The organism is Sporosarcina sp. 179-K 3D1 HS, assembly GCF_047228905.1.
Classification (GTDB): Bacteria; Bacillota; Bacilli; order Bacillales_A; family Planococcaceae; genus Sporosarcina.
On record NZ_JBFEGI010000001.1, the window covers coordinates 57,672 to 172,435 of the forward strand.

Below are 114,764 nucleotides of genomic sequence, written 5' to 3' on the forward strand. Positions count from 1 at the left end.
GGGCTTCCGCATCGTCAGGGCGTCCAGCAGGCTTGGCAATCATTTTCAAGCCCGGTTCATCGACACGACAAGCGAAGGACACCGCATAATCAGCATCAGCCCGCTGCATCGCACGTGTCGGCAGGACTATTAATTCATGGACATACGGAGCCCCTGTAATATTCACTTTGGCACCGCTTACAATAATACCTCTCTCATTTTTCTCCACAATACGGACATACGCATCTGGATTTTCTTGGGCATGCGGCCTTTTGCTCCGGTCGCCTTTCGCATCTGTAACGGCGATCCCACAAGTCAGATCGTGTTGTTGGACATGCTGCAAATACGCTTTGAACAATTGGAAGTACTCCGTATCTTTGCTCTGGTCAATCAAGGACGTCACTTCAGCCAAAGCACCCAGGGCATCGTGCATCAAATAGCGCTGCCCGCATCCTGTCCACTTACAGATCAAGCGGGTCATCTCCAGCTTCTTGATCAAATCTTCTTTATTGAAATCCAGCGCATTGTTCCGATTGACCTTTGTGCCGTCTTCCAACGTCGCCAACATGATGTCCTGATGTTGTTTTTGATGCGCCAATTCATACGTCACCGCGATAGCATTAATGCCTGGCTGGAACAACGGCTCATCCGCCACACTTTCGACTTTCTTCCCCTTGACTTGGATATCCGGACGATAATTCCGCAAACTCTCCACATATTCCTTGCCTGTCATCAGTTTCATTGCCCATTCCTCCCTTTCCATATTTGCTTACAAACCCACCTAACTGACTAGTTAGTCGGAAATGGAATTAAAACAAAGGTGTTCCTTTGTTTTGATGAAAAACTTCGCCGCTTATTAGGCCATTAACAGGGCCTTCAACAAGTTAATTCTCAATACTTTATATTCTTCCAGCGAATATTTCCCTGACAGCGACCAACGGCGAAATGCCCACATTTGGCCCTGCACCAAAATATCTTCCGCTATCAATGGAGCTGCATCGGGCTTCACCTGGAAGGCGCCGCGTTCAATCCCTTGTTCGATTTGGGATTGGAGATGATTGCGCAACAATTGTTCCCTGCCGAGAAATGCCCGTCTCGCCTCCGTTTCCAAAGATGCGGTTTCTTGATACATGAGCACCACATAATCGGATACTTGATCGACAATTTCATAAAGCGCGGTAACCGAACGCGAAATTACGTGGAAGGGATCGGGATCTTCCACCGATGCGTCATAGAGCGCCTCCTCAATCAATGAATGAATATGACAGCAAACAAGATAGAGGATATCTTGTTTCGTTTTCACATATTGGAACATCGTCCCGACACTCATCCCCGCCCCATCCGCGATTTCTTTCGTTGTTGTCGCATGATAACCCTTTTCGGAAAAGATTTTGACGGCAACGTTAATGATTTCATTTCTTCTTTTTTCCACTAACTGGGGATCCTTCACAGAAGTCTCCACCTGATAGTAGAAATTCTTGTTTCCATTCACTTTACTACCTCTTCGTGTTGTATAAATTTCCGACTAACTAGTCAGTTCAGAGAAAGAATACGCTATATCTACCGGGTTGTCAACCAAATTTATGCAGGCATAGATCAATCGATGTTTATGGCTTGATCATACGTCCGGATGAAAAATCCTTCCGTGGACGACCATTCGCAATAATGGATAGTACGAATTTCCCGGTGGCCAAGCTTCTCCAATTGATCCCGGAGCCAATCTTCCGTCTTCCCGATAAACTCCAATACTTCGGGTTTCACTTGCCCTTCGTCGACCAAAAGTACGGTTGGTTCCTCCTCCTCTTTCTCCAGCTGAAGATCTTGGATGGTCACGGGTTGATAAGCGGCATATTGATTAATGGAAATATCTCCGCCCGGCTCGATATACAAATCACGGACTTGGCGCAAAGAAAAGATACCTTGCTGCCGAAGCATCGTCCGCAGCTGTTCCATTTCCATTTGGTTTTTATCCATTAATTTTTTGTTCAATTTGCCGTCTGCAATGAGTTTATCGGGTGAACCTTTGATCCACATCCGCAACAAATTCGAGCGGACAACAATTTTTTCGACAAGATAGATCGCAACTGCCCATACGACGAGAGAGAATAAAAACATTTGAATGGTGATTTTTGAATCATATAGTGTTTCTTCTAGTATTCCCCCGAATATGAGAAGATAGATGATGTCGTAAGGAGTCATTTCAGCAAGATGTTTCTTTCCCAACATTCGGAGCACAATGATAAAAGCCACCAATCCGATAATCAATTTCGCCCCATTTGTGAGATATTCCAAATCCCATACCTCCTCTACGTAGATAGTATCTATCTCTGATTTACCCCGATTCATAACTCATCAATCTGGCAAAAGATTGTAAGAGTGTTCTATGTGAAGCATTGTTTATGGGAGAAGGTCGGAAGGTAGACGAAGCAGTCGGAATTGCATAGGAACGGCGAGAGCTAGTAGTATTGCGTGAGAAGTATGATCGCTGGAAGTAGAGTTTAAGCGGTTCTCTGGAAATATGAACGCGTGGCGGAAGTTATGGGCGGTTGTTGGAAGTTATGATCGCGTGCAAGAAAGTATGAGCGTATGTGAGAAGTTATGATCGCGTGGCAATAGATATGAGCGCTTAGCGGAAGTTATGATCGTTTCTTGAGAGTTATGATCGCTTGCGAAGAAGTATAATCGCTTGAACAAAATTACGAGCGAAGCGTTGGAAAAAAAACAGGTTCCCATTTCACTACAAACCAAAAATAGCTGAAAGCGACGCTGATCCGCTTTCAGCTATTTCCTTTTGTGATTGGTTATCGATGGATTGTACGCTACCCGTTATCATAGTAGCATTGTCCGCCTTTGCGGCCCGCTATTTATTGCTACATTAGCGGTTGTTGTCATTATCGCTTTGGCGAGCACGGGCTTCTCCGCCTTTACGGCCAATCTCTTCGTAGAAATCACGGTCATGGTTTCTTGCTGTCGCTTCTCCGCCTTTGCGGCCGATTTCTTCATAGAACTCCTGGCCATGTTTCTCGGAAGTGGCTTCTCCTCCTTTGCGGCCGATCTCTTCATAGAAAGAACGATCATGATTTCTTGCTGTCGCTTCTCCACCTTTACGACCTGCTTCTTCTAGTGACATTTTCCCACGGTTTTGTTTGTCATTGTTATTTCGTGCCATACTATGAATCTCTCCTTTGTTTGTTATTTTGTATTACACTCTCTATTTATCCCGGAATGCCTGAGTTAAACACCATTTGTCAATTCGTAACACTTGTAACAATCATATTATTTTTGTAAAAGAAAAAATCAGCCACGCTAAAGCGGCTGATTTTGACGTCAATAATATGGGGATATCATAATATACACGAGCACACCGGTGAAACTGACATACAACCAAAGCGGCATCGTCCAACGTGCAATTTTCCTGTGTCGTTCATGTTCCTGGTTCCAAGCGCGAGCGACACTCGTCAAGGCCAATGGTACGATTGCTGCGGCCAATAAGATGTGGGTAATTAACACAAAATAATAGATGGCTGCCAATATCCCTTCTCCGCCATAAGGAGTAGAAGAGGCTAAATAATGGAACGCGACATACGTGACAAGAAAAAGAGTGGTCGTCCCAAATGCGGCGTAAATAAAACGGCGATGAACCGTAATATTCCGTTTTTTGATCGCAATCAATGCGGCAACGAGGAATAAAAAAGTGAAACTATTAAAAATGGCGTTCAGTAACGGTAAAATGGTGACATCGAACGCATCAAAGTCTTCAACGCCAGGCATGCCGGACAGCACACCGATGGCACCGATCAATAGGATCGAGACCGTGACGATGAACGGTTTATAATTCCGTTTCTTGAACGGTTTTTCATTTAAGTTGGAATTGATCATCAATTTACACTCCTTCTACTCAGTCCATCCACAAGTTTATCATATCCGGACGAAGGAAAAGATGTATAAATTTCAACTTTTTTCAGAACTCGAACACCTACCGTCGTACGAGACGTCCGCCATTCATAGATAATTGGATAGCTGCTCAACGGCTTGTTCGCCGATTTCCGCCCATTTCGTTTTATCATGAATTTGGCCATCGGGATCGACCGGCTCTTGGAATTGATTGAATGTGGCGGTCAGCAAAGAGCTTTCATCATGGTCTAAACCGACATTGACGACATGCTTAATGAGATAAGGCGTTTGAAAAGCGATCGTGGCCGCATGATCATCGAGTCGGCCTTCCTCTACGGCAAACGGAATCCGCAAATAAATCGTTTCGCCTTCTTCGCGATTCAATACGGAGTCAAAACTACCTTTTTCAAAATCCCAATTGCCACCGAGCTCATAGCCATCCTTACTGAATAATTCCTGGATGTCTCCATAACGTGCCCTTTTGCCTTCTAAACTGGTTTGCAGTTTCAACATATTTCATCCGCTCCTTTCTAAATACTCCTCTTACATTATTCACCATTCGCGGATGAAACATACTTAGGCTTTTTGCGTATTTCCCCACCGGTTGTCGAAAAGCAGGTGGTCCAATGACTCCCGACTTCTCCAGTTCGCCAACTCGAGGATCGGCCTTTCCGGATAATCCTCGGTGTATCCGATGGACAGCAACGCAACGGGATCGATATGGGGCGGGATGTCCAAAATGTCCCGGATATCATTTTTCTTATAAAAACTGACCCATCCCAAGGCCAACCCTTCCGCACATGCAGCTAACCACATATTCTGTATGGCGCAAGCAGTGGAAAGAATATCCGTTTCCGGAATTGAGTTCCTTCCCAACACATGCGAACCACCTCTTGTCGGGTCGCAAGTTACACAAATAGTGAGCGGCGCTTCTTTTAGTCCCTCCACTTTGAGTCCGAGAAATTTTGTTTCTTTTTCCCCTTCATAATGAATGGCCAGTGCACGTCTTTCTTTGTCGGCTGCCCAAGCCAACTTCTCTTTGACCGCCGGATCATCAATCAAAATGAAGTTCCACGGCTGCATGAATCCGACAGAAGGCGCATGGTGCGCCGCATTAAGAATACGGTGGATTTTTTCTTCCGGAACCGGTGTCGGCAAAAAAGTCCGGATATCCCTTCTCTGGTAAATGGCCTTATAAACGGCTTCTCTCTCTTCATTGGAAAACATGGAATTCCCCCTTTTCAACACTCCTCATTATACCAATAAGCGATGCGCAGAGATAATGAATTCAAGCCCACCTGTTTCCTTATATCCTATAATATAAAAAATCTGCCAGCTATTTATGACTGGCAGATTCGAAAATGATTAATAATGTAAGCTTTCCATATGCTTGCATTTAGTGCAAACCCGATGGGCGCTTTCTTCTATATAAATGTGCACACAGTTTTTCTGGACAACTTTCAATTGCTGTTTCAATAAATACAGCTGTTGTTTCCCCTCAGCAATTTCATGGATCAGTCGGTCCGCGTCCATCATGAAACCCCCTCCTCTATAATGGAAATTCAACGATAAATGGAACCGCCCGCTTCTTGGAATTCCTTCGCCTTTTCCTGAAGTCCTTGCTCGATCGCCAATTTTTCTTCCAAACTGTTCTCATCTGCAAATTTCCGGATGTCATGGGAAATCCGCATACTACAGAATTTCGGACCGCACATGGAACAGAAATGAGCGACTTTCGCACCTTCGGCAGGAAGCGTTTCGTCGTGATATTCCATGGCACGCTCCGGATCGAGGCTTAGATTGAATTGGTCTCTCCAGCGGAACTCAAAGCGCGCTTTCGACAAGGCATCATCCCGTTTCTGTGCGTTTGGATGTCCCTTCGCCAGATCTGCAGCGTGAGCCGCTATCTTATAGGCGATGACCCCTTCACGGACATCGTCTTTATTCGGCAAGCCGAGATGTTCTTTCGGTGTGACATAGCACAGCATTGCGGTGCCGAACCAGCCAATCATCGCCGCCCCGATGGCCGAGGTAATGTGGTCGTAGGCAGGTGCAATATCTGTAGTCAGAGGCCCTAATGTATAGAAAGGCGCTTCCTGACAAATTTCCATTTGCTTATCGACGTTTTCTTTAATCAAGTGCATCGGGACATGCCCTGGACCTTCAATAATCACTTGCACATCGTGCTTCCATGCAATTTTCGTCAATTCTCCAAGCGTTTCCAGCTCAGCAAATTGCGCTTCGTCATTCGCATCGGCAATGGAGCCCGGACGCAAGCCGTCCCCCAAGGAGAAGGACACGTCATACGTTTTCATAATTTCGCAAATCTCTTCGAAATGGGTATACAAGAAGCTTTCTTGATGATGAATCATGCACCATTGCGCCATGATCGAACCGCCCCTGGATACGATTCCCGTCATTCGGTTGACCGTCAACGGGATATAGCGCAGCAACACACCTGCGTGGATCGTGAAATAATCGACTCCTTGTTCTGCTTGTTCAATCAAGGTGTCGCGAAACACTTCCCATGACAGGTCTTCCACTTTTCCATTGACCTTCTCCAATGCCTGGTAGATCGGGACCGTACCCACCGGCACCGGTGAATTGCGGATGATCCATTCCCGTGTCGTATGGATGTTTTTTCCCGTGGACAAGTCCATGATCGTGTCGGCACCCCACCGAGTCGCCCATGTCATCTTCTCGACTTCTTCTCCGATCGAGGAAGAAACCGCCGAGTTACCAATATTCGCATTAATTTTTACATGGAAATTCCGGCCGATGATCATCGGTTCTGCCTCAGGATGGTTAATGTTGGACGGGATGATTGCCCGTCCCCGCGCCACTTCACTGCGGACAAACTCCGGGTCCAGCCCTTCCCGAATGGCAATGAACTCCATCTCCGGCGTGATGATCCCTTTTCGGGCGTAGTGCATCTGTGTCACATTTTTTCCTTTTTTCGCACGCAACGGTTTCCGTTTCAGAAGGGGGAACTGTTCATCCTCTTTCACTTTCACAGCTATATAGCCGTTGTCCTCTGGCTTTACTTCACGCCCTTCATATTCCTCAACATCACCACGTTCCAAAATCCAGCTTTTCCGAATTTCCGGTAGCCCTTTTCGGATGTCCACTTCATAGCCCGGTTCGGTATACTTCCCGCTTGTGTCATACACACGGAACGGTTCATTCGGAAATTCACCGTCTTCCGTGATGGTCGGCGATAGCTCAATCTCCCGCATCGGTACCCGGATATCGTCCTGTCTCCCTTGGATATACACCTTTTTGCTCGCCGGAAAACAGGAATGGATGTGAATCGGTGTTTCTTCTGCCGCTTTACTCATTGGTCATCGTCCCCTCATCATTTTTTCGGGTGCACCAATGACTCTTGCCATGAGGGAAAGGCGTGCATGAACGCAAAGAGACCGGATCCAATTTGAATCGGACCCGGTCTCCAAAACATACGTCATGTATGCTTTATTAATAAATCGAAACTTCCCCACGCTGGTACGAGCCAGATCAGGTCCAAAGAGTTAGGAAAACTTCAACGCTTTTCCCTCTCAGTCCGGACTCACCGGACACCCCTAGTTCAACACTATGAAATTGTTCGAACAACTCCAGTTTAGCGAAGAATCGGAAAAAGTCAACAACGACTTTGGAATCAATCCTTGTACGGATCGAACTCGTTGGCTCCCGCCATACAGACGCCTATCGGCTTCAACACATGCCTTATATCAATCGTATCTTCATGAGCATCGAGTACGGTTTGCAGTCTCCGGTAGACAAACGGGCTCTCATCGGTGCCGCCACCACGGAGTTCGACGCCAAACCGTTTCACCGCTTTGTCCATCATGTCCTGGGAAATCTGCCCGCCCGTCCGGGTCCGCTTTTTCCAATTCATCTTTCCGGCCGCTTGCGTCCGGCTCATGATCCGACCCGCTCCGTGGACAGTGCTATAGAAGGCGTTTTTATTTTCTGCATTGTCCTTGCCTTGCACAATGACGGAAATGTCCCCCATGCTGCCTCCGATAAATCCAAGTTGTCCCGGTGCGGAAGGCGTCGCCCCTTTCCGGACCACGATGCGCTCTTTGCCGTCATGGATTTCTTTCCATGCGAAATTATGATGGTTATGCACCTCGAACTCGGAGGCTGCTCCGAGGATGGACAGCACTTCATCCATCACATAGTCGCGACCGGCATACGCATATTTCCCGGCAAGTGTCATCGCCCGGTAATACAAATCACCCAATTCACTATCCAGATCGATCAATGTCGGTGCCTGCTCCATGCTTTCACCAGGTGCCCGGTCCGAAAATGCCCGCCCGTTCGCCAAATTTAGAAAGCCGCTTGCGGTCTTATGGCCAAAGCCGCGGCTGCCGAAATGGTTGGCGACCCATACGTCACCGGTCTCCTCTTCAATGAGGATATCGACGAAATGATTGCCGGCTCCCACGGTCCCGAGCTGGTCGACTGCCAGTTTTTTCAACTTGTCGTGCTCCTGCTGGCCAATTTGGCGGAAGACATTCCAATCCGGGTCATCAAACAGTTCATGGTCGACCCGCTCCTTATTCTTCCGGCCGATGCCAAATGAAATTCGGGAAGCAATCTCGTCCATGATCCGGGGAATGTCGTTTTTAATGTCATCAAAGTGCAGATTAGTTTTCACCGCTTTATTGCCGCAGGCGATGTCATAACCGACGCCGGAGGGCGAGATTTGATTATCATAGACGATCACTCCCCCGACTGGTTGGCTGTATCCATAGTGGCCATCCGCGCACAATACGCCGCCCACCACATTTCCCGCTTCCAAACAATTATCGAATTGGCGCAACGTATTCGTATCGTGTTCGCCAAATACTATTTTCCGCATGAAGTGTTCTCCTCCCTGCCAATCTATCATCTATTATTATTTCATAGGGGGAGGGAGAAATCCAAATTCTCACTTCACAACATTTTTCCCAGCCAATCGGACGATTGCGCTCATAGGTGGAAGGGATTATAATAAGAATACAAGTTTCCTCGGGTCCCAGTAGCTCAGTAGGATAGAGCGACAGCCTCCTAAGCTGTAGGTCGCAGGTTCGATTCCTGCCTGGGACGTATTTATAATTTACATTGTACGACCCGATAATTGACAAAATAAAAGAACGACACCTCGGTAATATACCAAGTAGTCGTTCAAAATTGTCATAATTGCCTATTTGATTAGTGGTTCGTCAGCAAGACACCTCTTAATATCAAACCAACCAATTATTTTAGCACAAAAACATCTTTACTCGTTCGCCGTTTTGAACGTGATCGTTCGATTCATCTCGTCCAACTGGCTGACATAGTATGTTTTACCCGCTTCGATCGGGGTTTGTTCCCTCGTTTCCATATGGTACCGGGTTGTGCTACCGGTGTCTTTGTCCATCCCATAGAGCAGCTTGACCGTTTCAAAAAATACCGATTCTCTGCCCGCTTCCTTCCGGATTTTCAAGTTGGAATCCAGTGTGATATCCAGTTCTTCCGCTTCGAAGGAATAATCCTTTCTCCCCTCTCCATTTTCAACCGTCATTTTAATATTTGTCTGATAAGTCATTCTGATTTCCCCTTTCACATTATAATAAACCAAACTAAACTCTTATATTCCCCAAATCCACGGTTTCTAATCTTTTTCTATAAATGTCGGAATTTTTAGCATATAATATAATGCAATAAGAAAGGAGCGGTTCACATGCAGAAGTATGGCAAGGATTTCATTCTATTTCCGGACGTTCTCGTTATGGGTGTTATTTGGATAGGTTGTACTATTTTCACGGTTCTTCATCTCTTACAATTCAGCACCTGGGTTGCGATTGCGTTTGGCATGTTGACTTATGCTACGAATGAATATGTGATTCACCGTTTTTTATTCCACATGAAACCCCCGCGACATCCATCCTTGTTGAAATTGCTTCGTCGACTGCACTATGACCATCATGTGTACCCTGATAATTTGAAATTACTGTTTCTGCCGCTTTGGTTCAGTTTGCCCGGTTTTATTCTGTACTCTTTCATTGTCTATGGAATTACAGGCAACATTTCAGTGACTATCGCATTTGCCACCGGCTTGCTTGGACACTTCCTCTTCTATGAATGGAAGCACTACGTTGCCCATCGGCCGATCACTCCACGGACACAGCACGGGAAGAAGATTAAAAAACACCATCTCCTTCATCATTTTAAGAACGAAAACTATTGGTTCGGCGTCACACACATGACATATGATAAGGCCCTTGGTACGTATCCGGATAACCGATCTGTTGAAAAAAGCCCGACCGCCAAAAATTTAGAGAAGCGTGCACGAACATGAAATTTTCCTACCTTCTCAAATTCGACAAAAAGAGACGTTTTTCGCGTTTTAAAGGACTTTACGACTATGGTAAAAAAGACTTGAATCTATTATATTTAAGTTACTAGCTTGTTGTAAAAATTTTCGGATATTTATACAGAAAACGGATTGCGAGGGGGGCATTACATGAGAAAATTTAAACAGCAAAGAATAATCCTGACTATCGCCATCTGTAGTCTTTGTGTATGGTTTTTAGTAGGCTATACGAACCAATCGACACGACCTGACATAACCACAAATCTCCTTAACGTTGCACACCGAGGTGCCTCTGGTTTCGCACCGGAGAATACGCAGGCTTCCTTCCGAAAAGGCATTGAAATGGGGGCTGACTTCCTGGAGTTTGACGTTCATCTATCCAAAGACGGCGAACCTGTGATCATCCATGATGAGCGGGTAGACCGTACAACGAACGGCAAAGGATTCGTTAAAGATTTAACACTTGCAGAATTGAAAGAATTGGATGTCGGAGGTTCATTCGACCCCAATTTTACTGGCGAAACAATTATGACCCTCGCCGAGTTGCTGGAGGAATTTTATGGAGAAGTCGGACTGCTAATCGAGATCAAAAAACCTGAACTGTATCCAGGCATCGAAGAAAAAGTTGTTGAGGCATTAACTGTCTATCAAGATGTAAGCGGTATCATTATCCAATCTTTTGACATTGATTCTATGCGGAAAGTGCATTCGCTTCTACCCGAAGTTCAAGTGGCCATCCTCATGAATCCCTCACCTTTTCTACCATCCTCCAAAACGCTTAAAGAGTTGACCTCTTTCGCTAGTTACATCAATTTTAATGTATCCTACGTGAATAAAAGAGTGGTTGATCAAGTTCATAAGCATGATGGAAAAGTACTCGTATGGTCAAAAAAGGATACCCAGCTATTTGCCAAGGCAAAGCGATTCGGCGTGGACGGCGTCATTTCCGACTTCTCGAAATTGCCGATGGACGAACCCGCTTTCCTGGCAACGAAATAAGTCACTCCTGTTTAAAGAACCATCGGCTGTCCGGACGGTCGCGCGGCGTAATATTCATAATGAAATAGCCGATGATCAACACCAAGATCACTAGCGAATAGAGCAGTGTATTCACGGGGTGTCCGTGATCCACAATGATCAAACGGACCATCGCTGTTATGCCGATATACAGGAAATATCGCAAAGGAAAATGATAGTCTTCCTTGAAATACTTGACGATCATAGTAATGAATTCGAAATAGAGAAAGAATATGAGAATATGTGCCAAGAATAATTTATAGTCATTGCTTTCTTGTGCCATCATTATTTCAATGAAGATAAAGAGTTCTTTCCCTAACAAGATCGATAGGACAATCGCTAATAACACAAGGGAAACATTCAGCATACCTTGAAGTGCCTTCGGAAAATGGGTTAAGAAGGTGATGGAAAACTTTTTAAACTTCATGCGCACTCCCCTGGCCGTTCTTCACTGGACGGCCTTTTTCTATGATATTAATAATCAAGTAGCTTTACATTGTCCATGTAACCATTCAGCTGAATAATTTCAATCCCACGGCGCCGCTTATGATCAACAATAAGAAAATCAGCCGTTTCCAATTCCCTGGTTCTTTAAAAATGAGGATTCCCATTAATACTGTCCCAGCGGCCCCTAATCCGGTCCATACCGCATACGCGGTTCCCATGGGGATTTCCCGCATGGCGAGCCAGAGGAACAGAAAGCCGAAGCCGAATGTGACGACAATCCAGAGAAGTCGTAACATCGATCTTTTTTGGTTGAATAGATTGATAGCCAGGACACCAAAAATCTCTCCGAAACTGGCAATCACCAAATAGAGCCAAGCCATTAGCTGCCACCCCCAGCCGTCGCTTCCGGTTCATCTATAGGAGGATCTGCCATTTTTAAACCGACGACCCCTAATATGATCAACCCAACACATCCAGCTTGGACCCAAGAAAAAGCAGATTGGAAGACGACAACATCGATGATGAAAATCGCGGCGGCTCCAGATCCTGTAAACACCGCATACACCGTGCCGGAAGGCAATTTCTCACAAGCTTTGATGATGAAATAAAAACTGAACACAATCGCAATGATTGTCAAGCTCCAATCCAATAAAGAATCGGAATAGCGAAGACCAATTACCCAAAACAACTCAATAATCGCGGCAAATAATACATACAGCCAAGCCAAATGCGGATTGCTCCTTTCCCACCTCTTTTTCAAATGGTAGTACGTGCTAAGTAATTCCATCATAACGCATCCGATTTTGCCTGTCCAAAATTGATTCCTAGAAAAAAGAGCAGGAAATTGTCCTGCCCGCGGTATGTTATATTCGCTGAATCACTTTCTGTCCCTTCATGAAGACCGCTTTGATTTGCCTGGGATCCGTGATGTCCAAACCTGGGATTCCTTCCGCCACCAGAAAATTGGCGTCCATTCCAGGTGCCAACTTCCCGAACCGATCCCCTTTTCCGAGTATTTCAGCCGGATGAGAGGTGAGTAAAGCGAGAATTTCATTTTCATCCATTTGGCGGAATTGTAAAAGGACCATCGCCGGATGCGCAATTCGCATCAATTCTTCCGGTCCGCGGGGGGTTTGGTTGTTATATGGAAGCCACGGAACCCCTGGGTAAGGCGGAAGATAAGCATCTGTCGAAATGGAAACACGCATCCCTTTCTCTATAAATCGCATGATTTCATGCGGAGAATTAGGTGGCAAATGAGTGCCTCCGAGAGGGGTGGCCACAATGCGAACTTTTTGTTTGACCGCTTGCTCGAGCAGCTCCTCCGTGATGCCGTGCGCATGATGAAGGACATCTATACCTGCCCGAAGCGCTTTGCGAATGCCCTCCTCCCCTGCCACATGGGCACCGATCCGCTTGCCGACTTTATGGTAAATGGAGGTAATCAACTTTAATTCTTCCAACGTATAAATGATTTCTCCTGCTCGCGGGACCACTTCTTGTATAAAGTTGGCGGGCGTCGCATTGATGAAGATATTCTCACCGGGAAAATCGCTTTCAGTTGCGATTCTCTGGATTAATTGCGGATCGATCAGATCGCTTTTGCGGATGGCATTCGTTTGAGTGATTGCGCTATAGTGGGCCAGCTCCGGGAAACCTATGGAAATGCTTGTCGTGGCAAATGAAATATCCATTGGAATATCCGACACGGCATTCCGGTAGTCTGCCACTGAGAAATCACAGAGCGGGTGGCCGCAAATCTGCTCGCCAAGCGCAGTGATTCCTGAACGTAATGCCTTGAACAGGATGGCCCTTCCAGCATGGAAATGGGTTTCCGGTGTAACCGGATACAACATCGTCGGTGCGAATTCAAGCAAATGGGTATGACAATCGACCAAGGAAGGTGTAATGACACACTCTCCGTAGTCCAGTATTCGGTCGGTCGGAAATTGTTCTGTCAGCTTCACGGCAGGTCCGATTTCTGTGATTTTTCCATCTTTGATGCGCATGGCTCCGTCCTTCACCGTTCCGATAGGGGTGACGGTCACGAACTTTTTCCCTTTGACGAGGTAGGTTTGATTCATCCCTCTAACCCAGCAGGAATGGCGTCAGGAAAGTGGCTAAAATCCAAGCCGTCGCTAGGCGGATCACCATTCCGACAATCGCCGCCATCAACGCTTCCCTTTCATTCAAACTTGAAATTTCAGCCCAAGTGACCGGCACTTGGCCGAAAATGACGGATAATGGCAAGCCGGAATTGGCGAGGACGAACGATCCGACAATCAGTTTTGGATCCACCGTGGCAGCCAAATCTGCGAGTTGTGCGACTGCCAGGGTCGGTGCGGCTAAAATGGATACGATGCCTGTCGCGGGTTCGATGTTCATGAACGTCAGCGCCGATGTCAAAGCCGCTTCGATCGTACCCCAGAGGCCGAAGAATTTAAATGCGCCAATGAAGAAAAAGACCGCCGCTACCGCTGGGATGATGAGTAAGAAAAGCAGTTCTGCCCCCTCTTTTGCAGAAGCGAATATGGTATGAAGAAATCGGGTTTTGGGAGTGAAACGCGGAAGTTCTTGGAGTTCCACTTTTTTTGTATCTCGATAGATTGTTTTGGATAAGAGGATTGGGACGATTATAATTGGTAGAAAAATGGAGAGGACGATGAGCGGAAATGCTTGGATGCCGAATACAGATAGGGCAATGAGGCCTAACACCAAGGTCGCGAACGATTGTGGCGATTGAACCATCGTCGCAATGGCGATTTTCTGCTCCGCCTTCGTCGCTTTGGCTTTGACGAGAATCGGGCCGGCAATTTTTCCGGCTGCGTTAATGTCACCGAGAATGTTGTAAACACTTGGCACGATGACAGAGGGATTGATACGGAACCATTTCATGACCGGAACAAACAGACGGATCAACCCGTCCGTAAAACCGAGACGCTCCAACAACCGCCCAAAAATGACACTGATGATGATGGCGATCCCCACTTCACTCGTCAGGAAAATATCGACGACAATCGGTTTCACTTCACCGATGACCGTATTGAAAAATGTTGACAGGGAATCCGGAACGGCGAGCAAGATAACTAACGAGGCAAAAACCAATAAAATTCCGATCACTTCAAACAGATGCCATTTCGCCCGGGCTGATTTCGGCTTCCGCGGAGACGCTTGTTCTTTTTCCATGACTAACCTCCTTGCTTTGCTTTAGTTTATGTGCGTTTTCATTATTTGGTGTTTGAGGTAAGGGTGGTGAGGGGGCATTTTCGGGCTCAAGGGAGAAGCTGTTGTGGCGCGGGGTAACTCTCATGGCAATCAGGCGAACTGTAAGGGCTATTCCCGAAACTGTCAGGGCGCAGGGAAACTCTCGTGGCAATTGATCCAACTGTAGTAGGAGTATTTGGTAATCAAGTAAATAAATGCCCAAAAACAGCTCCACAGAGAATCGTCTCATTAGGAGCTGTTCGTTCTACACCATTTTCAATAATGCCTCTTCCCCGCTCATCCCTTTGCGTATCCCAAGCCGTTCCGCTTCGATCGTGACCGATTCAAGCGGCGCTTTCAACAATTGTTCGATTGTTTTAACCCCCACCGCACGGCCCGCAATGATTTGGCGATCGATCAGCAGGGTGTTGAGCAGTTCCACGTCGAGTGCGCCGCACATAATATAGCCCACGTCGTTTGAAACTGTCAGCAACGTGGTTTTCGGTAGACGGACCGTCGTGGCGGTGAACGCGTGGCCGTCCAGGAATATCGGTGTCAATGAAACCATTTCCTCTGCCTCCTCCCCTCCTATGTATATGAACCGGCACCTGGTTGCGTGACGGAGATTCCCTTTGATACCCCAAGGATTTCCATAGGCGCAGTTGACCTTCCAATCCATCTATGTTTATAATGGGGCAATCCAACTTCATAAGATTCACCGCTAGGGGTGCTCGCACAGAGCTGAGAGAGGCATTGGCCTTAACCCTTATAACTTGAACCGGATCATGCCGGCGTAAGGAAGAGGTGTTGAGCAGTTACATTCTGCCGGTCTGTGTCCGGTTGTGCTTTCGAATGTCTTTCATCCACTTCTTCTTCAAGAGGTGGATTTTTATTTTGGGCAAATAGAAAGGGGATATCAGACATGAAGTTCACAGACCGTTTGCACGAGAAGACGTTGCCGATATGGAGGCAGAATCACGCACATCCGTTTGTCCGAGGAATCGGAGACGGCACGTTGGATCCGGATAAGTTCCGTTTTTATATGGTGCAGGACTATTTATATTTGATAGATTATGCGAAAGTGTTTGCGATCGGGGCAGTGAAGGCGACTGATTTACAGACGATGGGACGATTCGCTTCTTTACTGGATGGGACCCTGAATACGGAGATGGAACTGCATAGAAGTTATGCCAAACGATTCGGCATTTCCGAGGAAGAGCTGGAGTCGGCACAGCCTTCGCCAATCGTGCTCGCGTACACCCATTACATGCTGCATGTCTGCCAGAACGGCACCGTGGCGGAAGTCGTCGCGGCACTGCTGCCATGCGCTTGGAGCTATTGGGAGATCGGGAAAGAGCTAAGCGCCATTCCGGGGGCAGCGGATCATCCGTTGTACGGAGATTGGATCCGCATGTACGCTTCCGAAGAATTCGGTGAACTGGCGTCTTGGTGCATCGAACTGATGGATCAGTATGCGGAAGGCAAACCGGAGCATGAGTTGCAAAGGCTGGAGGAAATTTTCTTGAACACGACTCGTTTTGAATACATGTTCTGGGACATGGCGAATTCGAAACAGATGTGGCCAGGAGCCGAAAACCACCATGCTCAAGTTTGATGGTGTGTCATACAGTTATGATGGTCAGACCAACATCCTGGATCGCTTGAGCTTTCAAGTATATCCAGAGGAATTCATCTCGATTGTCGGGGCGAGCGGTTCAGGGAAAAGCACGCTATTCCGACTCGCGACAGGGCTGGCATCTCCATCAGCGGGCCGGATCGTTTTCAATGGAAAAATAGACGAGCCGCTTCTCGGAAATGTCGGCTATATGCCGCAACAAGATTTGTTGTTGCCATGGCGTACCATTATTGAAAATGCTTGCCTTCCGCTTGAAGTGAAGGGAATGAAAAAACGGGCCGCCCGGGAACGGGTTGTGCCTTTATTGGATCAGTTCGGCCTTGGGGGAACGGGTGAAAAATATCCCGCAGAATTATCAGGCGGCATGAAGCAGCGGGTCGCCTTTTTGCGAGCCGTTCTCTCCGGAAGTCCGCTACTATTACTAGATGAGCCGTTTTCCGCCCTCGATGCGATTACTCGCCTGTCGATGCAGGAATGGCTGCTCCGGCAATGGGACCTTCAGAAATCGACGATCCTTTTCATCACCCATGACGTGGAAGAAGCACTCTTCCTGTCAGATAGGATTTTCGTCGTGCAAAACTCACCTGTCACTTCATTGGAAGAAATGGTAGTGCCGCTTCCGAGACCCCGGACGCGAAAAGATTTGCATGCACCCGCCATCTTGGCGCTGAAGGAGCAATTGCTGGAAACACTGAAATCCGAGGTGAGGATATGAGAAACCCCTCTTCTGTTGCCATCGTTGCCATCCTACTCGGTGTTTGGGAAGCCGGCGCCCGATTATTGAATAAAACCTTCATCCTGCCCTCGCCTGTGCAAATCGTCATCCGGCTGTGGGAGTTGAAGGAGGTGCTGCTCCTCAAGCATTTGCCTGTCACGTTTACGGTCATTGTCATTGGGTTGTGCTTATCCATCGGTATGGGAACAGCCGTAGCGGTTTGGATGCATGCCAAGCCGGCTGTGCGAAAAGCGGTCTATCCACTGCTCATCGCTTCGCAGATGATTCCGGTCATTGCCCTTGCCCCCATTTTCGTTCTGTGGTTTGGCTATACAATTTGGAGTAAAGTGGCCGTCACAGTCCTCATTACGTTTTTTCCGATTACGGTGAACACTTTCGACGGCTTATCGGCGGGTCAAAAAGATGCCCGGGAATTACTACGGACAATGGGCGCCACCCCGCGCGATATTTTTTGGAAGTATTCCGTGCCGGCTGCGCTGCCCCATTTCTTTTCGGGATTGAAGATTGCGGTGACGATGAGTGTCATCGGTGCTGCCATCGGGGAATGGCTCGGAGCACAAGCGGGACTCGGTTATTTCAGCAGGCGCATGATGACGCAATTTGACGGAGCGGCTGTGTTTGCGCCGATTCTCGTGTTGACTGGAATTGGCATCCTTTTATTTTTATGTGTTGCATTGATTGAAAAACGATTGTTCAAGTGGAGGTCTCAAAATTGAAGAAACTAGTGGTTTTACTGGCGAGTGCCGTGCTGCTGCTTATAGTAAGTGCATGCAGCCAAACGGAAGAAGAACAAAATCAAAAGGTGAGCATCATGCTGGATTGGTATCCGAACGCGGTGCACAGCTTTTTATATGTAGCGCAAGAAAAAGGCTATTTCGAAGAGGAAGGAATTGAAGTGGATATTCAATTCCCAGCAAATCCATCAGATCCGATCAACTTGGCGGCAGCCAGCAAAGTGACGCTCGGTATTACCTACCAGCCGGATGTGCTCATTGCGAAGACGGAACAAGGAATCGGAATCAAATCTGTGGGCACGCTTGTCCGTTCCCCTTTGAATCATGTGGCATTTTTACAGAGCAGCGGCATTGCCAGTCCAAAGGATTTAGAAGGCAAAACGGTCGGTTTTACGGGAATTCCATTGAATGAAGCAATGCTAGAGACGATGATGGAAACCGATGGCGCCGACTACAGTAAAGTGGAAATGGTGGATGTCGGGTTTGAGCTCACTTCCTCTTTAGTTTCCGAAAAGACAGACGCGGTCATCGGCGCGTATATTAATCATGAAGTGCCCCTTCTGGAGCACGAGGGCTTTCCAACGGGCCATATCGATCCGACTGAGTACGGCGTTCCTTCTTTTTATGAGCTTGTGGTCGTAACGAGCGATGATACATGGGAGAAGGAGCATGAAAATATCCGAGCTTTTTGGCGGGCGGCCGGAAAAGCGTTTGCCGATATGGAAAATGACCCGGACGAAGCCTTATCGACTTTATTGAAACATCAAGATGAAGCCAACTTCCCGCTTGTTGAGGAAGTGGAAAAAGAATCTCTTTCCATCCTTCTTCCGAAAATGAAAGCCCCAAATGCGTTCGGGGAGCAGGATGCAGAGACGTGGAAAGTGACGGCGGAGTGGATGTTGGAGACGGGGCTGTTAACCAAAGAGCCTGATTTGGATGGGATATTTGTAGAGATGTAAAGATGTACAGGAATACTGTCAGAGTTAACCGAAATAGCCAGTGGCGGGAGTTCCCGTCAACTGGCTATTTATATCATGGTTTTCACGCTTCCTTCGTCCGACGATATACTTTCCGACCGTCATATGAGTAGACGATCGGTTTTTCATTGACGTACGTCTCCAGATGGACGATCCGTCCCCAAAGTTGATGAAGATAAGGAAGCACGTTTTCTAAATAAGGCAAATCGAGTTCGGTTCCTTCATAGTGATGCTTCAAATACAATTCCCCGTTGCGAAGATAGTCTCCGTCTTCAACAACGATGTACGGGAATCCCCCGTTAACGCGCATGGACACCAACCGATCTCGGATTTCTTCGAAGTCCTTTGTGCTGATTTTATATTCCGCGCCTTGTTTCTGGAAAATATATAAGTCCTCTTGCTCGATCAATTCCTTCGTCAAATAATTCCGGATGAACGAGCTATCCGACTCGACTTCCCGGACGTCAAATAGCATGCTCCGTCCTGTTCCCGGCTGAACCCCGAATTTGCGCATTTCTTCTGTCGGATTGTCATAACGCCTTTCAATGTCTTCGAAAATTTTTAGACCCAAGTAATATGGGTTAATGGACGTAGGCGACGGTTGAATGACGTTGGCGTTCAGTTTGGCAAATTCCAACGTTTCCGATGGCGTCATGTCCATTTCCCGCAAAATCCGCTGATGCCAATACGTCGCCCAACCTTCATTCATTATTTTCGTTTCCATCTGCGGCCAGAAATACAACATTTCCTCCCGCAACATCGTCAGAATATCCCGCTGCCATTCATCGAGCTCCCGGCTATGCTCCAAAATGAAGAGCAATATATCTTTTTCCGGCTCCAATGGGATTTTAGGCCTTTTGGAAGCAGTCGATTTCTTTTCCTTTTCTGTCCCGTTCAAATTCCAAAGATCATCGTATTGCGTTTTCCGTGGAGCTGCCTCTTCCTCAGGAACATCATTTTGTTGGCTCCGCCTCATGAGCGTCGGATCGACATGTTCTTGAATCGCCAACACCGCATCCAGAAAGCGTTCGACTTTCTCCTTGCCATGGATCAATTCATAATCCGCGATCCGCTCCGCCGTTGCTGTCATGCTTTCCACCATATCCCGTCTCGTGTTGGAGAAACGAGCATTGTTCTTAAAGAAGTCGCAGTGGGCTAATACGTGGGCGACAATCATTTTATTTTGAATCAAACTATTCGTGTCTAACAAGAAGGCGTAGCACGGATCGGAGTTGATGACCAATTCATAGATTTTGCTCAACCCAAGGTCGTATTGGAGTTTCATCTTGTGGAATTGCTTCCCGAAACTCCAATGGGTGAACCGCGTGGGCATGCCGTATGCGCCGAATGTGTAGATGATATCTGCGGGGCAAATTTCATAACGCATCGGGTAGAAATCGAGGCCGAACCCCGTCGCAATTTCCGTTATTTCATCAATGGCGCGCAACAATTCTCCTTGGTCCGTCAATCCGTTCCCCCCTCTGACTGCTTTTTGAAGAAACTTTTTAACGCATGGTAGACATCCTGCTTTTCCTTCAAAATATAATGGCGGAATTTCGAATGTTCGATCGTCTTGAAAGCGGACATCATCGTCGAATAGCGCCGGTGCTCATTCACTTCCCCATAGCCGAACATATTGCATATGGACATCAGTTCGTGGACGAGCTCCAGGCAAAGCTTGTTGTCATTTGACATATTCTCGCCATCGGAAAAATGGAAAGGGTAAATATTATAACGGGACGGATTGTATTTTTCGCCGATGAGCTCCAATGCCTTCAGATAGGCGGACGAACATTTCGTCCCGCCGCTTTGCCCTTTTGTAAAAAACTGCTCTTCCGTCACGACGCTCGCTTCAATGTGGTGGGCAATAAATTCAATTTCCACCGACTGGTATTGGGACCGTAAAAACTTGGTCATCCAATAAAAGAAGCTGCGGGCGATGTTTTTTTCGAAATTACCCATCGAACCACTTGTGTCCATCATCGCAAGAACGACCGCTTTCGATTCCGGTTTCTGTATTTCATCCCAAGTCTTGAAACGCAAATCGTCATTATGAATCGGCGAGATGACGGCACTGCCATGCAACGCATTGCGCTTGATGGCAGACAAGATCGTCCGCTTCTTATCGATATTGCCGATCAACCCTTTTTTCCGGATATCATTAAACTCAATTTTTTCTGTTGTGCTATCCGCCTGTTCCCGTTCTTCCAGATTAGGCAACGCCATTTCATCGAATAAAATTTGTTCCAACTCTGCAATGGAAATCTCGGCTTCATAATAATCCTGCCCTGGACGATCTCCTGCTTCTTTTCCTTCCCCCGAACCTTCTTTCCCTTTCGAACCATCCTTCGCGACGACATCTCCGACTTGACTGTCGCCGGTCCCTTGCCCCACATGTTTCGATTTATCGTGATTATAGCGTATTTTATATTCATCCAATGAGCGGATCGGGATTTTGATAATACCGCTGCCATCCGACATGATGATGCTTTCTTCACTGATCAAATCCGGCAAATTCTTTTGAATCGCTTCCTTCACTTTGTCCATATGCCTTTTTTGATCTTGATAACCTTTCCGATGGAGGGACCAGTTTTCCTGTGAGACGACAAAACGGCCATTGTGCTTTTCATCCATTTTATCCACACCCATCTATCATCCGATTGTATTTTGTATTTGTCTCTATTCTATGCACCGTAGAAACGTTTCTTGACGGCCTTCCTCATTTTGATTATGAAAAAACAAGACCTCGGGACAAACAGTCTTGTTTTTTCATCCATTATCGGTTTAGGAGGCTTCCCACATAACGAAGCAACTCATTGGCAGACGTTGAATTGTAGCCGTGTTCATCGATGAGCCGAACGACAACCTCATTGATTTTCTTCAATTGTGATTCATCCGGCGTAGCGGTGGAGGTCGTAATCTTGACGACGTCCTTTAAATCGGCGAACAATTTTTTCTGGATCGCTTCCCGCAACCGGTCATGCGAACGGTAATCAAACCGCTGCCCTTTTCTCGCGTATGCGGAGATCCGGATGAGGATTTCTTCCCGGAACGACTTTTTCGCATTTTCGGATACTCCGATTTGTTCTTCGATGGACCGCATAAGCTTTTCGTCCGGGTTCATCTCTTCACCAGTCAACGGATCCCGTATTTTATTTTTATTGCAGAATGCTTCTACATTATCCAAATAATTATCCATGAGCGTCTTGGCAGATTCTTCGTAGGAGTAGACGAACGCCTTCTGGACTTCTTTTTTCGCCATTTCATCGTACTCCCGGCGAGCGATGCCGATATAGTTCATATAATTCTCGCGGTCTTCCTTCGAAATGGAAGCGTGCTGGTCGAGCCCATCCTTCAAGGAGCGAAGTACGTCGAGCGCATTGATGGACGGCACTTCTTTACGAATGATGGCCGATGAAATCCGGTTGATGACATAGCGTGGATCGATGCCGCTCATTCCTTCATCCTGGAACTCCTTCTTCAGCTCCTCGACATCGACCCGGTTGAAGCCTTCCACATTTTCACCGTCATACAAACGCATTTTCTTCAAAATATCGATACCTTGCTTCTTCGACACTTTCAATCGGGTGAGCACAGAGAAAATGGCAGCCACCCGCAGTGCATGAGGAGCGATATGGACATGGGCCATGTCGCTGTCGCTGATCATCTTTTCATAAATGCGCTCTTCCTGGCTCACTTTCAGATTGTACGGGATCGGAATGACGATGATCCGCGAATGAAGCGCTTCGTTCTTTTTATTGGCAATAAAGGAACGGTACTCCGTCTCATTCGTATGCGCCACAATCAATTCATCTGCGCTGATCAAGGCAAAACGGCCCGCCTTGAAATTCCCTTCTTGGGTCAATGAAAGCAAGTGCCAGAGAAACTTTTCATCCAGCTTCAACATTTCCTGGAACTCCATGATGCCCCGATTCGCTTTATTCAACTCGCCGTCGAACCGGTAGGCACGCGGATCCGATTCCGAACCGAATTCGGCAATGGTAGAGAAATCGATGCTGCCCGTCAAATCAGCAATATCCTGTGACTTCGGATCGGACGGGGTGAACGTTCCGATGCCGACGCGCCGATCCTCCGAGAAGAGAATCCGCTCGATCATGACATTTTCAATTCGGCCGTCGTACTCTTTTTCCAATCGCATCGTATTCAATGGGGATAGACTGCCTTCGATCCGGATACCATATTCCTCGTAAAAGTCATCCCTTAATTCCGGGGGAATCAAATGCAGCGGGTCTTCATGCATCGGGCAGCCTTTGATGGCATACACTGCCCCTTCGTCCGTCTTGGAGTATTGCTCCAAACCACGTTTCAATAACGTCACAATCGTCGATTTCCCGCCACTTACCGGGCCCATGAGCAATAAAATCCGTTTCCGTACATCCAGTCGCTTGGCCGCCGGGTGGAAATACTCTTCCACGAGCCGGTCGATTGCCTCTTCTAGCCCAAAAATTTCTCCACCAAAAAAATGATGCACCTTTTGCCCGTCTTTTTCCGACGCTCCCGCACTTTTGATCATATGATAGACTCGCGAGTGAGCAGTTTGGGCAACTTCTTTCCGTGCTTTCACGATGTCCAAATACTCAGCGAACGTCCCTTCCCACTTTAAGCTGTTCTCTTCTTCCCGATAACTTCTCAGTTTGTGTAAGATGTCCAATATGAGGTCCCCTCCATTCAGGGTTTGATTTATACAAGGTATGCGCGGAGGGGGTTAGTGATACCGAAAAATAAAAGATGACTATGCAAAGTCCTCTTTGCGATAGACGAATCGCCTTCATTTTCAACTGAAAAATCGGGTGATTTTATCGAGAAACACACGGATGGCCGGGGCCATGTAGCGATTTTTCATATACGTCAAGTACACGGTGCGTTCCAATGAAGGGGAAGAAATGACCTTATGAACGAGGCGCTTCTCGTGACGGTCCGCTAAATAATTCTCCGGCATGAGCGATACTCCGAGATTTTCAAGTATGAGGCTCAACGCTGTTTCAAACCGTTCGACTTCATATTTTATTTGCAGTTGGAGCTGTTCTGACGCGAACGCCGATAAGACATCCTCTCTCGTTTGAAACCCTGCACTGGTGATGATGAACGGCTCATGCTGCAAATCCTGCAGTCCAATAGAATCTTTGGCCGCTAACGGGTGACTCTCATGGAGGACGAGAACGAGTTTTTCCTTATACAGCGGGATGCTCACAATATCCGATTCATCAATTAACTGGTTCGTGATGATGAAATGAGTCTTATATTGGCGTAAAGAACGTTTCACGTTCTCCCCGCTCAGCACTTCCGTTAACAACAACTGCATATCGGAAAATTCATCCTCATATTGACGGATCACTTTGGGGATCCAATGCTTGGCCGATTCAATCATGCCGATCCGGAGTTCCCCATTTCCGATCATCCTCACTTCCTGCATTTCCTTTTCCACAATCTTCATTTCCAATAAAATTCGGACCGCCCTCTTGTAGAGGATATGCCCCGACTCCGTCAACTCGATATTCCGCGTACTTCGTTCCAAAATTCGAAAGCCGACCTCTTCTTCCAGATTTTTGATGGCATTACTAAGAGATGGTTGGGAAATATGAAGTATATGAGCCGCTTTTGAAAAGCTCATCTGCTCGACAACTGTGACAAAGTACGTTAATTGCTTTAAGTCCATGTTAATTCCATCTTTCCATTTATAGTTTCAAACTATCGTTTCATAATAATTATATATTAGAAATTATAAATGTACCCCCTTATAATAAATTTAGTAGCAATTTACGTGCTCTTCTGCTCAAAGCAAACGCTTTCTGCGGATGGGCAGGGAAACTTTACCACTACCGAAGCCTATGGGTCAGCGTTTTTTTCAGTTCATTTTATACATTATATTTTCCGTTTTTTCAGAAAGGATGTTGATTGTAATGCTACGTAAAGTAGATCAAACTATTTGGTCAGGTCGGACGGATCATCATACTAATCGATCCAGTTTCCGCTATCACCAAATCATCGAATTTGGAGAGCTTCAACAAAAAGCCGTTCCCTCTTCAACTTGTGCATTAATCGGATTCGAATGCGAAGAAGGCGTCCGCCGGAACAAAGGACGACTTGGTGCCGCTGCAGGTCCTGACGCAATACGGGAGGAACTCGCAAAATTACCATGGAAGATGAGTGAAGAAAAAAGAGTTGTCGACCTCGGAAACCTCCGATGTGAAGGGAATCAATTGGAAGAAGCCCAACGTGACTTAGGGGATGTCGTGGCAGGAGTGTTATCTACTGGCACCACTCCAATCATTTTGGGTGGGGGACATGAAACGGCGTATGGCCATTATTTGGGTGTACGCAAGTTCATCGGCAACGAGGCAACGCTTGGAATCATTAATATCGATGCCCATTTCGATATGCGTTCTTATGACGAACAACCGTCTTCCGGGACGATGTTCAGACAGATTTTAGAGAAAGACAACCATACGGATTATTTTGTACTGGGTATCCAACGATACGGCAACACACAAGAACTTTTCGATAAAGCGGACGAGCTCGGAGCCACCTATTTATATGAAGAAGATTTGACTGTGGGTCCGATGGAGAATGCCGTACAAGCGATTGAAGCGTTCATCGCCAATCATGATTACATCATGCTTACACTTTGCACGGATGTATTGAATGCCGCATTTGCTCCTGGCGTCAGTGCCCCTTCCCCGTTCGGATTGGATCCTTCCATTGTCCGTACGATCATTCGCACCGTCACCTCCAAAGAGAATACGCTTTCATTCGATATTTCGGAAGTGAATCCATCGGTGGATGAAAACAATCGCACAGTTAAACTAGGGGCATATCTGACGAATGAAGCCATCACCACTTTTTTAGGGGGGACTAAATAATGACGATCGAACTAAATCAGATCACGACCATCTTCTTGGCCATCGCCTTATTGGTGCTGGGAAGATACTTAGTGAGAAATGTAGGGGTCCTGAAGAAATTCTGTATACCCGCGCCCGTTGTCGGCGGTCTGCTTTTCGCCATTTTCGCCACCATTGGCAAATCGCTCGGCTTTTTGAATTTCACATTGGATACATCGCTACAAAGTTTGTTCATGCTCACCTTCTTTACGACAGTCGGTCTCGGGGCAAGTTTCAAACTGGTGAAACTAGGCGGGAAATTACTCGTCATCTATTGGCTGGCTTGTGGATTTTTGGCCCTGGCCCAAAATGCCATCGGGGTATCGATGGCTTCCCTCTTTGATATTCATCCACTAATCGGGATGATGGCCGGAGCAGTATCGATGGAAGGCGGACATGGGGCTGCAACGGCTTTCGGTCAAACTGTCGAAGACCTCGGTATCGATTCTGCACTTTCCATCGGGATTGCGGCTGCAACATTCGGTCTCGTCGCAGGCGGTCTCGTCGGTGGCCCGGTCGTCAAATTCCTCGTTTCAAAATATGATTTGAAACCGACCGAAACCGAAGAAGTTGAAGGCTTTTCCGTTGAGAAAGATGAGCTGGAAATCGAAACAAACACCTTTTTTACACAAATTTTGCTTATTACACTCTGTATGGCTTTAGGCACATACTTGGGCGAACTATTCTCCGAAGCGACCGGCTTTGTCCTCCCTGGGTATGTAGGCGCGATGTTCGTGGCGGTCATTGTCCGGAATATCGTGGATAAATTCAATCCGCGGGCCATCCATATGAAGAGCATCGGCTTGATCGGCGATATTACATTGGGCATTTTCCTATCAATGGCTTTAATGAGCATCAAGCTTTGGGAAGTTGCTGGACTTGCCCTTCCATTGCTCGTCATCGTTTTTGTCCAAGTTCTCTTCATCGTTCTATTCGGCATTTTCGTCTTGTTCCGCCTCCTCGGCAAGGACTACGATGCTGCCGTCATGGTTGCGGGCTTCACCGGACATGGATTAGGTGCTACACCAAACGCCATGGCAAATATGGCCGCGGTGACGGAACGTTTCGGACCGTCAAGAAAAGCCTATCTCATCGTCCCGATCGTCGGTGCGTTCCTAATCGATGTGTTCGCCATGCCGATCATCATCACAACCATCAATTTATTTCAATAAAAATATGGTGCCCTGTTTTTGAAAACAGGGCACCTTTTTTCTAATTAAAACTCTTTATTCCAAACAGGCGCGAACAATTTGACGCCCCGCCGATTCATCGGCAAGATTCTCATATCCGCAACTAAATGACTCGCATAACCTGCCATTCCTGCCAAATACAAGCCTTCCAACTGCAGATCCGTCTGAGCCAATTGTAAAATGAGCGAGAAAAATCCTAGGCCCAATAGAGAATGGGTGTAGGAGCGATGTGGGAGGAAGGAAGCGAGGATGACGAAGATACCAAGTAATACAAGCCATGTCCGATCGAGCGCCACTCCCCCCATCACAATGCCGACACCTGTTAACGTCAGCATCCGCTTCTGGGTGATGACAGCCGATAAGATGACCATTCCGACCCCTATCCCGAGCTGTTTGAAAAGCATGGCGTCCGTTCCCTGAATGAATTGATAGAACGCATAAATGACAACTCCGATGCCCATGAGCAAAAGCGGGGTTTTCACCTTCTTTTTGGATAAGGTGACCGTGTTGCTGGCCAAGCCGTTTGTATCCAAATCGGGCATGACACCCGATAAGCCTCCAACAGCGGCACAAATGACAAGCGTCAGCGGATCTGCATTGAGATAAAGACCAGCACACGCTCCTGCAGCCGTGCCGATCACTAAATGCGAAGTGCCTTTCATGTTGATCTATTCCTCTCTAAGTTGCGACTTCTTGTATAGTGTAACGAAAATCGGGCAATCGGGCATCTTTTTCATGTTTATCAATAGAATAATAGGGTAAAGGATATGGAGAGTACATGACGAGGAGTTGAAGGATAAATGACATTGAGCAAAGAACTTCAAGCCTTACAAGATTTTCAGTGTGATGATCGATGTGTGCTAAGTGTGTATTTGAATACGAATCCGGCCGATCCCGAGCAGGCGAACGGTGCTTGGAAAATCCAGCTGAAGAATGGATTGAAACGGATTCAGGAGTATTTGCAGGCCTCCAAGAACGAAGTTGAATTAAAGGCCTATAAAAAACTCCGGGAGAAAGTGGAAAAAGAAATCGGGAACAACCAAAACGGCTTACATAAGGGAGTCGTTATTTTTGCGTCGGCGAACCCCGAGTTGTGGTCCGTCCATTATGTCCAAGTTCCGGTCAAGACGAATTTCTATTGGGAGAAGCATCCCGAGACGGAACAATTGGAATACATGTTGAAAGCTTATCCAGAAGCGGGAATTGTCTTGCCGAGTTTCGGGGAAGTCCGCATCTTGGATACAGCGATGGGGTTCATTCACGAAGAAAAGACGTTTGAATTCGATTCCGGATTGCAAGTATGGCGGGAGCAGAAAGGCCTGAACCCTTCAGGGAACCGTGGAACCGGCGGCAGCCATGTCGATGATCTCGACCAACGGCTGAAGCAAAACTTGGAACGTTTCTTCAAAGAAATGGGTCCGGTTATCGAGAAAATGAAAAAAGACCGCGGCTGGAAGGAAGTCCATATCGCCGGCGAAGCGGAATGGGCGAATTCCTTCTCGAAAGTATTGCGTGAAAAACCGCAAAGCTGCATTTATAAAAATTTGATCAATATGGAGCCGACTAAAGTGCTCCATCAAGTGTTTGAACGATAAAAGAGATCAGGAACCCGGACGGTGACACAAAAATGTGTCCTGTCCGGGATTTTGTTTGTTTAGTGTAGGAGCTTCGGGGAATCCTCAATAGAAAGACCTGAAAGGAGCTGCACCTCATGAAGCACAACATCGGAACGGTCAACGCATTATTGAGGATTACGGGCGGTTTGACGTTACTCGCTTGGTCCACCGCCAATATGGCTTGGGAAAAACCATCCGGCAAACAAATATTTTGGTCCATGGTTGGCGCGATGAAAGTCGCGGAAGGCATGACCCGCTATTGCCCGATGATAGATATGTTGGGATTGGAGCAGAAGAGATATTGAGGAATAGAAGTATGACCCGGACGCTGCGGCGGACCGGGTCTTCATTTTTGCTGTAGAGGTTGGAGGTTGGAGGTTGGAGGTTGGGCTTATGAGCGGTTGAGCAGAAATATGGTCGGTTCTGGAGAATTATGATCGGTTCTCCTGGAATATGAGCGACCGTGGGGAAATATGATCGTTTCCACGGAAGTATGAGCGCCCCTGGAAATTTATGATCGCTTCTCCAAAAGTATGAGCGCGCCTCAACAGCCATCCTTAGTTTAAATAATAAATTACTAGAGGTTTCCAATAAATAAGGGTACTCATGGCAAACTAGTAGGAGTTTTCATTTACATAACAATAAAACCTTAGTTGATTGGCCTTATTTTCGTTAAATTAAGATTAACAAACTAGGTTACGGGTATAGGTGTAGATAGGGCGTCTGCTCTTTTATTTATCTTACTTCTACTATTTTTAGAGGAGGACTACTATAATATGTCAATTAATTCCAAAAAATCTCGTAAATTCATGGTGGGTGTCGCAACAGCGGCCTTGACGGCTACGGCGGTCGCACCAATTGCAAGTGCGGCCGGTTTTCCCGATACGGTCGGCAATACACATGAGAAAGCGATCGATGCACTCGTCGAAGCAGGCATCATCGGCGGCTATCCGGATGGCACGTTCCAGCCGAACCGCACGTTAACACGTTCCGATGTCGTAAAAATGATGGGGAAATGGCTCGTTTCCCTTGGATATGATGTTCCGTCCGACTACAAGACGAACCCCCGTTTTACCGACTTGACGAGCAAGACCAATGACGAATTATTAAGGTATGCGGCACTCGTCAAAGACAACCGTGTATTCGGCGGTTATGAGGACGGTTCATTGGGGCCAGGCAAAGACATCACCCGCGAAAACATGGCGATCGTCCTTGTGCGTGCTTATAATGCCATCCATAAAACAGATCTAATTTCATACGTATCGGAACAGGACTTTAAAGGAGATGTGACGGACCTCGCGAAAGCGAAAGCGGAAGCACGATCTTCCATCCATGTGCTCGATTACTTCAATATTACCGGAGTGACCAACTTCCGTCCGAAAGAATCGACGACCCGCGGCCAATTCGCATCCTTCTTATACAAGGCCTCCACTTTGGAAGCACCGGACCAGAATGTGGACAAGGAAGCACCGAAGCTGAACTATACAGGTGAGAAAATTATCGAGCTGGCAAAAGGTGCAGCTTTTACAATGCCAACTGTGACAGCGACAGATAACGTAGACAAAGAAGTAAAGGTCGAAACAGTCATCACGAACGAAGCTGGCGAACGTCTGACAGCCATTGATACCGATGTACCAGGAACTTATAAAATAACTTACAATGCTGAAGACCAAGCGGGTAATTCTGCGGAAGAATTGGTCATTACGGTCATGGTCAAAGCACCAGCGACACCAGCCGTCGACAAAGTGACTGCTTTGAACGCGAAAAAAGTCCAAGTCCAGTTCAACACGGAAGTGGATAAAGAGGAAGCAGAAAAAACAGGAACGTACGGGTTTGTCGGGTTGCCGGAGGGAACGACCTTCAAACCTCAATTGCAAGAGGACAATAAGACAGCCGTCCTGACACTGAATAACGCACTACCGAATAACTCGGAGTTCAGCATTACAGTTCGCGCGGTTCCAACGAAAGCGGATAAGAATGTCAGCACTGCACTTTATACGCAGACGGTTGCATTCAGTGACACCGTGCGGCCGACCTACCAGAACGTAACGTATCCACAAGCCGGCGTGGCGGTACTGAACTTCTCGGAAGAGATAAGCACAATGGGCAATGTGAAGATTTACCAAGGCAATACGGAGGCAACCGCCGTCAAAGCGGAGTTGACATCGGACAACACCGGTATCCGCCTCTCCGGCTTACAGGCCAACCGCGATTATCGCGTCGTCATCACTGGAGCAGCCGATTGGAGCGGCAATATCATCAATCCGAACCCTACGGAAGTGACCGTACACTCGAACGTCACGGACACGGCAAAACCGGAAGTTGTTTCGATGCAAGCGGTTGGGTTGAATACGTTGAAGGTGAAGTTTAGTGAAGCGTTGCAAGAGATTGCGACAGATAAATACGTTAATTTAGAAGGCGTCACACAAGCGCAAAACTCGAAACAAGTGTGGGATGCGGCGACAAATACAGTGACGATTACCATTCAGCCTATCACGAACGGCGGCGTGCGCAATGTCACGGTATCCGATTACAAGGATCTGGTAGGAAATGTCGGAAATCGTATTTCGAATAACGTGACATTTACGGACATCGTTCCAGCTATCGAACGGACGGAAGTGGAACGGGATAACAATGAAACCTACGTGAAATGGACGTTTAACCGAGATATGACTGCTGCGGATTTGGCAGGTATCGAAATAATAGGAACGGTCATTACGCCAGAAAATGTCCGGAAAGATGTAACAATCACGGGCACCAACAATTTATCAGTCGATAGCAATAATAATAAAGTCGTACGGTTAAAAATGACCGGAAAGGATATGGGTACGTATAATTTGACGTTGCCTAAAGCTACGTTTGACCCGGCATTGGCCAATGACTTGAATGTCAACTTTACGCTCACTCCAGCGGAGGATACAACCGTACCAACAGTTAGCGGAACCCCTACTGTTACGAATCGAACGGTGACTGTAACATATGACCGGGATATGGGTCAATCAGCACTTACCCTCGGTAATTACACTGTTGACGGAAGACAGGTATTTGAGGATGCCATCTTCAATGGAAACAAGCGCGAAGTATTATTGACATTAAGAGAAGGCACCATTACAGCCAATGGACAACACCAACTGGAGATCAGTTCCAACGTCAAGGGTGAAAATGGTATAGCCATGCAGCCTTACCGCATCACGTTGCCCTTCATTGAGAATATCGCACCAACCTTACAATCAGCTTCCTTCAATGGAGATAATTTGATCGAATTAACATTCAACGAAAATATTAAAGCTGCGGATGGAATCACAGGTCTAGAAGTCCTGGTGAACAATCGGGTAGTTGATGTCACAGTCGCCTCTACATTGGGCACGGATAACATTGTGGCCATCAAAAAGAGTGATAGTACGGCTTTTGTATCGCCAAGTGAATACGATGCCGCAAACGTAGTGGTAAACATTAAGGATGGAAATAAGATTACAGATGTAAATGGCAATCCTTTTAAAGGCAGCACAAGTATAACTGTCAACAAGCAAAGACAGTAATCGGATCAACCCCTCTCCCACTCACCCGGGAGAGGGGTTTTCTTGCACTCATCCCTAGTTTCATTGCACAAAACCCAAGTTTAATTGCACACAAAGCAGGTTTGCTAGCACTCGTGGGCGAGTTCCTTGCACTCTTGCCCTACTTTCTTGCAATTCAGGACTTTCCTACCTCGTTACTGGACCGCTTTTTACCAGTTTCATGGGCACACAAAACAGTTTGCTTGCACCCCGTATGTAATCCCACCCTATTTCCTTGTAACTCGCGGCTTTCCACTCCACCCATTCAAACCGGCCTCCCCTTCCCGGGCCTTTTCCGTGCTATACTAATCTCACTTGTTCAAAAAAGGAGTCAATCACATGCCATATGATTTGTTTTTATTTGACCTAGATGACACGTTATTTGATTTTGCAGAAACGGAGAAACATGCGTTACATCACACATTCCAGTTTTACGATTTGCCGAATGGATTTAATGAATATCGGGAGAGCTACCGGGCGATCAGTTCGGTGTTATGGGATGATTTGGAGCAGGATCGGACAACGTTGGAAGAATTGAAAGTGGAGCGGTTCCGCCGGTTGTTCGCAGAGCACCAGCTGGAGTTGGATGCGATGCAGTTCGGGGAGTTGTACATAGAGAATTTGGGGAAAGAATCGCATCTTATTGAAGGTGTGGAAGAGATGTTGGCAGGGTTAGCGGATTACCGGCTGGCCGTGTTGACGAACGGTTTTACGTTGGCGCAGCATGCGCGTGTGGCAGGATCATCATTGCGCAACACATTCGAAGCGATTATTGCATCTGAAGAAACCGGCTTTAAGAAGCCCCAAGTCGAGATTTTCGATTATACCTTTGAAAAGCTGGGAATCACCGACAAATCCCGCGTGCTGATGGTCGGCGATTCTCTTACCTCGGATATCCAGGGCGGCTGCAATGCCGGGATTGACACTTGCTGGTTCAATCCAAGCGGTCGCATCAATAATTCCGCCATTCAGCCATCCTATGAAATCCGTTCTTGGGCCGAGTTCAGTTTTGGACGCCAGGTTGTACAACTTTGAGTTGCACAACCTGGTTTTTCATTTGACCGTCTTGAATGTCGCCGTACTGAATCCGATCAATTCTCCGCCCTCGTCGAATAGTCGCCCTTCCACAAGCGCGGTTGTCCGGCTTTGGCTGATCAACGCGGCGGTTGCCGTAATATCCCCTTCGATGACAGGCTTCAGAAATTGGGTGTTCATCTGAATCGTAATGACATCGTTGAAACCGAGCGACCGGCAGAACATGCCCATCGTCGTGTCGAGGACCGCCATGTAAATGCCGCCATGGACGGTATCCCGAACATTATCGAACTCCTTCTTATACGGCAGGCCGAGCTTAATTCGCCCTTCCCCGAACTCGAGCAGTTCCAGCCCGATGAACTTCCAAAATTCACTTGTCGTAAAATGTTTTTCAACCTCTTTTAAATGTGTTTCTTCCATTGTCCGGTTCATCTTCCCACTCCTCTGGATGCGCAGTTTGTCGTTCGCTTTTTCATTATACCCAACATTCGATCTCCTTGCCGACCGAAAACTCTGGTAAAATGAAATCGGGGAGGGGTAGAAATGGGAGAAACTAGATTGGATAAAGGGCTGGACACGATCCGGCACTATGTCAGTGAAGAAGAGGCAGATCGCATGATGACAGCGGATGCGCTGCGCGAATTGGCACCGGATTTACGGCGGTTCATTGTGGAATTTGCCTACGGGGAAATCTACTCGCGGTCGGGTTTGGATAGTAAACAGCGGCAGCTAGTGACGATCGCGTCGCTCGTCACACAAGGGGCGGAACCGCAAATCGCCACACATATTAAGCGGGGCTTGACTGTCGGGCTGATGAAAACGGAGATTGTGGAATGCATCATGCAGCTCATTCCATATACAGGCTTTCCGCGCGTTCAAAATGCGCTAATGATCGCAAAAAAAATCTACTCCGAATGGGATTCGGAATAGATCGATTTTGGAACCGGTTTCATTTTCAGAGAAGCCGGTTTTTTATTTATCTAAAATCATGACCGAGGAAACAACGTCCCCCACTTTTTTCTCGTTCTGGGACAATTCCGCGACGACATAAGCAACTTTCCGTCCCATCCGCTCCACGCGCGCCTGCACTTCCACTTGCCCCGGGAACACTGGCCGATGGAACGTCGTATGTAAGTCGATGGACGCGAAGGTCTGACCCGGCTGCAGTTTGGATACGACCGCATACGCCATCATAATGTCCGCTGCGGACGCCAAATAGCCCCCCATCGAGACACCATTGCCGTTAATGAACTTCTCATCCACTGTCCATACGCCGCGGGATACCCCGTCTTCCGCGAACGTCGTTTCAATTTGCAACGTCAAATCACAATTCGGCGGCGTAGCCCCTTCCCGCACGACTTCCATTAAATCCACTTTCTTCAGTTCTACCATGATGCATCACTCCTTTGTCTATTTCCACTATCCAATATGCGAGAGTTGATTGCAAGAGAAATCTGTCAATGGCCAGCGTCCTTTGCCACGCGCTGGGATTTCCACCAACCCGGACTTTCCAGTTTCCAGTTGACAAGGAAAATCCCAAGGAAAATGGCGGCACCCCCGACCCAGATCGTCCAATGCAGCTGCTCGTCCAAAATGAGCCACCCCGACAGGATGCTGAAAAACGGCGCTAAGAACAAAAATGCGCTTGTGCGCTCCGGATCCCCCTTCTTGAGCAAATAAAACCACACCGTAAATTGCACGATCGAGGCCGCCAGCGTCAGCCAGATGATGAGGAGAAGCGAATATGTATGGATGATGAAAAACGGTTCCTCGAGCAGGAAGCTTGCCAAAAACAGGAACAGTCCTCCAAACAGCATCTGGTACGCACTTACCACCCATGTATCATACCGGTGCCCCTTCGTTTTCATCAACAAAGTGGCGATTGCCCAGGTGACGGCGGATAACAAACCGAAAACGGTACCGATGCGAAATTCCAAATGCGCGCCCATCGTGATGAAGACCCCGATGAAGCCGAATAGCACGCCGACCCACTGTTGCAGCCGGTAGCGGACACGCAGGCAGACGGTCCCGAAAACGATGACGAGCAATGGGTTGATGAACGTCAAAATTGCCGTCTCCCCTGCCGTTACGGTACGAAGTGCGAGGAAGATAAAGCCCATTGCGCACGTCGTCTGGAAAAACCCGATGGCGGCCATCCACCCCCAGTCTGTCCGCTTAATCGGATGCGGTTTTCGCGTCCCCTTCACGAACACCGCCAGGATCAATCCCGCCAGTGTGAACCGGCTGGCGATGAGCAACAGCGGGGACGCATACACCATCCCCCATTTCCCGATAGCGAACGTCGATCCCATTAAAAATGTCGTCAAGATGACCAGTGAAAAAAATACAATCCGATTCATCCATTCCCCCCTTACCCGGTACATATTCCCATTTTACCGGAAGGGTTTTGATTTTGGAATGGCTGTGTTAAATAACAATGTTGATGTCTCGTTAATAAAGAACAGGACCGATTTACAGTCCAAGCTAACGCATCCGTTTGCAATCCTTTATAAATCGACATGACTAATCGTTTTTCATAATTTGTTTGGACATTATATCCAAATCTTTGCCGATAAGTTTTGTCGCTTCATATATCACGCCATTCTCATAACTTTTGATGTCAAAATAGCCATTATAATAATCCCATACATCTGATTGATTTGAGTATTGCACAATACTATCTATAATTTTGTTAAATAAAATTATAGCTTCTTCTTCTGTCAGATTTTCTTCAACCATAAGCCTAAACTTAACATCATTTTCTCCATCAAATGAAGCCGCAGTTGTCTCTATTTCATCTAATCCCCTAAACGTTTCCCCTGATTGACCTAAAACTTCACTCATCTCAAGGGTTGGTTTTTGATTACAACCACTTATTAACAACAATAGAACGAACACTGTACTAATAAAATATATCTGTTTTATTTAAATCCCCTCCAAATCAGTGTTTCATTATAGGCAAAGAAAAAACCGTGTCCCACCCGGAGACACGGTTTTCCTCATTACGCTTCATATTTAGCAATCCGTCTTTTATCAAACAAATACACACCTACGGAAATAGCAGCGATGAGTCCAATAGAAGTAAGTCCCATCATGGCCCCTTCCCTGTGCGGACCGTCAGATAGCGTTCCGATGCCCACTCCCGATGTGATGCCAACGATAAATGCCATTACGATTACCCGTATCAAACTCCTCATCCTTCCTAGATGTGTATCTCGTATTTCACTTTTCTCATTATCAATGATAATCCTTCTCAACCCATCTTACTGCAAATGATAATCTTTATCAACCCTAAATTGTAAAAGTGCCTGGCACCGTTACAAACAATCCATCCGGCTCCTTTCGTGTATAATGAATCTAAGAATCTTTTGGATGTGAGCATGTGACTACAAATGAAACTGATCAACAGCAAGACGAGGAATTGACAGATGAAGAACTACAAGAATTGGTATTAGAAGCACAGCGGAAATATTGGGAGGAACGGGCACAGAACCAAGACAAGCCAGTCTCCCGGCGACCGTTTCCCCGATGGTTGTTTTGGTTGATGGCTACCGTTTTGCTCGTTAATACATTCGCTTTCGTATTTGAAGTATTCTCCATCCCCGCGGTGGAATTTCTGAAAACATCGTCGCGCTTGTCGGCGCAAGAAGATATCGCGACGTATAAAAAATCCGTCGTCGTCATTGAAACCGGCGACAGCAAAGGAACGGGCTTTTCTATTTCAAGCGATGGCACGATATTGACCAATTATCATGTCGTAGAAGGCAACAGCCAAGTGATGGTCTCCTTCCCGGATGATGGCCGCTTTGCCGCAAAAGTGACGGAGACGTACCCTTCTATCGATCTCGCGGTGCTCGAGGCGGATGGCAAGGACCTCCCCTACTTAAAATTAGCGGAACAGCCGGACTACCCGAAGGATGAGCCGATTTATTTCATCGGCAATCCACTCAGTTTCTCCGGCATTGCGAATGAAGGCACGATACTCGATCATACGCAACTGAAAGACTGGGAAGAACCGGTTGTCATGATCCAAGCTCCGGTGTACCGGGGCAATAGCGGCAGTCCGGTTTTGAATGAAGACGGGAAAGTCATCGGTGTCATATTCGCGACCTTGCAACATGATGACTACGGGCACGTCGGGTTATTTGTGCCCATTGAAGCGTATAAAAGGGCGCGATAACATGTAAGAAAAGGAGGGAAAAGCAATGGAGCTGGCTTGGACTTTTGGCAAGATCCTATTGGGGATTGCCATCATTAGCGTAATCGTCAACTATAGATTTCATTTGAAAGATAAAAAGATCTTGTATTCCAAAAAATTGATTCCGCCGATCTGGGCGGACCGGGAAACAAAACAATTGTTTCAACAGTTCAATCGGGCATGGTCATACAAGATAGAAAAAAATGTCAATGTCCGGATCCACAAATCGAAGCACTCCTTGACCGATCAGGAGTTGCGGGAACGCTGGTATGAATTGAAAAAGTTTCTGCTCCTCGCAAGTGTGTCAAAAGGGTTGCCGATGTTCTCGAAGAAAGTCGATGACATCTGGCACTTCTTCTTGGAAGAGCAAGTGTTATATGAGGAATTTTGTTACCGATTCATAGGGGAGCCGATCGAACACCACCCTCATGAGAAACCGAAGCATCTTCCAAAAGAGCGGGCTTGGTTCGATCTCTTATACCTCTCCTTTTTCCCTGTTTCCTCCCACTCCCATCTTTGGGGCGACTTCTTGCAGGAGAAGGAAGAGCACGGGAAATGGATTGTCCAGATCATCAACGGAACTGAAGATATAAAAAATACTCACGGCAGGCACCGGGCGAGTGCGCCGACAGTGGAAACGCTGGATGCTTTCCTGCAGTTTGCGAAAGAGCAAGTAGACCAACCGAATCCAAACTTGAAAAAACGGATACAACAGACCGACGGCTATTGGTACGGTCCCGCCATTTTAGGAGTGGGCGTCTATGAAGGGCATAATTTCTACGAGGACCAGAAAAAGAGACAAGATGGATTCGGCGGCGATGGCGGTGCATCGGGCTATTCAGCAGGTTCCGACGAACGGAATGACGAGCGGATTGATGCTTGGAATGAAACCGCAAGCGACGTCAATACGTTCGAAGCCGGCTCCGGAGGCATACCCTCCAACTCAGGCGGCTGGACCGGATCCGACTCGGGAAGCGGCTGCAGTTCCTGCAGTTCGTGTAGTGGGTGTTCATCTTAATAATAGAGAAAAACCATCAAGCACATATTTGATGGTTTTTCTTTATTATTGAACAATCATTTTGTTTTTATTTCGTAAACTCAACACAACGGATAGAATGATGAAAAGCGTTAAGATTACACTAATCGGGGACGTCACGAAAGTTTTCAGGAAAACGAGTGGGTCGTCTCCCGCCGCCATCATTCCTCCCCTGAATGATTTACTGATCAATGGACCTAAAATCATACCGAGTACAAATGGAGCAATGGGGAACTGATGGATTCGAAAAACAAATCCAAGCAACCCGAAAAATGCCATCCAATATACGTCCGTTACACTGTTGTTAATGGAATATGCACCAATTATCGTAATTAAAGTAATGGCAGGATACAAAATTCCTTTATGGACAGAAACTATTTTTTGAAACATGCGAATTCCCGTTAATCCGAAAATTAATAAAAATAGGTTGGCCATAAGCAAAGCGCCCGTAATTACCCAAAACAACTCTGGAGTATTGACCATAAGCATCGGACCCGGATTTAGCCCATGGATGACCAATGCCCCAATAATAACAGCAGTGACCGCATCGCCAGGTATTCCCAGCGTTAACATTGGAATCAAAGCTCCGCCGATTGCCGCATTATTGGCCGCTTCAGGAGCGACCACCCCTTCATACGCACCCTCCCCGAATTTCCGAGAAGGTTTCTTCACCGTTCGTTTTGCATGATCATACCCCAGCAAAGCGGCAATTTCACCCCCAACGCCCGGCAATGCCCCGGTTAATACACCAATAACAGAAACTCGAAGAGAGAGCGGCAGCAACTTAAGCAGGACCGACAGTTTCGGAATAATTTTACCTACTTGTTTAATGGGATCCGCCCGAAACGATTTTGTCAGTTGAATCAACACTTCGGAGAAGCCAAATAACCCGAGAATTGCTACGACGACATTAATGCCCGTAGTTAATTCCAAACTGCCGAATGTCAGGATCGGAATACCTGTAATCGCATCAAGGCCGATCAGTCCAATATTGACTCCAAAGAATGCAGTGAAAAGGGACTTGGTGAAATCCCCTTTTGATAAAGAGCCAATTAAGAGTAAGCCCATTACGCCCAATAGAAAATAATCGATATGTGACACTTTAATCGCGATTTGCGATATGAAGGGCGTTGTAAATGCGAGAAATAGAACCCCGATGAGTCCCCCGACCGCCGACATGATAGTTGCCAATCCAATTCCATAGCCTGCCTCCCCTTTTAATGCTAGTGGATACCCATCAAAGGTCGTCGCAATGGAAGATGGCGCCCCAGGAATGTTTAGAAGCATTGCGGACCGAGAACCGCCGTACACTCCCCCTACATATATGCCCATAATCAAAGCTAAAGCCGCCAACGTGTCCCATGTATACGTTAAAGATAAAAGAAGTGCAGTCGCCATAGTAACCGACAGGCCAGGAATGGCTCCAATATAAATACCTGCAAATGTTCCGATCGCAACCAAGGACAACAATTTCAAATCCAATATCGGTATTAGAAAGTTAGAAAACTGTTCCATAGACTACTCCTTACTTTCATTTATTTAGTCAGGGTAATAGAATGCCAAATAACATTTCGAAAACTAGCCCCAATGCGATTATTAGACCAACTGAAATTCCAATGCATTTCACCCATGATCCCACTCGGAACAGTCGAAATGTCGTAAGTAAAAAGGCAAAAGAAAGTATGTAAAAATGGACGATTTTCATTAGTAATAAAAACAATAAAAGGATGGCTGAAAACATGACAAACGGTTTCATGAGACCGAATTCTGCTTGCTCACGTTGTTTGTGTTCCTTGTTCAAAATGACAAGAGATAAAATAATCATGCAGATGGAGGAAAACATCGGGATGACGACCGGTGACGAGAATAAGGCTATATTCCGGCTTTCCGGTACATCGATCATCCATGAACCGATTAAAAATAAGATACTAAAGGCAAATAGAATGAGATTAAAAACATTCGTTTGTAACGTCATCGTCACTCCTCCTTCGTAAGAGAATAGAGGGAGAGATCGTCTCCCCCCCTGCTGCTTTATGGTTTTGGAATATCATATTTGGATGGATCTTCCGCAACGCCTACATCAAATAATAGCCAGTTCGTTTGGGATTCCCAAGTTTGTTGAAAATCTAGCGCTTCTGAACCGGTGTATCCCATCGGAACTGTTGCATTCTTTTTTAGAAATTCTTGAAATTCTTCTTCCTTATACCCTTTGGTAAATGAGTCAACGAGCTTATCTACAATAGGTTGCGGCGTATCCTTTTTTACATAGACACCATAATACGGCCCCCATGGCAAATGTTTATTATACTCCGGCCGTTCTTCTCCTAACGCTGGCCAGTCTGGGAAGTCATCGAGTTTCGTTTCATTGACAACACCCAACACTTTTACCTTTCCGGATTCCGCATATTCGCGTGCAGCAGATAAACCGATGATTCCCACGTCTACATGCTCCCCAATCACTCCCGCTATACCTGCTCCAGCGGAATCATATGGAACCGTAAGAAATTCACGGTCCAACATGGCGGTGACAATTCCTGAAACGCCAACGGGTCCAGTGCTCATAATCTTTATTTCTCCCGGACGTTGTTCAGCTTCATCCAATAGATCCGAAATGCTATTCCAATTGGATTTCGGTTGTGTGACAACTACTGGAACATCCCTTCCCAATTGAATAATGGGAATAAAATCATTAAAGCTCGCTTCCGAAATACCGGTAGTTCGGTACAAGTTCTGATTTTCAGCAGCAATTAACAAAGTATAGCCATCTGCGGGTTTAGAGAGGACATTTTGAGTCGCTACTGCACCCGTTCCGCCTGGATTATTTTGCAAAACAATGGACTTTCCTAAATGCTTTTCTGCTTGAGGTGCAATCATTCGGGCAACGGTATCCGATGAGCCCCCTGCTCCAAATGGAATGATGGCTGTTAAGCTTCGTTCCGGAAAGGGCGTTTCAGCTTCTTCACTTGCATTCGACTTATCAGAAGAACAACCTACTACTGACACAAGCATGATTGAAAAAATGAATAAACTCCATGTTTTTCTCATGTTCTTTCCCCCTCAATTTTTGTATATATTTTTATATAATAGCTTCCTGACGAATTAACTCTTGTTGGATCGCATGGACATTTTGATTTCCATGCAATGTATAGTAAGCAGCCGCTACGCCAGCTGCGTGTCCTGTTGCAAAACCAGTTCCCATCACACGCGCGGACGCGAAAGCTGTTGGATCACAGGAGATGATTCTCCCGGCACACCATAAGTTCGATATGCTTTTTTCTTTTAATGAACGTAACGGAATTTCATAATGGGCATCGTCACGAATGGACTTGTAGATCGGGGGCTTCCCAGGCCCTGCATGAATTTCTATAGGCCATCCCCCTAGCGCCACAACATCAGAATGCTTTCTTCCCTCGATTACATCCTCCGCCGTTAGCGTATATTCGCCAAGCACATGCCGCGTTTCCCGGATTCCCAGCGAAGGTCCCGTTTGGACTAAATAAGCGCTTTCAAAACCAGGAATGTATTTTTTGAATGTCTCGATATACCTCCAAGCCTGTTCCCTCGTCACTAGCTCCGCTTCTGTTAAACTGGAAGAATCAAGCCCATTTACAGCGACATCGGCGAAAATGGCTAGGATATCATGGGAGTATGGAAGACGAATCATCGGCCCCTTTTCTTTTGTTAATTGTACTCCTTCATCTTTTGCTTTCATAATTGCTTGATGAACCAATTCAGGGTTTAAATCGACGGTTTCAGGTACACCTCCAATTCTCATCACCAATGTACCAATTTGCAGCTCTCCATCTGCATTCCCGACCTGAACATCACCGCCGGCCAATGCTGTCAAATCGGCTTCCCCGCTCGCATCAATAAACGTTTTAGCTTCTACCGTGAAGGGTCCGTTATGGTCCAAACACTCTACCGATTGAATGTTGTCTCCTGATTTCTCGACTTTGGTTACCTTCGTATGAAGCAAAGGGGTAACGTTGGATGTGCGAATGATTTCATCAAAAGCAAATTTTGCCGCTTCTGGATCGACAATAACGCCTATATTTTTTGTAGTGTTGCTTCGATATGGTCCCCGGCTCATGCCCATGGCTTTCACCATATCAAGAATTTCATTCCCCACACCTCCCACTACTCGTTCCATCGGATCTTTTCGGCTATACATTCCACAAATGGTTAACACGGAGCTATTTGTTAGCGCCCCGCCAAAATAGGGATTTTTCTCAATAATAATAGTTTTTGCACCAGATCGACTCGCACCTACTGCGGCTGCGATGCCGGCTGATCCGCCTCCTACTACCAAAACATCGTATTGGTCCTTTCGTTTCCTCATTTATCTTCAGCCTCGCTATTTTCAATATTTTCATCTTTCGAACTACTTAAAAGTATTGCACTTGCTATTTATATAGTCAATCTATATAATCGAACCATTCATTAGTAAAATCGATTAATTAAAAAAGAAGGTGCTATATGGAGATCCATCAGTTGCAATATGTAGTGAACATAGCAAAATACCAGCAATTTACTCGAGCGGCGGATGAAATTTGTGTATCCCAGTCTACATTGTCCCAACAGGTGACGAAGCTGGAGGATGAATTAGGAGTAAAATTATTTGAGCGCACGACCCGTTCCGTCAAGCTGACATCAGCTGGAAAAGAGTTTTTGCTCTATGCAAAACGAATTTTATCCGATATTGATCGAGCCAAACATGCCATGAAGGAATTCGCGGGTTTATCCAGAGGCAAGATAAAAATTGGTGCCATTAATTCCATGGGTGATCGGTTACCCTTTTTAATCGCAGATTTTCAAAAGTTATATCCGGGCATTAATGTATTAATTATGGAGGAGGGCAGTTATAAACTGTTGGAAATGCTTGAAACATATGAAATTGATATAGCAATCCTCACCCCTCCTACGGATCGGGATATCAATGAACTCATTGAGGTGCATGAATTAATTGACGATGAATTGGTGTTGATTACATCTAAAAATCATCCATTGGCAAAAAAGAACCGCATTGATTTACGTGAAGCGGCAGAAGAGAAATTCATTTTCCCCAGCCGTGGACATAGTGCATACAATCTCGTGTTGCAAGCTTGCCGCGATGCAAAATTCGAACCTGAAATTGTGTGTGAAAGCAGTAGTTTATATGCCCGCTTCGGCTTGGTAGGCAATGAGATGGGCGTGTCTCTCGTTTCATCAAAAGGCATTAAATCAAGTGATACTGAATACATTTCTATCGTTCGATTAACGGAAACAATAAAAAAGCCAACCGTCTTGGCATTATTAAAAAGCTCCCACCACTCCCCCGCTACCTTGGCATTTCGTAATTTTTTGCTACAATCCGTCTAAGCGAATAGCCGATTTTCACTTACAGAGAAGGTCCTCACATGCTATGATGAGAAAGGTTCTTAAAGAAATAGAAACAGGCATTAGTAGATCAAGGAGCGTTCAATAGTGGATAAGAAACAACAGCAGTTACTGGCATCGTATTATGAACAATTTACAAAACGGCATTTTGATGAAAAGTATTTTTATGGATTTTTACTGTTGGTTAGGGATGAAGCGACAGACATTCCGACTGTGAAAGCTCTTTGCGATTTTGTTGTAGAGCGCGGACAATGTACAGGACTGGTTAAAGATTACTTGGCGGACTGCCAACAAATCATCGCCAATTTAGGGAAAGAAAAGCGACCGAAGCGCATCGATCCGATATTTTCCTTCAAGGACATCCGGAATGGATTCAATGCGTTGTTTGCGAAATGGGGATGGGAGAAAGTATCGCCGGATGTCATCAATGATTTCATCCTATGCCTCATTTCTTTGCTGCAAGGCGTGCCGTTGATTTCTGGACAGTCGGGGAAAACAGTCGGACATCTCAGTTTTGCCGCATCCAGCAAAGAGGTGTTTTTAATGGGCAATTTAAAGACACTTCATAACGGACGGATGATCCCGGTGACGTTCCCCGTCTTATCAGTGAAAAATATATACGAAAAAATCACACCGCGGGATCAGAAAGACACTCCTTATTTGTTTGAGGAAGAGCTAATCGAAGTCGTGCATCTAGAAGGTCAAATGGTGATCACTTTTCCTACATTGGGATGAAACGCCAGTCAATCGCATAGCTCGAAGGGATGGGGGAAACTCTAAAAAACGGGAACAGTCACCCAATGGAGGAGATAGTGGAATGCAGTCAAAAGAAATTCTTCCGGATATCCGGAAAACCATTGTGTTAGATGCACCGATCGAAACTGTGTGGAAAGCCGTGGCCACGTCCGAAGGGCTCGCCGGATGGTGGATGCCTAATACGTTTGAACCGGTTGTAGGACAATCTTTCATCCTGCGCGCCGGCGGGTTTGGGGACTCCCCTTGTGTCGTGAAAGAAATTGTCCCGCTGCAGCGGATTGCCTTCGACTGGGCGAAAGATTGGCATCTGACGTTTGAATTACAAGAAGACGCTACCGGCAAAACCGAGTTCAGTTTAATACATTCCGGATGGGATGCCAACAAAGTAACCGAGTTTGGCCAACCTCATACTCAAATTCGCGAACACATGGCAGGCGGCTGGGAAAAAATCATCCACCAATCCCTTCCCGCCTACTTGAAATAGCAGTGTACATAGTGACAGTCACCCAACAATTCCGAATCACCGAAATTGCTTGGGTAACTGTCACTTTTTTTATGGTTATCATACTTTTTACATATTTCAAAATAATGCACTTGATCCGATAATAAATTGAAATGAGAAAATAAAGGACTTTTGTATTTGGCGGCGAAATCATTTAGGTATATTAGGGGGGATGAGAAGTGACTATAGGGAAGAAAATATACGGTAGTTTCGGACTAGTGCTAGCCATTCTATTGGCCTTTTTCATTTTCAGCTTGATGCAATTAAAGAAAATTGATCAAGAATATCAACATTTGCTCGATAATCGTATAAAACAAGTTCAATTATCGGAAGCCATTCAAAAAGAAGCGGCCATGCAGGGGCTGTACGTCCGCGCCTATTATTTACAGCGTGATATGGGGTCACTCACTGCTCTCGAAGAACATCAACAAGCACTGCATGCAGCTATTGATGAATTGACGCCTTTTATTAATGCGAAAGAAATGGTTTTGGCACTTGAACAAATCCATGAAAACATAGAAAAATTTGATGGGGCGGCTGCTCAAGCTGTAGATCATATTAAAAAAGGACATTACAACCGGGCTGAGCCAATCATGAATATGGAAATCAGAAGTGCCACGATTGGCATTCAACAAGCTAGTGAACGAATTCGTGATTTTCAAGAAACGTTAATTGTCCAAGATCGTGCCATGACAGAAAATGAATCGGCGGTCGCCCGACAATCTTTGATTATCGCATTCGTTCTCTTCATTGTCATGAGCTTCCTGATCGCGACGTTCATCGGCCGGAATATTTCCCGCCCCGTCAAACGGTTAGCACAAGAAGCTGCTCTCATTTCAAGCGGAGATTTGACACAAGATGACATCCAGTTACAATCAAAAGACGAACTGGGGGACCTAGCAACAGCATTCAATGAAATGAAAAGGAATTTGCAGACCCTGATTCGCACAGTGAACGATAATGCGCTTCAGGTCACCGAGTCTGCTGAGCAATTGTCCGCAAGCACGAAAGAGGTAACCCGCGCTTCCCAAGAAGTCAGCCGAAATATGGAAGCGATGTCCATTGGCACCCAAACATCCGCCGCTTCCGCCATGGAAAGTTCAGCCTCCATGGAGGAAACTGCAGTGGGCGTGCAGCGTATTGCCGAATCGGCGCAAGGTCTTCAAACGAGGGCCATAGAGACGGAAAAACTGGCGGAAAATAGTGAAACATCCGTCCAGTTAGCGAAAGAGCAAATGCAAATCATTCATAACTCTTCTTTCCAAACAAGCGAATTGATTCGTCAATTGAGCAAGCAGATCATCGAAATCGAGAATATTACGAAGGTGATCACCGATATTACCGAGCAGACGAATCTACTTGCGTTGAATGCGGCCATTGAAGCGGCTCGCGCGGGCGAACACGGGAAAGGGTTTGCCGTCGTCGCTGACGAAGTACGGAAGCTGGCAGAACAGTCCAAAACATCCGCCATCCAAATCGTCAAACTGACAACGACAATTCAGCAGGATACGAAAAATGTAGAGCATGCAGTTGCTGACAGTCTGAAGAACGTCGAGCAAGGTGTGGAAGTGATCGACGAAGCAGGCCGTGCATTCTCTTCCATCGGTTCGGCCATCCAGCGCATGAGTGGGCAAATCGTTGAAATCTCAGCCGCCACAGAAGAGATTTCGGCTAGCGCTGAGGAAGTAACCGCGTCCGTCCAAGAAATTGCCAACCAATCATCTCAAGCTTCCAATCAAACCGAACAGAACACCGCTGCTGTCGAAGAACAGCTGGCGACTTTGGAAGAGATCCACTCTGTCGCCTATCACTTAAGCCAGCAGGCGCTGCAACTTCAGGAAGCGATCCAGGAATTTAGAGTGTAAAAAACAGGTGCCAGCCTCCCTTGGATTTTCGGGGTACACTGGCACCTATCACCTATAATCAGGGATACTTGAAGGAATAGAACCAGGACAAAACGAATTGAATCAGCGGGTGGGGAATATCGATACGGTGTTAAAAGATTTCCGTACTGAAACGAAAACAGCCCTTCAAATTATTCAAACTGGCCAACAAGGAGCACGTGAAGAGATGACGCAACGCTTTAAAGAAACCAAAAGTGATTTGCAAGTTTTGAAAAAAGACATCGAATTCACTTACCAAAAGACGGCCATGCTTGAATTGAAATTTAACCGTTTAGAGAGTGGCTTGACTGAATAACAGCCCTGCTTCTCAAGAGTGTTTTACAACAGGAAAATGCAGAACCGCCTCTACACTTTTTAAAGAGAGAGGCTGTTTTTTTATTCACTGTCGGGGGCTTTCCCCTTTACCAACCCTTTATATTCTTCATGGCCCGAACAATCATGACGGCGACTTCTTCCCGGGTGGCGGACCGCCTTGGATCAGCACCATTTGTGATTCCAAGATCCACTGCTTCTTGAAATTCCTTGACCAACCATCTGGAAGGCGTCGTTTCTCTTTCATCCAAATTCGGCTTTTCCCCGGCTTCCTTCCCAACCGAACTCTCCCGAAGTCCAAAATAAGCAGCCACCCCGTCGGCAATCGCCTCACCTTGCGTCTCCAGTTTTTCCACGGAACGCAACGCCCGGATATCAATGGTAGAATCCATGAAACCGCCTTCCGTCAAAATGGCGGGCATCGCCGTCTCGCGCAACACATGGAAATTTGCCCGCTTTACGCCTCGATCCGTCAGTCCCATCGCACGCACCATCCGTGGTTGGATGAAGTGCGCTAATTCCACGGATATCGGATTGGCATGCGGATGTTCATAAGTATAGGTCTCCACCCCGCTCCACTGTCCCCATTTCCCGCTATGGGCATTGTGATGGACAGCCACGTAAAAATCGGCCTTCCAGTGGTTTGCCCGATCCGTACGCTCGCGCAACGGAACGTCCCTCTCACCTGTCGGATCATCCACCCGTAAAATCTCGACCCCTTTATAAGACTTCAACTTCCTGATACACGCCAAGACGACTTGGTTATTAAAACTCCATTCCCGCTCTCCGTCCGGCGATCGCTTGCCCGGCGTATGCAGTCCGTGCCCCGCGTCCAACACAATTTTCACCATACGCATTCCCCCTCCTTGCTCAAAGTTCTCCGTCTTTCACTTCCTATATAGAATACTTCTTCTCCACCGGATACATACAAACACGATTGTTCGAATAATCATCCTTTTCTACTGCAACCGATCTGGTACTTGCGGATCTTGCCCTTCCCGAATTCCAGTAAAAAAAGGCGACTCGTCCTGTGAAACGGACGGCGGGCGAACGGTGTTGCTTCCGTCCAACTTTGCCAATGCTTCGTCCAATTTTCGCAACAGGCGATCCACGTCTTCCTTCGTCGCAGGCTTTTTATTCTCCATCAAGGTATAATCTCTCCATGTTACATTCAAGTCCATTGCTAATCCTCCTCGCTCTTTCTCATCAGTATCACTCAGAGGGACCCTCAGCTATTCATTTGCCTATTTCTGCAAGGAAGTGAAAGCGTAAAAAAAGAGTACCTTAGAGGAAAACCACATTCCCATAAGGTACTCGATTTTAATTGGATTCAAAAACCTTCAGTGCCAGCAAACCAACGTTTACTGCTCAATTACACCACAAACAATACGATCTCCCGAATCTCCGGATGGTTGTGTTTTACCATCATCCGCTTCCGCATGGATGACCAACGCTGTGCCACCCTCTTTTAAGAGAGAATGGGGTTCGCCGCTTGCCAAGGTGACATGCTCCGCCAACACTTCTGTTTCCACCGTGCCGTCTTCACCGACTTCCAGATTCGGCAAATCTCCGGCATGCGGGCCTTCCTCATGTTCCAATCCATGGCTCTTGCCGTCCGGATTAAAGTGCCCTCCCGCCGATTCAAAGTCTGGCGCTTCACAAACACCCGTTTCATGAAAATGAAAACCGTGTTCCCCCGGCGTCAGATTTTCGGCGACCACTTTCACTTTCACTCCGTTCTCTTCTTCGGTCAATGTGGCCGTCCCTACCGATTGACCGTCCGTATCCAGCAAGTCCACTTCCACTTCATTCACCGCCGCCCCGGTTTCCGAATCCTCTTCCACCGGTCCCGTCTCCGAAGCTTCCGGATCCTCTGCGGAATTATCCTCTACAGGTGTTTCCACATCCTCCAATTCCGTTTCCAATTCAACCCCTTCTGCTTCCGGCGTCTCCGATTCATTGCCGCAAGCCGCAAGGACGATTAGTAAAATAAATGCAGCTACCAACCAAAACCATCTTTTCAACCACAACTTCCCCTTTCAACAATACTCACTCCTATACATAGCACGAAACATAACCTCGTAAACATAAAATAGTTAGAAAGCGAAGAAAGGAGCAGTCTTCCATAGGTCAACAAGACCAAAAAAAAGCCCCGAATTCCCATTTCAGGGAACCGGGACGCTTGGTTTACTCTTCGTAACGGCCGATACAGCGTTCACATTCATACAACATGGACTCGCGCTGCTCCTCAATTTTAGCGCCACATTCTTTGCAAATTTTTTCTGTATGATTTTCTTTCTTCATCCTAATCTCCTCCTAATTAATTATATTTTCAAGTGACACTGTTTTGTAACAGTAGTATTTAATTACCCCTAGTATATAACAGATAAAACATTTTGTCACTCCATTCTGACAAAACAGTCTATTCTCCGACCAACTACAGTATGGCCGGACCAAGCAAAGAAATACTGACTTTTTCGAATAAAACCACCGGTATTGTTCATAGTAGAACGGAAAGGAGGTTGTCAAATGGGACGAGATGAACATAAAACAGGCAGCAATAATTCGGGTGCAATGCCACAAACACCGAAACAACAAAAGATTCAGCCATCTGAAATGATGGAGGAAATCGCCAACGAGTTCGCCGAATTACGTAAATCGAAAGAGGCGAAACAGCAAAAAGGCCAACGTAAATGATTTACGTAGCCCTGACAAAAGGCCGGCGCAGCGCCCGGCCTTCTTTTAATCATCTTTCATCAAATGATGCCGTCTTTGATAATCCTGTAAGGCTTTCCGAAATTGTGTTTTTCCCAGCAGGTGGACGAAGTAAAACAGCACAAACCCGAATGGTGGCAAAAGGGTCAGGAGGAACCACCAAGGGCTCTCCCGAAATCCGAGGATCATGCCTCCGACGACGCCGGCTATCGCATATACCAACGAGACATAACAAAGTGCAGCATATACCAGTAAAAATCCAATATTCATATACAGCAGGACGAGCACTTTCCGTTTCCGGGATTTGTCCTGAACTTGACGATAAAGAACCCATGACTCACGGATGTCCAGGACCGATTGCTTGAACATGGAAGCAATCTCCCTCCAAAATGAACTCATATCGATCCGCCACGCAGTTTCAGAAAGCGGTCCTGTACCCAACGATAACCGCGTCCGTTCCAATAGAAAAAGTGGCTCATCGCGCCTCCTCGCTTCAACACTTTCTTCGCTAGCGGCTTCACATCTCTCTGCCCATCCACTTTCCGATCGGATAAATAGATCCCTAACAACCCCCGGATGATCATCTTATGGAACTTGGGATCGGGCAGATCGATGGCATACGTATCCGCTCTATTAAAGAAATAGAGCAAGCGTCCAAACAGCTCTTCCACATTTTCATAATAAAAACAGAAATTCAGATCGCCGCCTTCCCGATCCTCTTCCTGATCGATCAAGTAATCCAAGAGGATATGCAGCCCTTGAATGAAAGGAAAATACCCTCGATAAATCAAATCCGGATAATCGTCCCGGAAATCCGGCCGCATGGCATACGAGACAAGGCAAAAAATTCCGAGCGTCGATCCCGCACACGCTGAAAACTCATGCCAACCCATCTCCGGCAATCCGCTCCGATAACCGGCAAACCATGTTTGCAAACGGTCCACCCGCTCGTCCTGCCTTACATGCTTGTGTATTTGCAAATCCGAATACACATGGCACAACTCTAGTAAATAAGGTCTTATCATTTCGTAATATGCCATCGACCCGAGAACGGACTGGCACACCTGCACCAACTCCGCCAAATACCCGCCGTCGTCCCGGTCGTCACGGAAACGATAATACACACGGACCGGAGCCTCAACAGTCACCGCATCCGCCATCGCTTCATGCAGGGCTGTGAAATCTTCCGGATCCAATGATGTGCTCCGATCACACAGATTGTCCAAGTAATCGCTGATCGTCTGATACGCGACGATGAAACGGATGGCCTCATTCTTTCGCTCCAACGCAGTCAATGCCAAAATCGCTCCGCCTTCGCAATGGAACGTCTTGTGTTCAATACTCGTCAGCGCTTGCTGCCGCAACTCTGCATTCGGAATCGTCTGGGCGCGCCGCTTCCAATAACGCAATTCCTCATGAACAATGGGCATGATGTCACGATATACGCGGCTCATCAAAGTTAATGGCTGTAAAGGCACGGACATCTTCGCAACACCTCAATCTCTGGTCGACTTCCCACCAGCATCCACCAGATTCCTCATTTCCCACCATTTTACCATTGCCAGAGATTAAACAAAAGTCATGTATTTACTGGAGTTGCCGAGAAAGGATGAAAACGTGTTAAGCGGTTCTACGGATGTATGAGTGCCTGACTAGGAGTCCGAGTTTCTAAGAGTGTCAGGGCTTTGGTTCGGGTTTCATTCATATTGCTGAAGAAGAGCTTTTAAAATGAAATTCAACCAGGCTGTCATCCAAAGACCGGATTCGCCTCCAATCTCTGTAAACCCATCTATCTACCTCCAAGAAATTCATTATTCTGGCAATAACTCTAAAATCTATATTTGTTTCCGAGAAATAAAACATAAGAATTAGAACCTTTTGTGACATCGAGGTTTTCTAATTGTTTTTCGCTCCAAACAGGAATATTATTTGTTACACAAGGCGAGAAAATGACTTTAAATGTAAAAATAAGTTATATAAATAAAATAATTTCTCGCAATCTCAATGGAAATGAGGGAGCATAAATTGAAGTTAAAATGGCTGTTTCTGTCACTGACCCTTGCCCTTTCCACCGTTTTGGCCGGCTGCGAACAATCACTATTAATCCTCGACCCAAAAGGGCCACAAGCCAAAACGCTGTCCGATACCATCATATTTTCCATTCTCATGATGACTGGCATCCTTTTGGTCGTCTATGTCCTTTACACATACATGCTCGTCAAATATCGTGCTTCCAAATTGGATGACGATTATGAACCTCCACATGAGGAAGGCAATAAATGGCTGGAACTCATTTGGACGCTCATTCCAGTCGTCATCGTCATCGTTCTATCGGTTGTTACCGTACGTACGACAAGCGACGTAGAAAGCACTCCGAGCGCGTATGCGAATGAAAAAGCGCTCGTCATCTACGCTTCTTCTTCCAACTGGAAATGGCACTTCAGCTATCCGGAAGAAGGAATCGAAACCGTCAACTATGTCAATATCCCGACGGACCGCCCGATTGAATTCCGGCTCTATTCCTATGGGCCGATCACCAGTTTCTGGATTCCGCAGCTCGCGGGACAGAAATATGCGATGAGCGATATGGTAACGACGATCCATCTCGCTGCGGATACACCTGGCTCATACATCGGGAAAAACTCCAACTTCAGCGGTGAAGGTTTCGCCCATATGGAGTTTGAAGCGCAAGCCATGACAACCAAGGACTATGAGGAGTGGGTGCAAGACGTCAAGGCCACGGCGCCGCAATTGACCAAAACCGAGTTTGACGAACTGCTCACGACGCCACATGTCGGACGTAAAACATACACATCCACCCATTTGGAATTCAGCCCGGCTCCGGAAGGCGAACACGCCGGACACCAACACGGAACCAACTCAGCGGAAATTGAACATGCAAAACAGGAGCGCAGCACCGATGCTCCGAACGACACCGTACACGCCCACGCACAGTAATACCAAATCCCAACCACCCGAAAGGAGTTTACATCTATGAAATGGGATGAATTTTTCGTAACTGGCGAACCGATGATTTACACCGCCATGGCCATGATTGCCCTTGTATCCATCGCGATTCCTGTTGGGCTCACCTATTTTAAGAAATGGGGATACCTTTGGCGTGAATGGCTCACAACTGTCGACCATAAGAAAATCGGCGTCATGTATATTATTGCCGCCTTGCTCATGTTGTTCCGTGGAGGCGTCGACGCTCTCCTCATGAGAGCACAAACCGCCGTCCCGGATAATGGGCTGTTGGATGGCCAGCACTATAATGAAATCTTTACCACCCACGGGATCATCATGATCTTGTTCATGGCGATGCCCTTTGTCATTGGATTGATGAACGTCGTTGTGCCTCTTCAAATCGGAGCCCGGGACGTAGCGTTTCCACGGTTGAATGCCATCAGCTTTTGGCTTTTCTTCTTCGGGGCGATGCTTCTCAATATTTCCTTCATCATCGGGGGATCCCCGGATGCGGGTTGGACCGCGTATTTCCCTTTATCCAGTCTGGAATTCAGTCCGACTGTCGGGAACAACTATTACTCGCTCTCCCTCCAAATCGCAGGGATTGGGACATTGATGACCGGAATCAACTTCCTCGTCACCATCTTCAAAATGCGCGCATCCGGAATGACATTGATGAAAATGCCGATGTTTACTTGGTCCATCTTAATTACAAACGTCATTATCGTCTTCGCCTTCCCTGTATTGACCGTCGCGCTAGCGTTAATGATGCTCGACCGACAATTCGGCACGCAATTTTTCACGATGCAAAATGGCGGGATGGACATGCTCTGGGCCAACCTTTTCTGGGTATGGGGCCATCCGGAAGTATATATCGTCATTTTGCCGGCGTTCGGGATCTTTAGTGAAATCATTTCGACATTTGCTCGTAAAAACCTATACGGCTATAAATCAATGGTCGTGAGCATGATTGTGATTTCACTGTTGTCGTTCGTCGTCTGGGTCCACCACTTCTACACAATGGGCCACGGCGTCATGGTCAATAGCGTATTCTCTATTACGACAATGGCGATTGCTGTACCGACGGGTGTGAAAATCTTCAACTGGCTCTTCACTTTGCGAAAAGGGAAAATCAGCTTCACTACGCCAATGTTGTATGCCCTCGCCTTCATCCCGATCTTTACGATTGGCGGGGTGACCGGGGTCATGCTCGCGATGGCCAGCGCCGACTATCAATATCATAATACGATGTTCCTGGTCGCCCACTTCCACTATGTCTTGATTCCAGGAACAGTCTTCGGGGTCATCGCTGGATTCCACTTCTGGTTCCCGAAAGTGTTCGGCTTCAGATTAAATGAAAAACTCGGCAAAATCGCGTTCTGGTTCATTGCCATCAGCTTCAACGTAACCTTCTTCCCGCTCTTTATTCTTGGATTGAATGGTATGACGCGCCGCATGTACACGTATTCCGAGAGTACAGGGTTTGGACCGTTGAACATGTTATCGATGGTCGGCGCGGTCGGTCTGGCAATTGGATTTGCCATTCTTGTCTATAACATTTACTGGAGTACACGGTATAGCCCACGGGATACAACAGGCGATCCATGGGATGCAAGATCGTTGGAATGGAGTACGCATAGCCCCGTTCCGGAATACAACTTCGCGAAATTGCCGGTCATCCGTGAATTGGATGCGTACTGGTTTGCGAAGAAAAACGGCACGCCGCTTGTGGAGGAAGGTCCTTATGAACCGATCCATATGCCGAATAACAGCGGACAGCCATTCATCATGGGGGTTGCATTCTTCTTCTTCGGATTCTTCATGGTCTTCAGCTGGTGGACACCTGCCATCATCTCAGGGCTCGTCATTTTAGGAACGATGGCGTATCGTACATTCGAAAACGATCATGGCCGCTATATCTCCGTGGAAGAAATTGAACGGACGGAAAACAAATTGCGAGGTGAAAGAAATTGAAAATCGATCACTCCTTGCCATTGGAATACAGCACGGAAGAGAACAAACTGAAAATCCTTGGCTTTTGGATTTTCCTCGGGGCGGAAATCGCCCTATTCTCGACCCTGTTCGCAGTCTACTTCACATTGCATAACCGAATCGGGAATGGCCCGAGCGGCAGCCATATTTTCGAATTAACTCCCGTGATGATTGAAACAATCATCTTGCTGACGAGCAGTTTCACCGTTGGACTGGCCATCCATGCGATGCGCTTAGGTTTGAAAAAAGCGATGATGACATTCTTCGCCATTACACTGCTACTCGGCGCTGGCTTCCTCAGCGTGGAAATCTTCGAGTTCGTTACCTATGTAGGAGAAGGAGCGACGATGCAAACGAGCGCCTTCCTATCAAGTTTGTTCACGTTGCTCGGCACGCACGGAGCCCACGTCACATTCGGTCTACTCTGGGGCGGCGCGATCTTGTGGCAAATTAAGAAACGGGGATTCACGCCGGAAACCGCCAATAAATCCTTTATCTTTTCACTATACTGGCACTTCCTGGACGTCGTCTGGATCTTCATCTTCAGCTTCGTCTATCTGAAAGGAATGATGTGAGATGATAAAACAACTCTTTCCCGTCCCGCATGTCATGGGATTCGTCTTCTCCCTCCTCCTTTCGCTCATCGCCTTGGTCGTCGTCAAGTTCGACCTGACCTTCACGGCGGGTATGACAATCCTGGTCGTCACTGCCATCGTGCAAGCTAGCTTACAACTGTTCCTGTTTATGCACGTCAAAGAAAACGCCGACAGCAAAACGCTCTATACGAACATCGGCTACGCCCTATTCGTCGGACTCGTGACGATTTTCGGGACGTTGTTCGCTATGGTTTGGGGATATTGATAGAAACCGGATCCGCCTCTGTCGCGGATCCGGTTTTTCATTTCCCAATGAATTCAGAGACAACGTCGGGATGTATCCCGACAATATCTTTTTTAAATATTCTTATGTTCTTTGGTTATTGGTGGGGACATATTGACCCGATGACATGAGGCCATTTTGCCCTCTACAATAGGGACAGATTGCCCTGCTCCATCGGGACATTCTGCACCAACCGGGACCGCAGAATGATTATGATTGCGGCTGACACATTTCGTAATCAATCCGATACCATTTCGTCCGGTCAATTTTCAACTTGTTATGAGCTGATGTCGATATGATATATCCTTTCTCTTCCAGTTTCCGGATTGTCCGCTTAATCGTCCTTTCCGACCAGAATGGAAACTCCTCATGCCACTCCTCGTATGTCTTGTACACCCACACATGACCGTCCTTCCGATTTTTGGAGATGAGCGAACGGAAATGCAGTTGCTGTAAAATGACCGCTTCGTTCAGTCCCAATTTTGTCGCCAAGGAAGGCAAGACAAGCAACGGAGAATCGTTGATTAATAATTTCATGCTAACCCTCTCCTATTTGATATAGTTTCACTTAGTAGATAGGTACTATTTCGGGAAAAGGATACGGAGTAAGAGAAGATATTTTGCGGGAAGGGAAAAGCTTTGCCTGATCGAGGTTTTTCATTATTACAATTAGAAAGAAACGGGTTATGTGGCGTAACAAAACTCAATTTATTTTCCTGGATAACCTTCCCTTCCAATTCATGGTATCCTAGTTAAAAAGAAACGGGAGGAATCCCCATGCCAACCTACCAAAAACTCGTCCATGATCGCATACCAGAAATCATCCAAACAGCTGGGAAGTCATTCAATTCCCGGATATTAAGTGAAGCTGAATTTATCGACGAAGTGAATAAAAAGATGCACGAGGAATTGGCCGAATATGAACATGCCAATTCGGCAGAAGAAGCGATCGAGGAGTTAGCGGATTTGCTGGAGCTAATCCATGCAGCCATTACGCATTATGGCGTTTCGTTTGATGAATTGGATACCGTTCGGAAGGACAAGGTCCACAAACGCGGCGGCTTCGAACAGCGAATTTTCTTGGAGGATGTGGAAGATGACTGATATCCGGCTAATTACGAGCAATTTAATAAAAGAAATCAAACACCTGACGAAACAGGCGGATACACTTTATTGGATTGCCGCCTTCGCCATGAGGTCCGGCTTTACACTCGTCCTGCCCCATTTGAAAGAAGCGGCGGCACGCGGTGCGGAAATCAAAATCTTGGTGGGCGACTATTTATTCATCACCCAACCGGAAGCACTTCGCCTGCTCGTGGACGAATTGCCCGAGGCTGAAATCCGGCTCTATATTAGCAAAGGTACTGCGTTCCACCCGAAAGCGTATCTGTTCCGGATGACGGATCACTCACACGTCATCGTCGGGTCGTCCAATCTGTCCGCCTCCGCCATGACGGGTGGCATCGAATGGAATGTCCATGCGCCCGTTTCCCGGAATGAGCAATTGTTCGAGCAAGCGGCAGCCGAGTTCATGAAGCAGTTCATTTCCCCCGACACCATCGCCTTGAATCCGGAAACGGTCACCTTGTATCAAACAGCTTACGACAAAGCGAACCGCAGTCATTCGATCAGCGATGCGTGGGAATCGAACGAAGAGATCGAAATGATGTTCGGCCCACCAAATTCTCAAGAATACATAGGAGAATCTCCGGTTCCCTACACAACCGAGCAACAACTATTGGAACCGCGCCCGGCGCAACGACTGGCTTTGGATGCTCTGAATCAAACCCGGAAAGATGGTTGGGACAAGGCGATGGCCGTACTGGCGACAGGGCTCGGGAAAACCTATCTCGCCGCCTTTTTCGCTGCGGATTTCAAGCGCGTGCTGTTCATTGCCCACCGGGAGGAGATATTATTGCAAGCGCAGCAATCGTTCCGGCATGTTCATCCGGACCGTTCGAGCGGTATATTTAACGGATTCACTAAAGAAAGGGATGTGGATTTCGTCTTCGACTCCGTGTTCACATTGGCCTCCCGTTATCATCTGGAGACATTCCGGCCGGATGAATTCGACCTGATTGTCATAGACGAATTCCACCATGCCGCTTCGCCGACCTATGAACGGATTTTGCAATATTTTTTACCTGATTTCCTGCTCGGTATCACAGCGACGCCGCACCGTATGGACAATAAGGATGTCTATTCCCTATGCGACGGCAACGAGGCAATTTCCATTGATTTTTTGGATGCTATCCGACACAATTGGCTGTCGCCTTTCATCTACTACGGCGTGTACGATGAAATCGACTATAGTGGGCTGAAATGGCGCAACGGTTATTATGACGAGAAGGACCTGCTCCGCTTCCAGTTGCGAGAAAGCTATGCCGAAGCGGTTTTGGGTGCGTGGAAAGAACATAGACAGACGAGGACGATCGGCTTCTGTTCCAGCGTCAAGCAGGCGACATTCCTGAATAATCACTTTCGGGAAGCGGGCTATCGTACCATCGTCCTCCATGCACAATCCGACCGCAGCACACGCCATCGCGCCAGAAAACGGTTGATCGACGGCGAACTGGATGTCATTTTCACTGTCGACCTGTTCAATGAAGGCGTCGATATCCCGAACGTCGACACATTATTATTCGCCCGGCCGACCGAATCGCTTACAGTTTTCACCCAGCAGATCGGCCGTGGATTGCGTCTTGCTGACGGGAAAACCCATTGCGTCGTCATCGATTTGATCGGGAACTACCGGAAGGCTGACTTGAAACTGAGCGTCTTTTCAAAAACGGAAGAACTGCCGAATGCGTTGACCTCGGCGGCACTCGACCTGCCGCCCTCCTGTGAAATTCATCTCGATCTTCAAGTGATTGATTTGCTGGAAGCAATGAGACGGAAACGGCAGCCGCGGAAACAGATACTCCTCGATTCCTATTTTCAACTAAAAATCGAACTTGGACACCGTCCGACTTATTTGGATTATCATTTGAAAACGGCAACAGATACAAAGGCTGTCCGCGATGAGTTCGGCTCCTATCCCGGTATGTTGGATTATGCAAATGAAATGAATGAACTAGAAGTCGCAGTTTTTCAGAAATACCAGGCGTGGTTCAAGGAAGTGGAACACACTAGTATGACAAAAAGTTTTAAAATGGTCTTACTAAAGTTTCTATTGTCTCGCGGAGCGGACAACTGGTATGAGTCAACCACACCCACTGACGCAGCGCTGTTTTTTCAACACTATTTCACATCAAAGGAATATCGTTTGAACAAAGATATTTCGGAGAAAATGAATGATATCTATATAACTTCCAATCAAAAAGAGATTGCCAATCACATTGCCGGGACATCTATGAAATATTGGGACCGGCCCGAAACCGGTTTTACTTCATTCCAAAACAAAATCTTCACCGTCCATCTGAACCCATCCCCTGCCCACCGGGAAATCCTCTACGAGTGGACAAAACAGATTTGTTACTATCGCTTGCACGCCTATTTCGAGAGAAACCCGTGAAAAAACCAGACTCCCAAAGTCTGGTTTTTCCTTTCCCTTATTTCACCTTCTCCACAGCAATTGTATTAATACTAAGCGGGTGGATTTCGCGGATTACTCCGTCGTAAGTCACTTTCACCCGATTCCCGACCTCAAACGTCTCTTCTTCATTCACCGACAGGTCAACAGTCACTTCTGAACCGGAGCGACGGATTTCTTCCCCTTCGTCTGCGACAACCGTTGCGGATGGCCCGTGGATGTCCAGGATGGTTCCCGTAAAGGTGACGTTTGGGTCCGGATGGCCACATGCCGTCAATAAGGCGATCAATGCCAGCGCAATCACCGCATTTCGAATCTTGCTCACAGAACCCCCTCCTTCACTTATTGGACGTCCCTTCCGCCCAGTCCGTTACAACTTCTGTCCCCTCCCGGTTTGCTCGCCCCCCAGATAGGTAATACTTATGGAAAACAACTTGGTAGGTGAGATAACGAAATGGCTTCCAAAACGATCCATTGGGAAAATCGGTCCGCATTCGCACAGCGGAATTTGTGGGCGGGCATTTTGTTTGGGCTAGGGTTTGTCGCGTTCATTGATGAAACGGTGTTTCACCAATTGCTGCATTGGCATAAGTTCTATGATAAATCCACGGTGGCGGTCGGACTTGTGTCGGATGGCTTGTTCCACGCATTCAGCTGGTTTGCGACGGTCGGGGGCTTGTACCTTGCCGCCGATCTAGCCCGGCGGCAAGCGTTCTGGCATAAGATGTTTTGGGGAGGCAAGCTGGTTGGCGGGGGCGCGTTCCAGCTCTATGACGGAACGATCCAACATAAACTGATGAGAATCCATCAAATCCGTTATAATGTTGATATTCTTCCTTATGATTTGGTCTGGAATATCTCCGCTGTTCTAATGATTCTAATCGGGGTACTCCTTATCTCCTCCGCACGCCGCAACGAACGGGTAGCGAAGGGAGCGGTGATCAATGCCTCATGATCCTTTCACTTGGACGTTCACCGATTGGTTTTTCGGCATACCCGCCATGCTTGCGATGGTCCTATATGTGGCAGCTGTTTACACGAGCAATCGGCGCGGACGGCTCCGCCCCTGGCCATGGCACCGAACACTGTTCTGGTTCCTCGGCGTGCTGACCGCTGCAGTTGCGCTCGTCGGCCCGCTCTCCCATCGATCACATGAGAACTTCGTCGCACATATGGTCGGACATCTGCTCGTCGGGATGCTCGGACCCCTGCTGATTGTGCTCGCCGCCCCAATGACGTTGTTGCTCCGGACCTTGCCCGTCCGTGCAGCGAGGAACGTGAGCCGGCTATTGAAAAGTCCAGTCGCCCGCTTGTTCACTCATCCGATTGTCGCGTCGCTCTTGAACATCGGGGGCCTTTGGCTGCTCTATGTGACACCTCTATATCACGCTATGCACAGTCATGTATGGCTTCATATCCTGATCCATATCCATGTTTTTGCGGCGGGCTATCTCTTTACGATTTCCATGCTTTATATCGACCCTGTCGCACACCGGCTCAGCTATCGATACCGCACCATTGTCTTCATTTTCGCCTTGGCAGGGCACGGCATCTTATCGAAATTCATCTATGCCTACCCGCCCGTAGGTGTCCCGGTCGAACATGCTCGCCCCGGCGCGATGTTCATGTATTACGGGGGCGACGCGGTCGATTTGATCATCATCATCCTGCTCTTCCATCAATGGTATCGGTCGATCCGTTTCCCGCGTACAGTTCCCGCGACTCTACAATAAACGGCTCCCCCTTCCTTCACGAGGAAGAGGGAGCCCTTCCGTCATTTCATGGCAGATTCCTTTATTTTATTTAAAAATAATAAAAAACGCCACTAAAGCAGGAACATTCACTACACCGGCCTGTTCAGTTGTACATAAGGTACAACGAAGGAGGTGTATCGAATGACCAAATGCGACAGCAAAGTGTCCCTATTGTTCTTTGGGATTTTAGCAGCTTATGCGCTTCTCGGTTTACTGATCCTCGTTCCTGGATTGCTTGCAGGCGCTTCCACGCTATTTCTCATTGCTATCGTGCTTCTTGTTGTGGTGATTGTCCTATTCGCTCTCACCATCATCTTCAAAGCCTTGCGCCGTCTCTTCCATCATTAGAGACAATGAAAAACAGCAGCCCACCCCCGGCTGCTGTTTTCCTCATTTCACATAAAATCCGATCCCCATCGTTTAATCAATGGCATTCTTTAAATCATCAATCTTATTTTGAATGACAAAATGATGATAAACGGTTAAAGCGATGATGATCACACTGAGGGAGCTGGACAAGATAGCACTTCCTATCACGTAACGGTTTATTCTGGAGTAAAACATTTTGATCACCACTTTTTTTACTTACTATGGCTGATCCAGAAACATTTATGCACTACTAGTGGAATGTTGAGACCAGTAAAAACAATGAATGGATTACTATCCTTGAGAAATACTAACCGTAGCCAAAAAATAAATCACGGAGGGACGATACATGAAAGGGAGATTTTTAGCCATACCCTTAGCGGCACTATTAGTATTGAGCGCTTGTGGAGGAGAGAGGGACGCGGAGCATTTCAAAGTGGATGACCCCACATTTGAGGACGACGGGCAGAATGATGTAGGTACTTGATTTTGACAAACGTTCGGAACGTCCACCCGGGCGTTCTTTTTTTGGGCAAAGAAAAAACGCCAAGGCTCACCCGGCGTCCAACTGACTCTTCTTTTTATAATCCACCCACAGCCACGCATTGAGGACAGCTAAAGAGATGACCATCACCAGCGGAATCCGCCATAACGATTCACTCCCGCCCTCCCAGCCGACAACGATCAGCGTCACAGCCATCACGGGTGCCATCACATAATAAGCTTTCGTGTTATACACCCAACCGTACGGGAAAAAATGTGCACCCGTGACGATTGCGAAGAACAATACCAGCTGCTCCGGACTTTTCAGAAATGCCCATGCCAAGATGGGAAAATACATAAGTTGCGCCAAATTTGCAATAAACCCCAATTGGCCGATCGGATTATCGGACGCCTTCCACTCTGCTTGGATCAGTTTTGAAAATAGGATGGCCACCGGGAACATCAACCCTGTCGCCCACAATGTCCCGATATTTTTCACCGTAATATCCAGAGACGACATGAATAGAGCCAGTATGATCATCCAAATGACGGTCGCCGACAATAGGAACCCCACTCCATTTTTGCACACTACTGACAAACGATTTCGCATTCCTCTCAGGTCCACCAAACATTCCCTCTTCCCCCGGAATTTATTTTTATCGTAACACACTCCTTTTTCGGGTGGAATAAAAAATTGAAAAACACATAGACTACTAGTCACAGAGTCGCGGCACGCTCTGTCCTGCACAGGGGCACTTTCGGCAGAAGGTGGAAAAGAAAACTTTGCACTCCGGCCGGGAGAGACGATTCTTGGCAGTGCCGCATCATTCTAGCCCGGACAACCGTTTCATCTCCAATTTCTCCAAACGTTCCTCCAGCTCCTTATTCCGCTTAATTCCCTCGAGTGCATATAACATCGACAACAACGCGAGAAGAAACGAAGCGTACATAAACCATTCCATACCATCCTCCTCCTTTCGAATCCAGTCCTTTATACGTTATCTTCCCCAAATGAAGGGATGAAGAAACGTTGGGATGCTGTATTAAAGAGGCCTCTTTATGGGTATTTTCTTACTATATCCTATACTCAAAGAGGTGAAAATAGTCGTGTCCCCTACCGATCACCGTAAAATTGGCCGACTCGTCATCTTTGTCATACCTATAATCATCCTTCTCGGCCTCGCCATCCCACCCGCTGTCGCTTGGATATACGGCGCCAAGGTCGTCCTACAAGCAACCGCTCAACCACAACATGAGGACAAGTCTTTCGTATTACTGCAATATACGATTGAAAAGGTGCCTGCACCCTTGCTATCCGATACTTTGCGTAAAACAATCGCAACCGGAGCGGCTTCCGGACCGGTCAAAGTGTTCGGGAAACTGGCCAAACAAGGAAATTATCATGTTTTGACCGAATTGACAGACCGCAAACCTGACGGCGGCACCTACTTATCCGGGAGATTGCAAAACGCCGAACTGGACACCGATTACACTGTCGATTTCGGCCTGGCCCGCTTCCATTTACTTGATCCGGAAAACGAACATGCCCCAGATCCATGGGTTGCCCAAGTTAACATCAAGTCCGGTTACGGCATTGTGACAAAAATTAATTCAAACCGGCTATCCGATTAGGCTTTCCACACTTAGGGCATGATACGTTTGAGGAGGTGGAATGATTATGGGTCAACGAATTCTTTGCGAAGTCAATAACTGCACCTACTGGGGCGAGGGCAATAAATGCCGCGCCGACGTAATCTACGTTGTCAGCCAAACCGGCAAACAAGCCGCCGACAGCGAAGAGACCGACTGCAAAACCTTCAAACCGGAAATCTGACATCCTCCTGGAACCTGCCAAGCGCTGAACCTAACGTTCAGCCTTGGCTTTTTTGAGTCGGCGAAGACCTTCATCGTAAGTCGACCATGATTAGGCGGATTCCTTTATCGCTTCGACGTAATTCTCCGCAATTTCGTCGTAATCCTCCGCCCCTTTATCTGAATTCTCCCAGTGGTCGTACTCCTCAGTCGGTTTGTCGTAATTCTTCATCATTTTGGCGGAGTCCTCACCACATTTGTCGTAATCCTCCACTTCGTCCAACCCAACACGCCGCCAACTCTACTAACCTCCCTCTTCTTGACAACGGTCTTTATTAAATAGATAATTACAATAGTTGGACCAATTTAAATAATTAAGGGGAGAATTTGGTTCTACGAAAAAGGGGGATTATGTATGAACGCAGAAACACAAACGACATATGATTGGAAAGGAATTGTAGCCGAGCTCAATCAATACCTACGGCTCAAAACGACACCGATTGGGATGAAAATGTATGCTACGACGGAAGAAATGGAAGCGGTTCCAAAAATCCGCCGACCGCAGCAACGCCACCTGCTTGACCAAATTGTCGCACAATCAGCGCGCCTAGGTTGGACTGTAGGTATTACGGGGAATGATTTGGCGATGAAGCAATGCGGAGCCATCGCGGGACTCCTGCCTCAAGATGAGGACTGGCTATCGGGGGAAGCCATGGAAGGAGTCTGGTTTGGCACGCGCGAAGATTCGGCAGCTCACCAAGAAAGCTTGGATGTCGTCAAGTTCGGAGCGTATAAAGCACTTGCTGTTTCACCATTAGAAGTGGGTCGAATCGACAATCCGGATATTTGTCTCATTTACGCAACGCCCGGACAAATGATTTTATTAATTAACGGCTTACAGTGGGAAGGGTTCAAGAAGTTCGAATGGAGCGTGGCGGGCGAAAGTTCATGCGCAGATTCATGGGGACGCGCCCTATCAACCGGGACGCCGAGCTTATCCATCCCATGTTATGCAGAACGCCGATATGGTGGCGTGCTAGATGATGAATTGCTAATGGCCATCCCGCCTGCTGATTTAGTTAAGGGGATTGAAGGCTTGAAAAAACTATCGAAAAACGGGCTCCGTTATCCAATTCCGCAATATGGAATCCAAATCGATCCAACGGAAAGCCTTGAGCCGATCTATCCGAAATGGGTACGGCCGACGATTTGACTTCTACCTGCTTGGTCTATATATCAAAAAGGTGCCGAGGGAATTTCCCCCAGCACCTTTTTTCATTCTACAACTTCGCCTTCTTTCCGGAAAAAGCCGAAAATGCCAACCGTTTGCACGATGTTCGTAAAGGCTTTCGGATCCACTTCCGTAATGATTTTTTCCAAATCGTATAATTCGTAACGAGTGATCACGACGTACAACATATGCCTATCTTCTTTCGAATAAGCCCCTTTGGCGGGTAGAATCGTGATGCCCCGTACCATTTTCTGATGGATTGCCTGCTGCAGCTCATCCGCATGAAGTGTCACAATCATCGCTGTCAGTTTTTCATGCCGCGTATGGAGCGCATCAATAACAGCGGTTGTGACGTACAAGGTCAACATCGTATAGAGCGCATTTTCCGGTTTATATAAAATGCCAGCCATGACAATAATAATGCCATTTAAAACAAGAAAATAGGTCCCGATTGGTTTGTCATTAATTCGGGAGAGCAACATGGCAATAATGTCCAACCCGCCCGTCGATGCCCCCAGTTTCAACGTATAGCCGACGCCGACCCCCATGATGACGCCCCCTGCGACCGCATTCAAGATGATGTCGTCAGACACCGATAAAATCGGCAGCATCTCCAGAAACAGTGTCATAAATGCGACCGATACGATGCTGTAAATGGTAAACCCCTTACCGACCTTGAACCAGCCGAGAATGACAACCGGAATATTCATTACTAGCAACAGAATTCCTGTACTCAACGTGATGCCGAAGTAATCATACAACACACTCGACACCAGCTGGGCAACCCCTGAAAATCCACTCGCATAAACATTAGCATTGATCAGAAAAAAATTTAAAGAAAGCGCAACTAAGAACGACCCGAAAATGACGGCAAAAATGCGCTTGACTTCAATAAAGAACATGGGCGAGTGACCTCCTAAGCGATAAAAATGACGATTAAAGCATTGCATTCGTATGTACCATCATACTATATAACCGCTTATACGTGCATCCCGAATTAGTCGCAAATCACAGGTTTCTACGCCATGGAAAGGAATCACTTCGCTGGGGACCAAATTAGATGATCATGTATAACTTTTCCGTTTCACTCACACAGTACGATAGAGATCGTAAATTTGAAACAGGAGTGAGGGCAATGGAACAACAATTCGAAAACCAAATTGCGAATTATTATGATGAATCCATTTTAGAGTACAAGGAAGGTAGCAGTCGCCTGCAAGAACGTCTCCCGAAAGTGGCACAAGGGTACTTTGATTTCACCCAAGCTTGCTTTACGGATGGAGCACTCAGTGCCAAGCAGAAGCAACTAACCGCACTCGGTATCAGCATCTATGCCCGGGACGAGTATTGCATCATGTTCCACACGAAAGAGGCAGTCAGCCTTGGTGCATCGGAAGAGGAGATCATGGAAACAATAGCAGTCAGCTCTGCGCTCGGCGGTGGTTCCGCCTTTTCGCAAGGCGTTACGCTTGCGATGGACTCCTTCGATTATTATAGTCAGACGTTGCACTAAGACTCGCAGCTGCTAATGGAACAAAAATACCCCTTTCGCTCAAACGTCGAAAGGAGGTATTTTTCTTATTCTTTCTTATTGTCATCTGGATTTTGATTCATTCCATGCATGCGAGTCACATCATGTTCTTCTCCGAATTCCGTATTCAGATTGGGATTGGTGAATCGTGGATCTCTTCGTGCTTCAACCCGTTCCTGTCCTTCGTCTTCCCATTGCTTGAATAATAATCCCAAACAAACTAGACCACTAATACCGACTAACCCATAAACGACGCGGGACCAAAACGCATCTTGCCCACCAAACAGCGAAGCGACCAGATCAAATTGAAATAGGCTGATCAATCCCCAATTCAACGCCCCGATAATGACCAAGGCCAAGGCGATCCGTTGTAATGTTCTCATGACTTGCCTCCTTTCCATATAGGATTATCATTTGCTATTTGAGGATTTTCATACATATAAAGAGCTGGCTCATTTGAAATTTGGCACTTCAAGGCAGCATCTACATTTTGAAAACTCAAGCAAACGCTTCCTGTCTTGATGTTGCTCATATACCTAACAGGAAAAAATACTTATTATTCACACTTTTTCGCATTAAGTCTATACGCCTACTCATAGTTGGTTTATAATGGAATATATATAGAAAAAATGGGGTGATGGGATGCGTTTGACTGTGGGTCGTAAGTTGTGGGGAGGATTCCTGACAGTTCTCATATTTTTAATCATTGTCGGGTTAGCAGGCTATTGGTCACTATCGCAAATGGACAAACAGTACCGGTTTTTAATTGATGATCGGATTGAGAAGGTTTTATTGTTGGAGGAATTGGGAGCCATCCAAAGTAAAATGACCGGCGAGATGCGTGGGTTTCTTCTCTTAAAAGACGGTGTGCATTTAATGAGCCGAATGGAATTAAGTGAGCGATTCGAACATATCCAGCAGCAATTGACTACTATGATGACTAGTAAAAGCAACCTTGATATTCTGGCGGACATCAGTGAGGCCAATCAAGATTATACAGCCGTCCTTGATATGGTTTTAGTTGATGCCAGCAACGGAAAATATGATACCGCTTTAGCTAATTTGCCGAACGCGACCGAATATGAACAGCAAATTGCCGAAAAAATATCTGAACTTATCCAGATTCAGAAAAACGAGATGGAAGTGTCGGAGGGGGCGTTGAAAACGCAACTTTCCCAGACAAACACTCTCATCGTAGTGGTAATCGGCATTGCTATTTTAACGAGCATTTTCGTCGCCTTCTTTATCGGCCGCAGCATCGCACGTCCAGTCGGACAGATGACCGATGCCATTTCTGAAATCGCAAAGGGGAATTTAGCGGCGGAGCCTGTCATCATCCGGAATCGTGATGAAATTGGGGATATGGCCAAAGCGTATAATGAGATGACGGAAGATTTGCGCAACGTTATTATGCGCGCACGGGATACATCCGTCCAACTGGCGGTCCAAGCGGAACAACTCTCTGCAAGTTCCGAAGAAAGTTTGGCCGCATCTGAAATGGTAGCGGATATTTCGGAACGCAATTTGGCCGGAAGCGATGAGCAAGTGACCATTGTCAGTGATACGACTGCGTCCATGGAAGAAATGGTCTCAGGTATCGATCGTATCACCGCGAACAATGAAACGATGCTACGTTCTTCCGAAGATGTAGCACGCCTCGTTACACAAGGTTCGGGATACATGCAGAATGTAACCGATCAGATGAATCGCATCCACGCGGCAATTGATCATACCGCAGATTGGATGAAAGAAATGGAAGAACACTCTAAAAACATTCGCAACGTGACGAGCCTCATTACCGCCATCGCCGACCAAACAAACTTGCTCGCCTTGAACGCCGCTATCGAAGCGGCACGAGCCGGCGAACACGGCAAAGGTTTTGCGGTCGTTGCAGAAGAAGTGCGCCACCTCGCGGAACAATCCCGTACCTCTGCTGCTGAAATTGGCCAGACAGTGAATACGATGATCGAGGACGTAGCCCGGGTCGTCGAGAGTACGGTAGAAAGCAACGAGCGAGTTCAAGAAGGATTGGCAGTCACCAAGCAGACAAGGGAAATCTTCACTGAGATTGAACACGCCGAGCGGGATGTAGGTGAAAAAGTCGCCACCGTCTCAGCCGCCATCGAACAAATTCGGGCGATGACGAACCAAGTCGCGGAAGGAGCCGCGAAAGTGCAAGAACTCGCCCATCGCGCAACTACCGAAGCCCAATCCACCAGTGCCGCCACGGAACAACAACTGGCCGCCAACCAAGAAATCTCATCGAACGCACAAATCCTTGCCGAACTTGCCGAGAAACTGCAGTTGGACATGGAGCATTTCACCATCTAGGGGGATGTGAATTTATAAGCGGTTATGAGCGCTTGACAAGAGTTATGAGCGGTGCGCAGACAGTATAAGCGCCTGACGAGAGTTATGGGCGGTGCGCTAACATTATAAGCGCCTGACAAGATTTTTGGGCGGTGCGCAGACTTTATGAGCGCTTGACGCGAACTATGAGCGCGCCGCAGACACTAGGAGCGTCCGGAAAAAATCCGATTTCCATCACAATAAAAACCCATCCTTTCCTATTAAATAGGAGGGACGGGTTTTCATTTACACGGCTAGCTCCGGGCGCCAAAGGCTCGGGCTTTTGTCCTTACAACACAGCCAAGGATTCGTCGCGGATATCGCTGATGAACATGCAGCCGGGCGCGTGGGTGATCATGATGGCCGGCTTGCTTTCCATGGCGACCGCTTGGGGCGTGACGCCGCATGCCCAGAATACAGGGACTTCCCCTTCTTTGATCGGAACCGCATCGCCGAAATCCGGTTTGTTGATGTCCATGATTCCGATTTGACTCGGATCCCCAATATGAAGCGGTGATCCATGAACTGCGGGAAATCTGGTTGTGATCTGGACAGCGCGGATAGCGTCTTCGGGTGTCATCGGTCGCATGCTCACCACAGTCGGCCCTTCGAATACTCCTGCTTTTTCACAAGGAATATTCGTCTTATACATTGGGACATTGCATTTTTCCTCGATATGCCGGATCGGAATGCCCGCTTCCAAAAGCGGCGTCTCAAACGTAAAACTACAGCCTAAGAGGAACCCGACCATATCATCTTCCCAGTAATCGGTAATATCCATCACTTCCTCTGTGTATACTCCATTTTTGTAAATGCGGTATTTTGGAATGTCCGTCAGCAGACTCGCCTCTTTTGCAATCTTGCTTGGGCGGAAGGAACCTGGCTCCGTAACATCCAATAATGGGCAAGCCTTCGGGTTCCGTTGGCAGAACAGCAGGAAATCAAACGCATGCTCTTTTTTCAAAATGACGAGATTCGCTTGGGTATAGCCTTTTGACATCCCAGCAGTCGGTCCCGTAATTTCTTGTTTCCGGATCAATTCCCTTATTTCGGTCGGTGTCATCGTTTCAAACGCACTCAATTGCCTCTCCTCCTTGGGTATTTTATTTAAACAGCAATGGAATTTGTTCGATTAATGTAATGATTCCTAAAACTCCCATGATGATAACGACGAAGGCACCCGGGATGGTCAACCAAATCGGTTGTTTGTAGGAACCGACGATTTCTTTTTTATACGCAGCCACGAGGATCGTACCGAGAGCTAACGGCAAGATCAATGCGTTTAGTGCACCAACCAACAGTAGAATATTAACTGGACGACCAACAAACGCGAAGGTTAACGTTGAAACTAAGATGAATAAAATGATCACCCAGTTATGATACTTTTCAATGGCCGGATGGAAGGAACGGATGAACGAAACCGACGTGTACGCCGCTCCGACAACAGAAGTGATCGCTGCCGCCCACATAATGACACCGAACATCCGAAACCCGATATCGCCCGCAGCCAGTTGGAAGACCGATGCCGGCGGATTATCCGGATCGATGGCGAGCCCTTGGGAGACGACGCCAAGCACCGCCAGAAACAGTGCCACCCGCATGATACCGGTTACAACAATACCCGTGACCGAACTTTTCGTCACTTCCGGCAAAGATTCAATCCCTTTTACACCTGCATCCAATAATCGGTGACCTCCCGCGAAGGTGATATAACCGCCAACTGTGCCACCGACAAGCGTCACAATTGCGAAAATGCTGATCTGCTCTGGCCAGACAGTATTGACAATGGCTTCACCAACTGGAGGCGATGTCGTAAAAGCGACATACAACATGAGAAGGATCATGATAAATCCTGCCGCCTGAGCCACTTTATCCATCACTTTCCCCGCCTCTTTGACGATGAATATGAAAATGGCAAAAGCGGCACTGATAATGGCGCCTGTAATCGGTTCCACACCGAGCATCGCGTTCAAGCCGAGTCCAGCTCCGGCGACGTTCCCGATATTAAAGGCGAGTCCGCCCATGACGATTAGGACTGCTAACACGATGCCGAGCCCCGGCAGAACTTTATTCGCGATTTCCTGTCCGCGTAATCCGGACACCGCGATAATGCGCCAGACGTTGATTTGCGCAAATACATCCAAGACCAATGAAATCAATATGACAAAAGCGAAACTCGCAGCTAACTGTTGTGTAAAGACAGTCGTCTGCGTCAGAAAACCAGGACCGATGGAGGAGGTCGCCATGAGGAATGCCGCGCCGAGCAAGACGCTCCGACTTACTTTCCTCGTCCCTTGGTTCTGTTCCAGTTTTTCCTTATTCATTCAAAAACCTCCTCTATTATCAATTTCGTATGAGCGTAATCGAATTCTTTACATACTTTTATCGGTGGTGGCTTGTTAGAAAGCAACCACTTGAACCGCATTGGCTTCCAATTGGGATTTTACAAACTTTGCAAAATCAAGCGCGTGCGCCCCGTCCCCATGGATACAAATAGTATCAGCCTGCAACTCTACTTCAGTACCCTGCTGGGACGTTACTTTCCCTTCCGTCACCATCCGCACGACTTGTGCTGCCGCTTTGTCTGTATCCGTAATAAGCGCATCGGCCTGAATTCGTGAAGTGAGTGAACCATCAGTTTGATACGTCCTGTCTGCAAATACTTCATGAGCGGTACGCAAACCGACTTTCTCCCCTGCTTTTGCCAATTCACTCGAAGCTAGTCCAAATAAAACGAGCGATGGATTGACGTCATACACGGCCTGAGCAATTGCTTCAGCCAGTTCGCGGTCACGTGCCGCCATATTATATAGGGCTCCATGAGGTTTTACATGCTGCATCGTTTCATTGAAGGTCGACAGGACCCCTTGCAACGCGCCAATCTGGTAAACGACCATGTCATAACCTTCCTGTGGCGTAATTTTCATTTCCCTGCGCCCAAAGCCGTTCAAGTCTGGCAAACCAGGATGCGCTCCTATTTTCACGCCATTCTCAATCGCTAGCTTCACGGTTTCACGCATGACGGTTGGATCACCTGCATGAAATCCGCACGCAACATTGGCCGAGGTGACATATTTCAAAATGTCTTTCTGCTCTCCAAGCTGATACCGGCCAAAACTTTCTCCCAAATCGCAGTTTAAATCGACACGAAACATTTAGATCTCCTCCAATTTTCTTTCAATAGAAAGCGTTTACAAATATTTTTGTTCCGAATTTTGGAACTAAGGTTTTGAATTTGTAAGTTAATCATATCACAAACTATTATTTTTGAATAGACAAACGAATCAATTTCTCTCTTTTCAAACTTCATGTCTTGTTTTTTAAACAGTTCCCTTTATAATAAATATAGATCCGATTTCTAGAACACCTGTACCGAATTTCGAAACAACAGGGGGTTATTATGATGCTAGAATTACAAACTAAACCATTGATCAAGCCTCTCGGAGACTCGGCTTTACACGTCCAACTCGGTGCAGGCATCGATCCAGCCATCCATGAAAAGGTGAAAAACTTGCTACGTCTTCTTAACGAGCAGCCTTTTGAAGGATGGATCGAATGTGTCCCGGCTTATAATAATATTACAGTCTATTATGATCCGACCCTAGTCCTTCAATCGCATAGCGCTGAAGCACAATCTTCATTCCAAAAGGTGAGCGCTTACATTCTAGGTTTGATTCAACAACTAGGAGAAAGCGGTTCCAGTGCAGGAAATATCGTCACCATTCCCGTTTTGTATGGCGGTGAATTCGGCCCTGATCTGGAGCATGTAGCCCAGGTGAATGGATTAACAACGGATCAAGTGATCGACATCCATTCGGGGAGTGACTATCTCGTCTATATGATCGGCTTCGCGCCGGGATTTCCGTTCATGGGTGGGATGGATGAACGTATCGCCACGCCTCGGAAAGATTCGCCGCGTTTGTCCATCCCTCCTGGATCTGTCGGAATCGCAGGGAAGCAAACCGGAATTTACCCTTTGGAAACACCGGGAGGCTGGCAAATCATTGGTCGCACGCCAGTTGACTTGTTCCTTCCTGAGCTGACGCCCCCAACCCGCTTGCAATCGGGAGATAAAATCAAGTTTACTCCCATCACTCCTGAGGAATACGACGAAATGAAGGAAGTGAAGCAATGACAATCCACGTTCTACATCCAGGCGCCCTGGCCACAATCCAAGATAAAGGGAGATATGGCTATCAACAATTTGGGGTCATTGTCAGCGGCGCCATGGATTCCTATTCCATGCGGATTGCCAATTGGCTCGTCGGCAACACGGACAACGAAGGGGCGTTGGAAGTGACAATGTTCGGAACGAGTTTACAATTTGAAAAAGACGGGGTCATCGCCATTACAGGAGCCGACTTGACTGCGTTACTCGATGGCATGCCCGCTCCAACATGGAGGCCGATACTCGTCCGAAAAGGTTCCATCCTCAAATTCAAAGCAGCCAAAAAAGGGAGCCGTGCCTATATTGCCATCGCCGGCGGATTTAATATTCCTGAAGTGATGGGCAGCAAAAGCACCTACTTAAAAGCTGGCATCGGCGGCTTTCATGGAAGAGCCATTCAAAAAGGCGATCGCTTGGCGTTCGGCTCCGCTTTTTCGCGTCAGAATCAAGCCGTCCTCGATCAACTGAAAATCAGCCCTGCGAAATGGTCTGTCCGCTATGATGAAGTGCTACGCTTCGGCAAAGAACAAAAGATCCGGGTCGTTCATGGGACCGAATTTGACCGTTTCGATGAAGCCAGCCGTCACAGGCTCGTAAATGAATCGTACACACTGACAACCGATGCGGACCGGATGGGATTCCGGTTCAAAGGGCCTTCCCTCTCCTTGGAAGATAAATTTGAATTACTCTCGGAGGGGGTCACGTATGGCACCGTTCAAATCCCGTCGAACGGACAGCCTATCATCTTGATGGCCGATCGCCAAACGACTGGCGGCTATCCGAAAATCGCACAAGTCATTTCCGCCGACTTGCCGACGCTCGCCCAACTGCAGCCGAACGCCAACGTCCGATTCCAAGCGATCTCCTTCGAAGAAGCGGAACAGGAGTTGCTGCGTCATACCCAAATTATGAAAGAAATCCATATTGGAATTCGACTTAAACAAAAATAAAGCAGACGGAGATCGGTCTCCGCCTGCTTTTCATTTTCCTATTACTCTTCTGCACTGGCGTATCCCAATCGCCATGAAATTTGACGTGCTGCCTCCTTGGCCCGCTCCCGCAAATAGTCAATTTGTTCGCTTTGGTAATTCGCTTCAATTCCGGCAATACTAATGCCCGCAACGACTTCCCCTTTATGGTTGAAAATGGGGGCCGCGACAGCGGATGTATGATTTTCCAATTCAGAATGACTTAGCGTATACCCATCGATTTTCGCTTGGCGAATCGACTCCACTAACGTTTCCTTATCCGTAATTGTACCAAGAGCAAACGGCTTCAATTCCACCGACTCCAAATACGCTTCAATTTCTTCTTCCGGCAAATGGGACAAGATAACGCGCGAGCATGCCCCTGCATAAAGCGGACTCCTCCGTCCGATTGCGGTATAGAGCCGAACTTTCTGATACATATCAATCTTTTCAACGTAAACCGCCTCGTCCCCTTCCCGGACAATGAGGTTAATTGCCTCTTTAACCTCTTTATGGAGGGCTTCCATGATCGGATAGGCAACTTTCCGGATATCTAGCCGCGCCAGCACCAAATGACCGAATTTCAAGAAAAGCAGACCCAACCGGTACTTCGCATCGGCGCCTTTCTCCAACAGACCCATCTCCTCCAACGACTGCAACATCCGATATACCGACGTCTTCGGAATCCCTGAGATATCAATGATTTCTTGAAAGGTCAACTCCGCATGATCGATGAATAAATTCAAAATATCCATGGAGCGGACGACCGTTTTATTTTTATTATTCATATTGTCTCCTTATGTACAAGCGACTCGCTCTTTTTTCCATTGTAATTAACAAAATCAATTACGCCTTGACGTAATTGCGTCCAGACTTTTTCGAGCTTGCTCCCTCTGAAAGTCTGTGACATCCGCTGGAGGCTTTATCTGAATTCAGCGAGCGTTTGAACCCCCGCTTAAGTGGAGAACACTAGTATTATCCCGACTTAATGAAGTAGGGGAATTCTGCTGAATTCAGATAAATGCTCAGGCCGACGAGCAGCAAACCAACGAGCAGCGTGTACGTCAACGGCTCCCCAAAGAATACCGTACCGATGAAAACGGCAATGATTGGAACGAGAAAAGTGAATGAACCGACCTTACTGGCCTCTCCCGCATTGACCAATGTGTAATAAATGACATAGGAAATCGGAATCCCGAAGGTCGCCCCGTAACCGATGCCAATCCATGTCGGGATCGTCCATTCAATGGCAGACCAGCTTTCCGTCATCGATCCCACCCCAAGCAACACGGATCCACCAACAATACTTTGAAGGGAGACCATCCAGAACGCATTGATATCCCGGCTCACTTTTTTTACATATACCGTCCCCAATGCCCAACAGAGGGCCGTCAATAGACCGAGCATCACACCAATGACCGAAATATGCACAAGCAGCCCGTCGATACTTACAATAATGATGCCAACAAAACCGAAAAGCAGGCCGACAATTTTCACAGGCGCCAAATACTCGCCGAGCCACAACCATGCGAACAAGCCGAGCAACACAGGCTGGAAATACACAAGTACCGAAAAAAGGCCGCCTGGCAAATATACGAGGCCGACCGTCTGCAAACCAAAAAAGAGGATCGAGTTAAATAAAGATGAAATCACGTACTTTTTCCAGTTTTCCCGCCACCGTATTTCGCTCCGCTTCGCAAAGACGAAGGCGCCTAACAGCAAACCACCTAACAAGGCGCGAATGCCCGCAAATAACACAGGTGGCATATGGAGCAACGTCATTTTATAAACCGACCAACTGGCCCCCCAGAAAAAAACTAATAATAGAAGGGCGAGGTTGGATTTCGTAAACAGATTCCTCACAACCAATTAGACTTCCTTTCAAAAGCTAGGCTCCTGCCCCCTCGCGCTAGGGCAGGCGGATACAAGGCCAAGAAGGTCTCTTCCTATACTATACAATAAAAACCGGGCATCAGGGACGACGCAAAAATAAATTGAAGAAATATTATAAAAAAGGTTTACGATGTGTGAAGACGGGTATATAACAAATACAAGGCAGAACGACCGGCGGAACACCGGGGCAGACGAGCTACCTGCACGAGGTTCCGACGTAGAAATGCACAGCCTTGGCGGAAAATTTGCTTTGCTGGCGACAGGGACACTCGTATGAAACGATGAGTCATCCGTTTCAACCACTTTGTGAACCAAGCAGTAGAGGTGAAGTTTTTTGTGGAAGTGCTACTGAGAGACTGACACCGTGAGGAATGGAAGACCGACGTCCTCGCCGGAACGGCAGACGGGTCAGATCGATCAAACTGCACTGGCGAGCGTTACAAGATCGTCAGAAAGAACAGTTTGTATGATGGAAAAATGTCGAATTTTCCGGTGCTCCCCTCTTTAGGGGTCAGAAAAGCATGGGTCCCGCGGGACCATGCTTTTTCTGTGTGCACAACAAACATGAAATTGACCTCTTTTTTCAAGTAGTGATTTTTCTTTTTCCGGACACACTACGAATAAAAGGAGGAAAGCAAATGGGAAAAAACAATCGAATTTTAGTGCCGGAAGCGCGCCCAGCTTTGGATCAATTGAAGCAAGATGTAATGAAAGCAAAAGGCTATAGGGCCGATCACCCCGATGGCGCCAAATTTGAAATCGCCGATGAACTGGGAATTCCCCTATCCCGTGGCTATAACGGAAAACTGACTGCAGAAGAAGCCGGTAAAATTGGTGGCCCGATCGGTGGCACTATGGTAAAAGAAATGATCAAGCTAGCGCAGCAACAATTGGCCCAGAAATGAATGCTACGCAAGTCCGCCTCTTCGGGGACTGGCGTTTTTGTTCTGAACGGACTTCCACTTGCTCTCCTACGCAAAAACGCACACCAGAGATAAACCCGATGTGCGTCTTTGCTTTTTTTGTAGATTAAAATTTCGATCCAAGATCCCCATATTCATCAAGCAATTCTGCAAAACTTTTATTCTTCTCCCGTTCTTTCCGTTCCCGCAAAAGCTGGGCTTGGCGCTCTTCCTCTTTCGCTGATTCGGCAGCAGAGAGTTCCTGTTTTGCCGCTTTCAGCTTGGCGAGCACATCCTCATCCAGTGCGTCCGATACCGTTACATTCCCGCCATCAACTTGTTTCTTGGGAGTAGCGGCTTGTTTTCGTTTCTTCGCCATTTCTTTTCTTCACCTGCCTACCTTCAAGGACGTTTTACAATTGTCGCGACCCCTTGGCCACCACCGATACATAATGTAGCAAGGCCCGTTTTGGCATCGCGACGCTGCATTTCATGCAGTAGCGTAACGAGAACCCGTGCACCGCTTGCCCCGATTGGGTGACCGAGCGCAATGGCACCTCCGTTGACGTTGAGTTTGGAGTGATCAAAACCGAGCTCTCGATCGACTGCGAGCGATTGGGCCGCAAACGCCTCGTTTGCCTCCACGAGGTCGATGTCCGCTAACTGCATATCCGCTTTCTTCAATACATTTTTCACCGCTTGAACCGGGCCGATTCCCATGACGGATGGATTTACGCCTGCACTCGCGTTCGCTGCGATTGTAGCGAGAGGTGTCAGGCCAAGCTCTTCCGCTTTCGCTTTGGACATGATGACGAGTGCCGCAGCTCCATCGTTAATACCTGAAGCATTACCAGCCGTGACACTGCCCTCTTTCTTGAAAGCTGGACGTAGTTTGCTCAGCTTTTCTGCTGTCGAATCTGCTTTAACATATTCATCTTCAGCGAAAAGGATCGGATCGCCTTTTCGCTGTGGAATCTCAATCGGAACGATTTCATCTTTGAAACGTCCTGCCTCGGCTGCCGCTGCGGCATTTGCTTGCGAACGGGCTGCAAATTCATCTTGCTCTTCCCGTGTAATCGAATAGCGGTCGCACAGATTCTCCGCCGTAATCCCCATATGATAATCATTGAATGCACACCATAATCCATCTGTAATCATGCTGTCAACGACTTTTTGATCTCCCATTTTAAAACCATCTCGTGCGTTCTTCATTACATAAGGCGCTTGGCTCATATTCTCCATGCCGCCTGCCACGACGATGTCCGCATCCCCTGCCACAATCGCCTGTCTTGCCAAGTGAACGGTCTTCAATCCAGATCCGCACACTTTATTGATCGTCATGGAAGGGACCGTTTCCGGAAGTCCCGCTTTCATGGCTGCTTGTCGCGCCGGATTTTGGCCAAGGCCCGCTTGAAGTACATTCCCCATAATGACTTCATCTACGCTCTCCGGTGCTACCCCTGCACGCGCTAACGCTTCTTTTATCACAATTGCCCCAAGTTCAGTTGCAGAGACATTTTTCAACGAGCCGAGGAACGACCCGATTGGAGTTCTGACCGCACTGACGATAACCACTTCTGTTGCCACATTATTTTCCCCCTTAATTTGGATAATCATTGATTCTAGTGTCATCCCTTCAGTACAATAGAATTGAGGAGGGATGGTATGTTCATTTTACCAAACAATGTGACAATTATCGAGGTTGGACCTCGAGATGGTCTGCAAAACGAGAAGAAATTTGTCGAAACAGAGGAAAAGCTGGCGTTTATCAAGGCGTTGCAGATAGCGGGCATCCAGGAAATGGAGCTCACATCGTTCGTTTCGCCGAAATGGGTCCCACAAATGGCGGATGCCAAAGAGATTGTGGCAGAATCACCGCATGTCGGACGCCAGTTCGTCTTGGCGCCGAATGCGAAAGGTGCGGAACTCGCGCTGGAAGCAAATGCGCAAAGCGTTGCTGTTTTCGTAGGGGTAAGCAATTCATTCAACCAAAAAAATATCAATCGTTCTACTGAGGAAAGCATGGGTTCGCTAGAACCGGTCATCACGAAATTGAAGCAGGACAATATTTTTGTGCGTGCCTGCATTTCCACTGCGTTTTATTGTCCATATGAGGGAAAGATGGATATGGAGGACGTCGTTTCGCTATGTAAACGGTTCGTCTCGATGGGGGCAGACGAACTGAGTGTGGCAGATACGATCGGTAGAGCGAATCCGCAAGAGAGTTATGCGTTATTTTCACGTTTGAAAGAGGAATTACCTGATGTTCTCATAACGGCCCATTTCCACGACACGCGGAAAATGGCCATTGCCAATATTTATGCGGCGTTGCAAGCAGGCGTCGACCGGTTCGATACGTCGGCGGGTGGTCTTGGAGGCTGTCCTTTCGCACCAGGAGCTACGGGCAATGTTGCGACGGAAGATGTCGTCCATATGCTTGACACGCTCGGTATTGAGACGGGTGTCGATGTAAAACAGGTTTGTGAAGCCGTGGCACTCATCGCGCCGCATGTTTCACGTCCGATCGAAACCGGCATGTATAGATTGTTTGTCAACGATCAGCTATAGGAGGTTGAATTGATTGAAACGGCGCATCCTTTATATAAGCGGCGTCATTTCAGGCGTGTTTGCTGCAATAGCGACCCTTTTTGGCGTGGTCGCGACCAATCGGTTAATGTTTATTAAAATGAAGGATTCCGAAGTGATTTTGAAAAGGGAGACACTGGCAAAACGTTTCGATGAAAAGTGGTATGAAACCGTCCGGAAAGAGGAGCTATGGATTGATTCGCCGAACGGTTATCGTCTGAGGGCCGTTCACTTGACGCCATTGGACACGGACCGCACCGTCATCATTTGCCACGGGGTGACGGAGAATAAGATCAATTCCACGAAATATGCCCGGCTCTTTGAACGGCTCGGCTTCAATTCCGTCGTCTATGATCACCGACGGCATGGGGATTCTGGTGGCAAAACGACGAGTTTCGGCTTCTATGAAAAAATTGATTTACAAGCCATCGTCCATTCCGTGCGTGAACAAATCGGCCCGGACGCATTGCTTGGCATCCATGGTGAATCGATGGGAGCTGCGACGACGATTTTATATGCCGGCACCTTTCAAGACGAAGCGGACTTCCACGTACTGGATTGCCCCTTTTCGGATTTCTCGGAGCAGATCCTACATATATTACGTCAAAACACACCGATTCGGACAACGATGGCCCTTCGGATTGCAAACCTTTTCCTTCGGATCCGCGACGGCTATACATCGAAGCTCGTGTCCCCGAGAGAAGTGGTCGGAAATATTTCCAAACCCGTCCTCTTCATACACAGCCTAGAGGACGACTTCATCCTTCCGGCCATGACCGAAGAGTTATACGAGATAAAACAAGGCGACAAAATGTTGAAACTCTTCGAAAAAGGAGCGCACGCCAAATCGTTCAATGACAACCCAGAAGCCTACGAAGAGACTGTACGTAAGTTTTTACGTCAATTCGGGTTTTTACAGGCATAAACAAAAACGCTGTTGAACATGGCTCAACAGCGTTTTTTCACATCCAGTTTGGCCAGATGCCCTGCGCTTTTTTCTTCATTCAAGTCTGAAAAAATCGCTCAATTACTTCTTTCGTGCTTTGGTCCTTCGTCGTCACGATGTAACGCGAATAAACTTCCATCCCGACCGCAATGTCGTCATCCAACAGCTCAAAGCAGTCTAGTACTTTGACAAGCTTCCAATGGACGATCTCCCCATATTGGTTCTCATAAGTCTGCTCATGGTTCTTCCCAAGTTGCAGGCCAAGGGCACAAGCTTCCTCGGTTGATGTAGCTTTCACCAAAATATGGCTCTCTTCATATGTTTTCGTCGTACCATCATAATCCTCATCGATATGTTCCGGTTGTCCTTCATGGACAGATTCATATAAAAGGGCGACAGTAAACCATGTGTAGTATTTAGTAGGCATCCGCATCTGACCTCTCCAGTTATGTAATTTCCTTAATTTGCTTCTTTTTTAAAAATCCAAGCTTCGTCTCGGAAAGTAAAATGGCACATAGGATGAAAAACGCACCAAACAGCATTTTCACCGTCAACACTTCACTCAAAATGATTATGGAAAACACCATACCCCAAAACGACTCGGTCGCCAAAATAATCGCCGCCTTCGTTTCCGAAATGAATTTCTGAGCGATTGTTTGTAATAAAAACGCAAGCGTTGTCGAGAAAACCGCCAAATATAAAAGCGGCATCGCACCGTTTGGATCCATCGAAAAGGCTGTTTCCCCACGGAACAGGACAACTCCAATTCCAATTACCGCCGCCGTCGCCATCTGAAGAAGCGTTAATAGGATAGGATCTTCATCCTTGACGAACCGCGACGTATAAAAGATATGGAATGCAAACCCGACTGCACAGCATAACGTCAGCAAGTCCCCGACATTAACCTCCGCCGAAAATTTCAAGGAGAGCAATGCGACCCCGATCAAGGCCAATACAGCGCCAAATAGTTCATACCAATCAATTTTACGCTTATAAATCAAAAAGCCGAGAAACGGAACAATGACCACGTTGACCGCCGTGAGGAATGCATTTTTCGAAGGCGTCGTAAATTGCAAACCGACCGTTTGAAGTGCAAACGCGATATAGAGGAAGAACCCGAGAATGACTCCCTTCCAAAGCGTACTTTTGCGGATCGACTTGAGCTTTTTTACAAATACCACACTTAATAAAAGAGCGCCAAGTAGAAAACGGCCTGCCAAGATTTGATAGGGCGTATAATGTTCCAATGCTACGGCACTAGCCACGAAGCCGCTGCCCCAAATAACGGCGGTGATCAAGAGTGCCATTTCCCCTACATACTTTCGCAACTTTTCGCATCCCTTCCCCGCATCCCGCTCTAATAAAAAACCACTTCTCCTGTGTGACATCCTACAGAAAAAGCGGTTCGTAGAGAATCCATATAAAAATCAAACCATGAAAGGTTTTGCTTTTCACTGAACATGTCCCACCACCCGGCAGAACGGGATTCTTTTATTTCTTATTGCTAATTTTGTTCATCTGATTCATCATCTGGTTAATCTTCTTTTGTGAAGGTTTTTGTCCCATCTGCATCATCATCATCCGTAACATCTCTTCATTAATCGGCGGGTTCTCTTTTAGATATTTCATCATATATTGTCGGGCAATGAAAAATCCGAGAGCCACACCTGCGATTAGCGCGACGATGATCAACAGGATCCACCATATTGTACTCACTCGCAAAACCTCCTTCACTTCAGCAATTCGCGTATACGCTACCATCAAGGATTATACCCCATAGTCGCCACCCATGGCAATGACCAGATTGTAAATGATGGGTTTGTCGCCCCAACAAAAAAAGGCCTATTCGCAACTTACCCGCTGGCCTCTTTTTGTTGTTCCCTATATAACTGTTCATAAAGATACCGATTCGCCCCCGATTCCAAAGTCTGCTGTTTTCACCGGTTTGAGCCAACCCCATTCCCGACGGTCGTCCATGACGGCAAAGAAACGGTTATCCGATGCGGACAGCGCAACGAACAGATCTAAATCGAGCATTCGGGATCCGTCGCAGTTCACGTGAAGCGCATGGGAAGATAAAGACAGCCAAATGGAACCTTTCATCGGGTGGGTGAGACGATACTCGCCTTCCACTTGCTCAATCGTCGCAAAACCCTTCTCCAAATTGGAAATGATAGCGCTATCAATTATTGCCTCTTCCAGCGGTTCGCAAAGGTAATGGATCTGCTGCCGGTCCACCTCACGCCGGCCATCTTTTTTCAAAAGATCATATAATTGCCGTTCTCGTCCAATAATGTAAGATTGATACCTTTCTTTCACTTTGTAAATGCCGTACGATCTCATGACATCCACCTCCTATTTGTAGCTTACACGATGAAGCATGAAAAGGTTGTCAGTTTGCGGAAAGGATTGACTCTATTATTGTCGGAAATGTTCGACAATCGAGTGTAAATAAAAAGCTGTACCGTAAACCGAAATCAGGATGGTGTACAGAACAGCCTATGAACATAATGAATTGGGAGTCGTCCGACGGATCCATTCCTGTCGATCTCCGTCGAACATCCCTACAACAAAGGTAAGAGGAGGGACCGCTAGTTTGCGGTCATCCACCAGCTACATCCTTTATTGTTGAATCAATGATTTCACTTTTGCTACAACATTTTCTTCCGTGAATCCATATTCCCGGATGACGGTTTCACCAGGCGCACTGGCACCAAATGTGTCGATTGCTAGGATATCCCCGGCATCTCCAATATATTTATGCCATCCTAATGAGGATCCCATTTCAATCGCGAGACGGGCTTTCACTTCTTTCGGAAGGACCGATTGCTTGTACGCTTCATCCTGTTGCTCGAACAGATCCCAGGACGGCATAGAAACGACAGCTGCATCGATGCCTTCTTCCTTCAGTTTCGCTTGGGCCGATACAGCCAGATTCACTTCGGAACCAGTCGCGATTAAAATAGCGTCTGCTTGGTCCTTCGTAGCTGGTGATACAACGTACGCGCCTTTTTTGACACCTTCCGTAGCGGATTCCGCTGTCGTCGGCAGGACTTTCAAATTTTGGCGAGACAATACAAGAGCAGTCGGACGGTTTTCAGATGAAATAGCCACATTCCAAGCCGCGATCGTCTCGTTCGCGTCTGCCGGTCGGATGACGGATAATCCCGGCATCGCTCGCAAGGATGCCAAGTGTTCGATTGGCTCGTGGGTCGGTCCGTCTTCCCCGACCGCTACGCTATCATGGGTGAATACATATGTCACCGGGACGCCCATTAAAGCGGACAACCGGATAGCCGGACGTACATAATCACTGAAAACGAAAAACGTTCCGCCAAATACGCGCAGTCCCCCGTGAAGAGCCATACCATTTAAAGCAGTTCCCATTGCAAATTCACGGACCCCGAACCAGATGTTCCGTCCGGAGTAATCACCTGGAAGGAAATCTCCTGATCCTTTGATCGTGGTTTTATTGGACCCAGCAAGGTCTGCACTTCCTCCGAAGAAGGATGGGAGCACTTTGGCAATTGCGTTAATGGCATCTCCGGATGAAGAGCGTGTCGCATGTGATGTACCCGCTTCGTATGATGGAAGGGATTGTTCGAATCCTTCCGGCAGTTTCCCTTCGATGGCTTCTTTCAATTGCTGCGCCAGCTCAGCGTGTTTTGCCTCATACTGCTCAAACAGCTCGTTCCACTGCTGTTCCTTTTGCATACCCAGTGTTTCAGCGGCCTCTTGGAATGTTTCATAAACACCGTCTGGAACATGAAAGTCCTCTTCAAATGTCCATTTATAATATTCCTTCGTCAGCTTCATCTCATCTTCACCAAGAGGCATACCGTGTGCATCCGATTTACCCGCCCGGTTCGGAGATCCATATCCAATGACCGTTTTCACTTCGATGATTGTCGGTCCGCCGGAGTTCTCTTTAGCTTCCTCGATCGCTTTGGAAATCAAACCAATATTATTACCGTCTTCCACGCGTAAATAATTCCAACCATACGATTCAAAACGTTTTTGGATATTTTCCGTAAACGCCATATGGAGATCACCATCGAGAGATATATCATTGCTGTCATAGAGGACAATCAGTTTGTCCAGCTGTAAATGACCAGCTAGCGAAATGGCTTCCGCTGCAACGCCTTCCATCAAATCGCCGTCTCCACAAAGGGCATACGTATAATGGTCGACAATGTCGAACCCAGGTTGATTGTAAGTAGCGGCCAAATGTTTTTCCGCCATCGCCATCCCAACAGCCATGCCGATTCCCTGTCCGAGTGGACCGGTTGTCGCTTCTACCCCGACAGTATGGCCGTACTCTGGGTGCCCAGGCGTTTTGGAACCCCATTGACGGAAGTTTTTAATCTCTTCCATTGGAAGGCCATAGCCTCCGAGATGAAGCAAGCTGTATAACAGCATGGATCCGTGCCCCGCAGAAAGGACAAAACGGTCACGGTTGAACCAGTCCGGATTTGAAGGATTATGGTGCATATGTTTCGTCCATAGTGTATAGGCCATCGGAGCCGCACCCATCGGCAAGCCAGGGTGTCCGGAGTTCGCCTTCTCGATCGCATCGATCGAAAGCGTCCGTATTGTGTCAATTGCTAATTGGTCAATCTGTTGGGTCATGCAATGTACATCCTTTCCCGTTCCATCTATTTTCTACACCTTCCATTTTAGACAAATGGCAACATAAATACAATTGACAGACTATTCCGTTTGTCAATTGAGATATTTGCCGTCACGGGCACGTTTCACTTTATCGGGCGTCACATCATTGCCATCCGGATCGATCACTTTTACATGCTCAATCGTATCTCTCATAGTGGAACGGAAGGATTCCAAATACTCTTTTCTTAACTGCGTCTGTTCCTTCGCTTCCTCGATTGAAAGTCCAATCGTCTTTGACTTTTTTGACAATTCATTAATGCGTTTAATTTTTTCTTCTGAGAGCATTACTGTTCCTCCATCCAAATATCAGCTTAAGAGAAACGTATACAAAATGGACGGAAAGTGCAATCAATTAGCCTTCCCGTCCTAGCTCGTATTCTTTATATCTGCGGTGGACCGTCGCCTTGCTAATATCATGGCCCAATCCTTTCAAGACACCTGTTATTTCTTCGTACGTCAACCCTTTTTCCCGCAGAGCCACAATTTCATCGATTGGAACTTCGATTCTTTCCCTGCCTTCTGCATTACCTCTATTTTTCAAGTTCCGCTCGGGACGATAGCCTTCCCGCACCGCACGCTGCATGCCTCTTCTGATTTTTGCGTTATGGAGCTTACGCTGATATTCTTCGACAATCGCCAAGATTTCAAGAAGCATCGTATCCATTTCATTGAGTGCAATGGGACCTTGATCATGATGTGAATAAATGGCGGTTTCTGTTTTAGCTAATAAGTGAAGAACGGCCATTCTAGCATTTCCGCGCCCCAATCTCGTCTCATCCTGGATGAGCACTGCATCAATTCCTTCATCCCGTACGTAGTCCAAGAGATTGAGCAAACCCTCCCTCTCCACGTCATACCCGCTATGCTTGTCAGTAAATGTCCTCACATGCCGGAAACCAAGTTGTGCGGCAAGGGATTGCAGTTCTTCTTCCTGCCGTTTTAACGACATTTCCTGTGTTTCCTTCTCTGTACTCACCCGACAATAACTGACGCATGTTTTGTCTCCTGTACTCATTGTCCAATCCCTGCCATTTGATGTTTTTCTATATAAGGCAGGTTCACTTCTTCAACAGGCATGCGCAGTGTATCCCCTTTAATAATTGTAGTATCCGAAAGATCGTTCATTGTGATCACTTCCCGTATCCATTGTTCCTTTGTCATGTTATCGGAAGCATATAAGGAAGCAAGCCCCCAAAGCGTGTCGCCTTCTGTTATGGTGACTTCCGTATAAGCTTGTTCTTTAGCGAGTTTATACGTACCGATCAATGTAGCGCTGATACAAATTACAAATATTAGTAAGATATAAGAGTTGTTTTTAATAAAAGCCATGTATAAATCCCCCTATTGCGAATGTTAGTTCGGAATACTTGTTCTCATTATAAGAACACTTGCTTCCATTTGTCAATCCTTTTCTCGAACTTGCGTTTGCTTATTACCCGAACACCTGTTATACTGTAAAGTAAGAAATTTAATCAATTACGCCTCGGCGTAATTGCGTCCAGATTTTTTCGAGCTTGAGGCCTGCGTGATGCAGGTCATGCAGTCGTTGCGACAGGACGTCGCGCTTTTAGACTGCCTTCCTCTTGACTCCTTTCAAAATCTGTGACATCCGCCGGAGGCATTATCTGAATTCAGCAAGCGTTTGAAAAAACCCATTGAAGTAGAATGCGCTTCATTCATAGCGTCAACCATAGAATTGGGAATCTTGCTGAATTTAGATAAATTACTAGATTGTTAGTTGAGAGGTGAATGGTTTGAAGAAGATTTCAAAGAGACAAGAGGATATTTTAACTTTTATTAAAGACGAAGTCAGGAAAAAAGGGTATCCGCCATCCGTAAGGGAAATCGGAGAAGCAGTCGGGCTTGCTTCCAGTTCCACTGTTCATGGCCATCTGGCAAGGTTAGAAAGCAAAGGGTATATTCGTAGAGACCCAACGAAACCGCGTGCGATCGAAGTTCTCGATCCAGAAGGCTTGGATGCCATGAAACCAGGCGTACTCCATGTTCCGTTAGTGGGGAAGGTGACGGCCGGACTTCCAATTACAGCAATTGAAAATATTGAGGAGTATTTCCCGTTGCCCGAATCATTCGGCACAAGTGAAGATAATTTATTCATGCTTGAAATTGTCGGGGAAAGTATGATTGACGCAGGTATCTTAAATGGAGACCATGTCGTTGTCAAACAGCAACAAACGGCTCAAAACGGTGAGATTGTCGTTGCTATGACGGACGAGGACGAAGCAACGGTCAAACGATTCTTTAAAGAAAAGGATTATTTCCGCCTTCAACCGGAGAACCCTTCGATGGACCCGATCATTGTCGATAATGTTACCATCCTTGGAAAAGTTGTTGGTGTCTACCGGATGATTCATTAATCACAAAAAGAGCTGCTTACTCGTTTTAACGTAGGCAGCTCTTTTTTGTGTGGACTCGGAGGAATTGTGTCCGGGCCATGATAGTTTTTCGGATTGCCATGACAGTTCGACCGGGCCATGACAGTTTTTCGGATTGCCATGACAATTCCCGATTTTCCCATGACAGCTCGGCCGGGCCATGATAGTTTTTCGGATTGCCATGACAGTTTCACCAATTGCCATGACAATTCCCTGTTTTCCCATGACATTTCGCCCGAGCCATAAAGCATTGCACTACTTCCTCATCCTTACTCCCCTAACAAGTCCCCGTTGACCAATTTCCAAGTAGAAGCAAGGACGGCGGCTTTGATGTGCTCATAAGTTAATCCACCTTGTACATACGCGGTGTACGGTGGACGGATTGGGCCGTCAGCAGTCAATTCGATGCTGGACCCTTGGATGAATGTGCCGGCCGCCATGATGACATCGTCTGCATAGCCTGGCATATAGGACGGCTCCGGTGCAAAATGCGCATCAATCGGAGAGTTTTCCTGGATGGTCTGGCAGAATGCGATCATCTGCTCCGCCGTCTCAAACGAAACAGATTGAATTAAGTCGGTCCGTTCCTCTGCATAATGGGGCGCGGTCTTCATTCCATAGCTCTCCAACAAGGCAGCCGTAAATAGAGCCCCTTTCAACGCTTGGCTCACCACATGGGGGGCCAGAAAGAATCCCTGGTACATTTCCAACAGCGTATCCAGAGAAGCGCCTGCCTCCGCTCCCAACCCCGGCGAAGTCATCCGATAGGCGCATTTTTCCACGAGATCGGCACGACCCGCGATATACCCCCCGGTGCGAGCCAAACCACCACCCGGATTTTTTATGAGGGAACCGGCCATCAAGTCCACTCCGATATCCGTCGGCTCCTGTTCTTCGACAAATTCGCCGTAGCAATTATCGACGAATACAATCAACTCCGGTTTGATCTCTTTTACTTTACGAACCATTTCAGCAATTTGACCGACTGTGAAGGAAGGTCGATCCGAATAGCCTTTGGACCGCTGGATGCCGATCATTTTCGTGTTCGGCTTAATATGGGCCACCACTTGTTCAAAGTCGACGGAACCGTCTTCAAGCAAGTCGATATGGCGGTAGCCGATCCCATAATCTTCAAGTGAACCGGTATCCTTGCCTTTCCCCGAAACGATGGATTCCAATGTGTCATATGGTTTCCCCGTTATATACAGCAATTCATCCCCCGGACGCAAAATACCGAATAAGCTGATGGAAATTGCGTGTGTTCCGGAGATGATCTGATTGCGGACGAGACAAGCTTCCGCACCAAACACATCGGCATACACTTGCTCCAGGACATCCCTTCCGCTGTCATCATAGCCATAACCAGTCGAGCCGGTCAGATGGAAATCGCTCACTTTATTATGGCGGAAAGCAGCAAGCACTTTCCGTTGGTTATAGAATGCCGTCCGTTCAACTTTTTTGAAATACGGAGCCAGCTTTAATTCAATGGCTTCCGCTTGTTCCCAAAGGGACTCGTCGTATCGATCCAGTTGCATTTTGATTCCTCTTTCCATCGAATAGTCACTTCCTCATCTTATCAGTCTGTTTCCAGAGGTCAAGATGCGGTTCTGTACGATTTGCAAAAGGAAAGAAAGTAAAAAAACGGAATCGGGCACCAACCAGACCCAATTCCGCTTTTCCCTTATTCAATTTCTTTCAATACGACCGGCTTAGATGGAACGTATGTGGAAATCGCATGTTTGTAGATCAATTGTTGCTTGCCGTCCGATTCTAGTAGGACCGTATAATTATCATACGATTTGATAAGGCCTTTTAATTGAAAGCCATTCAGTAAGAATACCGTTACAAATGTATTGTTTTTCCGTAACGAATTTAAAAAAACGTCCTGCATATTCCCTTGCGCCATTTGTCGAATCCTCCCGTTGTCCAGCCTATATTTCTACTACCTACCTTACTTAATTCGCTTTTCCTTTTTGAAATCCTTCATGAATTCAGATATTTTCTCAATATTTTCCGCTGTGCCTTTCCCTGCGTCAAACCAAGCAATCTCCAACTTGTTACGGAAATAGGTTAGTTGTCGTTTCGCGTAATTCCGAGTATTTTTTTTAATCTCTTCCACTGCGGCGTCCAGTGTGGATCGGCCTTCCAAATAACTGTACAACTCTTTGTATCCGATGGCCTGTACAGACTGCACCCCACGGATTCCTTGCTCCCATAGATCTTGTACTTCCTGTAACAGCCCATTCTCCATCATGACATCGACCCTCTGATTGATCCTTTCATATAATATCTCCCGATCCATATCAAGCCCGATAATGACATGTTTATATAAAGGGGCCTGTCCTGCATCATTCTCATGCTCTGCCTTCGTCTTCCCGGACACTTCTATAATTTCAAGTGCCCGGACAAGCCGGCGATGATTATTTGGATGGATTTTTTCCGCGCTCGCGGGGTCGATTTTCGCGAGCCGTTCATACAAAACCGCAGCACCTTTCTCTTCGAGTTCACGCTCCAGCCGTTCCCGCACTTGCAGATCGGCCGCTTCTTCCGTAAAGCGAAAGTCAAACAGGACCGATTGAATATATAACCCGGTCCCGCCGACAATAATCGGCATTTTTCCGCGCTTTTGCACTTCAGCGATGCAGCCTCTTACCGCCTCTTGATAGTCAGCGACAGAAAAGGGCTCATCCGGTTCTTTAATGTCGAACAGATGATGAGGCACACCATCCATTTCTTCCGGCGTAATTTTAGCGGTACCGACATCCAGTCCCTTATACACCTGCATGGAGTCCCCATTGATGATTTCCCCATCGACCCGCTTGGCCAGTTCGACGCTCAACGCCGTTTTTCCGGATGCAGTCGGACCGACGATGGCCAGGACATCCAAGTCAATTTTCATGTTTACTCATCCATTCATTCACAAAATCAAACACTTGATGACGGTTTGTTTCATGCAGCAATTCATGCCGCTTGCCTTCAAACAGCAGGACCGTCACGTCTTGTATTCCCGCCTCGTCATATTGCTTCGCTGTCTGCCAGACGCCTTTTCCGTAACTTCCGACGGGGTCATCATTTCCTGAAATTAGCAGAACCGACAATTCCTTTGGCACCTTGGCGATCTCTTCTTTTTTAGTAATGATGGCTAGCCCGTCAAACAAATCTTCGAAGAACCGGGTCGTTGGCACGATGCCGCATTTCGGGTCATTTAGATAAGCCTCCACTGCCTCCCCATCGGTGGATAACCAATCAAAGGGCGTCTTCGGACTTGAAACCGTTTTATTGTACCCGCCAAACACAAGCTTGTTCAGAAAATGATCCGGTTGATCAAATCCACTTTTTTTACCGGACAGATAGGCGACCACTTGTCCTGCAAGTCGACCCGGCCCTGGATCTCCTCCTGTCCCGGACAAGATGGCCAAATCGACTTCCTCCCCATGCAGCTGGACATACCGACGGGCGACAAACGAACCCATGCTATGGCCGAACAAAATGAAGCGGGACGACGGATATTGTGTCCGAATCGATTGAATCACTTCATAACTGTCCTGGACTGCCCGTTCAAACCCGTTTTCATCTACCAGATGACCGGTTTTTCCGTTTAAGTCGACTGTCTTGCCATGCCCCCGATGATCGTGGCCCGAAACGAGAAACCCGTGACCAGCCAAATAGGATGCAAATTCTTTATATCTGCCAATATGTTCAGCCATGCCATGGATTAAATGGACATGCCCGCGCGGCTCCTGGTCCGGTTTCAAGACAAATGCGTGAACCAAAAATCCATCGGACATGTTAATTTGCATTTCATTCAAACTATTCCCCCCTCAGTTCTGTTTCAGTCAGATGAAGTTCTAGCTCATGTAATAAACGCTGCTCCTCGTCGTCCGAATAAGACAGCAGTTGGCCCATAAACGCGGTCGCTTCTTTCATAATGGATATTACGAAGTCGATATGAAAATACATGTCCCCTTGGCGCCGGATGAAAAAGTCGGATGGCGTCAATGCCATTTCATGATGGATCGCATAGAAGATCTCCGCTTGTAATGCCACCGATAGTCCGGTTTCCCCCTTCTGGAACGCATGGGCATAAGTGAACACCGTATCGACATTGGTTCCGTAAAAAGCGGCCAGCTTCCGCCCGTCCTCTTTAGATAACCCGTAAAGAAGTGCTTCGTTTGCTTTAGATTCAATGAAATGTTGGTAATGTCCGGCATCCCGAAAGTCCCCACCTGATAAAGGAAGATGTTCCGTTACACAAGGTCCTGCCATTTTGGCATGAAGCCGTTTCACTACCAGATCCACGACGGTTTCCGCCATTTTCCGGTAGCCTGTCAACTTGCCTCCAGCTATCGTGATCAACCCGCTTGCCGCTTCCCAAATTTCATCCTTCCTTGAAATGTCCGACGGAGCCCCCTTGCCCCCCTCATAAATGAGTGGCCGCACTCCTGCCCAAGTCGATTCCACATCGGACCGTTTAATGGACGTTTCGGGAAACAGATGATGCACTGCATCTAACAGATAGTGAACATCCTCCTCTGTTGCAAGCGGGTTCATCGGATCTCCCTCATAAAAGGTGTCGGTCGTACCGATATACGCCTTGTTCCCGCGCGGAATGGCAAAAATCATCCGGCCATCCGGTGCATCGAAGTAGATTGCTTGACGCAAAGGAAACACCAAGCGGTCGATTACGATATGGACCCCCTTGGACAAACAGAGCCGCTTGTCATTGGAAAAGCCATCTTTTTCCCGTACTTCATCGACCCATGGACCAGCGGCATTCACGACCACTTTTGCGTGAACCGGAAACTTCCGGTCATTCCACTGATCGCGAACCGTCACACCGGCCACCTGTCCATCCTTATATATAAACTGTTCCGCTTTCGCGTAATTCAGACATAGTGCACTTTGTTCTGCGGCTTTTTTCAATACTTCGATGGTCAAGCGGGCGTCATCCGTCCGATATTCCACATAATGTCCACCACCCAGAAGTCCATCCCGCTTGAGCAATGGCTCCATCTGAAGCGTCTCGTCCGGGGTCAGCATGGCCCGACGTTCTTCTTTCCTTACCCCCGCAAGCAAATCATAGGCGAATAAACCCACAGAGGTCGTATATTTACCAAACGTACCGCCTTTATAAAAAGGGAGCAGCATCCGTTCCGGTTCCGTCACATGCAGGGCGTTATGATAAACGATATCCCGTTCCCGCCCGGTCTCGGCCACAATCTTCACTTCCAGTTGTTTCAAATAGCGCAGTCCGCCATGGATGAGCTTCGTCGAGCGACTCGATGTCCCGGCGGTAAAATCCTGCATGTCGACTAAGGCAACCGATAACCCACGAGTCACCGCATCCAATGCGATTCCCGCGCCAGTAATCCCCCCGCCGATTACAAGCAAGTCGAATTGATAGTCAGCCATCGATTGTATTATCTTCGGCCGCTGCACTGCTGAAAACATACGCTCACTCCTCTTTTACAGTAGAGTCACATAACGCGCTTAAACATCTTTTCAATTTCATACGTCGTGAAATGGACGAGGACAGGTCTTCCATGCGGGCATGTATACGGATTCTCCGCCTCGGACAAGTCCGCTAACAACCTTTCCATATCTGCGATTGTCAAGTAATGATTCGCCTTAATGGACCGTTTGCAGCTCATGAGGATGGCCGCCTCTTCGCGGAGCTTGCCGATATCGACTCTTCGGGTATTCAGCACCTGTTCGATGATTTCTTCAATTATAGCCGTCTCTTCCCCCGCCGGGAACCAAGCGGGATATTCCTTGACCGCATACGAGGAAGGACCGAACTCCTCCAAGAAAATACCGACATTTTCTAGGTTTTCCCGGTTTTCCTCAATTTTCATCTTCTCATCCGCCGAGTAATGAAAAATTAATGGAATTAGTAATAATTGGCGTTCTACATTCTCCGCTTTAGAAAGCTTATCCCTGAAAAATTCATACTTGATCCGCTCCTGCGCGGCATGTTGGTCGATCATGAAGAAACCGTCCTCGTTCTGCGCGACGATATACGTCCCATGTACTTGCCCGACCGGAACGAGGGACGGGAACCTTTTCACTTCATCTGTAGCAGGAGAAGGTTCAGAGAAGCCATCCTCTGTCACTTCCAAGCTGTTGACAGATTCATTTACTACCCAAGTTGTGGCCTCTTCTTCCATTTCACGGGCCACCTCCATGATGGCAGGCTCCACTACCGGCTCTACCGTCGTCGTTTCGGTTGGATTTGGGAGTGTTTGCGTAACCACCGTTGCGGGCGTAGTACGCACCGGACGGATATCATCCCATATTTTCACTTGTTCGGAATGCCTTTTTGGGACCGTCTCTTTTTTAATGGCATCCGGGACAATCACCTGTTTCTTAATTGCTTCGCGGATGGCTTCCTTCAGCAAGGCGAGCAGTTCGCCTTCCTTGCTCATGCGGATATGCTGCTTTGCCGGATGGACATTGACATCTGTCAGCAGCGGGTCCCCCTCGACATTGATGACAGCAATCGGAAAACGGCCGATTGGCAAATACGTATGAAACGCATCGAAGACGGCATGATTCACAGGATGGCTTTTCACCCATCTCCCATTGACAATCAACGTTATATAATTCCGCGAGGCTCGAGTCATTTCCGGCAGACTGACATAGCCTTGTACGTGGTAATCCGCATTACTTCCAGAAAACGGGATCATCTTCTTTGCGACTGATATGCCGTAAATATCGGACAGCACACGGCGCTGATCCCCACTACCAGATGTCCGCAGAATCACTTGACTCGAGTGCGCCAGTTTGAATGAAATACCCGGATGACTTAAGGCGAGCCGGTTGATTAAATCAATCGTATGCCCAAGCTCCGTCTGGATCGTCTTCATATATTTCAACCTAGCGGGCGTATTGAAGAACAATTGGGAAACCGTAATATCCGTCCCTTTCCGGAAAGGCGCATCACTATGCTTCGTCACGCGCCCCCCATCCATCTGGACTTCCGTTCCGGTCGTTTCTCCGTCTGAAGTGAACAGGGCCACTTTAGATACCGCGGCAATACTCGCGAGAGCTTCCCCGCGAAAGCCAAGCGTCCGGATTCGGAAGAGATCATGTTCATTATCGATCTTGCTTGTCGCATGGCGCTCGAATGCTTGGACCGCATCTTGGCGAGACATCCCTTTGCCATTATCCGTCACCCGGATGGATGTCAGTCCCGCTTCTTCCAATGTAATTTCAATGACGGTGCTTCCAGCATCAATTGCGTTTTCGACAAGCTCTTTCACGATGGACGCCGGACGTTCGACGACTTCCCCCGCCGCAATCTTATTGGAAAGCTGGTCGTCCATCACTTTGATAATGTCCATGGTTTCACCCTTTCGACGTTTGTAGCTTTTCTTTCAGTTCATACAACAAGTGCATCGCCTGCATCGGCGTCATATTCAAAATATCTGTTTGTTTGATGCCATCGAGCACGTCTTGCTCTTCAGCCGATATGGCCGGCTTTTCCTCTTGGGGCAAATCAAAGAACGTCAGTTGCTCCGGCTCGCTTTCCCGAACCGGCTCCTCGCGTTCAAAATGGTCGAGAAGATATTTTGCCCGCTCCAACAGTGGTGCAGGAAGCCCGGCAAGATCCGCGACATAGATCCCATAGCTTTTATCTGCCGCTCCAGCCATCACTTTGTGAAGGAAAACAACCTTCCCATCTTGCTCCATCGCCGCAACATGGACATTTTCCAGCCGGTCCAATTCCTTATCCAATTTGGTCAATTCATGATAGTGGGTGGAGAATAACGTATTAGCCCCGATTTCATGGTGAATATGCTCCATCATCGCTTGTGCGAGCGCCATTCCATCGTATGTCGAAGTGCCCCGTCCGATTTCATCGAACAGCAGCAGACTTTTTTCCGTCGCATTCGCAATGGCGTTCTGCGATTCCATCATTTCCATCATGAACGTACTTTGTCCGGACGCCAGATCATCGGCCGCCCCGATCCTCGTGAAAATCTGGTCGGTGACCGGCAGGAGCGCCTCTTCGCAAGGTACATAACAGCCGATCTGCGCCATGACGACCGTCAGCGCCACTTGCCGCATATACGTACTTTTCCCGGACATATTCGGCCCTGTGATCAACAGCATATTAGCTTCTTCTTTTAATTTGCAGCTATTGGGCACGTACAGGGAGTGGTCCATCATCTTTTCAACAACCGGGTGGCGGCCATTCTTGATTTCCAGTGCCTTACCATTATGGAACACCGGTTTTACGAAATTCCGTTTCTCCGACACTTCTGCAAAAGCCAGCAAGACATCCAATTCACTCAAAACGCTCGCCAACTGCTGAACCCGGCGGATATGGCGCTTCATCTCATCCCGCACTTTGGTGAACAGCGTATACTCCAGCTCTAGCCCATCCGCTTCCGCGTTCAGTATCAAATCCTCTTTCTCTTTCAGTTCAGGCGTTATGTACCGTTCGGCATTGGCGAGCGTTTGCTTGCGCTCATACCGCTCCAAATCCACTAGATGGATATTGGATTTCGTGACCTCAATAAAATACCCGAATACTCGGTTATACCCGATTTTCAACGTTTTGATACCTGTCCGGTCTCGCTCCACCCGTTCCAGGTCTGCGAGCCACTCCTTGCCGTTTCTTGAAGCGTCCCGGTACGCATCCAGTTTTTCTTGGTAGCCGTCGCGGATGACGCCGCCTTCCTTGACAGAAATCGGCGGATTCTCCGCGATGGCCGCTTCCAGTAACGCTAACGCTTCTTGGCAAGGATCAATCCGTCCGGCAAATTGGCGGAGGATCGGCTGTTCTGACTCTTGTAACTTCTGCTGGATGGCCGGTACACTCCGAAGAGAATTCCGTAATTGCGCCAAGTCACGTCCACCTGCGCTTCCCATCGAAATTCGCCCTGCCAGCCGTTCCAAGTCATACACTTCACGCAAATGGGTTTTCAGTTCCTCGCGGAGAAAGAATTCTTCTACAAGTTCCGTCACGGTATCCAACCGATTCTCAATCGCTCGTTTATCCGCAAGTGGCTGATGGATCCACATTTTCAACTTCCGGGCGCCCATCGCCGTCACCGTTTCATCCAGTAGCCAATAAAGCGTTCCTTCCTTCGTCCCATTCCGGATGGATTGGACAAGTTCCAAGTTCCGCATCGAATTGGCATCGATCGAAAGCTTCGCCTGTTTTTGAATGAATTCGAACGGTCGGATATGATCGAGCGCCGTCTTTTGCGTTCGGTTCACATACGAAAGGAGCATCTGGCACGCTTCCACCGTGTCGGGCGGGAGCTCATCAAACAGGTCCTTCGCTGACAAGTCTTCGCCGGTATACTCGACGGACAGCAGTATGTTACGCTTCGCCATACTGTCCCCCAACGTCAGATGGAGACTCTCGCCCACGACAACTTCACGCATGCCCAAGGCGCTGATTTCCCCAATCAAGGACCGCTCGTCCCCATCGACATACTCCACTTTCCCCTCGCCCGTCGCCAAATCCAAATAGGAAAGAGCATAAAGGGACTCGCTAATTTGATCTGCCGCGCCGATAAAATGGTTCGTATGCGCATCAATCGTTTTCCCTTCCGTCATCGTGCCGGGGGTGACAATTCGTACCACTTCCCGTTTCACAATCCCCTTCGCTTCCTTTGGATCCTCGGTCTGCTCACAAATTGCCACTTTATGGCCCTTCCGCACAAGCGTCTCGATATAGCCAGTCGCCGAATGATACGGAATCCCGCACATCGGTATTCGATCCTCGCTCCCCGCATCCCGGCTTGTCAGCGTAATCTCCAAGAGTTGCGAAGCCTCGATCGCATCCGTGAAAAACATTTCATAAAAATCACCTAGCCGGAAAAATAAAAAAGCATCCTCATATTCGGATTTCACTTGCAAATACTGTTGAATCATCGGTGTATAAGTCGTCATTCCGTACCCTCACTAAATAAAGCTTTTTCTTAATTATATCATCCAATGCAATGGAGGGCACGGGGTCGTTCCGTCTGAAAATAATTCTTTCATCAAAAAAAGCCGGAGATGGATTCCGGCTTAAAGTGAGGATGAATCTTTTCCTTTTTCATGATCGTCTTCCTGCTGCCCCCGGACCTCAGCATGGGAAGAGGATTCTTCCCGGAACGGCCATTGATCTTCGAAATGGCCATGTGGATGCACTGAGATGAGTACCTTGGTTTCGCCCACCACTTCCGCCAGCAACTCACGCTCCACACAAATATTAAATTTCTGCCCGCAGTCCGAAATAGTCGCTTTTGTGCAATTCGGATGCTGCAATACGGTCACTAAAATATCTTCCTGACCGGAAGTAGGCTCATCCCGATAATGCAAACGAATCCGGTCTTTGTAAGGGACCGATTCGGTGAAAACGGCTGTTTTGGAATGATCATGATGGGAATACCACACATTGACATCGAATTTCCCGGTCACCTCTATATATTTCCCATGTTTTTTTGCGTGATGGGTATGATTGATGACCCAGCAGCCCAAAATGCTTGTCGGCCCATTCGGCGGCTTGAGCACAACATCTTGCTCTGTACGTTTCTTCCCTTTTGCGATAACTGCCTTCGTCACGATCTGCCGTAAATTTTTCAGTTCGATTCCTCCTCCATTCGCTTCAATCCATCTTATGCAAATGGAGCCCAGAAAGTGAAAAAAATCGGCGTAAAAATTAATTTACGCCGATCCCTTTTATTTCCCTAATTTATCATATGTCGTGTTTTCTACATAAGATCCCGTTTCGCCACGGCGTAAATCGCCGCCTGTCGAGATGATGATTTCATTTGTCACGGTGTTTGCAATCGTGTTGGATACCAATTGCAGCAAATCGTTCACTTCATACTGGGCCTGCTTGAATTCATCGACAATCGGCACTTCATCAATTTCGTCCTGAATCTTCTCGATCTTTTGCTCAATGATTTTCAATGCTTTCTCTTTCCCATACTGCTGGAAATTAACCGCCTGCTTTTGCAATGATTTCAAACTTGCAATGCTTTCACGGATTTTTGTGTTTTCATTGATTTGCGCTTCTGCTCGTTTATAAAACTCGACTTCTTCCGTATTAGCGATCATCATCGCAATTTCTTTCGATTTTGCGATAATGTCATCCTTCGTATACTGCTTTTCCATTAGATTATCACCTTATCCTTTTCTACGACGCCAAGATATTCACCGTCGAGTGACCAAGTTTTGGCTTCCGTAATTTTTACGTACACAATTTCACCGATGACTGATCGGGGAGCCTTGAAGTTGACCAGTTTGTTTTTCTCCGTATAACCTGCCAGTACGTCCGGGTTTTTCTTGCTCTCCCCTTCCACCAACACTTTGACGGTTTTGCCTTTATATGGCTTCATCGCTTCCGCAGACATCTCATTGACTAATTGGTTCAAACGCTGCAGACGCTCCCGTTTCACTTCCATCGGAATATTGTCGACCATTTTAGCTGCCGGCGTCCCTTCCCGCGGTGAATAAATATACGTATAGGCCGTTTCAAAGCCGACTTCTTTATACAGAGAGAGCGTTTCTTCAAATTGCTCATCCGTTTCATTCGGGAAGCCGACAATGATATCCGTTGTCAACGTGACATTCGGAATCGCTTGTTTAATTTTACGGACCAATTCCAAAAATTGTTCCCGGCTATATTTCCGCGCCATGATTTTCAGGATTTCGCTGGATCCCGATTGGACAGGCAGATGGATATGATCCAACAAGTTACCGCCTTTTGCCAATACTTCAATGAGATGGTCATCGAAATCGCGTGGATGGCTTGTCGTAAAGCGGATTCTTGGAATGTCGATTTTGCGGAGCTCGTCCATCAAGTCACCGAGACGATAATTCATGTCCTCGAAATCCTTGCCATACGCGTTGACATTCTGACCGAGTAACATGATTTCCTTATAGCCTTCCGCGGCTAACTGGCGGACTTCCTGAATAATATCTTTCGGCCGTCTGCTCCGTTCCTTGCCTCGCGTATAAGGAACGATGCAATACGTACAGAACTTGTCACAACCATACATGATATTGACCCAGGCTTTGATATTGCCGTGACGGACCTTCGGAAGGTTTTCGATAATGTCCCCTTCCTTCGACCACACTTCCACGACCATCTCCTTGGATAAATACGCCTCATTCAAAATATGTGGCAGGCGATGGATATTATGGGTACCGAAAATCATATCGACCTGCTGATATGTTTTCAAGATTTTATTGACAACCGATTCTTCTTGGGACATACATCCGCAGACCCCGATTAGGATATCCGGATTTTTTTGCTTTAATGGCTTCAAATGCCCGAGTTCCCCGAACACTTTGTTTTCCGCATTTTCCCGGATAGCACAAGTGTTCAATAATATGACATTAGCCTCTTCCACATTATCGGTCGCTTCGTAGCCGAGGTTTTGGAAAATGCCAGCCATGACTTCCGTGTCATGCTCATTCATCTGGCAGCCATACGTGCGTATATAAAATTTCCGGCCCATGCCCATGCCGTGGAACCGTTCTTCGATCTCAAAATCATCGTGGTAGGAAATTTCCTCTTTCCCACGTTTTTTCGCTTCTTTTAGAGATGGCGGGGTATAGACCGTTTGGAAATATTGACTGTAGTCCTTCTCTTTCGCCGGTTTTGCTAATCCCGGCTTCACAAGCCCTGCTTGCAGGCGTTGCTCTTCATTCATTTGCAAATGTCCCCTTTCTAACCTTGCGGGATTTAGACATATCGTACCTATTATACTGAAACGAACGCCCGCTTTACAAGGTTAGGCTATTTTGTTGGCGGATTGTCACACTTACCTTGGTATATTGGATACATTCCACTACAAATAAAAAACGGTTGCTCCCGAGCTGAAGGAACAGCCCGGGGACAACCGTCTCCCTGGATTTATTTTTGCCTTTTTTCAACCAATAATTTCAACGCGGTGCGGCCTTCTCCATTGATTTGGATGTCAGTGAACGCAGGTGCGCAAACGAGATCACCCCCGCTAGGTGCTACGAATCCTCTTGCAATCGCCACTGCTTTTACCGCTTGGTTCAATGCGCCTGCCCCGATTGCCTGCATTTCCGCATAGCCTTGGTCCCGGATGACCGCGACGAGTGCCCCAGCAACTGAATTCGGATTCGAGCGGGATGATACTTTCAATGGATTCACCATTATTCCTCCTTATTTTCCTGTGTCTATGGAATGCAGTACTCCATAAACCATCCTATGAAACAAGGAGGCTAATTAGACGCGATTTCATCCGATGAACGGGCGGTTTTCATTGATGGCGATGCGTTCGATGGAGATTGCCTGTCCAGTTGAGTCATTAATTTCCACCACTAGCCCGTTCAATTGGGCCCGTCCTTTTTTCGGCACTTCGAATCGGACTGGCAAATTCGTTTTGAAACGGTAGAGGACATCCTCTTTTTTCATTCCTAGAATTTCATCATATGGTCCGGTCATGCCGGCATCCGTCAAATAAGCGGTCCCGCCGGGCAAGATCCGGTCGTCTGCAGTTTGGACATGGGTATGTGTCCCGACAACGACGGAAGCCTTGCCGTCCAAATGCCAGCCCATCGCGATTTTCTCGCTCGTCGCTTCCGCATGGAAATCGACAAACACGAGAGGCGAGATTTCCTTCGCCTGCGCCACCAGCTCATCGGCCTTTTCAAAAGGATCCCCGTGGGGCGGTAAAAAGACGCGGCCGTGCAAATTGATCACCGATAACGTCACCCCATTTTTTGTGATGGTCGTCATCCCTTTGCCCGGAGCCTCCACCGAAAAGTTCGCGGGCCGAATCAAATAATCCGTGTCATCGATGAAATCAAAGATCTCTTTATGATCCCATGTGTGATTACCCATCGTGATGACATCCACGCCAGCGCGGAGCAAGTCGTCAAAAATAGAACGGGTGATGCCCCGGCCCGAAGCCGCATTTTCTCCATTAGCAATGACGACATCCGGCGCATATTTCTTTTTCAGTCGAGGTAGGTAATCAAACACCATGTCCCGACCAGGTGATCCGACGATATCTCCTATAAATAAAACTTTCATCATAACTCCTCTTTCAATAGAAAAGAGCTTCCGAACTTTTGCACGGAAGCCCCTTTTTCTCTTATTTTGCATATTCGACGGCACGGGTTTCCCGAATGACCGTCACTTTAATATGTCCTGGATAATCCAGTTCTTCTTCAATTCGTTTCCGGATATCGCGCGCCAGCCGATGCGCGGTAATGTCATCGATCTGGTCTGGCCGGACGATGATGCGAACTTCCCGTCCTGCCTGAATGGCAAACGACTTCTCTACCCCGTCGTAAGACTCGGAAATCTCTTCGAGTTTTTGCAATCTGCGAATATAGTTTTCCAAAGTCTCACTGCGAGCTCCCGGTCGTGCAGCGGATAAGGCATCTGCCGCAGCGACGAGTACGGCGATGACAGAAGTTGGTTCCGTATCCCCGTGATGGGAAGCGATGCTGTTGATGACCACCGGATGTTCTTTATACTTTGTCGCCAGCTCGACGCCGATTTCAACGTGGCTGCCTTCGACTTCATGGTCAATCGCTTTCCCGATGTCATGAAGCAATCCGGCCCGTCTCGCGAGCGTCACATCTTCTCCTAATTCCGCTGCCAACAATCCAGCGAGATAGGCGACTTCCGTGGAATGCTTCAAGACGTTTTGACCATAGCTTGTACGGAATCGCAATCTTCCCAAGATTTTGATCAAATCAGGGTGCAAATTATGAACGCCGACATCAAAAGTCGTTTGCTCTCCAGTTTCCCGGATCAGTTCGTCCACCTCGCGCCTTGATTTGTCCACCATTTCTTCGATGCGAGCCGGATGAATACGGCCGTCTTGTACGAGTTTTTCCAGTGCAAGACGTGCAGTTTCTCGACGGATCGGATCGAACCCGGACAGTATGACTGCTTCTGGTGTATCATCAATAATCAGATCAATACCTGTCAATGTTTCAAGTGTCCGGATATTACGCCCTTCCCGGCCGATGATACGGCCTTTCATTTCGTCATTCGGCAAGTTGACCACCGAAACGGTCGTCTCTGCGACATGATCGGCAGCGAAACGTTGCAATGCAAGGGAAAGGATTTCGCGTGCTTTCTTATCAGATTCCTCTTTTGCACGCTGTTCCGATTCCTTGGTCATGACAGCGATATCTGTAGAAAGTTCTTTCTCCACTTCATCCAAGATGATGCGCTTAGCCTCATCCCGCGTCAATGAAGAGATTCTTTCGAGTTCCGCCTGTTGAAGGGTAACAAGTTCTTCCGCCTTGCGTTCCATCTGTTCAATATGCTGTTGTCTTCCGGTTAGCGCTTCTTCTTTGCGCTCCAGACCCGCTTCTCTTTTGTTGAGAGCATCATCCTTGCGGTCATGATTTTCTTCCCGTTGCAAAAGACGGTTTTCCTGTTTTTGCAGTTCCGCTCTTCTTTCACGGATTTCAGTTTCCGCTTCAATTCTCAGTTTGTGAGTTTCATCCTTCGCTTCCAGTAGTGCCTCTTTTTTCATAGCCTCCGCTTCCCGCTTCGCCTCTTCGACGATTTGTTCTGCCGAGTGTTTGGCACCCGTAACTTTTGATTCGTTCACTTTCCTATTAACAAAATAGATAACAACGGCACCGACGATGAGACCGAGCAAAGCGGAGATGATATTTTCTAACATCCTGGTCACCTCCTCCTGCTATTCTTTTCATTTTCAGTCGGCTCGTATATTAAGGTTCAACATACTGCCAATATTCATTTCAGTAATTTGAAATTATACACTACTAATTGTATCGGTGTGAAAAAGACATGTCAAGGATTGGGACATGAGTTTGGAATAATATTACGGCTTTAAAGGTATTGACAGGTTCGTATAGGAAAAAACCGAACCCCCTCATTTCGGGTGGTTCGGTTTTGGAGTGGATTATTCTTCATCTAGCAATAATTCTAGCTCGTCTTCTTCCTCTTCCTCATGAGCGGCGATGACATAGTTTGCGCTTGCCAGCCCGTACGAATCCCGGATTTTGTTGGCAATTTCGGAACGGATGGACGGGTTTTCTTTGAGGAATTGCTTCGCATTCTCTCGACCTTGTCCAAGACGCTCGCCTTCGTAAGAATACCAGGAGCCGCTCTTTTGAACGACTTCCACTTCGACGCCAAGGTCGACGATCTCCCCTTCTCTGGAAATCCCTTCCCCGTACATGATGTCAACTTCAGCCGTACGGAATGGTGGTGCCACTTTGTTTTTCACGACGCGGATCCGCGTTTTGTTCCCGACGATATCATTGCCTTGTTTGATCGCTTCACCGCGGCGGACATCCAATCGCACGGATGAATAGAATTTCAATGCACGGCCTCCTGGTGTTACTTCTGGATTACCGAACATGACACCGACTTTCTCACGGATCTGGTTGATGAACACGGCGAGTGTTTTCGATTTATTGATCGCTCCGGAAAGCTTCCGCAACGCTTGGGACATGAGACGGGCTTGGAGACCGACGTGGGAATCCCCCATCTCCCCTTCAATTTCCGCCTTTGGAACGAGGGCAGCCACCGAGTCGATGACGATAATATCAATCGCACCGCTTCGTACGAGAGCTTCCGCAATTTCAAGCGCCTGTTCTCCCGTATCCGGTTGGGATAATAGCAATTCATCGATATTGACGCCTAATTTCTGGGCGTAAACCGGATCAAGCGCATGCTCCGCATCGATGAAGGCAGCCTGTCCACCGTTAGCCTGCACTTCTGCAATAGCATGGAGGGCGACAGTCGTTTTACCGGAGCTCTCCGGACCATAGATTTCGATTACCCGTCCACGCGGGTACCCCCCCACTCCAAGAGCGGCATCGAGTGCAAGCGAACCGCTCGATGATGTGGAAATTTCACGGTCCGTCTGTTCTCCCATTTTCATAACGGAACCTTTCCCGAATTGTTTTTCTATTTGTTTTAATGCCATATCCAAAGCGGCTTTACGATCGCTCAAAATAGTTCCTCCCTTAATGTAAGTAATATGCTTTTTTCTTTCTATCTCTACTATACTCCTTTATTGAGAAATACTCAAGAAAAAAGCGAACGCTTATTCGTTTTATTTATTCATTCCCAGCTTTTAATTGAGAATGTAAAGGGAAATTTAAACTTTAATTGAGAAATCGACTTAAAACATTTTTTTCGCCTCTTTTTTTTCCATATGTTTAATTAAGTAATAGATTGCAAAAAAGGCGGCACGACGCCGGTTTGCATTCCGGGAACCGGAAAGGGACAATTTATACGTCTCCATTTCCGCATCATCCGACACGATACCGATCCATACAGTCCCGACAGGCGTGCCATCATGCGGCTCTGGACCCGCAGCTCCGGTCAGCCCGACCCCGATGCTCGATCCGAATTTCCGTTTCACACTCACCGCAAGGGCTGCTGCACATTCCGAACTGACAATGCCGAACTCATCCAATAACCCTTGGTCCACCTCGAGCTGATCGACTTTCGCCTGTTCGTTATAAACGACGACGCCGCCTTCCAATGAAACTCCGATTCCAGGCTCTTTTCCAAGCTCCGCCATGAACAATCCGGATGTCAGACTTTCGGCGGCGGCTATCGTCCAGCCATTCTGAAACAGCATTTCCGCTGCTTTCGAAGATAAAGTATCATCATCTACCCCAAAGACATATTCGCCAACAATCGCCCTGATTTCGCCCTCAACAGGTGCAATCAGTTTGTTCGCTTCATCAAGCGATTCGGCTTTTGCCGTAATGCGTAACGTTACTCCTTCAGCCGAAGCAAGAGGTGCGATTGTCGGATTCGTCTGCTTCTCCAAAATCGGCTGGATCCGGTATTCGAGTTCCGCTTCCCCGATCCCGTAAAATTTTAAAACGCGGGAGGAGATCACTTCTTTCCGCCCTGTCACACCAAGCAAATAGGGAATCGCAAAATTGGTGAACATAGGCTGCATTTCATGCGGAGGTCCAGGCAATAAAACATATTGGATACCGTCTTTTTCGACCGCCATCCCGGGTGCCATCCCATTTCGGTTGGGCAGGACAATCGCATCTTTGAAAACCAATGCCTGCTTCTTATTGTTTTCTGTCATGACCCGACCGCTTTTCTCAAAATATTGCTGAATCGTAAAAAGGGCCTCTTCATCACTGACCAAGGTCGATCCAATATGTTTCACGATCGTTTCTTTCGTCATATCGTCCTTTGTCGGTCCGAGTCCACCCGTGAAAACAAGGACATCCGCCCGTTTTTTTGCAATTCCGATCACTTCATCCAAGCGGTCCGGATTATCCCCGACCACTGTTTGGAAATGAACATCGATTCCAATTTCCGCAAGCTTCTCTGATATGAATTGTGCATTTGTATTCGTAATCTGGCCGAGCAATAACTCGGACCCGACCGCGATAATTTCCGCTTTCATCCATCCACATCCTTTTCTTTACATTGAATCTAACAGCACTCTTCTGTTTTTATAGAAATAATCAACGCCTGACCACACGGTGAAGATAAGTGCTATATAAAGCATGATTATGCCGAATGGAATACCGAGAGAGGCAAAAAATATATTATTCAAAAGAAGCGAAGCAATAGCCAAAATCTGTGCCGTTGTTTTGATCTTCCCTAGCTGATTGGCTGCGACGACCTCTCCGCCTCCTGCAAGAATCAATCGGAGTCCCGTGACAGCAAATTCACGGCTGATGATGACAATGACGATCCAGGATGGGGCGGCCCCTAATTCCACAAGAATGATCATTGCTGCTGAAACGAGGAGCTTGTCCGCTAACGGATCTAGAAATTTCCCCATATTCGTGACGAGTCCATATTTTCGGGCAATAAACCCATCCAGCCAATCGGTGACTGAGGCAAAAATGAAAATCAATCCGCCAATTAGATGTTCTACTGACAATTCGGTCCCTCCGACATGTACACGGCCAAAACCTAAATCGACTAGCATGAACACCATGAATACGGGAATGAGCAAGACACGGGAGACCGTGATTTTATTCGGCAAGTTCATACAACAAAGTTCTCCTTTCTATATATACCTCTCTTCAAAGAAAATAGTCATCCATTACAGATGACTATTGCTCTTTCTTGTATTCAATGATGATGTTTTGAGTAATTTTGGGTGAAGCGTACTCCAATAGCTCGCCATTGACGTAAATTTCCGTGCTCTGGGTGCGTCCAACACGAATCCGTACCCGGTCCGTATCTGAGACATCCAGTTCCACTTGTTCCCCGGCACTCAATGTGCGTGCGTTGGGAGTCATCCGTTCCTGTCTGGCACTATCGAGTACACCGATCCACGAATCCCCGGCTGTTTTAATTTCGAGCTGGAATGTATCGGCATTGGTCAATGTATACATGGAGTCGTCTCCATTGATGCCTTCATGCTCCAATGTTTGCTCTTGGACGGGTTCCACATCTTCAGGATCTGGCACTTCATCAGGTGTCTCTGTCCCTTCCTCTGTTTCTCCATCCGCTTGCTCATTAGGCCGCTGTTCGACTGGTTTGTTTTTCTCTACTGTTGTAATTGTTTCCTCGGGCTGTACATCGACATTCGGATTAGTCGACGCATTGGATTTATACAAAATCCAAACGACTACCACAATGACAATGATGAATAATGCCACAATCACTTTCGGAATCGCTTCATTGATCCGGCTATCCTTCAGGCCTCTTCGTCTTCTAAGCGGTGCCGCGGGCTGCACAGAATCCTCTTCCGGCAATTCGGATGGAGTCGTTTCTTTATATAATGCTAACATTTCATCAGGATCGACCCCGACCGCTTCTGCATATTGCTTGATAAATGCGCGAACATAAAAAGAACCCGGCATCATGCTATAATCTTCGTTTTCAATACCGGAAAGGTATCTTTTCTGTATTTTTGTAATGGTCTGTAAATCTTCTAACGTATATCCTTTAGCTGTTCTCGCCTCTCGGAGACGATCACCTAATCCGGTCACCAAAAACACCTGCCTAATTTAAAAATTAAATAATCCGGGCCCTCCCCCCATCGTCCCCGGGTCGGACATCATATGGTTTTTTTCCATCATCTCATATGTAATTTCTTGTTCTGGGTCAGTCCGCAATTCAATGATATAGTCAAAATCCTCAATATCATATTCCGAATGCTGAACGAACATATCCGGATGTTCCACCACTTTAATCGATGGCACCCGCATAATCTCCCTTACTAGCTGCATATGCCGCTCATCTTCTGCACGACGCGTTACAATACCATCCAGGATGAAAATATTATCATCCGAAAATTCATCGCCCATCAACTTGCTCCGTACCGTTTGCTTGATCATTGTGGAAGATAGAAAAATCCACTTTTTATTGGCACAGACGCTCGCCGCGACAACTGATTCCGTCTTGCCGACTCGCGGCATCCCTCTAATTCCAATCAGTTTATGACCTTCTTGTTTGAAAATTTCTGCCATGAAGTCGACCAGAATTCCGAGGTCTCGACGAAGGAACCGGAATGTTTTCTTTTCATCCGCGTCTCGCTGAATATACCGACCATGCCGGACGGCTAAAATATCCCGCAGTTTCGGTTCGCGGATCTTCAACACTTTAATCGTCTCCATCGTGGATGCGATGAGTTCAAAACGCTTGATCTGGTCATCGTCTTCCGTTCGCAAAAGCATACCCCGGTGTCCACCATCCACACCATTGATCGTCATGATATTCACCCGTAACATTCCGAGCAGCGAAGCAATATCCCCGAGAAGCCCGGGCCGGTTCACTTGAATTTCGTATTCCAGATACCATTCACCCATTTGGCACACTCCTTTATCAATTACGCCTCGGCGTAGTCGCGTCCAGATTTTTTCGAGCTTGAGGCCGACAGGACAAGAAATGCTTCGGCAAAGCTACATCACTCGAGACCTATTCTATAAGACGAACGTGAATCAACTAAGTTCTATAATAGCGGATTCAATTGCTTAAGAAAAGCAAAAAAGAAACACGGTCGATCCTATACTGTCGATCACATATACCATCCGCCATTGACATTCATAATTTCGCCTGTCGTATAATCTGCCTTACCACTCAGCAGATAATCCACCGCTTGTGCTACGTGGTCGGGGATTCCAGGCTTCATGAGCGGGATTTCTTCCATCGCCATTTGCTGTTCATCTTCCGGAAGATGACCGTTCATGCGTGTGTCAATCCAACCCGGAGCCACTGCATTCACCCGGATTCCCGAGAATGCTGCCTCTTTGGCATACGCTTTGACGAAAGCATGCTGAGCGCCTTTCACTGCCGAATATACAACTTCGCCCGCTGCACCCGTCATGCCCCAAATGGAACCAATCATCACAACATAAGCTGTTTTGAAACCGCGTAATTGAGGAGAGACGGCTGCGATGAATCTTGCCGGGTTCCGGACATGGACTTTCCATAATGCATCCATATCCTCCGCAGTCGTTTCCGTCAATAATTTATACATCGATTGGCCATTCGCCACAACAATTGCTTGCACATCTTTCACTTGCCGGGCAAGATCAGCGCCGTCCACCTGGCCCAAATCAGCTTGGAGCAACCGGAATTCCAATTGTGGATTCGCCGTTTGCAACTCGTCCTGTAAACGCAGGACCGTTCCCGCATTATCATTATAATGGAGATACAGCGACCAGCCGGAAGCTGCAAGAACCCGGCTGATCGATTCTCCGATGCCGCCCGATGCCCCTAGGACGACACAAAAACCTTTTTTGGTCATTGTACTTTTTCCGAAGGGATGATCGTGAATACAGTGCGACCGCTTTCAGCTGAAAATGTCTGGAATGCGTTGTGCAGATCTTCCACTGTCAATTTTTCCAATGTAGGGACGACATCGAATAAATTCATTCCATTAAAAGCATAACGGGTGAACTGGTTGGCGATATATTCGGGTGAGTTCAATGATCTCATGAATTGGCCGATCCGCTTTTTCCTCATCCGATTCAAATCGTCTTCCGTCACCGGCCATGTAGCGACTGCTTCATCCATCGTTTTCCGGATCAATGCTTCCAACTTTTCCGGTTCCTCCGTATCAGAGCCGACCATCGCAAATCCAAATCCATGTTCCAATGAGAAATCATAGCTGAACGATTCATCAATAAGCCCTTCATTATACGCTTTCGTATAAAATTCGGAAGATCTGCCGAAGAGGATATCTAATACGAGATTGGAGGACAGCTCCTGAATGAGCATCTCTTCTCCTTGCACGTCGGTCTTATTGCATTTCATGCCAATATTCAGTTTAGGCTTCAAGACATCCATCTCTAATTTCCGTTCGACTGTAGCAATTGTCGCCGGTTCTTCAGGGAAGCGGCGAACAATCGTTTCAGGATCCTTGAATGACTTCGCCGACTGGTTTTTCTTGACGAAATCGATCATTTCTGCCGGATCGACCGCTCCTACAACGAAAAACACCATATTGGATGGATGATAAAACGTTTCATAACAAGTGTATAGATGTTCAGCCGTAATATCTTGAATCGATTCCACTGTTCCCGCGATATCGATCCTCACCGGATGTTGTTGCATCAGATTTTCAATCGTACCATAATAGAGGCGCCAATCGGGTAAATCATCGTACATCGTTATTTCCTGGGCAATAATCCCCTTTTCCTTCTCCACCGTTTTCTCCGTGAAATAGGGTTCTTGCACAAAATCGAGAAGAATTTCGGCGTTTTCATACAAGTTATCAGTAGCGGAGAATAAATACGAAGTCCGGGTAAAGGAAGTGAACGCATTAGCCGAAGCACCGTGGACACTGAACTTCTGAAAAACATCCCCGTCCTCTTTTTCGAACATTTTGTGCTCCAAGAAATGCGCAATTCCATCCGGTACCGTAATTTCTTCTGTGCCCCCGCGAGGAATGAATGACTGGTCAATTGAACCATATTTAGTCGTGAAGGTCACAAAAGTCTTGGAAAACCCTTTCTTCGGCAGGACATAGACGTCCAATCCATTATCGAGCTTTTCATTGTATAAGGTTTCTTGTAGCGTATCGAATTGTATTTTCTTCATCATCAAGCGGCCTCCTTGCCAGACAGCAAATACACGATTTCCAATGTGATCTCGGATGCCATTTTTTTCACATCTTCTTTTGTGACAGCCTCCCAGCCAGTGATAAGCAGATCGGCTGTGAACTGTTCATCCAGCTCCTTATATTGGTCAAACACTTCAATTTGCCCTCTCGCCGAGTCGAATGTACTCTTGATGCTATTCGTCAGCAAAGCTTTCGTCTGTTCGAGTTCAAGATCCGTAATTTCTCCGCGCTGCATAGCGTCAAGCTGTTCATTAATCAGCTTGACCGCCTTCTCTTCGAGTTCCGCATCAATTCCAGCCATGACATAAATCAGGCCATAATGTGCAGAGTAGGAACTGGAGGCGTAATAGGCCATGCTCTCTTTTTCCCGTACATTCATGAACAGCTTGCTATGTGCAAATCCTCCGAAAACGCCATTCGTCACCTGCATTTTCAAATAATCCGGATGGGTGAATAGAATCGGAGTGCTGAATCCAAGATGCAGTTTACCTTGTTTCATCTCTTGCTTTTCACGTACATTCCGGACATCCGATTGTTGTTCGGTCACACCTGGAGCAGCCGCTTTTCCTTCATTTTTCCGAACTGTCCGTGGTTGGAATGGGAACAGTTGCTTAATTTTTTCAGTCATTGCCTGTTCATCAACATCTCCGACAATGTAAATATCGATCTCATCATTTTGCAGCATGCTGTTGTAGGTATCCAACAATTCATCCGTAGTAATCGTTTCTACCTCTTCTTCCGTCCCATAGGATGAGGTGGAAACGGGGCTATCCGGACGCAATAATTCAAGCATCCTCTTTTGGGCATATCTCGTCTTATCGTCGTAAATGGATCGGATTCGTTCTTTAACAGAACGTTTTTCCCGTGCTACTATCGACTCATCGAACTTACCATCGATAAAATTCGGATTGAACACAACCGTCTGCAGTAAATCGAGCACTTTATCGAGCACGGTATCGCCGGTCAAATATTCATCGTTCACACATTCGGCATACAGGGACACGATATGTTTACTTGCCCGTTTCGTCGCATCCGTAAACATGACAGTCCCATATAATTCATCCAATGTGTTCCGCAGTTCGCTCTGCGTCCGGTATTTGCCATTGGAATCTTGCAGGACATTTGCCAAAACAGCACGATTCGCCGCTTTTTGGGAATCGAGTTCTGTTTTCCATTTCACTGAAAAATTGATCGTTTTAAATTGTTCCGATGGACGAATGTACAAATTAACGCCCTCTTGAAGATTAATCTTATTGAACATATAAACACCTCTGTTTTTGTTAATATGAGGATTCTCCACTTCACTATACATGTCAAATGCAGACCTGGGCAAATAACAGGTCACTTTTATTTCAATATGATTGTCGCTAAAAAGCTGCCCGGATGTCCGATAGACCTCCTAGGCAGCTTTCAAGCAGAACAAAAGTGCAGGAGTCATAAGCGATTTCCTCAAGGACTTACAGACACCTTTGTTTCAACGATTTCCTTTAATATATGGCTGGCCGATTGCTTTTGGTGCATTGGCCCGGCCGATAAATCCGGCAAGCGCCAAGATTGTCAACACATAGGGTAATATATGGAAGTAAACGGCAGGCACACTTTGCATGATTTGAATATTTGCAGAACTGATAGCTAGTGCTTGCGCAAAACCGAAAAATAGGGCGGCTCCCATTGCTCCGATCGGATGCCATTTCCCAAAAATCATTGCAGCCAACGCCATGAATCCTTGCCCATTGATCGTGGCATGACCGAAATCACCTGTCATCGTCTGGGAGTAGATGGCGCCGCCAATTCCGGCGAGCCCTCCCGAAATAATGACCGCAATATAGCGGATTTTCGTCACATTGATCCCCATCGTATCAGCCGCCATCGGATGCTCCCCAACAGAACGGAGGCGAAGCCCGAACGGTGTCTTATATAGGATAAACCAAGCGAGAAATGCCAAAGCGATCGCCGCGATGGATGACCCGTATAGACCTTTGAAAAACATCGGCCCAAGGATCGGAATATCTTTTAAAATCGGGATATTGATAAGCGGAATATTCCTCTGAATAAAATCCGTTTGTCCTTTATCGAAAATCATCTTTACTGAAAATAAAGCAACCGCGATTCCAAGCATATTAATCGCGACCCCTGAGACGACTTGGTCGGCCCGGAATGAAATGGAGGCGACCGCATGGATGATCGAAAACAAGGCAGAGACAACCATCGCCACAAGAAGCGCTATCCACGGTGTCCAAGCCCCGAAAGTTTCCGCAAAAAACAGATTGAAGATGATTCCGATGAAAGCACCCATGACCATTAACCCTTCCAAGCCGATATTGACGACTCCGGAACGTTCGGAAAAGACACCGCCGATTGCCGTGAATATGATAGGAGCAGCATATGCGATGGTGATCGGGACTATAAAGTATAGAAAGCCTAAAAAGCTCATCTCACTTCGCCTCCTTTTTCTTATTCAACTTGCCAAGGAAGACTCGAATGATGTAGCCGGAAGCGACGAAGAAAATGATTAATGCAATGACAATCGAAACGATTTCAATCGGAACTCCGGCTTCATTTGGCATATTGCCGGCACCGTATTTTAAAGAGCCGAACAAGGAAGCACCAAAAATGACACCAAGCGGCGTGTTCGCTCCGAGAAGAGCGACCGCAATCCCGTCAAAACCGATGCCGGTGAAGCCGCCTTGCTGGGTCATGTTCCCAAACGTCCCGAGCGCTTCCATGGAACCGGCCAGCCCGGCGAACGCCCCTGAAATGACCATGGATAACACGATGTTCTTATTTACATTCATCCCTGCGTACTGAGAAGCGTGTTCATTGAAGCCGACGGATTTTAATTCGTATCCTGTTTTGGTCTTCTCTAGGAGGAACCACATGACGAACACCATGGCCAACGCGATGAGGATGCCGTAATGCATGGTCGAGAAATCGGTCAGATTGCGCAGGGAATCGGAACGTAAGGAGGCGGTCGGATGTATTTTATCCGTTTTATAACTACCTCCGGAAATCGTTTTGATTAACGCATTCACGACATGCAGAGCGATATAGTTCATCATTATGGTGACAATGACTTCATGTACCCGCAGTTTCGCTTTTAGGATGCCCGGTATGAATCCCCAAAGCGCACCCGCTGCTGCCGCCGCCAATAAAGCTAAAGGCAAGTGGATGACTTTCGGTAATTCGATTGCAGACCCGACAAAAGCGGCCGCAAACCAACCGACAATTAGCTGGCCTTCAACACCGATATTGAATAAGCCGGTTCTGAAGGCGAAGGCGACCGCGAGACCTGCCAAAATATAGGGACTGATTTGACGGATTGTCTCCCCGATGGCATAAGAACTCCCGAAAATTCCGTTCCATAGGGCAATGTATGCTTGAATCGGATCATAGTCGCTGAACAGCATGACAATCGCCCCGACGAGCAGTCCGAGAATAATGGAAATGACGGGGACTAGAATATTGACAAGTCTATTCGACATTGCGATTGTCACCTTCTTTCAACACGACATCATCCCCGACTACGACCATCTCTTCTTTCGTATGACCCGCCATGAGTAGACCCAATTCCTGCTCATTCGTTTCTGAAGGAAGAACTGTGTCCATGATTTTCCCATCGTAAATGACCGCAATCCGGTCCGAAACGTTCATCACTTCGTCGAGCTCAAACGAAATGAGAAGAACCGCTTTTCCGTGATCCCGTTGTTCAATCAACCGTTTATGGATGAATTCGATTGCTCCGACATCCAGTCCGCGAGTCGGAAGCGCCGCGATAAGCAATTCGGGATCCCGGTCCACTTCCCGACCGATAATCAACTTCTGCTGATTCCCCCCTGAAAGGGCCCGGGCCAATTCATGCTCCCCTTGAGTCCGTACATCGAATGTGGATATGATGTCATTTGCCTTTTGGGATATAACCTTATAATCCATTATGCCATTTTTTGAAAATGGCTTTTTGTAATAGGTTTGTAAAGCGGCATTATAACCTACAGAAAAGTCCAATACTAGCCCATGTTTATGGCGGTCTTGCGGAATATGACCCATTCCAGTTTCAGTGATTTCACGCGGTTTTTTCCCCGTGACATCTACTGAATCGAGGAACACTTTCCCACTTTTCACCTTCCGTAATCCGGTGATCGCTTCAATCAATTCGGATTGTCCATTGCCATCGATGCCTGCAATGCCGACAATCTCCCCTTTTCGGACAGATAGATTCAGCCCTTTGACTTTCGCTATGCCTCGATTATCCTCGACGACCAAGTCTTCGATCTGAAGTACCTCATCCGT

126 protein-coding genes, 1 tRNA gene, 1 pseudogene and 2 riboswitches (2 of these 130 cut by a window edge) are annotated in these 114,764 nt (G+C 47.2%); of the genes and pseudogenes, 44 read left to right on the forward strand and 84 right to left on the reverse strand.

Annotated features, from left to right (window positions below):
• The 10 genes and pseudogenes from AB1K83_RS00260 to AB1K83_RS00305 all read right to left on the reverse strand — a co-directional run.
• Positions 1-721, reverse strand: the 5' portion of a protein-coding gene (locus AB1K83_RS00260) for a 4-hydroxyphenylacetate 3-hydroxylase family protein (protein WP_413056147.1). Its footprint begins 776 nt before the window's first position; only the first 721 of its 1,497 coding nucleotides appear in the window; its start codon is at positions 719-721; its stop codon lies beyond the left edge, outside the window.
• 114 nt (positions 722-835) lie between these two features.
• A complete protein-coding gene (locus tag AB1K83_RS00265) occupies positions 836-1,471 on the reverse strand; it encodes a TetR/AcrR family transcriptional regulator (RefSeq protein ID WP_413056148.1) in 636 nt (211 codons plus the stop codon).
• Positions 1,472-1,575: 104 nt separating this feature from the next.
• Entirely contained in the window at positions 1,576-2,271 is a 696-nt protein-coding gene (locus AB1K83_RS00270; RefSeq protein ID WP_413056149.1) for a DUF421 domain-containing protein, read from the reverse strand.
• A 595-nt stretch (positions 2,272-2,866) separates the two neighbouring features.
• Positions 2,867-3,148: pseudogene (locus tag AB1K83_RS00275) on the reverse strand (KGG domain-containing protein); the annotation flags it as partial.
• Between the two features lie 158 nt (positions 3,149-3,306).
• The gene (locus AB1K83_RS00280; RefSeq protein ID WP_413056150.1) at positions 3,307-3,858 is read right to left on the reverse strand and encodes a DUF420 domain-containing protein; all 552 of its coding nucleotides are present in this window, start codon (positions 3,856-3,858) and stop codon (positions 3,307-3,309) included.
• A 123-nt stretch (positions 3,859-3,981) separates the two neighbouring features.
• Complete coding sequence (locus AB1K83_RS00285) at positions 3,982-4,386, reverse strand: YugN family protein (protein ID WP_413056151.1); 405 nt, start codon at positions 4,384-4,386, stop codon at positions 3,982-3,984.
• A gap of 63 nt (positions 4,387-4,449) precedes the next feature.
• Positions 4,450-5,100, reverse strand: coding sequence for a 5,6-dimethylbenzimidazole synthase (gene bluB / locus AB1K83_RS00290; RefSeq protein ID WP_413056152.1), 651 nt, complete (start codon positions 5,098-5,100; stop codon positions 4,450-4,452).
• A 138-nt stretch (positions 5,101-5,238) separates the two neighbouring features.
• Positions 5,239-5,409: a hypothetical protein gene (locus tag AB1K83_RS00295; protein ID WP_413056153.1), complete on the reverse strand. Its 171-nt coding sequence runs from the start codon at positions 5,407-5,409 to the stop codon at positions 5,239-5,241.
• Positions 5,410-5,435: 26 nt separating this feature from the next.
• Positions 5,436-7,211 carry a phosphomethylpyrimidine synthase ThiC gene (gene thiC / locus AB1K83_RS00300; protein ID WP_413056154.1) on the reverse strand — a complete coding sequence of 592 codons (1,776 nt, stop codon included), beginning with the start codon at positions 7,209-7,211 and terminating at the stop codon, positions 5,436-5,438.
• Between the two features lie 135 nt (positions 7,212-7,346).
• A riboswitch (TPP riboswitch) is annotated at positions 7,347-7,463 on the reverse strand.
• 65 nt (positions 7,464-7,528) lie between these two features.
• Complete coding sequence (locus tag AB1K83_RS00305) at positions 7,529-8,737, reverse strand: RtcB family protein (protein WP_413056155.1); 1,209 nt, start codon at positions 8,735-8,737, stop codon at positions 7,529-7,531.
• Between the two features lie 153 nt (positions 8,738-8,890).
• Here AB1K83_RS00305 and AB1K83_RS00310 point away from each other — a divergent pair.
• A tRNA-Arg gene (locus AB1K83_RS00310) sits at positions 8,891-8,964 on the forward strand.
• A 172-nt stretch (positions 8,965-9,136) separates the two neighbouring features.
• On the opposite strand, the gene AB1K83_RS00315 is transcribed toward AB1K83_RS00310, so the two are convergent.
• Complete coding sequence (locus AB1K83_RS00315; protein WP_413056156.1) at positions 9,137-9,445, reverse strand: hypothetical protein; 309 nt, start codon at positions 9,443-9,445, stop codon at positions 9,137-9,139.
• 135 nt (positions 9,446-9,580) lie between these two features.
• On the opposite strand from AB1K83_RS00315, the gene AB1K83_RS00320 reads away from it, so the two are divergent.
• Together AB1K83_RS00320 and AB1K83_RS00325 are read left to right on the forward strand one after the other, a co-directional pair.
• Positions 9,581-10,198 carry a sterol desaturase family protein gene (locus AB1K83_RS00320; protein WP_413056157.1) on the forward strand — a complete coding sequence of 206 codons (618 nt, stop codon included), beginning with the start codon at positions 9,581-9,583 and terminating at the stop codon, positions 10,196-10,198.
• Between the two features lie 165 nt (positions 10,199-10,363).
• On the forward strand, positions 10,364-11,212 hold the full coding sequence (locus AB1K83_RS00325) for a glycerophosphodiester phosphodiesterase (RefSeq protein ID WP_413056158.1): 849 nt from the start codon (positions 10,364-10,366) through the stop codon (positions 11,210-11,212).
• 1 nt (position 11,213) lies between these two features.
• On the opposite strand, the gene psiE is transcribed toward AB1K83_RS00325, so the two are convergent.
• The 6 genes from psiE to AB1K83_RS00355 all read right to left on the reverse strand — a co-directional run bounded on the left by psiE (position 11,214) and on the right by AB1K83_RS00355 (position 15,449).
• Positions 11,214-11,657: a phosphate-starvation-inducible protein PsiE gene (gene psiE, locus AB1K83_RS00330; protein WP_413056159.1), complete on the reverse strand. Its 444-nt coding sequence runs from the start codon at positions 11,655-11,657 to the stop codon at positions 11,214-11,216.
• A gap of 85 nt (positions 11,658-11,742) precedes the next feature.
• Positions 11,743-12,057 carry a DMT family transporter gene (locus AB1K83_RS00335; protein WP_413056160.1) on the reverse strand — a complete coding sequence of 105 codons (315 nt, stop codon included), beginning with the start codon at positions 12,055-12,057 and terminating at the stop codon, positions 11,743-11,745.
• Positions 12,057-12,404, reverse strand: a complete 348-nt coding sequence (locus AB1K83_RS00340; RefSeq protein WP_413056161.1) for a DMT family transporter — start codon at positions 12,402-12,404, stop codon at positions 12,057-12,059. The genes AB1K83_RS00335 and AB1K83_RS00340 overlap by 1 nt, the downstream gene beginning before the upstream one ends.
• Before the next feature lie 136 nt (positions 12,405-12,540).
• Entirely contained in the window at positions 12,541-13,761 is a 1,221-nt protein-coding gene (locus AB1K83_RS00345; protein WP_413056162.1) for an amidohydrolase family protein, read from the reverse strand.
• A gap of 4 nt (positions 13,762-13,765) precedes the next feature.
• Positions 13,766-14,863: a hypothetical protein gene (locus tag AB1K83_RS00350; protein WP_413056163.1), complete on the reverse strand. Its 1,098-nt coding sequence runs from the start codon at positions 14,861-14,863 to the stop codon at positions 13,766-13,768.
• A gap of 283 nt (positions 14,864-15,146) precedes the next feature.
• Entirely contained in the window at positions 15,147-15,449 is a 303-nt protein-coding gene (locus tag AB1K83_RS00355; RefSeq protein ID WP_413056164.1) for a YunC family protein, read from the reverse strand.
• A gap of 145 nt (positions 15,450-15,594) precedes the next feature.
• Positions 15,595-15,698: riboswitch (TPP riboswitch) on the forward strand.
• Between the two features lie 105 nt (positions 15,699-15,803).
• Here AB1K83_RS00355 and tenA point away from each other — a divergent pair.
• Genes tenA through AB1K83_RS00375 form a run of 4 tightly spaced genes read left to right on the forward strand, consistent with a single transcriptional unit; the run spans position 15,804 to position 18,946 of the window.
• On the forward strand, positions 15,804-16,496 hold the full coding sequence (gene tenA, locus AB1K83_RS00360; protein WP_413056165.1) for a thiaminase II: 693 nt from the start codon (positions 15,804-15,806) through the stop codon (positions 16,494-16,496).
• Complete coding sequence (locus AB1K83_RS00365) at positions 16,483-17,232, forward strand: ABC transporter ATP-binding protein (protein WP_413056166.1); 750 nt, start codon at positions 16,483-16,485, stop codon at positions 17,230-17,232. Before tenA ends, AB1K83_RS00365 begins: the two co-directional genes overlap by 14 nt.
• Positions 17,229-17,969 (forward strand): ABC transporter permease, encoded by a 741-nt coding sequence (locus AB1K83_RS00370; RefSeq protein ID WP_413056167.1) that lies wholly within the window; start codon positions 17,229-17,231, stop codon positions 17,967-17,969. Before AB1K83_RS00365 ends, AB1K83_RS00370 begins: the two co-directional genes overlap by 4 nt.
• Positions 17,966-18,946: an ABC transporter substrate-binding protein gene (locus AB1K83_RS00375; protein ID WP_413056168.1), complete on the forward strand. Its 981-nt coding sequence runs from the start codon at positions 17,966-17,968 to the stop codon at positions 18,944-18,946. The genes AB1K83_RS00370 and AB1K83_RS00375 overlap by 4 nt, the downstream gene beginning before the upstream one ends.
• An 82-nt stretch (positions 18,947-19,028) precedes the next feature.
• Here AB1K83_RS00375 and AB1K83_RS00380 read toward each other — a convergent pair whose 3' ends face one another.
• The 4 genes from AB1K83_RS00380 to AB1K83_RS00395 form a co-directional block, all read right to left on the reverse strand.
• The gene (locus AB1K83_RS00380) at positions 19,029-20,432 is read right to left on the reverse strand and encodes a SpoVR family protein (RefSeq protein ID WP_413056169.1); all 1,404 of its coding nucleotides are present in this window, start codon (positions 20,430-20,432) and stop codon (positions 19,029-19,031) included.
• On the reverse strand, positions 20,429-21,598 hold the full coding sequence (yhbH, locus tag AB1K83_RS00385; RefSeq protein WP_413056170.1) for a sporulation protein YhbH: 1,170 nt from the start codon (positions 21,596-21,598) through the stop codon (positions 20,429-20,431). The genes AB1K83_RS00380 and yhbH overlap by 4 nt, the downstream gene beginning before the upstream one ends.
• Positions 21,599-21,740: 142 nt before the next feature.
• Positions 21,741-23,636 carry a PrkA family serine protein kinase gene (locus AB1K83_RS00390; RefSeq protein ID WP_413056171.1) on the reverse strand — a complete coding sequence of 632 codons (1,896 nt, stop codon included), beginning with the start codon at positions 23,634-23,636 and terminating at the stop codon, positions 21,741-21,743.
• Between the two features lie 123 nt (positions 23,637-23,759).
• The gene (locus tag AB1K83_RS00395) at positions 23,760-24,641 is read right to left on the reverse strand and encodes a LysR family transcriptional regulator (RefSeq protein ID WP_413056172.1); all 882 of its coding nucleotides are present in this window, start codon (positions 24,639-24,641) and stop codon (positions 23,760-23,762) included.
• 244 nt (positions 24,642-24,885) lie between these two features.
• On the opposite strand from AB1K83_RS00395, the gene hutG reads away from it, so the two are divergent.
• Both hutG and gltS read left to right on the forward strand, forming a co-directional pair.
• Positions 24,886-25,845, forward strand: a complete 960-nt coding sequence (gene hutG, locus AB1K83_RS00400) for a formimidoylglutamase (RefSeq protein WP_413056173.1) — start codon at positions 24,886-24,888, stop codon at positions 25,843-25,845.
• On the forward strand, positions 25,845-27,035 hold the full coding sequence (gene gltS / locus AB1K83_RS00405; RefSeq protein ID WP_413056174.1) for a sodium/glutamate symporter: 1,191 nt from the start codon (positions 25,845-25,847) through the stop codon (positions 27,033-27,035). Before hutG ends, gltS begins: the two co-directional genes overlap by 1 nt.
• A 44-nt stretch (positions 27,036-27,079) precedes the next feature.
• On the opposite strand, the gene AB1K83_RS00410 is transcribed toward gltS, so the two are convergent.
• The gene (locus tag AB1K83_RS00410) at positions 27,080-27,715 is read right to left on the reverse strand and encodes a metal-dependent hydrolase (RefSeq protein ID WP_413056175.1); all 636 of its coding nucleotides are present in this window, start codon (positions 27,713-27,715) and stop codon (positions 27,080-27,082) included.
• Positions 27,716-27,853: 138 nt separating this feature from the next.
• Between AB1K83_RS00410 and AB1K83_RS00415 the strand changes: the two genes are divergently transcribed.
• The 4 genes from AB1K83_RS00415 to AB1K83_RS00430 all read left to right on the forward strand — a co-directional run bounded on the left by AB1K83_RS00415 (position 27,854) and on the right by AB1K83_RS00430 (position 33,261).
• Positions 27,854-28,648: a VLRF1 family aeRF1-type release factor gene (locus AB1K83_RS00415; RefSeq protein WP_413056176.1), complete on the forward strand. Its 795-nt coding sequence runs from the start codon at positions 27,854-27,856 to the stop codon at positions 28,646-28,648.
• Positions 28,649-28,764: 116 nt separating this feature from the next.
• Complete coding sequence (locus AB1K83_RS00420; protein ID WP_413056177.1) at positions 28,765-28,974, forward strand: DUF2892 domain-containing protein; 210 nt, start codon at positions 28,765-28,767, stop codon at positions 28,972-28,974.
• Between the two features lie 471 nt (positions 28,975-29,445).
• Positions 29,446-32,208 carry an S-layer homology domain-containing protein gene (locus AB1K83_RS00425; protein WP_413056178.1) on the forward strand — a complete coding sequence of 921 codons (2,763 nt, stop codon included), beginning with the start codon at positions 29,446-29,448 and terminating at the stop codon, positions 32,206-32,208.
• A 357-nt stretch (positions 32,209-32,565) separates the two neighbouring features.
• Positions 32,566-33,261: a YjjG family noncanonical pyrimidine nucleotidase gene (locus AB1K83_RS00430; protein ID WP_413056179.1), complete on the forward strand. Its 696-nt coding sequence runs from the start codon at positions 32,566-32,568 to the stop codon at positions 33,259-33,261.
• A gap of 18 nt (positions 33,262-33,279) precedes the next feature.
• On the opposite strand, the gene AB1K83_RS00435 is transcribed toward AB1K83_RS00430, so the two are convergent.
• Positions 33,280-33,693: a PaaI family thioesterase gene (locus tag AB1K83_RS00435; protein WP_413056180.1), complete on the reverse strand. Its 414-nt coding sequence runs from the start codon at positions 33,691-33,693 to the stop codon at positions 33,280-33,282.
• Positions 33,694-33,804: 111 nt separating this feature from the next.
• On the opposite strand from AB1K83_RS00435, the gene AB1K83_RS00440 reads away from it, so the two are divergent.
• Positions 33,805-34,191 carry a carboxymuconolactone decarboxylase family protein gene (locus tag AB1K83_RS00440; RefSeq protein WP_413056181.1) on the forward strand — a complete coding sequence of 129 codons (387 nt, stop codon included), beginning with the start codon at positions 33,805-33,807 and terminating at the stop codon, positions 34,189-34,191.
• A 42-nt stretch (positions 34,192-34,233) separates the two neighbouring features.
• Here AB1K83_RS00440 and AB1K83_RS00445 read toward each other — a convergent pair whose 3' ends face one another.
• The 4 genes from AB1K83_RS00445 to AB1K83_RS00460 form a co-directional block, all read right to left on the reverse strand.
• Complete coding sequence (locus tag AB1K83_RS00445; protein WP_413056182.1) at positions 34,234-34,653, reverse strand: PaaI family thioesterase; 420 nt, start codon at positions 34,651-34,653, stop codon at positions 34,234-34,236.
• A gap of 65 nt (positions 34,654-34,718) precedes the next feature.
• Complete coding sequence (locus tag AB1K83_RS00450) at positions 34,719-35,621, reverse strand: DMT family transporter (RefSeq protein WP_413056183.1); 903 nt, start codon at positions 35,619-35,621, stop codon at positions 34,719-34,721.
• 163 nt (positions 35,622-35,784) lie between these two features.
• The gene (locus AB1K83_RS00455; protein ID WP_413056184.1) at positions 35,785-36,147 is read right to left on the reverse strand and encodes a hypothetical protein; all 363 of its coding nucleotides are present in this window, start codon (positions 36,145-36,147) and stop codon (positions 35,785-35,787) included.
• 116 nt (positions 36,148-36,263) lie between these two features.
• The gene (locus AB1K83_RS00460; RefSeq protein ID WP_413056185.1) at positions 36,264-36,449 is read right to left on the reverse strand and encodes a hypothetical protein; all 186 of its coding nucleotides are present in this window, start codon (positions 36,447-36,449) and stop codon (positions 36,264-36,266) included.
• 194 nt (positions 36,450-36,643) lie between these two features.
• Between AB1K83_RS00460 and AB1K83_RS00465 the strand changes: the two genes are divergently transcribed.
• Positions 36,644-37,441: a S1C family serine protease gene (locus AB1K83_RS00465; RefSeq protein WP_413056186.1), complete on the forward strand. Its 798-nt coding sequence runs from the start codon at positions 36,644-36,646 to the stop codon at positions 37,439-37,441.
• Between the two features lie 25 nt (positions 37,442-37,466).
• The gene (locus AB1K83_RS00470) at positions 37,467-38,477 is read left to right on the forward strand and encodes a hypothetical protein (protein WP_413056187.1); all 1,011 of its coding nucleotides are present in this window, start codon (positions 37,467-37,469) and stop codon (positions 38,475-38,477) included.
• Positions 38,478-38,522: 45 nt separating this feature from the next.
• Here AB1K83_RS00470 and AB1K83_RS00475 read toward each other — a convergent pair whose 3' ends face one another.
• The 4 genes from AB1K83_RS00475 to AB1K83_RS00490 are packed head-to-tail and all read right to left on the reverse strand — an operon-like array spanning position 38,523 to position 42,834.
• Positions 38,523-40,010, reverse strand: coding sequence for a tripartite tricarboxylate transporter permease (locus AB1K83_RS00475; protein ID WP_413056188.1), 1,488 nt, complete (start codon positions 40,008-40,010; stop codon positions 38,523-38,525).
• 28 nt (positions 40,011-40,038) lie between these two features.
• Entirely contained in the window at positions 40,039-40,470 is a 432-nt protein-coding gene (locus AB1K83_RS00480; RefSeq protein ID WP_413056189.1) for a tripartite tricarboxylate transporter TctB family protein, read from the reverse strand.
• A 56-nt stretch (positions 40,471-40,526) separates the two neighbouring features.
• Entirely contained in the window at positions 40,527-41,540 is a 1,014-nt protein-coding gene (locus AB1K83_RS00485) for a tripartite tricarboxylate transporter substrate binding protein (RefSeq protein ID WP_413056190.1), read from the reverse strand.
• Between the two features lie 31 nt (positions 41,541-41,571).
• On the reverse strand, positions 41,572-42,834 hold the full coding sequence (locus tag AB1K83_RS00490) for an FAD-dependent oxidoreductase (RefSeq protein ID WP_413056191.1): 1,263 nt from the start codon (positions 42,832-42,834) through the stop codon (positions 41,572-41,574).
• Between the two features lie 137 nt (positions 42,835-42,971).
• Between AB1K83_RS00490 and AB1K83_RS00495 the strand changes: the two genes are divergently transcribed.
• From AB1K83_RS00495 to AB1K83_RS00515, 5 genes are all read left to right on the forward strand, one after another.
• On the forward strand, positions 42,972-43,853 hold the full coding sequence (locus AB1K83_RS00495; RefSeq protein ID WP_413056192.1) for a LysR family transcriptional regulator: 882 nt from the start codon (positions 42,972-42,974) through the stop codon (positions 43,851-43,853).
• 105 nt (positions 43,854-43,958) lie between these two features.
• On the forward strand, positions 43,959-44,606 hold the full coding sequence (locus AB1K83_RS00500) for a hypothetical protein (RefSeq protein WP_413056193.1): 648 nt from the start codon (positions 43,959-43,961) through the stop codon (positions 44,604-44,606).
• An 82-nt stretch (positions 44,607-44,688) separates the two neighbouring features.
• Complete coding sequence (locus tag AB1K83_RS00505) at positions 44,689-45,111, forward strand: SRPBCC family protein (protein WP_413056194.1); 423 nt, start codon at positions 44,689-44,691, stop codon at positions 45,109-45,111.
• Between the two features lie 197 nt (positions 45,112-45,308).
• Positions 45,309-46,994, forward strand: a complete 1,686-nt coding sequence (locus AB1K83_RS00510; RefSeq protein ID WP_413056195.1) for a methyl-accepting chemotaxis protein — start codon at positions 45,309-45,311, stop codon at positions 46,992-46,994.
• 97 nt (positions 46,995-47,091) lie between these two features.
• Entirely contained in the window at positions 47,092-47,328 is a 237-nt protein-coding gene (locus tag AB1K83_RS00515; RefSeq protein ID WP_413056196.1) for a hypothetical protein, read from the forward strand.
• A gap of 106 nt (positions 47,329-47,434) precedes the next feature.
• Here AB1K83_RS00515 and AB1K83_RS00520 read toward each other — a convergent pair whose 3' ends face one another.
• The 4 genes from AB1K83_RS00520 to yhfH form a co-directional block, all read right to left on the reverse strand.
• Positions 47,435-48,196, reverse strand: coding sequence for an N-acetylmuramoyl-L-alanine amidase family protein (locus AB1K83_RS00520; protein WP_413056197.1), 762 nt, complete (start codon positions 48,194-48,196; stop codon positions 47,435-47,437).
• A gap of 108 nt (positions 48,197-48,304) precedes the next feature.
• Positions 48,305-48,526: a hypothetical protein gene (locus tag AB1K83_RS00525; protein WP_413056198.1), complete on the reverse strand. Its 222-nt coding sequence runs from the start codon at positions 48,524-48,526 to the stop codon at positions 48,305-48,307.
• 180 nt (positions 48,527-48,706) lie between these two features.
• Complete coding sequence (locus AB1K83_RS00530; protein ID WP_413056199.1) at positions 48,707-49,369, reverse strand: superoxide dismutase family protein; 663 nt, start codon at positions 49,367-49,369, stop codon at positions 48,707-48,709.
• 163 nt (positions 49,370-49,532) lie between these two features.
• The gene (yhfH, locus tag AB1K83_RS00535; RefSeq protein ID WP_413056200.1) at positions 49,533-49,649 is read right to left on the reverse strand and encodes a protein YhfH; all 117 of its coding nucleotides are present in this window, start codon (positions 49,647-49,649) and stop codon (positions 49,533-49,535) included.
• A gap of 225 nt (positions 49,650-49,874) precedes the next feature.
• Between yhfH and AB1K83_RS00540 the strand changes: the two genes are divergently transcribed.
• Positions 49,875-50,042 carry a hypothetical protein gene (locus AB1K83_RS00540; protein WP_413056201.1) on the forward strand — a complete coding sequence of 56 codons (168 nt, stop codon included), beginning with the start codon at positions 49,875-49,877 and terminating at the stop codon, positions 50,040-50,042.
• A gap of 45 nt (positions 50,043-50,087) precedes the next feature.
• On the opposite strand, the gene AB1K83_RS00545 is transcribed toward AB1K83_RS00540, so the two are convergent.
• Positions 50,088-50,459: a hypothetical protein gene (locus AB1K83_RS00545; protein WP_413056202.1), complete on the reverse strand. Its 372-nt coding sequence runs from the start codon at positions 50,457-50,459 to the stop codon at positions 50,088-50,090.
• Positions 50,456-51,544, reverse strand: coding sequence for a tetraprenyl-beta-curcumene synthase family protein (locus AB1K83_RS00550; protein ID WP_413056203.1), 1,089 nt, complete (start codon positions 51,542-51,544; stop codon positions 50,456-50,458). Before AB1K83_RS00550 ends, AB1K83_RS00545 begins: the two co-directional genes overlap by 4 nt.
• Before the next feature lie 541 nt (positions 51,545-52,085).
• On the opposite strand from AB1K83_RS00550, the gene qoxA reads away from it, so the two are divergent.
• Genes qoxA through qoxD form a run of 4 tightly spaced genes read left to right on the forward strand, consistent with a single transcriptional unit; the run spans position 52,086 to position 55,880 of the window.
• Positions 52,086-53,018 (forward strand): cytochrome aa3 quinol oxidase subunit II, encoded by a 933-nt coding sequence (gene qoxA, locus AB1K83_RS00555; protein WP_413056204.1) that lies wholly within the window; start codon positions 52,086-52,088, stop codon positions 53,016-53,018.
• Positions 53,019-53,054: 36 nt separating this feature from the next.
• Complete coding sequence (gene qoxB / locus AB1K83_RS00560; protein WP_413056205.1) at positions 53,055-55,001, forward strand: cytochrome aa3 quinol oxidase subunit I; 1,947 nt, start codon at positions 53,055-53,057, stop codon at positions 54,999-55,001.
• Entirely contained in the window at positions 54,998-55,594 is a 597-nt protein-coding gene (qoxC, locus tag AB1K83_RS00565) for a cytochrome aa3 quinol oxidase subunit III (protein WP_413056206.1), read from the forward strand. Before qoxB ends, qoxC begins: the two co-directional genes overlap by 4 nt.
• A 4-nt stretch (positions 55,595-55,598) precedes the next feature.
• Entirely contained in the window at positions 55,599-55,880 is a 282-nt protein-coding gene (gene qoxD / locus AB1K83_RS00570; RefSeq protein ID WP_413056591.1) for a cytochrome aa3 quinol oxidase subunit IV, read from the forward strand.
• Positions 55,881-56,108: 228 nt separating this feature from the next.
• Here qoxD and AB1K83_RS00575 read toward each other — a convergent pair whose 3' ends face one another.
• Entirely contained in the window at positions 56,109-56,435 is a 327-nt protein-coding gene (locus tag AB1K83_RS00575) for a hypothetical protein (RefSeq protein WP_413056207.1), read from the reverse strand.
• A 240-nt stretch (positions 56,436-56,675) separates the two neighbouring features.
• Between AB1K83_RS00575 and AB1K83_RS00580 the strand changes: the two genes are divergently transcribed.
• Positions 56,676-57,002 (forward strand): phosphoribosyl-ATP pyrophosphohydrolase, encoded by a 327-nt coding sequence (locus tag AB1K83_RS00580; protein ID WP_413056208.1) that lies wholly within the window; start codon positions 56,676-56,678, stop codon positions 57,000-57,002.
• Positions 56,995-59,412 (forward strand): DEAD/DEAH box helicase family protein, encoded by a 2,418-nt coding sequence (locus tag AB1K83_RS00585; RefSeq protein ID WP_413056209.1) that lies wholly within the window; start codon positions 56,995-56,997, stop codon positions 59,410-59,412. Before AB1K83_RS00580 ends, AB1K83_RS00585 begins: the two co-directional genes overlap by 8 nt.
• Before the next feature lie 37 nt (positions 59,413-59,449).
• Here AB1K83_RS00585 and AB1K83_RS00590 read toward each other — a convergent pair whose 3' ends face one another.
• The gene (locus AB1K83_RS00590) at positions 59,450-59,755 is read right to left on the reverse strand and encodes a hypothetical protein (protein ID WP_413056210.1); all 306 of its coding nucleotides are present in this window, start codon (positions 59,753-59,755) and stop codon (positions 59,450-59,452) included.
• A 129-nt stretch (positions 59,756-59,884) separates the two neighbouring features.
• Between AB1K83_RS00590 and AB1K83_RS00595 the strand changes: the two genes are divergently transcribed.
• The 4 genes from AB1K83_RS00595 to AB1K83_RS00610 all read left to right on the forward strand — a co-directional run bounded on the left by AB1K83_RS00595 (position 59,885) and on the right by AB1K83_RS00610 (position 62,037).
• Positions 59,885-60,385 (forward strand): DUF2243 domain-containing protein, encoded by a 501-nt coding sequence (locus AB1K83_RS00595; protein ID WP_413056211.1) that lies wholly within the window; start codon positions 59,885-59,887, stop codon positions 60,383-60,385.
• A complete protein-coding gene (locus AB1K83_RS00600; protein WP_413056212.1) occupies positions 60,375-61,163 on the forward strand; it encodes a cytochrome c oxidase assembly protein in 789 nt (262 codons plus the stop codon). The genes AB1K83_RS00595 and AB1K83_RS00600 overlap by 11 nt, the downstream gene beginning before the upstream one ends.
• 162 nt (positions 61,164-61,325) lie before the next feature.
• The gene (locus AB1K83_RS00605; protein WP_413056213.1) at positions 61,326-61,532 is read left to right on the forward strand and encodes a hypothetical protein; all 207 of its coding nucleotides are present in this window, start codon (positions 61,326-61,328) and stop codon (positions 61,530-61,532) included.
• A 367-nt stretch (positions 61,533-61,899) separates the two neighbouring features.
• Positions 61,900-62,037: a hypothetical protein gene (locus AB1K83_RS00610; protein ID WP_413056214.1), complete on the forward strand. Its 138-nt coding sequence runs from the start codon at positions 61,900-61,902 to the stop codon at positions 62,035-62,037.
• 66 nt (positions 62,038-62,103) lie between these two features.
• Here the strand turns inward: AB1K83_RS00610 and AB1K83_RS00615 are convergent, their stop codons facing one another.
• Together AB1K83_RS00615 and AB1K83_RS00620 are read right to left on the reverse strand one after the other, a co-directional pair.
• On the reverse strand, positions 62,104-62,643 hold the full coding sequence (locus AB1K83_RS00615) for a DUF7010 family protein (RefSeq protein WP_413056215.1): 540 nt from the start codon (positions 62,641-62,643) through the stop codon (positions 62,104-62,106).
• A 214-nt stretch (positions 62,644-62,857) separates the two neighbouring features.
• Positions 62,858-62,995: a hypothetical protein gene (locus AB1K83_RS00620; RefSeq protein ID WP_413056216.1), complete on the reverse strand. Its 138-nt coding sequence runs from the start codon at positions 62,993-62,995 to the stop codon at positions 62,858-62,860.
• A gap of 97 nt (positions 62,996-63,092) precedes the next feature.
• Here AB1K83_RS00620 and AB1K83_RS00625 point away from each other — a divergent pair, with 97 nt between their 5' ends.
• Both AB1K83_RS00625 and AB1K83_RS00630 read left to right on the forward strand, forming a co-directional pair.
• Positions 63,093-63,665 (forward strand): hypothetical protein, encoded by a 573-nt coding sequence (locus AB1K83_RS00625; RefSeq protein ID WP_413056217.1) that lies wholly within the window; start codon positions 63,093-63,095, stop codon positions 63,663-63,665.
• 46 nt (positions 63,666-63,711) lie between these two features.
• Positions 63,712-63,867: a DUF1540 domain-containing protein gene (locus AB1K83_RS00630; RefSeq protein ID WP_413056218.1), complete on the forward strand. Its 156-nt coding sequence runs from the start codon at positions 63,712-63,714 to the stop codon at positions 63,865-63,867.
• Positions 63,868-63,957: 90 nt separating this feature from the next.
• On the opposite strand, the gene AB1K83_RS00635 is transcribed toward AB1K83_RS00630, so the two are convergent.
• A complete protein-coding gene (locus tag AB1K83_RS00635; RefSeq protein ID WP_413056219.1) occupies positions 63,958-64,128 on the reverse strand; it encodes a hypothetical protein in 171 nt (56 codons plus the stop codon).
• 132 nt (positions 64,129-64,260) lie between these two features.
• On the opposite strand from AB1K83_RS00635, the gene AB1K83_RS00640 reads away from it, so the two are divergent.
• The gene (locus AB1K83_RS00640; protein WP_413056220.1) at positions 64,261-65,058 is read left to right on the forward strand and encodes a DUF169 domain-containing protein; all 798 of its coding nucleotides are present in this window, start codon (positions 64,261-64,263) and stop codon (positions 65,056-65,058) included.
• Between the two features lie 62 nt (positions 65,059-65,120).
• Here AB1K83_RS00640 and AB1K83_RS00645 read toward each other — a convergent pair whose 3' ends face one another.
• A complete protein-coding gene (locus tag AB1K83_RS00645; RefSeq protein ID WP_413056221.1) occupies positions 65,121-65,978 on the reverse strand; it encodes a YitT family protein in 858 nt (285 codons plus the stop codon).
• Between the two features lie 233 nt (positions 65,979-66,211).
• Between AB1K83_RS00645 and AB1K83_RS00650 the strand changes: the two genes are divergently transcribed.
• Positions 66,212-66,589 carry a carboxymuconolactone decarboxylase family protein gene (locus AB1K83_RS00650; protein WP_413056222.1) on the forward strand — a complete coding sequence of 126 codons (378 nt, stop codon included), beginning with the start codon at positions 66,212-66,214 and terminating at the stop codon, positions 66,587-66,589.
• Between the two features lie 65 nt (positions 66,590-66,654).
• Here AB1K83_RS00650 and AB1K83_RS00655 read toward each other — a convergent pair whose 3' ends face one another.
• Entirely contained in the window at positions 66,655-66,990 is a 336-nt protein-coding gene (locus tag AB1K83_RS00655; protein WP_413056223.1) for a DUF378 domain-containing protein, read from the reverse strand.
• A 259-nt stretch (positions 66,991-67,249) separates the two neighbouring features.
• Here AB1K83_RS00655 and AB1K83_RS00660 point away from each other — a divergent pair, with 259 nt between their 5' ends.
• Positions 67,250-68,938 (forward strand): methyl-accepting chemotaxis protein, encoded by a 1,689-nt coding sequence (locus tag AB1K83_RS00660; protein ID WP_413056224.1) that lies wholly within the window; start codon positions 67,250-67,252, stop codon positions 68,936-68,938.
• A 307-nt stretch (positions 68,939-69,245) separates the two neighbouring features.
• Here AB1K83_RS00660 and AB1K83_RS00665 read toward each other — a convergent pair whose 3' ends face one another.
• From AB1K83_RS00665 to AB1K83_RS00675, 3 genes are all read right to left on the reverse strand, one after another.
• Positions 69,246-70,037: a putative hydro-lyase gene (locus AB1K83_RS00665; protein ID WP_413056225.1), complete on the reverse strand. Its 792-nt coding sequence runs from the start codon at positions 70,035-70,037 to the stop codon at positions 69,246-69,248.
• Between the two features lie 22 nt (positions 70,038-70,059).
• Positions 70,060-71,280, reverse strand: coding sequence for an NRAMP family divalent metal transporter (locus AB1K83_RS00670; protein ID WP_413056226.1), 1,221 nt, complete (start codon positions 71,278-71,280; stop codon positions 70,060-70,062).
• A 75-nt stretch (positions 71,281-71,355) separates the two neighbouring features.
• Positions 71,356-72,111 carry a LamB/YcsF family protein gene (locus AB1K83_RS00675; protein WP_413056227.1) on the reverse strand — a complete coding sequence of 252 codons (756 nt, stop codon included), beginning with the start codon at positions 72,109-72,111 and terminating at the stop codon, positions 71,356-71,358.
• A gap of 248 nt (positions 72,112-72,359) precedes the next feature.
• On the opposite strand from AB1K83_RS00675, the gene pxpB reads away from it, so the two are divergent.
• Together pxpB and AB1K83_RS00685 are read left to right on the forward strand one after the other, a co-directional pair.
• Positions 72,360-73,091, forward strand: coding sequence for a 5-oxoprolinase subunit PxpB (pxpB, locus tag AB1K83_RS00680; protein ID WP_413056592.1), 732 nt, complete (start codon positions 72,360-72,362; stop codon positions 73,089-73,091).
• Positions 73,088-74,074, forward strand: coding sequence for a biotin-dependent carboxyltransferase family protein (locus AB1K83_RS00685; RefSeq protein WP_413056228.1), 987 nt, complete (start codon positions 73,088-73,090; stop codon positions 74,072-74,074). The genes pxpB and AB1K83_RS00685 overlap by 4 nt, the downstream gene beginning before the upstream one ends.
• A gap of 41 nt (positions 74,075-74,115) precedes the next feature.
• On the opposite strand, the gene AB1K83_RS00690 is transcribed toward AB1K83_RS00685, so the two are convergent.
• Both AB1K83_RS00690 and AB1K83_RS00695 read right to left on the reverse strand, forming a co-directional pair.
• Complete coding sequence (locus tag AB1K83_RS00690) at positions 74,116-74,880, reverse strand: IclR family transcriptional regulator (RefSeq protein ID WP_413056229.1); 765 nt, start codon at positions 74,878-74,880, stop codon at positions 74,116-74,118.
• Between the two features lie 187 nt (positions 74,881-75,067).
• Complete coding sequence (locus AB1K83_RS00695; protein WP_413056230.1) at positions 75,068-75,955, reverse strand: DMT family transporter; 888 nt, start codon at positions 75,953-75,955, stop codon at positions 75,068-75,070.
• 160 nt (positions 75,956-76,115) lie between these two features.
• Here AB1K83_RS00695 and AB1K83_RS00700 point away from each other — a divergent pair, with 160 nt between their 5' ends.
• The gene (locus AB1K83_RS00700) at positions 76,116-76,262 is read left to right on the forward strand and encodes a hypothetical protein (protein WP_413056231.1); all 147 of its coding nucleotides are present in this window, start codon (positions 76,116-76,118) and stop codon (positions 76,260-76,262) included.
• 361 nt (positions 76,263-76,623) lie between these two features.
• Positions 76,624-76,890 (forward strand): small, acid-soluble spore protein, alpha/beta type, encoded by a 267-nt coding sequence (locus AB1K83_RS00705; protein WP_413056232.1) that lies wholly within the window; start codon positions 76,624-76,626, stop codon positions 76,888-76,890.
• Between the two features lie 124 nt (positions 76,891-77,014).
• On the opposite strand, the gene AB1K83_RS00710 is transcribed toward AB1K83_RS00705, so the two are convergent.
• The gene (locus AB1K83_RS00710; protein ID WP_413056233.1) at positions 77,015-77,266 is read right to left on the reverse strand and encodes a YqkE family protein; all 252 of its coding nucleotides are present in this window, start codon (positions 77,264-77,266) and stop codon (positions 77,015-77,017) included.
• A gap of 23 nt (positions 77,267-77,289) precedes the next feature.
• A complete protein-coding gene (locus tag AB1K83_RS00715; RefSeq protein ID WP_413056234.1) occupies positions 77,290-78,474 on the reverse strand; it encodes an acetyl-CoA C-acetyltransferase in 1,185 nt (394 codons plus the stop codon).
• 78 nt (positions 78,475-78,552) lie between these two features.
• Here AB1K83_RS00715 and AB1K83_RS00720 point away from each other — a divergent pair, with 78 nt between their 5' ends.
• Positions 78,553-79,455 (forward strand): hydroxymethylglutaryl-CoA lyase, encoded by a 903-nt coding sequence (locus AB1K83_RS00720; RefSeq protein ID WP_413056235.1) that lies wholly within the window; start codon positions 78,553-78,555, stop codon positions 79,453-79,455.
• Between the two features lie 13 nt (positions 79,456-79,468).
• On the forward strand, positions 79,469-80,398 hold the full coding sequence (locus AB1K83_RS00725; RefSeq protein WP_413056236.1) for an alpha/beta hydrolase: 930 nt from the start codon (positions 79,469-79,471) through the stop codon (positions 80,396-80,398).
• Positions 80,399-80,477: 79 nt separating this feature from the next.
• On the opposite strand, the gene AB1K83_RS00730 is transcribed toward AB1K83_RS00725, so the two are convergent.
• The 8 genes from AB1K83_RS00730 to AB1K83_RS00765 all read right to left on the reverse strand — a co-directional run bounded on the left by AB1K83_RS00730 (position 80,478) and on the right by AB1K83_RS00765 (position 86,419).
• Complete coding sequence (locus AB1K83_RS00730; protein ID WP_413056237.1) at positions 80,478-80,846, reverse strand: DUF4288 domain-containing protein; 369 nt, start codon at positions 80,844-80,846, stop codon at positions 80,478-80,480.
• 19 nt (positions 80,847-80,865) lie between these two features.
• Positions 80,866-81,747, reverse strand: a complete 882-nt coding sequence (locus tag AB1K83_RS00735; RefSeq protein WP_413056238.1) for a DMT family transporter — start codon at positions 81,745-81,747, stop codon at positions 80,866-80,868.
• Positions 81,748-81,910: 163 nt separating this feature from the next.
• Positions 81,911-82,135, reverse strand: coding sequence for a YneF family protein (locus AB1K83_RS00740; protein WP_413056239.1), 225 nt, complete (start codon positions 82,133-82,135; stop codon positions 81,911-81,913).
• 177 nt (positions 82,136-82,312) lie between these two features.
• Positions 82,313-82,762, reverse strand: a complete 450-nt coding sequence (gene sirA, locus AB1K83_RS00745) for a sporulation inhibitor of replication protein SirA (RefSeq protein WP_413056240.1) — start codon at positions 82,760-82,762, stop codon at positions 82,313-82,315.
• Positions 82,763-83,041: 279 nt separating this feature from the next.
• On the reverse strand, positions 83,042-85,048 hold the full coding sequence (gene tkt, locus AB1K83_RS00750; RefSeq protein WP_413056241.1) for a transketolase: 2,007 nt from the start codon (positions 85,046-85,048) through the stop codon (positions 83,042-83,044).
• 93 nt (positions 85,049-85,141) lie between these two features.
• The gene (locus tag AB1K83_RS00755; RefSeq protein WP_413056242.1) at positions 85,142-85,375 is read right to left on the reverse strand and encodes a DUF896 domain-containing protein; all 234 of its coding nucleotides are present in this window, start codon (positions 85,373-85,375) and stop codon (positions 85,142-85,144) included.
• A 67-nt stretch (positions 85,376-85,442) separates the two neighbouring features.
• Entirely contained in the window at positions 85,443-86,105 is a 663-nt protein-coding gene (locus AB1K83_RS00760; protein ID WP_413056243.1) for a recombinase family protein, read from the reverse strand.
• Complete coding sequence (locus AB1K83_RS00765; RefSeq protein WP_413056244.1) at positions 86,102-86,419, reverse strand: LysM peptidoglycan-binding domain-containing protein; 318 nt, start codon at positions 86,417-86,419, stop codon at positions 86,102-86,104. The genes AB1K83_RS00760 and AB1K83_RS00765 overlap by 4 nt, the downstream gene beginning before the upstream one ends.
• Positions 86,420-86,844: 425 nt before the next feature.
• Between AB1K83_RS00765 and lexA the strand changes: the two genes are divergently transcribed.
• On the forward strand, positions 86,845-87,465 hold the full coding sequence (gene lexA / locus AB1K83_RS00770) for a transcriptional repressor LexA (protein WP_413056245.1): 621 nt from the start codon (positions 86,845-86,847) through the stop codon (positions 87,463-87,465).
• Here lexA and AB1K83_RS00775 read toward each other — a convergent pair.
• From AB1K83_RS00775 to AB1K83_RS00895, 25 genes are all read right to left on the reverse strand, one after another.
• Complete coding sequence (locus tag AB1K83_RS00775) at positions 87,462-87,734, reverse strand: hypothetical protein (RefSeq protein ID WP_413056246.1); 273 nt, start codon at positions 87,732-87,734, stop codon at positions 87,462-87,464. The genes lexA and AB1K83_RS00775 overlap by 4 nt on opposite strands.
• Before the next feature lie 18 nt (positions 87,735-87,752).
• Positions 87,753-89,018, reverse strand: coding sequence for an aminotransferase class I/II-fold pyridoxal phosphate-dependent enzyme (locus AB1K83_RS00780; RefSeq protein WP_413056247.1), 1,266 nt, complete (start codon positions 89,016-89,018; stop codon positions 87,753-87,755).
• 146 nt (positions 89,019-89,164) lie between these two features.
• Positions 89,165-89,389: an RNA chaperone Hfq gene (gene hfq / locus AB1K83_RS00785; protein ID WP_413056248.1), complete on the reverse strand. Its 225-nt coding sequence runs from the start codon at positions 89,387-89,389 to the stop codon at positions 89,165-89,167.
• 45 nt (positions 89,390-89,434) lie between these two features.
• Positions 89,435-90,382 carry a tRNA (adenosine(37)-N6)-dimethylallyltransferase MiaA gene (miaA, locus tag AB1K83_RS00790; protein ID WP_413056249.1) on the reverse strand — a complete coding sequence of 316 codons (948 nt, stop codon included), beginning with the start codon at positions 90,380-90,382 and terminating at the stop codon, positions 89,435-89,437.
• Complete coding sequence (locus AB1K83_RS00795; RefSeq protein ID WP_413056593.1) at positions 90,372-91,283, reverse strand: alpha/beta hydrolase; 912 nt, start codon at positions 91,281-91,283, stop codon at positions 90,372-90,374. Before AB1K83_RS00795 ends, miaA begins: the two co-directional genes overlap by 11 nt.
• Before the next feature lie 10 nt (positions 91,284-91,293).
• Entirely contained in the window at positions 91,294-92,934 is a 1,641-nt protein-coding gene (locus tag AB1K83_RS00800; protein ID WP_413056250.1) for a glycerol-3-phosphate dehydrogenase/oxidase, read from the reverse strand.
• Between the two features lie 26 nt (positions 92,935-92,960).
• Positions 92,961-94,826, reverse strand: a complete 1,866-nt coding sequence (gene mutL, locus AB1K83_RS00805; RefSeq protein WP_413056251.1) for a DNA mismatch repair endonuclease MutL — start codon at positions 94,824-94,826, stop codon at positions 92,961-92,963.
• Between the two features lie 4 nt (positions 94,827-94,830).
• On the reverse strand, positions 94,831-97,392 hold the full coding sequence (mutS, locus tag AB1K83_RS00810) for a DNA mismatch repair protein MutS (protein WP_413056252.1): 2,562 nt from the start codon (positions 97,390-97,392) through the stop codon (positions 94,831-94,833).
• A gap of 120 nt (positions 97,393-97,512) precedes the next feature.
• A complete protein-coding gene (cotE, locus tag AB1K83_RS00815) occupies positions 97,513-98,049 on the reverse strand; it encodes an outer spore coat protein CotE (RefSeq protein ID WP_413056253.1) in 537 nt (178 codons plus the stop codon).
• Between the two features lie 117 nt (positions 98,050-98,166).
• Complete coding sequence (locus AB1K83_RS00820) at positions 98,167-98,604, reverse strand: RicAFT regulatory complex protein RicA family protein (RefSeq protein ID WP_413056254.1); 438 nt, start codon at positions 98,602-98,604, stop codon at positions 98,167-98,169.
• Entirely contained in the window at positions 98,604-100,148 is a 1,545-nt protein-coding gene (miaB, locus tag AB1K83_RS00825; RefSeq protein WP_413056255.1) for a tRNA (N6-isopentenyl adenosine(37)-C2)-methylthiotransferase MiaB, read from the reverse strand. Before miaB ends, AB1K83_RS00820 begins: the two co-directional genes overlap by 1 nt.
• A 203-nt stretch (positions 100,149-100,351) precedes the next feature.
• Positions 100,352-100,618, reverse strand: coding sequence for a stage V sporulation protein S (locus AB1K83_RS00830; protein ID WP_144399685.1), 267 nt, complete (start codon positions 100,616-100,618; stop codon positions 100,352-100,354).
• Positions 100,619-100,705: 87 nt separating this feature from the next.
• A complete protein-coding gene (locus AB1K83_RS00835; protein ID WP_413056594.1) occupies positions 100,706-101,503 on the reverse strand; it encodes a TIGR00282 family metallophosphoesterase in 798 nt (265 codons plus the stop codon).
• Positions 101,504-101,564: 61 nt separating this feature from the next.
• Positions 101,565-103,121 (reverse strand): ribonuclease Y, encoded by a 1,557-nt coding sequence (gene rny, locus AB1K83_RS00840; protein ID WP_413056256.1) that lies wholly within the window; start codon positions 103,119-103,121, stop codon positions 101,565-101,567.
• Positions 103,122-103,364: 243 nt separating this feature from the next.
• A complete protein-coding gene (gene recA / locus AB1K83_RS00845) occupies positions 103,365-104,423 on the reverse strand; it encodes a recombinase RecA (RefSeq protein ID WP_413056257.1) in 1,059 nt (352 codons plus the stop codon).
• Positions 104,424-104,594: 171 nt separating this feature from the next.
• A complete protein-coding gene (locus tag AB1K83_RS00850) occupies positions 104,595-105,854 on the reverse strand; it encodes a competence/damage-inducible protein A (RefSeq protein ID WP_413056258.1) in 1,260 nt (419 codons plus the stop codon).
• An 18-nt stretch (positions 105,855-105,872) separates the two neighbouring features.
• Positions 105,873-106,451, reverse strand: a complete 579-nt coding sequence (gene pgsA / locus AB1K83_RS00855; protein WP_413056259.1) for a CDP-diacylglycerol--glycerol-3-phosphate 3-phosphatidyltransferase — start codon at positions 106,449-106,451, stop codon at positions 105,873-105,875.
• 64 nt (positions 106,452-106,515) lie between these two features.
• Positions 106,516-107,400 carry a RodZ domain-containing protein gene (locus AB1K83_RS00860; protein WP_413056260.1) on the reverse strand — a complete coding sequence of 295 codons (885 nt, stop codon included), beginning with the start codon at positions 107,398-107,400 and terminating at the stop codon, positions 106,516-106,518.
• A gap of 18 nt (positions 107,401-107,418) precedes the next feature.
• Positions 107,419-108,219: a DUF3388 domain-containing protein gene (locus tag AB1K83_RS00865; RefSeq protein ID WP_413056261.1), complete on the reverse strand. Its 801-nt coding sequence runs from the start codon at positions 108,217-108,219 to the stop codon at positions 107,419-107,421.
• Positions 108,220-108,428: 209 nt separating this feature from the next.
• On the reverse strand, positions 108,429-109,160 hold the full coding sequence (ymfI, locus tag AB1K83_RS00870; RefSeq protein WP_413056262.1) for an elongation factor P 5-aminopentanone reductase: 732 nt from the start codon (positions 109,158-109,160) through the stop codon (positions 108,429-108,431).
• Positions 109,157-110,455, reverse strand: a complete 1,299-nt coding sequence (gene yfmH, locus AB1K83_RS00875; RefSeq protein ID WP_413056595.1) for an EF-P 5-aminopentanol modification-associated protein YfmH — start codon at positions 110,453-110,455, stop codon at positions 109,157-109,159. The genes ymfI and yfmH overlap by 4 nt, the downstream gene beginning before the upstream one ends.
• A gap of 2 nt (positions 110,456-110,457) precedes the next feature.
• Complete coding sequence (yfmF, locus tag AB1K83_RS00880) at positions 110,458-111,738, reverse strand: EF-P 5-aminopentanol modification-associated protein YfmF (protein WP_413056263.1); 1,281 nt, start codon at positions 111,736-111,738, stop codon at positions 110,458-110,460.
• A gap of 213 nt (positions 111,739-111,951) precedes the next feature.
• The gene (locus tag AB1K83_RS00885; RefSeq protein ID WP_413056264.1) at positions 111,952-112,911 is read right to left on the reverse strand and encodes an ABC transporter permease; all 960 of its coding nucleotides are present in this window, start codon (positions 112,909-112,911) and stop codon (positions 111,952-111,954) included.
• 1 nt (position 112,912) lies between these two features.
• Positions 112,913-113,959, reverse strand: a complete 1,047-nt coding sequence (locus tag AB1K83_RS00890) for an ABC transporter permease (protein WP_413056265.1) — start codon at positions 113,957-113,959, stop codon at positions 112,913-112,915.
• On the reverse strand, positions 113,949-114,764 hold the 3' portion of the coding sequence (locus AB1K83_RS00895) for an ABC transporter ATP-binding protein (RefSeq protein WP_413056266.1). Its footprint extends 756 nt past the window's final position; only the last 816 of its 1,572 coding nucleotides appear in the window; its start codon lies beyond the right edge, outside the window — the gene reads right to left on this strand; its stop codon occupies positions 113,949-113,951. Before AB1K83_RS00895 ends, AB1K83_RS00890 begins: the two co-directional genes overlap by 11 nt.

Coding starts and splice junctions, on each gene's coding strand:
- AB1K83_RS00280 (WP_413056150.1), bottom strand. CDS start 3,858: ATGATCAATTCCAACTTAAATGAAAAACCGTTCAAGAAACGGAATTAT.
- AB1K83_RS00285 (WP_413056151.1), bottom strand. CDS start 4,386: ATGTTGAAACTGCAAACCAGTTTAGAAGGCAAAAGGGCACGTTATGGA.
- bluB (WP_413056152.1), bottom strand. CDS start 5,100: ATGTTTTCCAATGAAGAGAGAGAAGCCGTTTATAAGGCCATTTACCAG.
- AB1K83_RS00295 (WP_413056153.1), bottom strand. CDS start 5,409: ATGATGGACGCGGACCGACTGATCCATGAAATTGCTGAGGGGAAACAA.
- thiC (WP_413056154.1), bottom strand. CDS start 7,211: ATGAGTAAAGCGGCAGAAGAAACACCGATTCACATCCATTCCTGTTTT.
- AB1K83_RS00305 (WP_413056155.1), bottom strand. CDS start 8,737: ATGCGGAAAATAGTATTTGGCGAACACGATACGAATACGTTGCGCCAA.
- AB1K83_RS00315 (WP_413056156.1), bottom strand. CDS start 9,445: ATGACTTATCAGACAAATATTAAAATGACGGTTGAAAATGGAGAGGGG.
- AB1K83_RS00320 (WP_413056157.1), top strand. CDS start 9,581: ATGCAGAAGTATGGCAAGGATTTCATTCTATTTCCGGACGTTCTCGTT.
- AB1K83_RS00325 (WP_413056158.1), top strand. CDS start 10,364: ATGAGAAAATTTAAACAGCAAAGAATAATCCTGACTATCGCCATCTGT.
- psiE (WP_413056159.1), bottom strand. CDS start 11,657: ATGAAGTTTAAAAAGTTTTCCATCACCTTCTTAACCCATTTTCCGAAG.
- AB1K83_RS00335 (WP_413056160.1), bottom strand. CDS start 12,057: ATGGCTTGGCTCTATTTGGTGATTGCCAGTTTCGGAGAGATTTTTGGT.
- AB1K83_RS00345 (WP_413056162.1), bottom strand. CDS start 13,761: ATGAATCAAACCTACCTCGTCAAAGGGAAAAAGTTCGTGACCGTCACC.
- AB1K83_RS00350 (WP_413056163.1), bottom strand. CDS start 14,863: ATGGAAAAAGAACAAGCGTCTCCGCGGAAGCCGAAATCAGCCCGGGCG.
- AB1K83_RS00355 (WP_413056164.1), bottom strand. CDS start 15,449: ATGGTTTCATTGACACCGATATTCCTGGACGGCCACGCGTTCACCGCC.
- tenA (WP_413056165.1), top strand. CDS start 15,804: ATGAAGTTCACAGACCGTTTGCACGAGAAGACGTTGCCGATATGGAGG.
- AB1K83_RS00365 (WP_413056166.1), top strand. CDS start 16,483: ATGCTCAAGTTTGATGGTGTGTCATACAGTTATGATGGTCAGACCAAC.
- AB1K83_RS00370 (WP_413056167.1), top strand. CDS start 17,229: ATGAGAAACCCCTCTTCTGTTGCCATCGTTGCCATCCTACTCGGTGTT.
- yhbH (WP_413056170.1), bottom strand. CDS start 21,598: ATGGATGAAAAGCACAATGGCCGTTTTGTCGTCTCACAGGAAAACTGG.
- AB1K83_RS00395 (WP_413056172.1), bottom strand. CDS start 24,641: ATGGACTTAAAGCAATTAACGTACTTTGTCACAGTTGTCGAGCAGATG.
- hutG (WP_413056173.1), top strand. CDS start 24,886: ATGCTACGTAAAGTAGATCAAACTATTTGGTCAGGTCGGACGGATCAT.
- gltS (WP_413056174.1), top strand. CDS start 25,845: ATGACGATCGAACTAAATCAGATCACGACCATCTTCTTGGCCATCGCC.
- AB1K83_RS00410 (WP_413056175.1), bottom strand. CDS start 27,715: ATGAAAGGCACTTCGCATTTAGTGATCGGCACGGCTGCAGGAGCGTGT.
- AB1K83_RS00415 (WP_413056176.1), top strand. CDS start 27,854: ATGACATTGAGCAAAGAACTTCAAGCCTTACAAGATTTTCAGTGTGAT.
- AB1K83_RS00420 (WP_413056177.1), top strand. CDS start 28,765: ATGAAGCACAACATCGGAACGGTCAACGCATTATTGAGGATTACGGGC.
- AB1K83_RS00425 (WP_413056178.1), top strand. CDS start 29,446: ATGTCAATTAATTCCAAAAAATCTCGTAAATTCATGGTGGGTGTCGCA.
- AB1K83_RS00430 (WP_413056179.1), top strand. CDS start 32,566: ATGCCATATGATTTGTTTTTATTTGACCTAGATGACACGTTATTTGAT.
- AB1K83_RS00435 (WP_413056180.1), bottom strand. CDS start 33,693: ATGAACCGGACAATGGAAGAAACACATTTAAAAGAGGTTGAAAAACAT.
- AB1K83_RS00440 (WP_413056181.1), top strand. CDS start 33,805: ATGGGAGAAACTAGATTGGATAAAGGGCTGGACACGATCCGGCACTAT.
- AB1K83_RS00445 (WP_413056182.1), bottom strand. CDS start 34,653: ATGGTAGAACTGAAGAAAGTGGATTTAATGGAAGTCGTGCGGGAAGGG.
- AB1K83_RS00450 (WP_413056183.1), bottom strand. CDS start 35,621: ATGAATCGGATTGTATTTTTTTCACTGGTCATCTTGACGACATTTTTA.
- AB1K83_RS00470 (WP_413056187.1), top strand. CDS start 37,467: ATGGAGCTGGCTTGGACTTTTGGCAAGATCCTATTGGGGATTGCCATC.
- AB1K83_RS00475 (WP_413056188.1), bottom strand. CDS start 40,010: ATGGAACAGTTTTCTAACTTTCTAATACCGATATTGGATTTGAAATTG.
- AB1K83_RS00480 (WP_413056189.1), bottom strand. CDS start 40,470: ATGACGTTACAAACGAATGTTTTTAATCTCATTCTATTTGCCTTTAGT.
- AB1K83_RS00485 (WP_413056190.1), bottom strand. CDS start 41,540: ATGAGAAAAACATGGAGTTTATTCATTTTTTCAATCATGCTTGTGTCA.
- AB1K83_RS00490 (WP_413056191.1), bottom strand. CDS start 42,834: ATGAGGAAACGAAAGGACCAATACGATGTTTTGGTAGTAGGAGGCGGA.
- AB1K83_RS00495 (WP_413056192.1), top strand. CDS start 42,972: ATGGAGATCCATCAGTTGCAATATGTAGTGAACATAGCAAAATACCAG.
- AB1K83_RS00505 (WP_413056194.1), top strand. CDS start 44,689: ATGCAGTCAAAAGAAATTCTTCCGGATATCCGGAAAACCATTGTGTTA.
- AB1K83_RS00520 (WP_413056197.1), bottom strand. CDS start 48,196: ATGGTGAAAATTGTGTTGGACGCGGGGCACGGACTGCATACGCCGGGC.
- AB1K83_RS00525 (WP_413056198.1), bottom strand. CDS start 48,526: ATGGACTTGAATGTAACATGGAGAGATTATACCTTGATGGAGAATAAA.
- yhfH (WP_413056200.1), bottom strand. CDS start 49,649: ATGAAGAAAGAAAATCATACAGAAAAAATTTGCAAAGAATGTGGCGCT.
- AB1K83_RS00540 (WP_413056201.1), top strand. CDS start 49,875: ATGGGACGAGATGAACATAAAACAGGCAGCAATAATTCGGGTGCAATG.
- AB1K83_RS00545 (WP_413056202.1), bottom strand. CDS start 50,459: ATGAGTTCATTTTGGAGGGAGATTGCTTCCATGTTCAAGCAATCGGTC.
- AB1K83_RS00550 (WP_413056203.1), bottom strand. CDS start 51,544: ATGTCCGTGCCTTTACAGCCATTAACTTTGATGAGCCGCGTATATCGT.
- qoxB (WP_413056205.1), top strand. CDS start 53,055: ATGAAATGGGATGAATTTTTCGTAACTGGCGAACCGATGATTTACACC.
- AB1K83_RS00575 (WP_413056207.1), bottom strand. CDS start 56,435: ATGAAATTATTAATCAACGATTCTCCGTTGCTTGTCTTGCCTTCCTTG.
- AB1K83_RS00580 (WP_413056208.1), top strand. CDS start 56,676: ATGCCAACCTACCAAAAACTCGTCCATGATCGCATACCAGAAATCATC.
- AB1K83_RS00585 (WP_413056209.1), top strand. CDS start 56,995: ATGACTGATATCCGGCTAATTACGAGCAATTTAATAAAAGAAATCAAA.
- AB1K83_RS00595 (WP_413056211.1), top strand. CDS start 59,885: ATGGCTTCCAAAACGATCCATTGGGAAAATCGGTCCGCATTCGCACAG.
- AB1K83_RS00600 (WP_413056212.1), top strand. CDS start 60,375: ATGCCTCATGATCCTTTCACTTGGACGTTCACCGATTGGTTTTTCGGC.
- AB1K83_RS00605 (WP_413056213.1), top strand. CDS start 61,326: ATGACCAAATGCGACAGCAAAGTGTCCCTATTGTTCTTTGGGATTTTA.
- AB1K83_RS00610 (WP_413056214.1), top strand. CDS start 61,900: ATGAAAGGGAGATTTTTAGCCATACCCTTAGCGGCACTATTAGTATTG.
- AB1K83_RS00615 (WP_413056215.1), bottom strand. CDS start 62,643: ATGCGAAATCGTTTGTCAGTAGTGTGCAAAAATGGAGTGGGGTTCCTA.
- AB1K83_RS00620 (WP_413056216.1), bottom strand. CDS start 62,995: ATGGAATGGTTTATGTACGCTTCGTTTCTTCTCGCGTTGTTGTCGATG.
- AB1K83_RS00625 (WP_413056217.1), top strand. CDS start 63,093: ATGGGTATTTTCTTACTATATCCTATACTCAAAGAGGTGAAAATAGTC.
- AB1K83_RS00630 (WP_413056218.1), top strand. CDS start 63,712: ATGGGTCAACGAATTCTTTGCGAAGTCAATAACTGCACCTACTGGGGC.
- AB1K83_RS00640 (WP_413056220.1), top strand. CDS start 64,261: ATGAACGCAGAAACACAAACGACATATGATTGGAAAGGAATTGTAGCC.
- AB1K83_RS00645 (WP_413056221.1), bottom strand. CDS start 65,978: ATGTTCTTTATTGAAGTCAAGCGCATTTTTGCCGTCATTTTCGGGTCG.
- AB1K83_RS00650 (WP_413056222.1), top strand. CDS start 66,212: ATGGAACAACAATTCGAAAACCAAATTGCGAATTATTATGATGAATCC.
- AB1K83_RS00655 (WP_413056223.1), bottom strand. CDS start 66,990: ATGAGAACATTACAACGGATCGCCTTGGCCTTGGTCATTATCGGGGCG.
- AB1K83_RS00660 (WP_413056224.1), top strand. CDS start 67,250: ATGCGTTTGACTGTGGGTCGTAAGTTGTGGGGAGGATTCCTGACAGTT.
- AB1K83_RS00670 (WP_413056226.1), bottom strand. CDS start 71,280: ATGAATAAGGAAAAACTGGAACAGAACCAAGGGACGAGGAAAGTAAGT.
- AB1K83_RS00675 (WP_413056227.1), bottom strand. CDS start 72,111: ATGTTTCGTGTCGATTTAAACTGCGATTTGGGAGAAAGTTTTGGCCGG.
- pxpB (WP_413056592.1), top strand. CDS start 72,360: ATGCTAGAATTACAAACTAAACCATTGATCAAGCCTCTCGGAGACTCG.
- AB1K83_RS00685 (WP_413056228.1), top strand. CDS start 73,088: ATGACAATCCACGTTCTACATCCAGGCGCCCTGGCCACAATCCAAGAT.
- AB1K83_RS00690 (WP_413056229.1), bottom strand. CDS start 74,880: ATGAATAATAAAAATAAAACGGTCGTCCGCTCCATGGATATTTTGAAT.
- AB1K83_RS00700 (WP_413056231.1), top strand. CDS start 76,116: ATGTGTGAAGACGGGTATATAACAAATACAAGGCAGAACGACCGGCGG.
- AB1K83_RS00705 (WP_413056232.1), top strand. CDS start 76,624: ATGGGAAAAAACAATCGAATTTTAGTGCCGGAAGCGCGCCCAGCTTTG.
- AB1K83_RS00710 (WP_413056233.1), bottom strand. CDS start 77,266: ATGGCGAAGAAACGAAAACAAGCCGCTACTCCCAAGAAACAAGTTGAT.
- AB1K83_RS00720 (WP_413056235.1), top strand. CDS start 78,553: ATGTTCATTTTACCAAACAATGTGACAATTATCGAGGTTGGACCTCGA.
- AB1K83_RS00730 (WP_413056237.1), bottom strand. CDS start 80,846: ATGCCTACTAAATACTACACATGGTTTACTGTCGCCCTTTTATATGAA.
- sirA (WP_413056240.1), bottom strand. CDS start 82,762: ATGAGATCGTACGGCATTTACAAAGTGAAAGAAAGGTATCAATCTTAC.
- tkt (WP_413056241.1), bottom strand. CDS start 85,048: ATGACCCAACAGATTGACCAATTAGCAATTGACACAATACGGACGCTT.
- AB1K83_RS00755 (WP_413056242.1), bottom strand. CDS start 85,375: ATGCTCTCAGAAGAAAAAATTAAACGCATTAATGAATTGTCAAAAAAG.
- AB1K83_RS00760 (WP_413056243.1), bottom strand. CDS start 86,105: ATGAGTACAGGAGACAAAACATGCGTCAGTTATTGTCGGGTGAGTACA.
- AB1K83_RS00765 (WP_413056244.1), bottom strand. CDS start 86,419: ATGGCTTTTATTAAAAACAACTCTTATATCTTACTAATATTTGTAATT.
- AB1K83_RS00775 (WP_413056246.1), bottom strand. CDS start 87,734: ATGCTTTATGGCTCGGGCGAAATGTCATGGGAAAACAGGGAATTGTCA.
- AB1K83_RS00780 (WP_413056247.1), bottom strand. CDS start 89,018: ATGCAACTGGATCGATACGACGAGTCCCTTTGGGAACAAGCGGAAGCC.
- hfq (WP_413056248.1), bottom strand. CDS start 89,389: ATGGCGCAAGGGAATATGCAGGACGTTTTTTTAAATTCGTTACGGAAA.
- miaA (WP_413056249.1), bottom strand. CDS start 90,382: ATGAAAATTGACTTGGATGTCCTGGCCATCGTCGGTCCGACTGCATCC.
- AB1K83_RS00795 (WP_413056593.1), bottom strand. CDS start 91,283: ATGCAAATTAACATGTCCGATGGATTTTTGGTTCACGCATTTGTCTTG.
- AB1K83_RS00800 (WP_413056250.1), bottom strand. CDS start 92,934: ATGTTTTCAGCAGTGCAGCGGCCGAAGATAATACAATCGATGGCTGAC.
- mutL (WP_413056251.1), bottom strand. CDS start 94,826: ATGGACATTATCAAAGTGATGGACGACCAGCTTTCCAATAAGATTGCG.
- mutS (WP_413056252.1), bottom strand. CDS start 97,392: ATGACGACTTATACACCGATGATTCAACAGTATTTGCAAGTGAAATCC.
- AB1K83_RS00820 (WP_413056254.1), bottom strand. CDS start 98,604: ATGGAAAAGCAGTATACGAAGGATGACATTATCGCAAAATCGAAAGAA.
- miaB (WP_413056255.1), bottom strand. CDS start 100,148: ATGAATGAAGAGCAACGCCTGCAAGCAGGGCTTGTGAAGCCGGGATTA.
- AB1K83_RS00835 (WP_413056594.1), bottom strand. CDS start 101,503: ATGAAAGTTTTATTTATAGGAGATATCGTCGGATCACCTGGTCGGGAC.
- rny (WP_413056256.1), bottom strand. CDS start 103,121: ATGTTAGAAAATATCATCTCCGCTTTGCTCGGTCTCATCGTCGGTGCC.
- AB1K83_RS00850 (WP_413056258.1), bottom strand. CDS start 105,854: ATGAAAGCGGAAATTATCGCGGTCGGGTCCGAGTTATTGCTCGGCCAG.
- pgsA (WP_413056259.1), bottom strand. CDS start 106,451: ATGAACTTGCCGAATAAAATCACGGTCTCCCGTGTCTTGCTCATTCCC.
- AB1K83_RS00865 (WP_413056261.1), bottom strand. CDS start 108,219: ATGGGTGAATGGTATCTGGAATACGAAATTCAAGTGAACCGGCCCGGG.
- ymfI (WP_413056262.1), bottom strand. CDS start 109,160: ATGACCAAAAAAGGTTTTTGTGTCGTCCTAGGGGCATCGGGCGGCATC.
- yfmH (WP_413056595.1), bottom strand. CDS start 110,455: ATGAAGAAAATACAATTCGATACGCTACAAGAAACCTTATACAATGAA.
- yfmF (WP_413056263.1), bottom strand. CDS start 111,738: ATGTTCAATAAGATTAATCTTCAAGAGGGCGTTAATTTGTACATTCGT.
- AB1K83_RS00885 (WP_413056264.1), bottom strand. CDS start 112,911: ATGAGCTTTTTAGGCTTTCTATACTTTATAGTCCCGATCACCATCGCA.
- AB1K83_RS00890 (WP_413056265.1), bottom strand. CDS start 113,959: ATGTCGAATAGACTTGTCAATATTCTAGTCCCCGTCATTTCCATTATT.